This window comes from Pirellulales bacterium (assembly GCA_019636345.1).
GTDB lineage: Bacteria > Planctomycetota > Planctomycetia > Pirellulales > Lacipirellulaceae.
Genome location: JAHBXQ010000004.1, coordinates 115,344 through 230,686 on the forward strand (window position 1 = coordinate 115,344; position 115,343 = coordinate 230,686).

The window sequence follows — 115,343 nt, forward strand, 5'->3', positions numbered from 1 at the left end:
CAGGCCCGCCGATGTGATCGGCGGGCCTGTGTTGCTTTGAGACGGGTTCGAAAACTCCGTCAGTGGAGGCGGCGGGATGGACTCGCAACTGGTCTCACTTGGGTCTCTGTGAGAAAAGCCCTGGTTTTCCAGGGTCTCTCGCCCTTTGGACGCGCGGCCGCGATCTCAGAGGGCTGCCAGACGGGCGGGGTGCGAGGTCGATCTCCTGTCCAAGTTGATGTCGAGATGGCGGGAATTAGGATGGCAGGATTTCCCCCGCACACAGCAGGGGTGCAAAAAGATTGTCGCCCCCGATTCTTCCCGTTTGTCCAGGCTTTGTAACCGATGACCGGCTGGTTTGCACCGTTCATTTTCTACTTGGCACGCTGCACTGAGAACGAGCTGCGCCGGCAGGTGGAGCTGCTCAAGGCCGAGAATGAGATTCTCAGAAAGCGGGTCCCCAAGAAGCGGATCTTCCTGGCCAAGGAAGAGCGGGACTTGCTCGTGAAACTCGGCACGGCCATCGGCCCCGGCGCTTCGAAGCTCGTGACGGTCGTTCACCAGCGGACCTACCAGCGATGGATTCGCGAGAAGAACCTCGGCAGGCCCGCTCGGAAGATGGGCCGCCCCAAGACGGTAGAATCTGTGAAGGAGATCATCATCCGGATCGCCAAGGAGACTTCCTGGGGCTACGCTCGGATTGTCGGCGAGTTGCGAAAACTCACCATCCGCTCCGTCTCGGTCGGGACCGTGAAGAACATCCTCAAGGAAGCGGGAGTGAAGCCGGGGCCGAACCGCGGGCCGGGCAGCGGGACCTGGAATGAGTTTCTCAAGGCCCACGTCGACTCGCTCTGGCAGGTCGACTTCTTCAACAAGATGATCTGGACGCCGACGGGCCTGCGGCAGGCGTTTGTGCTGTCGTTCCTGCACGTCGGGACGCGGCGGGTGTTCTGTTCGCCCTGCAGCTTCGCGCCCGGCGGGAAGTGGATGGTCGGTCAGGCCCACGCCGCCGTCGAGCAGGCCCGGGAAGCGGGGTTGGAGATGCGCTACCTCATCCGCGACCGCGACGGGATGTACGTCAAGGAGTTTGACCAGGTCTTTAAGGACGCCCAGTGCCGCGTCATCCGGACGGCGCCGCAGGCGCCGAATCAGAACGCCTTCATCGAGCGGTGGGTGAGGTCGATTGGCGATGAGTGTCTCAATCACTTTATCGTATTCGGCAAGAAGCACTTCGACTTCTTGGTCTCTTCCTATTTGAGCCATTACAACGGATTCCGTCCGCACCAAGGATCCAGCATCGGCAACCGGCCTCTCACCGGCAGTTGGCCCGAGATCGACGACCCGCTCGCCCCTGGCGAAGAGATCGTCTGCTTCGAAGAACTCGGCGGAGTGCTCAAACGGTACGAGCGACGCGCGGCTTGAGGGCGCGCTCGATTCGCTATCTTGTTGACGCTTGCCAAGCCGCGAGCGAACGGCCCAGCTGCGCGCATCGCTCGCTTCTCTCTTCAGGGCTGGCTTCGGCGGTGTCATTAGTAGTTGGGCAGCGACATTGGAAGGGCTGTTTCGGGGTGGTTGAGGGTGATTTCAGCCTGGGATTCTCGGTGGGTCTTGGCAGCGCGAATATTTGTACCTCACGGCGGAAGGCTAATGGATCGTCGAACATCTGCGGTTGATCAGGCACTGCAGCAGCAGGGTTGTTAACACGAGACCCGCCAAGGCTATCGTACCAGGCTCGGGGACAGCCGCCGTACCAGGTGTCGCCGAGTCGACGCCAAAGTTCGCCCGCCACAACGCGAGGTCCTCGGGGCTGTTCGGTGTCGGCGAACTCCCGCGTTGCCAAGCCAAAAAATCAGCACCATCGACATCGCCGTCGAAATTGAAGTCGCCAGGGTGCGGCAGCGTTCCGACGGTAAGCAGCGTGAAACCGGCCAGGTCGCCGATGTCTTGATATTGTAAGTGGTAGTCAATGCCGAGAGTGCCGGCGGTCAGCGGCACCCATTCGACGAGGTCCGCGTCCCAGTAGCGAATCAAATCCGTGCCGGCGACCAAATCGAGGAACTGCAAGGGCGAGTCGTCGGCGTCCCCCCAGAGAGCGAGCATTCCTCCCGTTGATAAATTGACGGAGCTGTCTCCGTCGCCGTTAAAATCGATCGTGAGCGTCCCCCGCACGCTGACCAATGCACCCAATTCGACGCGCAGCTCGCCGCTGCCGAACCGTCCAACGTAGAGATCTCCATCGTTGGCCCAGCTAGACCCGACGCCGGTGATCTTCGCCGTGCCTATCGAATTCGACGCGTTGCCCAAAAAGCCAGCGACATTTGTGACTAGCCCTCCCGCTTCCACGTTTAGCTCGCCACTGCCGGCATCGCCAATATAGAGCCAAATATCGTTGTTCCACGAAGAGCCGGCTCCCGTGATAGTCGCAGTACCGTTCGAGCCGGACTGGAAGCCTACTTTGCCAGAGTAGCTATTAACTTGCCCCCCCGACTCGACGTGGAGCGTACCACTGCCAGAACGTCCCACAGTGAGATATGAACTGCTGTTCCACTTCGCCCCCGCGCCTGTGACGGTCGCAATGCCCGTCGAACCAGCGTTGTAACCTAGGTAGCCTCCGGTGTCGCTAACTTGCCCTCCGGCTTCTACCTGCAGTGCTCCTTGCCCAGAAAGACCGACACGGAGCTCTGAACTGCTGGTCCACTCGGAACCAGCTCCAGAGATCGTCGCCGTGCCCGTCGAACCAGTGTAGAAACCCAAGTAGCCGCTCGAACCGACGACCGACACTCCGTTGAGAATTGACAAACTTCCGATGCCTTTGTAACCCGCACCCAAGCCGCCACCTGCTCCCGTCACCGTCAGCGTGCCTCCTGAGCCAAACTCAACGACTGCCTGCGCGGCGTCAAACTGCAAGTAGGCGTCGAGGATCGCACCAGTGGTGGCTGCAATCGTACCATTGCCGTGAAGATCGCTCAGCGATGCGTAGAGAGTGCCGGCAGTGACGTGCCCTCCGTTCTCGACCGTTAGCATGCCACTTCCAAGGTAGCCAACGAAAAGGGCGGAACTACTCGTCCACTCGGACCCGGTGCCGGTGATCGTCGCCGTACCTAACGAGCCTGAATCGTATCCCAGGAAGCCATATGTGTCACTGACGAGCCCCCCCGCTTCTACTTGGAGTGCTCCTTGCCCAGAAAGACCGACACGGAGCTCTGAATTGTTGGTCCACGTGGCACCAGTACCAGTAATTGTCGCTGTACCCGTCGAACCGACGCTAGAACCGAGTGTGCCTGACTTGGATACGAGCTGACTACCTCCGTCAACGGTTAGCGTTCCGTCGCCGGAAGCCCCGATTCTGGCGGTTGTAGTCGCGTCCCAAGGTAACGACGGCACGATGTCGCCGGAGATAACGGCGGCGGCCGGGACCCGCGGGGCGAGCATCACGGCGACGATGATAGGCAACGCAGTATACCGCCAGTCGCTTCCATTCTGTAAAAGTCGAAGGCGATGCATGTTTTGGTCCGAGTCAATAGATTCTTTGCCGGCGACTTCACATCGAGCATTGATCGCGGCGTTGACGGCGAAGCTGGAGTAGAACATTCACTGTACTATTCTCACTCGCAGCGGCAGATTCTGCAACGTTCAAGGAATCGTACTGCGTCGAGTACCCTCGCTGTGCTACTCGGTCCACAGGGAGAACCGGTCGCGTGAAGACGCAAGAGAGCCGAAAAAACCAAGTGGCCCAGCCGGAATCGAGCAAGGTTTGGCAGAGTAAAATCGCTGCGGTCGCACTACCGCCTGCAATTCGACGCATCTCCTCGCTGCAGCGGTTGGACCACCTGCGTTGAGTTGCGTCCGATGCCAACTCACAGAGGTGTCCCTTTCAATGACACACCTCGTGCAGTTTCGCACTTTCCTCCGCAGCGTCGGCGTGCCCAGCCGCCGTCTATTTGCCGAGGCTCGAAGCTGCGTCGGTGAACATCACCGCGGGCAAAGTGGCGGCGGACTGAGTCGCTGAGAAGGTTCGGGCCGCTCGAAACAACTGCGCGCCCGCAACGCTTCAGCTGTTGCGGGCCGGGCGCGCGCCGCATCGAATCCCCCAGTGAAGTCCCTTTGACGCGTGGGAGACGTATTGCACCTGCTCAAAGACAAGTGATCCCCGGTAAAACTCCCGTTTCGCGACGATCGCGTAACGTCTTGCAATCGCTGCGGTTGCGGCGGCGGGATACACAGGGGGCGTATCACGTCGATTTGAGACTTTCGGGGCGTTTTGAGACTCTTGGGGACTCCCGGGCGGAGAGGTGTATCACGCGATCTCCGCGACGCACTCGGCGCCACACAGCGAAAACCCCGCCACACCGGGGCGAAACGCAATGGGCCCGCTGGCATGTGCCGGCGGGCCCAAAAGGCGTTGAGGCGGTTTGACTCGCCTGGTTAGTGGAGGCGGCGGGAATCGAACCCGCGTGCCGAGATATCTCCGCGTAAACTTCTACGTGCGTGTTCGGCGAGATTTGGTTTCGCTCGCGACGCGCCTCGCCGACAGGGCTCGTCGCGAACTAGCCGGGAACTTTGATTCGCCGTCGGCGTACCTGGCGGTGACCGACGACTAGTTGGAATTGGTGACGGGCGTCCGGGCCGATCCAACATCAGCCCCTGGCCCGGGATGCCTATTTAACTAGGCAGCCAAAGCGTAGGAACCTTCGGCAATTGAAGGTTGTGATCAGCTTTTAACGTGGCCCACTGATCAACCACGGCACGCCGCTTACGCTTCGCCTATCCGGTCGAAACCTGTTCGCCCCCGGGAGCGACGATCGCTCGGGCCGGCGCCGGTGAGGACGCGTACCCGGGCGATGCGCAGCATGGCATTATATCCGGCGCCTCGCGGGCGGGAAATGAGCCGATTTCGGCCGAATTAGCGAGTTTGCGTCGCGCCGGCGGGGTCGATTGGATCGGGGCCGGCGATTCGGGTATCATCGGCCTTCGCGGCGGCGAGCGATGCCCACGATCGTGCTTCCCCCAGCGATAGCAGGAGATTCACCAGCCATGGCCAAGAAGAAAGCCGCCGCTGACGCGGCGCCCCCCTCGCCGAAAGCGATCGCCAAGCCCGTCGCGACCAAGAAACCCGTCGCGACCAAGAAGCCCGTTGCGACCACTTCCGCTTCGTCCGCCGCGACCGCTGAGAAGGCGCCGGCCTTGTCGATCGAGGAGATCGGGCACGCCGCGGGGGCCGTTTGGCAAGCGCTCGATGCAAACGGGGGGCTGAGCGTGGCCGCGCTCAAGAAGGCGAGCGGGTGTTCGGCGGATTTGACGATGGCGGCGGTGGGCTGGCTGGCCCGCGAGGGGAAGTTGGTCGTGACCGCCAACGGGCGAAGCTCGCAGATTGAATTATGCTGAGCGACGCTCGTCCGCGATCACCGGTGAAGCGGGGACGGGCGTGACTAGGGAACGCCGCTTGCGGCGGGCGACTGCGGTTCGTCCGCGCGCCAGTCCCTGTGACAACATCCCGCTACAAGTCGAAGCTGCGCATCGTTTGGCGGGCGAGGAGCCGTTCCTCCTGTTTTTGCTGGTCGACGAACGACTGCAGAATTTGCCGGACTCGTTCCGGTTCGCAGCAATCCGCGCAGTCCTGCAGTACGGTTGCGAGTTGCTCGTCAAGTTCGATCCCCAGTTGCAGCAGATCTTCGACGGCCGAATCGGGGGCGAGCTGCGGCTCGGGCAGCGTCAACGAATCGCCGGAGCCGGAGCGCAACTGCACCCACGTCCCCAGCACTTGGTTCGGAGCCGCGGCGAGGTATTCGCCGAGGGCTTCGGCGAGCCTCCGCTCGTGCTGGCTCATCGCATCGAGCACAAGCTTGGCCCGCGGTTGCGTCATTCGCTCAGCGAGTCTGTGGAAGAGTTCCGATTCGCGCTGGTGAAATAGCCGGACGTTCGCCAGCACCGTTCCGACTTGTTCGTAGGGCATGACAAGCTCCTCGACGAGGGCCGCCGGACAACTCGTCACGGAGCGCCCGACGAGTGTCCAGGGTGCAAACGCCGGACCAATCCGCGCTTGCGAAGCGCTGGGAACATCGTTGGCGTCGTCGTCGGCTTGGCTTGCCGAGCGACGAGTCGCCAAATCCCAATCTGGGGGCTTTTCTGCGCCATGACCCCGGCCACGCGGTCCGCAGGCGCCGGCCGAAGAAGCCACGAGCGGCGAACCGCTCGCGGCGGATGTGTCGTGATCGCACAGCGGAGTTGATCGCTGCAGACCGCCGCGGGAACTCCCGCCGAACTACGCCCGCAGGGCCCCGCCGACCTGCCGGCCCAGCGCCGCGACGATCCAGTCGCGCACCCCGTCGGCTTCCTCGTTGGTGAGCGTGCCGCTGGAGGAGCGAAGCTGCACGCGGAACAGCAGGCTTTTCTTGCCGGGTCCGAGACGTTTTTCGTCGCGGTAGGTTTCCTGGTAGGCGATCGTCTCGACGAACTCGCCGCCGACTGCGCGGGTGATCGCTTCCACTGCCGACCAGCGAACCGCTTCATCGACGACGATATTCAGGTCCCGCCCCACGGGGGGATACGGGGAGAGCGGCGTCGTCGTCGCGCGAAGCTGAGCCGCCGCGATTAACGCTTCCAGATTCAGCTCGAACACGGTCGCGGGATTGCGGAGCTCGAACTGCTGACGTCCCGCGGCGCTGACCTCGCCGATGACGCCCAGCGGCTCGCTGTCGCTGACGACGAGGCATTGCCGGACCGGATCGAGCAGCGGCAGCGCGGCCGGTTCAATGGCGAACTCCATATTCGGGGCGACCGCGTGAACGACGGCCTCGACGATCCCCTTGGCGGCGAGAAAGTCTCCCCCGGTCGTCACGCTGAGCATTCGGAGTTCGCGGGGCAGGGCGCCGGGCTGGGGCAGGTACGCCTTGGCGATCTCGAACAGTTCGATGACCGGGTTCGACAGTTTCTCGTTGTGTCGACGAGCGGCCAGCAGGCTTGGCACAAGCGTTTGCCGGAGCCGATCCGCCCGCCGCAGCACGGGCGTCGACGCCGCCAGCGGTTCGGCCGTCGACCAGGGGCGAAACGCGCCGGACCAAGCGGCGTCGACCGCGCTCAGCGTATACGCCTCGTTGAATCCCGCTGCGACCATCACCCCGCGCACTTTGTCGAGCACGCGGTCGACGCGAGTGCGGGTCGACGCGGCCATTTTCACCCCGGCGTCCTCCGGGATCTTGTCGTAGCCGTGAATCCGCGCGACTTCTTCGATGAGATCGATCTCGCGCGTCAGGTCGGCGCGCCAACTCGGCGGGACGACCTTGACGCAATGGCCGCACGCATGGGTTTCCTCGCACCCGAGCGCAACGAGAATCCTCTGCACTTCCTCGGCAGGCACGTCGATGCCAAGGACGCGAGGAATTTGCTCGAATCGCAGTTTGACGACGGGCCGCTCGGGCCGCTTGGCGCCGACGTCGATCACGCCTTCGCACAGTTCGCCGCCGGCAAGTTCCAGGATGAGTTCGCATGCCCGGCGACTGGCCCAGTCGACGCCAGCCGGGTCGACGCCGCGCTCGAACCGATAGGACGACGGACTGTGGAGATTGAGCGCCCGAGCCGTGCCGCGGACGCTCATGCACTCGAAGTCGCCCGACTCGATCAACACGTCGACCGTCGATTCGGAAACCTCGGTCTCGGCTCCCCCCATCACGCCGGCAAGGGCGATCGCCCGTGCGCCGTCGGCGATGACGCACGTTCCGGCGGGGAGTTCGTATTCCTGATGGTTGATCGCCAGGAACTTTTCGCCCGGCCGCGAGGCGCGGACGATGATCTTGCCGCCGGCAAGCTTAGCGAAGTCGAACGCGTGGAGCGGCTGGCCGCATTCCATCATCACGTAATTCGTGACGTCGACGACATTGTTGATGACCGCTATGCCGAGGGTGCGCAAGCGGTCGGCGAGCCATGCAGGACTGGGGCCGATCTTCACCCCGCGAAGCACGCGGGCCGTGTACTGGCCGCACAACTCCGGCGCATCAATCGTGACCGACGCGATCTGCGAAACGGGCTTGCCGTTCGCTTGCGGAACAGCCGCGGGTATGCTTAGACCTTTGCCAAACAACACCGCGGTCTCGCGGGCGATCCCAATATGCCCTAGACAATCGGGGCGGTTGCTGGTGACTTCGAGGTCGACCGCCGTGTCGTCGCCGATCGGCGACACCGACTCGAGATTGAGCCCCGCGAACATCAGCCGTTCGGTCAAATCGTCGACCGACATCGGGAGCGCGACGTACTCTTTGAGCCACTCGAGCGAAACGATCATGGGTAGACTCGCGCAAAGGCGCTAAGTCGCAAAGCGAGTTCGCCAAGTCCCATTCGCAAGACGACTGCGAGCACTTGGCGTCTTTGCGACTTGGCGCCAGATTTCAAAACTGCTCCAAGAACCGCACGTCGTTTTCGTAGAGGGCGCGGATGTCGGTGATGCCGTGTTGGCGCATGCAGATCCGTTCGACCCCCAGGCCGAAAGCGAAGCCGGTGACCTCCTCGGGGTCGTAGCCGACGGCCCGCAACACGTTGGGGTCGACCATGCCGGCGCCCCCCATTTCGAGCCAACCCTGCTCGCCGGCGGCGTTGGTCCAGCTCATGTCGACCTCGACGCTCGGCTCGGTGAACGGGAAGAACGACGGCCGGAACCGCACATGCACGTCCTGTCCCCCCGACGCGCCGCTGCCGAAGTAGCTTTGGCAAAAAAGCCGCAGCACGCTTTTCAAATCGGCCATCGTGACGCCGCGATCGACCAACAACCCCTCGATCTGGTGAAACATGGGGTAATGCGTCGCGTCGGCCGTATCGGGTCGATAGACGCGCCCCAGCGAGATAATCCGCACGGGCGGAGGCGTGCTCTCCATCACGCGGATTTGCACGGTCGAGGTCTGGGAACGCAACAGCAGCGGTATTGCGCCCCCCCGCTTTGCCCCCGGCGATTCGCCGGAGACTAAGTAGAAATTGTCGAGCGGGTCGCGCGCCGGGTGCGAGCGCGGGATGTTGAGCGCCTCGAAGTTGTGCCAGTCGTCTTCGATCTCGGGCCCCTCGACCGCCGTGAAGCCGAGCCGGCCCATGATGTCCTTCATCTCGGCGATCGTCTGCGTGACGGGGTGCAAACGCCCCAATCGCACCGCCCGGCCGGGAAGGGTGACGTCGAAGGCCTCGCGGGCGGCCGAAGCGCCGCCCGACTGTTGTCGCTCTTGAGCCGCGGCGAACGCCGCCTCGATTGCCTGCTTGACTTCGTTGAAGCGTTTGCCAGCCGCGGGCTTGTCGGCCTTGTCGACCTTGCCCAGTCCAGCCTGGACGTCCTTGAGTCGGCCCGACTTGGCCCCCAGGAACTCCACGCGCGCCGCTTCGAGCGCAGCGGCGTCACCGGCGCTAGCGAAGGCGCCCGCTGCGGCGGCGCCGAGCGAATCGAGATCGGCAAGAAATTCGGCCAGGGCCACGGTGCTGCACCCCCGCTGGCGCGTTAGGCCGAGAGGGCTTCGCGAGCCTTTTCCACCACCGCGTCAAAGGCGGCGGTATCGTTGACGGCCATCTCGGCGAGCGTCTTGCGGTCGAGTTCGAGCGCGGCCTTTTTCAGCCCGGCGATCAGCTCGCTGTAGCGCAAGCCGCGCTCGCGGGCCGCAGCGTTGATGCGGATGATCCACAACTTGCGGAACTCGCGTTTCCGCACCCGACGGTCCCGGAACGCAAACGCCTCGGCCCGGACGAGCGTTTCCTTGGCGGTCCGCAGCAGCGAGCCCCGCCCGCCGGTGTAGCCTTTGACCTTTTTGAAGAGGCGATTCTTCGCCCGATTGCGGGCGCTGCCCTTGGTGGTACGCATGCGAGGCGAACCCCTTGCTCAAACGATTCTCGCGCCCAGGCCCCTGCTTGCGTCGGCAGGCGTTGTTTGCCCGGCGTGGTTGACTGTGTGGGTCAGGCTTTTCTCCTGACAGGTCGATCCAGCTTGACTGGTCGACCGGCCTCGGCGACAGGCCGAACGCCTGACGAACTGGCCTTAATAGCTGTGGCCGTTGAGGGCCTGCGCGATCGTCTTCGACGTCACGACCGAAGCGGCGCTCGTGCCGCGGAGTTGACGCTTGCGCTTTTGGCTCATCCGGGCGGCCAAGTGGCTGGTGCCTGCCGAGCGATGCATCGCCTTGCCGGTGGCCGACAGGCGGAACCGCTTCTTGGTCCCTTTGTGGGTCTTTTGCTTGGGCATGACAGTGGTTCCGTCGCTAGCAGTCGTTATGGCTTGGTACCGCCGCACGGGCCAATTCGCCCGCGCCGGCCATGTTGTGGGGCGTGTCTGGCGAGCTTGCGACCCGCAGGCCGGCTCCCGAGGAGAACGGCAAGTCCCGCAGAATAGCACGGTTTCCGGCCAGCGGAAAGGGGACCGTGGCGGCAATTTCGAGCGATTGAGGCGGGAGTGATCTTCCCCGGCGGACTGACCGGAGGTACGATTCGCAGCCCTCCGACGCAAGGAAGCGTCGTCATCGCCGGCTGTGCGAAACCCTGGGAAAGGACTCCCGTATGGCGATCACCTTGGTCGAAATGGCCCGACTAGTGGGGGGGCGACTCCAAGGTTCCGGCGAGACGCTGCTCGTAGGCGCCGCGACGATTGAAGTCGCCCAGCCGGGTGAATTGACGCTGGCCGACCACCCCGACCGGGCCGCCGCCCTGGCCAAGAGCCCCGCCGCCGCCGCGATCGTCTCCCCGATGGTCGCCGTCGCCGACAAGCCGACGATCGTGGTCGACGACGTTCATGCCGCATTTGCCGTGGCAATCGAGCATTTCCGCCCCAGTCGCATCCGTCGCCGACTGGGGATCAGCCCCGCGGCGTTCGTGTGCCCGACCGCCCGGGTCGCCGCGGACGTTGACATTCACCCCGGCGCCTTTGTCGGGGACGACGTGTCGATCGGCCCCGGCTCGACCATTCACTCCGGAGCGAGGCTGCTCGCTGGCTGCGTGATCGGCGCAGGAGTCACAATCTTCCCGAACGCCGTACTGTACGAGGAGACCCGCGTCGGCGATCGCGTGATCATTCACGCCGGCGCCGTACTGGGAGCCTACGGCTTCGGCTACCGCCAACGCGACGGTCGGCACGTTTTGTCCGCTCAGCTCGGTTACGTCGACGTCGGCGCCGAAGTCGAGATTGGCGCCGGGACGACGATCGATCGGGGCACCTACGGGCCCACACTGGTCGGCGAGGGGACCAAAATCGACAACCAAGTGATGATCGGCCATAACTGCCGCTTGGGAAAGCACAATCTCATTTGCTCTCAGGTCGGCATCGCGGGCAGCACCTCGACCGGCGATTACGTCGTCATGGCCGGCCAAGTGGGAGTGCGCGACCATGTCCACATCGGCTCGCGGGCCGTGGTGGGTTCCAAAGCCGGGGTCAGCAACGACGTCCCCGAAGGCGCCGAGTACCTCGGGTGCCCGGCCACCCCGATCCGCCGGCAAAAGCTGCAGTTCGCCGCCGTGTCGAAGTTGCCCGAGATGCGACGTGATTTCCGCGCCCTGCAGAGCGAATTGGAAGAGCTGCAGCGCCGCCTCGGGCTTTCCGGGTCTGAGCAGTCGCCTCCCGCCGACCAAGCCGCCTAATCTCCGCACTTGCCAGCCCCCGACGCCGCGATGAAGACTTCGCTCGCCATGACCGCCCCGCCGATCGGCCTGTTGGCCGGTTGGGGCGACTATCCCCTGGTCGTCGCCGCGGCGCTCCGGCGACAGGGGCATCGCGTCGCTGCACTGGGGATCCGCAAGCACGCCGATCCCGCCCTCATGGAACTGTGCGACGAGTTCGCTTGGATCGGGCTGGGGAGCCTGGGGCGAGCCATCCGCCAATTCCGGCGCTGGGGAGTTCGCCGCGCGACGATGGCCGGGAAGGTTCATAAGGCCCAGTTGTTTCAACCTGGTTGGTGGCTTACGCATCGGCCCGACTGGACTTGCTTGCGAACCTTCTCGCGTCAATTGCTCTACGGCGCGAGCGACCGCAAAGACGATACGCTGCTGAATCTGGTGGTCGAGGCGTTCGCCAAGGGAGGAATCGTGTTCGAGCCGGCCACCGACTTCGCCCCCGAACTGCTTGTGGGCGCAGGGCAAATTGCCGGGCGACCTCTCTCGGCACGACAGCGGCGGGACGTGGAGTTCGGCTGGGAACTGGCCAAGCGGATGGGGGACCTCGACATTGGCCAGACGGTTTGCGTCATGGATCAGGCCCCCCTGGCGGTCGAGGCCATCGAGGGGACCGACGCCTGCATCCGCCGGGCGGGCGAACTCTGCGGCGGCCGGGGGTTCACGGTCGTCAAAGTCGCCAAGCCCCGCCAGGACATGCGGTTCGACGTTCCCACCGTCGGGGTGAAGACCTTGCAGTCCATAGCCGCGGCGGGGGGGCATGTCCTGGCCGTCGAGGCGGACCGGACAATTCTGCTCGATGCGGCCGACTTCCATCGGATCGCCGACGAGCTTCGGATCAGCGTGCTGGCCGTCCCCGGCAGCCAGACCGTCACCCTGCTCAATCGGCCAAAAGCGGCTTAAGGCAACGCAACACGTTGTCGCAAAACAACTTGCGATTATTCATGCAGGCAGGTCCACTGCGTCCAACGGGGCCGGCAGAACCGATTCATCCGGTCCTGATTCCCTGGATTTCTTCGCCGGCGCTTGCGCAATTGTTTGAGCAGTCCTGAAGATCTGATTAGAATCAGGGCAGCAGAGGCTAGCTCGACAGGGGCATTAGGGTTGGCCAACCGGACTTTCTTGCGCCGGTCGCGGGACGGCAACTTGCCGTCTTACCCCCCTTTTTTTGGCACTATGGCTGGGCCGCTAGTGAAATGATGCGCCGTGATAACTTCTGTCAGCGTTGACGGACGTGGCACGGCAAGAACTCGGCAAGTCACTTATCTTGGACTTGCCCCGGAGCAGTGAACAGATGGCAGTAATTGCTACCCCTTCGCTGGATCGCTTTACCAATCTCCCGCCTGATGATCCAGCTCGCGTCGTCATCGGAACCGACGCCGCAGTCACCCGAATTGCCCATCACGCCGAGCGTGCCGCTCAGGTGGAGTGCACCGTTTTGCTTACCGGAGAAACCGGCACGGGCAAAGAGGTCTGGGCGCGCATGCTTCACCGGATCGGCCCTCGCCAAGGAAGGTCGTTTCTGCCGGTCAATTGCGCCGCATTGACCCCCACTCTGGCCGAGAGCCAGTTGTTCGGCCACGAACGGGGGGCGTTCACCGGCGCCGCGGGGGCCAGTCTGGGCGTGTTTCGCGCCGCCGAGGGGGGGATCGTTTTCCTCGATGAAGTTGGCGACATGCCCCTCGAATTGCAGCCCAAATTGCTACGCGTGCTGCAGGAGGGGGAGGTGACGCCCGTGGGCGCCGCTCATCCGCTGCGGGTCGACGTGCAGATCATCGCCGCCACAAACAAGAACCTGGAGGACGAGGTCGCCGCGGGCCGGTTCCGCGAGGACCTGTACTACCGGCTGAACTTGGTCGAGTTGCGAATGCCCGCACTCCGCGAACGTCCCGCCGACATCCCGATGTTCATCGATCATTTCTCGCGTCGGTTTGCCGCGAGATACCAGCGTCCTGTTTGGCGCCCTTCGCCCGATCGACTCGCCGAATTCTGCAGTTACGCTTGGCCCGGCAATATTCGCCAGCTTGGGTTTGTGATCGAGCAAAGCTACGTGCTGGAATGCGAGCCGACGCTCCCGGGATCCCGGCCTGGTCAGGACGGCAATTCCTCGCTGCCGTACACGGACCTTTCCAAGCTGCGGCGAGCCGCAGTCGAACAGGCGCTGAAGACCACCGGCGGCCATAAGTCGCAGGCGGCTCGGTTGTTGGGGATTCACCCAAACACGATGACTCGCTTGTTGGCCCAACTCGGTTCGGAGGATCAAACCGCGGAGTAGCTCTGCTGCCCGCACGCCCCCCTCGTCTTGCTCGCCATCGTCCTGACGACGACCGGCGAGCCTCGACTCTCGTCCCGCCTGCTCGTTCCGTCGCGCAACGACACGTCGCCGACGGCCCGCCTCCCCAGCGGCTGACGCACCGCTTCTTCTCGCTTCGCCATCGCAAATCCGGCTACGGATGCGCTGATGCTGCGCAGCCGCTTCGGCAATGCCAGCTTTGCTGCAACGACCTGCAACCTACTCGAACATCGCCGGCGGAACGCCTGCCTCACCATATTAGTGAGCATTCACTGCTTTAGTGATTTCATGCTAATTCCCTGCAATTGCCGAGCGAGGCTCCGTCGATCACGCGGCCCTCTCACAATCTTGGTGAGTTCGCCTCAGGCTTTCTCGGGCGACCGACATGACGCAGGCTGCATCAAACGCCGGGGAAAGCCGCAAATCTCCTCGCAGCACAGGACATTGGCACGAGACTCGCATAGACGTATCTCGACGCTCGGAGTACGCACGCAGGTCGCAGACCGGTCGTGCGGGATGATGCGAGCGTCGCATTTGTAGGTGCGTTCGCCCCCATGACGGGCAATGTCGGCAAGCGAGAGAGCCGCGACACGGGGTCGCCGTCCTCCGCTGCCGAGCGACGCTAAGGAGAAAAGCAAATGAGTCACACCCATCTCTACGAATCGGATGACATGAACTACCAGGGCGGCGTCAGCGACGGCTTCCGTCGCGACGGCAAGGCGGCGAACGGCCGCGAACGCCGGCCGGTGCATGGCCGCAAGCGGGGCAAGGCCCCTCAGTCGGTCAACGGCATTCATCGTCGCCGTCGTCGGAAGATCGCTTGGTAGTGCGCTCGCGTCGGTTGTTCAGGCCGGTCCGACAGACGGAGGTCCCGTCGGCCCGGACCGCGCCCGAGACGTTTGTGCACGCCCATGATACGCCGGCGTGAGGACGCGAGAGCGTTTGCGCGCGTGCGATTCATCCTGGGCGGGCCTTGCAGGCCGGAGCCTTCGTTTGAATCGGTCGTCGCGGGCGAGGCGGTTGCTTCCGGAAACGGTCAAGAAACGTGCGAACCTGCCATGCGATCCTTTCGCGGCGATGCCCAAGGCCGTTCCCGTTGAGAGGCGAGGCCTGCTGGGCGCGAGACGATGCAGGCGCCTTGACGGAAATCCTGCGCGAGTCGAGTTAGCTCTCGTCGATGGTCAACTTGAGTATGACGACAAACCTTTCAACCGCGCCGCAGGAACGTTGTTCCGTTCCAGAGGCTCTGCAAGCGCCGCCGCAGCTTTACCGCTGCTTGGCCGTGTCGCTGCTGGAGCAGCGGCGTCGTTTGATCGAACTGGCGGCCCTCGATGCCGACTGGCTGCCTGTCGTCGTCGCCGACGGATCGGCGCTCGTCCGCCAAGCGTTTCTGTTTCGCGCCGACCTCTTGTGGATCGACCTCCCCGAGAATCCCTGCTCGGCCGACGAAAGCCGACTGAACCTGGAACAAGCCGTGGAGAGCGTTCTGGCGATTTGCCCCGGCTTGCTCGTGGTGAGCGGCAGCGACGCCAGCGGCAGTGAAGAGACGTGGGCTCGCTCGTTGGGAGCTTGGGCCTATTTGCCCGAGGCGAGGACGCCCCTGCAACTGACCTCGGTGTTCAGCGACGTTCGCAACGCGATTCGCCGCTTGAACGCTCGTCGAGACGAATTGGAGTCGGCGACTTGGCGCGGCAGTTAGCCGTGCAGCGCCGGGCAGACTTGCTCGCCATGAGCGGGCCGCCCGCAAGAGTTCGTCCCACGGGGCATCGCGGCCAACGGAACAGGAGAAGCAGGCGACACTTCGACACGCAAGGCAGATTCTCGTCGTCGGTTTGTCAACGCACGACGAGAATCGCGAGTTCACCAGAGGGCGCCATGAGCAGTAAACGAGTCGCGGAGATTGGGGTCGATTCCTTCGACGAACCGACGGGGCGCTCGGCGCCCCAACGACAAGCCGTGCGAAGGCTGCCGGCCAAGCGAACCAAACGTCGGACTAATGCCGCCGCCGGAGGAATTCACCAGCGACGCAACCGGCGGACCTGACCGACCGCCGAACGACGCGCGACGGAACGACCGACAGAAGGAACGACGAAGGATTGCCGAGGGCCTAGCCGACCGACGCGAGACGGACGGCTGGCATGGCAGGAAGCTAAAAGAGTTGAAAGCCGCCAGCATGACGCTGACAGCCGGGCGACGAAGAAGTCGCCGCAACTACTCGAATTGACCAAGCGGCGCGGTCCTCCGGGACTCGCCGCCGCGCTGCCGGCCTTCGAGAGCCGTACGTGGCAGCGCACGTAGACATCATCCGTTGTCTTTCCCAACACTGAAACCTTTGAGACGACAGTACAATGAAATCACTGGCTAGCAACCTGCGACGAACGCTGTTCGCCGCGATCTGTCTGCTGACGCTTCCGGGCGTCGCTTCGGCGGCATTCCTGGGCGCGTCGGCGACGATCGACCAATTGACGCCCGGCATGTCGATCGGCGTCAACGGCTACACGTTCACCGACTTCAAGCTGACGCCGACCGCGTCAGTCAATCACACTCCGATTCCGCCCGAGAACTTCTCGGTGACGGCGATCGCGCTGCCCAACAACAAAGTGGAACTGAAGTTCCAGTTCCCCGGCGTGTGGAAGGAAGGCGAGTTCAGCGAATTCGTCCTTGACTTCACTGCGATGGCGCCGCAGGGATACGCCTTCATGGAGCATGGACTCTCGTTCGGTCCGGTCCTGTTCGGCGACTTGTCGGGCAACCCGTATGCGACGATCGTTGAGAAAGTGGTTCCGATGGATCCCAACAGCACGCAAGCGCCTTACACGCTGGGCGTGTTCTCGGATCCCGGCTTCACTCAACTCGTCGACAGCAAGCCGATCGTCACCCCCGCCAACAAGCTGCAGATCTCGAAAGACATCCAGATCTACGGCGGCAATGGCGACGGTCCGACGCGCGTCGTGCTGACCGACTTCAGCCAGACCTTCATGGGCGTCGTCCCCGAGCCGACCACGATCGGGCTCGCCATGATCGGGTTGATCGCAGTCACGGCCGTCCGCCGCAACCGCGGTTGAGGTCGTCGACAGGCTAAGCCGATTTGCGCAGATTCTGCGCAGGGAATAGCTCCAACGGAAAGGAGACGCACGGCGCTCGCGCGCCGTGCGTCTTCGTTTTTTCGTTTCTCTAAGCCAGCGGGGGAGTTCCGTGACGTCGCAAGTTTACGCTGCATCGGCAGCGGGCTGACGCTCAGCTCGCCGGCTGACGCCGCTTTCCAACGCGACTCGTTCCCAGCATTTCTCCGTTTTCTTGACGGCGAGGTCTCTTCTCGCTTATTTTCCCGCCATGTGCCGAGCGGCGCCCGGAACCGCCCTCGGCGTGGGGTTTTCTCTCTGTGCTGGCGTGGCGCCGGAACCGCTGCGCATCAACCGAGGAGGCATGTCATGCGAGTCGCTCTTGAGGGGTCATGCTGCGCGCTGACCGCAATGGCCGCACTGTTGATTGTCGGTCCGGCCGTCGCCCAATTCGGCGGTCGCGGTGGGGAGTACGGCGGGCGTCTGGGTGCGGATCCGGCTAGGATGGACGAAGGCATGGGCGGGTACGGCGGCGGCGAGTTCGGCATGGCAGGGCCGGCCCAAGCCGAGGCGCTCGACCGACCGGCCTCCCAGCGAATGCGCGCCGTCGCTGCGGAGCGGATCAACGCGATTCTCGATCAACCGCTGCGACAACCGCTGCAATTCTCGGAGACGCCTCTCAATCAGGTGACGGCCGTCCTGGCTGAGGAGTACGAGCTGCCGATCGTGTTCGATCGCCCGGCGCTCGACGCTTTGGCCGTCTCGCCCGAGGTCGAAGTCTCGGTCGCCGTCTCCGGCGTGTCGCTTCGCTCGGCTCTTGAACTGCTGTTGGCCGAGGTCGAGGATCTTGCCTACGTCGTCGACAAGGAAGTGTTGCTCGTCACGACGGTTGATGAAGCCGATCAACGGTTGTTCACCCGCGTTTATCCTGTTGCCGATCTCGTCGCAGGCGCGTCGTCCGGCAGATCGCACGGCCCTGCGAAGCCGAATTTTACGGAATTTGTCCACGTCGTTACGGCGACCGTCATGATCGACAGTTGGGCGAGAAACGGCACGGGCGAGGGGCAAATCGAGCCGCTCGCGCCGGGGATGCTCGTCATTACGCAGACGGCCCGCGTCCACGACCTCGTCGAGGATCTGTTGGCCCAGATCCGGCTGGCTCGCGGACGTTTGCTCGACGTGGGGCAGGTTGAGGACGAAAATCCCTTTTCGATGTCGACTCGCGGCTTCAAGCTCAGTTCGCCGGACCTCGTTGCGGTCGAGGGCGCCCGGTCGACGATTGCGGACGCTTTGCGGCGTTCCGTCCCGTGGGACAACGTCTCCGCCGGCTCCGACGAGTCGTTTCTTCACGTCGTCGGCGATCGCGTCTTCGTGCGCCACACGGCCGCGGTGATCGGGCAAGTCGAGCAGGCGCTTGATCAGCTTGGTTTGGTCGACGGCCCCGCGGCGGAACGCTCGGCGGGTCGCGGGCGACGCGGCGGAGGATTCTAGCGATGCAATCGGCGGCCGTCTGCCAGGCGAACGCCGTCCGCACAAGGTCGGCCCTGGTCATGCCCCCCGGAGCCGGAACCTGCTCGGGCGAGCGGAAGACGACAACTTGTCTCCGCCCGGGACAACGATGATGATAACCCTGTTGCTTGCGTCGCCGCTTCTTGCCCGTCGATTGATCCCCTCGCTTCGCCGCCACGCGCCATGCACCTCGGTCCTACGCTTGTCGTCGACACCTTTGCCGAGGCGTTCCGCATGCGCTTCGCTCGGCTGGTCGTCACAGCGGCCGATTCGGATTGGCTCGACGCAGCGCTGCGGGCGTTTTGCGGCTACGGGTGCTCGGTGATCGGGTGCGACGCCGAGGTCGGGATCGAGCGGTTGCTCGCCCCGGCGGAAACGCCCGACGGTCGGCCGGGGGCGGCGGTGCTCGCTTTCGGGTTCTCGACCGAGGGGCTCGCCAAGGCCGTCCCCAACCGCGCGGGGCAGTGCCTGATGACCTGCCCGACGACCGCGGCGTATAACGGTTTGGCCGACGCCGAGGAGCAAGTCCCCCTGGGAAATCGGCTGCGGTTCTTCGGCGACGGGTTCCAAAAGAGCAAGGTCGTCGGCGACCGGCGTTTCTGGCGGATCCCCGTCATGGACGGCGAGTTTCTCGTCGAGGAGACCGTCGGCGTCGCCAAGGGGATCGCCGGAGGCAACCTGATTGTGCAGGGAACGACCTCGACGACGGCGCTCGCGGCGGCGCGGCGCGGCGTCGAGGCGATCGCCGCCATGCCCGGGGTGATCGCGCCCTTTCCGGGCGGCGTCGTTCGCAGCGGCAGCAAGGTCGGCTCGCGGTACACGGGGCTCGTCGCCTCGACGAACGAGTCGTTTTGCCCCGCGCTCCGCGGACGCGTCGTGTCGGAGCTCGTCGCCGACGCCGCGGCTGCCTACGAGATCGTGATCAACGGCGTCGACGAGCCGGCCGTCGCCGCCGCGATGCGGGCCGCGATCAAAGCCGCCGCGGGCGAAGGAGTCCCCGCCGTCTCCGCCGGCAACTACGGCGGCAAACTTGGCAAGTTTCACTTCCGATTGCGCGAGGTTCTGGCATGACCCCGCGTAACGTCGCATCAGCGCGAAGCGTTGCGCCGCTCGGCCGGCGCCGGCAAGTCTTGGTCTTGCTGTGCGGCTTAGCGTCTCTGTGCGAGTTTCGACCTGCCGGCGCCGCCGAGCCGCTTGACGGGGCGGAGGGGCGGCCGTTGGCGATTGAACAGTTTCGCCCCCGGTCGCAGCTTGTGCTCGCCGAGCACAGGCCGGCTCGGGCGAAGTTTCCGGTGGTCGACGTCCACGTCCACTGCCGGCACAAGTTGATGCAGTCTCCCGCGGCGCTTGACGAGTTCGTCCGGTTGATGGACGACCAACGGATCGCGGTTTGCGTCAGCTTGGACGGGGAACTGGGCGATCGACTTGTCGAACATCTGGCGTTTCTCGCCCCGCATCGCGATCGGTTCGTCGTGTTTGCGAACATCGACTGGCAGGGCTCCGGGCGGGAGGACGATCCGGCGACCTGGGATTGCCAGCGGCCCGATTTCGGCCGTCGCACGGCTGTTGCGCTGGCCGAGGCCAAGGCCGCCGGGGCTGCAGGGCTCAAGGTCTTCAAACAACTGGGGCTCGGATATCGCAACGCCGACGGCACGCTGGCGACGATCGACGACCCGCGATGGGACCCAATCTGGACCGCCTGCGGCCAGCTCCAGTTGCCGGTGCTGATTCACGTGGCCGACCCGCGGGCGTTTTTCGATCCGGTCGATCGCTTCAACGAGCGGTGGGAGGAGTTGTCGCGGCATCCCGAGTGGAGTTTCGCCGGGCCCGAGTTTCCGACGCACGCGGAGCTTCTGGCGGCGTTTCATCGCGTCGTCGCCCGGCATCCGCGCACCGCCTTCATCGGGGCCCACCTGGGGGGCGATCCCGAGGACCTCGCGGCGCTGGGGCATGCCCTCGACACGTATCCGAACCTCCATGTCGAACTGGCGGCCCGCATCGCCGAACTGGGCCGGCAACCTTATACCGCCCGGGAGTTCTTTCTGAAGTATTCCGATCGCATCCTGTTCGGCACCGACGGTCCGCGCAATCTCGCCCGACTGCGACCCCACTGGCGGCTGCTCGAAACCCGCGACGAGTATTTTCCTTACGCCGAAGACCAGTACCCGCCGCAGGGGCTGTGGAACATTTACGGCCTGGGGCTCCCTGACGAGGTGCTGCGTCGCGTCTATGCGGAGAACGCGGCCCGGCTCATCCCGGCAGTCGCCGAGCGACTGGCGAAGGCGAATCGGGGGAGATAGCGAAACGGGGGCGGGGCTCAGGGACAGCGGCCCGATCGGAGGACAAGACTGGAGCGGCAGTGCGTCCCATCGTCCGATGATCCGAAAATCCCATGGCCCCATCGTCTCGCGGTCCCCTGAATCCGAATCCTTCCGCCAGCGGTCTCCGCTAGTTGCACCCTGCTCCGCCCCGCTGGTACACTTGGCGCTTGGCCGGACGACGGGAGCCGGCCGTAACTTCTACGTTTGCTGAGGTTTCCAGGCGGCCTTATGACGTCGCCATGCGGCGCGTCTTGCTCGCGCGCTCGCCGTCGCCCTGCGACCGGCCGTCAATCGCGTCGATGGCTTGTGCGGAAACCGACTCGTCAGGACCCATACCGCGATGACTGTTGAATCCGACGACGCGCCTCGCCCCGAGGAGTCGACCCCTGCTTCCCCGGATGCTGCGCGGGAGTCAGTCTCGGCGCCGCCGGCTTCTGCCGTCGGCGACGAACCGGCCGCCGCGGCGCCGGTCCCCGTTCCCGCTCCTGGCGAAGCGGAGCGGCCCAGCGATCGGATTCAGATCGGCTCGCAACGCGAAGGGACCGTCGAATCGCCGAAGCCCGCGGCGCTCCCCATCGCCGCGTCGTCGCCTGCTCCAGCGGCTGCGCCCCCCGCGGCGTCCAAGAAGTATCCCCCGCCGAATATTCGCGGTCAGTTGCCGCCCGAGTTGCAGGCCGAGTTTGACGCGGCGGTCGGGGAAGGTTCCGTTGAGTCGCTCCTCGAGCAATCCGTCGAAGCCGCCAAGCAATCGACGATCGCTCCCTCGACGAAGATGACCGCCCGCGTGGCGAGTCTCCACGACGAAGACGTGTTTCTCGATCTGGGCGTGCAGTATCAAGGCGTCATCCCCGCGAAGCAATTTGAAACGCCTCCTGAGATCGGGGCCGAATTGAACATCCTCGTCACGCGCTTCAACGAAGATCAGGGGATGTACGAAGCGACCCTCCCCGCGGCCGCGGTCGACGTCGGCAACTGGGACGAGGTCCACGAGGGTCAGGTCGTCGAGGTGACCGTCTCGGGCGCCAACAAGGGGGGGCTCGAATGCACCGTGGCGAACATTCGCGGCTTCATCCCGATGGGGCAGATCTCGATGTTCCGCGTCGAGAACGCCGAGGAGTACGTCGGCCAGCGGTTGGCATGCGTCATCACCGAGGCGAACCGCAAACGCAAGAACCTGGTCCTCAGCCACCGCGCCCTCATGGAGCGCGAGCGGAAGGAAAAGCGCGAGGAGTTGCTCGCCGAGATCGCCCCGGGGCAAATTCGCGAGGGGATCGTCCGCAGCCTGCAGGACTTCGGCGCGTTCATCGACCTGGGGGGCGCCGACGGGTTGATTCACGTGAGCCAGCTTAGCTGGGAACGCGTCGGCCATCCCAACGAAGTCCTCACCGTCGGCCAGCAGGTGAAGGTCAAGGTCGAGAAGATCAACAAAGAGACCGGCAAGATCGCTCTCTCCTACCGCGAGGTCGGCGAGAACCCCTGGGCCAAGGTCCCCGAGCGCTACCCTGTCGGGACAACGGCCAAGGGGACGGTCACCAAGCTGATGCAATTTGGCGCCTTCGTGCGGCTGGAGGCCGGGGTCGAGGGGCTGATTCATATTTCCGAACTCGGCCATGGCCGGGTGCAGCGCGTCTCCGACGTGCTGAGCGAAGGACAAGACGTCGAGGCCAAGGTGCAAAGCGTCGATGTCGACGCCCAGCGGATCGGCCTGTCGCTGAAGGCCCTGTTGCCCAAGCCCGAGAAGCCCCCCCGCGAAGAAGCTCGCCACGCCCCCGAACAGCCCGATCCCGAGGCCGAGAAGCGCCGCGAGCGCCGTCGCCGCGAGGCCGAGCACCTCAAGGGAGGCCGCGCCGGCGCCGGAGGCGGCGAGATGTTCGGGCTGAAGTGGTAGGCGAGTCCTGAAGCGTGAGGAAGGCTGCTGGGGGTGACTTCGCGTCGCCTGCGCCGGACGCTCACGCGCTGTCGCCGTCGATAAGTCTCGGTCCCCCGCCCTTCCGCATCCACTTTTCCCCCGCACCCTCCTCTCATGTCCGACTTCACTGGCGGCGTGTTCTCGGAGCGGATCGACGGGGGTCGAGCCGGCGCGACGATCACGCTCGCTCCCGAGGGGATCGTCGCGTTCGCCTCCGACGGCCAGCGATTCACCGTCCGCTGGGGCGACTGCCAGCTGGAAATGGGGGGCGCCAGCGGGCGAATGGTTTTCTGCCGCAATGCGGATCGCTCGCTCACGATTTTCTGCGAGGACAAGCGGTTCCCGCAGGCGCTCGCGCAGGCCCGCGGCTCGGGGCTCAACGAGCAGGTCGAGCAGATGCTCGTGCTGCGTCAAGCCCGGGGACGCCAAGGGCGCGGGCTCCTTACGTTGGGGTTGGTCGCGCTGGGGCTGCTGTTGGTCGGCGGTTACTACGGCGTGATGGCCGGGGCGCGGGCAGCGCTCAAGGCCCTGCCTCCCAGCGTCGATCGCACGCTCGGCGATCACGCCTTCACGGCCATGGAGAAGGAAGGGCCCGAGCTTCGCGACCCCGTGGTCGTCGACGCGATCGAGACGATCGTCGAGCGGCTCGGCAAGCACGCCAACGCGGGGCGGCAAGGGGACGCGGCGTTCGATTTTCGCGTCCACGTGATCCAGGCCGACGTGCTCAACGCCTTCGCTCTGCCGGGGGGGCAAATCGTCGTCTTTACCGGCCTGATCGCGGCATGCGACGACCCGAACGAACTGGCCGGCGTGATCGCGCACGAGATGGCCCACGTGACGCTGCGGCACGGCATCGAACGAATCGGCCAATCGATGGGGCTTGCGCTGGCGGTCAATCTGGTATTGGGCAACGTCGAAGGGATCGCCACCGCCGGGGTCGAGTTGCTGCGATTCGCCACGCAGAACAAGTACAGCCGTGAACAGGAAGCCTCGGCCGACGCCGAGGGGGTGCGGATGATGCACGCCGCAGGGCTCGATCCGCGCGGGCTGTCGCGGTTCTTCGCGAGATTGAAGGCGGAGGGCCAAGGCCGAGTTCCCAAGGCCCTGGAATGGATCAGCACCCACCCCGACCATGACGCCCGGATCGCCGCCGTCGACCAGCAGGTCGACGGCCTCGCCGCCAAGCCGCTGGAGCCGCTGGAACTCGAGTGGGCGGAGGTTCGCCGCCGGTCGCGGGGAGAACGATAGTGCGATCGCTCACGATTTTTGGACAGCGGCGGGGGCCAGAATAACGGTCCCTGAAGCCTGAAGGGCGCGCGGGAAGGACTGCGCCCACGCGGCGCAACGTAACATTCCCCGCCCGGCAAGAAAGCCGCTGAGGCTCCCCTTACGCCCCCATTCGGCTGACGACCTTGTCGATGATCCGGTACTCGAGCGCTTCCTCGGCCGACATGAATTTGTCGCGGTCAGTGTCTTTCTCGAGTTGCTCCATCGTCTGGCCGGTGTGCTCCATCAGGATCCGGTTGAGCTTTTGCTTGGTCTTCAGATACTCGGCCGCGTGGATCATGATGTCCTCGGCGGTTCCCTCGGCCCCGGCGGAGGGTTGATGGATCATAATCCGCGAGTTGGGCAGGGCGTGGCGCTTGCCCGCGGCGCCGGCGGCCAGCAGGACGGCGCCCATCGACGCGGCCTGTCCCAGGCAGTAGGTGGCGACGTCGCAGGTGACGAACTGCATCGTGTCGTAGATCGCCATCCCGGCCGTCACGCTGCCGCCCGGCGAGTTGATGTAGAGGTGGATGTCGGCCTTGGGATCGTCGGACTGCAGGAACAGCATCTGCGCGACGATCGCGTTGGCCACCTCGTCGTTCACCCCCGAGCCGAGGAACACGATTCGGTCGACCAGCAGTCGGCTGTAGATGTCCATGGCCCGCTCGTCGCGGCCGGACTTTTCAATGACGTAGGGAATGAGCGGCATGACGGGCCTCGATTGACTCTGCTGGTTGTGATCGGTTTCTTTCGCCACGGAGGGCAGGGCAAACGCCAAGACGCAAGGGGACCTGCCTGAATGCAATCAAGCTAGGCTCGTCCCTGGCAGTCCTCCGCGACCCCTGTGCGCTCGGTGGAGGATTCCATGTCGCTGCGCCCGGCGGGCAGCCGACTATTCGTCCTCGGCCGCAACAGTTTGCTTGTCGAGGATGTCGTCGACGACGCCGAAGTCCTTCGCCTCTTGGGCCGACATGTAGTAGTCGCGATCGCACGCCTTGTGGATGTCCTCGACCGTCTTGCCGGTGTGGCCGGCGAGGATCTGGTTGAGGACCTCGCGGGTCTTGATGATTTCGCGGGCCTGGATTTCGATGTCCGAGACCTGCCCCCCGACCCCGCCGTGCGGCTGGTGGATCATCACCTTCGAGTGGGGCAGCGCAAACCGCTTCCCCTTGGCGCCGCCGGCCAAGAGCACCGCCCCGCCGCTGGCGGCGAGCCCGACGCAATAGGTCGCCACAGTGGGCGAGATCATCTGCATCGTGTCGTAGATCGCCAGGGTCGCGGTGACGCTTCCTCCCGGCGAATTGATGTAGAAATGGATGTCCTTGCGGCGATTGTCGCTCTGCAGATACAGGAGCTTCATCACCAGCTCGTTGGCGTTGCCGTCGTAGATCTCCCCCTGGAGAAAGATGACGCGGTTTTCCAAGAGCAGGTCGCCCAAGGTCATCTGCCGCTGCCGCTGATAGTCGCGCATCGCGGCGGCGAGCAGCGGGTCGCGATGCGGCGCATCGAATGGCGAGCCGTGGTTCACGGGGCAATCTCCTTAATACTCGTGCGCCAAGCGACCTTGCCGGAGGCAGTGCCGCCGGCTTCGCTCGATTAGTTTCTGTTTGCGGCCGAAGCCTCGGCCCTGCTTCTCTCGCGTTGGTTGGCGGCGTCGATCTCGGCGAGCAGCGCCTTCCTTGCTTCGTCTCGAGTCACGCCATGCGACTGACTGTACGCGGTCACGCGTTCGGTCGGAACGGCGATTCCGTCGCCGACGAGGGTGAAGGTCGGCGCGCTGCGAGCACAACCGAGCGCGACCAGGACCGTCGCCAACCGCATCCGATGCATGTCGGGTCTCCTCGTTCCGCCGCGGGCGAATCTACGCCTCTTCGGCCGTCTCGGCTTCGTCCTTGGCTTCGGGGATCGCGTTGGCCCCGGCGCCGCCGGCGGCCATGTTGATCGCTTCCTCGGTCAGTTTGGCCGGCTCGTACGGTTGGTCTTTGAACTTCGCTTCGGCCTGGACCCGTTCGAGAACTTTGCGCTCGACGATCTGGTTCTGCAACACGTCCATCAGGCCCCGCTTCTCGATTTGGGCCCGGACTCGGCGAGGCGACTCGCCGCTTTGCATGGCGATCAGGAAAATTTCCTTGTCGAAATCTCCCTCCTCGGCCTCGATCTTCTCTTCCTCGGCGATCCGCTCGAGCACGAAATGCTCCTTAAGCGCTTTGGCGGTCGAGGCGCCGCTGTTCTGCCGGAGATTGTTTTCGTGGGCGCGGATCTGGGCTTCGCTGAACCCCGCCCGACGCAACTCCATGACGGCCCGTTCCAGTTCGCGGGCCGTTTGCCGCTTGAGCAGGCCCGGCGGCAGGTCCCAGTCGGCCTTCTTGGTCAGTTCCGCGGCAATCTGCTTGCGGGCGATCTTCTGCTGCTCGTACTCGAGCTGCCGGACGAGATTCGCCTTGATCGCCTCGCGCAGCTTCTCTTCCGACTCGAAATTGCCGATTTCGGCCAGGAAATCTTCGGACAGTTCTGGGAGCTTGAGCGTCTTGATCTCGAGCACGTCAAACTCGATCTCGATCTCCTTTTCGCGAAGCTCCTCGTTCGGGGCGTCGGAGGTCAGCTTCACCGTGCCGGCGCGCTTGTCGCCCGCCTTGGCGCCGACCATCAGCTTGTCGAAGCCTTCGAGGCTGCCGTCGAGGAAGCTCAACTTTTCGCGGATTCGCAGGACCGCTTCCTCTTCCCGAGCGACCTCGGCCCCGTCGTGCCGGGCGACGATATTCGCCACGACGTAGTCGCCCGCTTCGGCCGCCCCGTCGAACGGCACGAGCTGGCCGTAACGCGACAGCATCTGCTCAAGCTGCACGGCGACGTCGGCGTCGGTGAATTCGCGGACCGGGCGTTCGATCGTGAGGCCCTTCCACTTGGGCATCTCGAACTCGGGACGAACTTCGATGTCGAACTCGAAGGTCATCGGCCCTTCGTCGGGGACGTCGACCCCCTCGAGGTTCAACTCTGGTTCGCTAATGGCCGTGAAAATGCTGTCCTCGCTGATCTGGCTCAGGCTGTCCATGAGCAGCGAGCCCTTGATCTGCTGGACGACCTCGTCCTTGAACTTCCCTTCGACGAGCTTGCGCGGCGCCCGGCCGACGCGAAATCCGGGCACGGCGGCCGTGGCCATCATGCCCGAGTAGGCCTCGTCGAGGTACCGCTCGATATCGTCGCGCGACACCTGCACGGTGACGTGCCGCTCGCAGGCGCTGGGGGCGTCGACCTTCACGTCGAGGGTGAGCCGTTGCGGCTTCTCCTCAACGGCGGTTGCGGAATCTTCGACTTCGGGGGCGTCATCAGCAGACATCGGCGCGGGGTCCCACGATAGGGAGTGAGCGGAGTCGGACCCTCAGCATCGCCCCGCCGAACGACTCGCCGAACAACTGCTTGTCGAACGACGCGTCGGGCCGGGCGAGCGGCGAAGGCCGCAACGGGTCCGGAAAAACAATCCTTGCGAAACAAACCAGCCCGCAACCCTCTGAACCAGAAAGTGCGGGCTGAATCAATTCCAACCTAAAGAGCGGGTGATGGGATTCGAACCCACGACAACAACGTTGGCAACGTTGTGCTCTACCAACTGAGCTACACCCGCGCTGTCGGGACCGGCCTGACGCCGCAACGAACCGCGATCCCATTCTCCCCCTCGGGAAACCCGACGGGAAGGACATGCGGCCGGCGACCACAGGGACCGGCGAGACGCCGGCGAGCCGTCCAGTCCCGCAATTATAGGAGCGCCGGGGGGGTACGCAAGGGGGACGACCGGCCCCCGGCGGGCTCGTCGGACCGGGGCCAAGCCGCAGGCGCCCGCGTCCGCCTGACTCCGCCTGCCAAGCGGGGGCTATCCTTCTGCTCGCTTGACGCGGCGCGATCCGATAGGCTGGTCTCCGACCGCGGCCTCGGCCGCTCGGCCGACAGCGAGGGGACCATGCTGCTGTTCAAGAAGAAGTTCCTCCCGGCGATTCGCGCCGGCGCCAAAACCCAGACCATCCGGCTGTGGAAGCACCGCATGATGCGCCCTGGGCAGCGCAGCTACGTCCCGGGGGTCGGGCCAATCCGCATCGACGGAGTCGAGGAGGTCGCCGTCGAGGGGCTCACCGACGCCGACGCCGTTCCCGACGGCTTCCCGACCGCCGAAGCCTTGCGGACCGAGCTCCAGACGATCTACGGAGAGAAACTCGCAGCAGGCTACAAGGCGTTTCGGGTGACGTTTCAGGTGGCTGCCGGCGAATCGTGACTGGCGATCGGCGGAGTACGACTCGGCGCCAGTCACTACAGATTAAACATCTCCTGCATCGCCTGCGCGACCTGCTGTGGGTGGTACAGCATGTGGACGATGCTGACTCCGATGAGCGCCGCGGCGACTGACAGCAGTCCCATGGCGCGCGGATTGCGCCCGACCTGGAGTTGGCCAAGCCGGTCGCGGAGCGCCGCGCTGAGTTGCCGCCAACCGTCGATGCTCTGGCGGTTGCCGCTCGAAACAAGCGAGGCGTGCCGCATGACGTCCCAGGTCTCCAGGTGAAGCTGCACGCCGAGGGTCGGCAAGGCGAGGCTGTCGCCCGCCCAGCGCGATTGGGGATCGATTTCGCGGGCCGCCTCGGCCACGAGCGGCCTCAATTCCTCGCCGCTGATGTTGTAGATCACCAGCCGGGGGCGCCCCAACAGCACGGCCAACCACACCCACAGCCAGTAGAAGACCAACAGGAACAGCCAGACGTAGTTGCCGAACTCGATGGAGGCCGCCTCGGGGCGAAACAACTCGATCGGCCCCACGAGCACCAAGCCCGATGCCGCGGCCCCGAGCGCAGCCAGATCGCTCCCCCCCGAGGTGACGAAGGGCCGCCGTCGCACATTGAGCAGCCCGATGAGGACGAAATACGCCCCCACGGGGATCAGCGCGAGGGCCAAACGGAGCGGGTCGGGAAGCATCACCGGGGCGACGAAGGGTTCAGGGAGCCGAGTTGTCGGGAGAGAGATCCTGGGGCGAGCGAGCCCCATGCTACTTTCCCCGGCGCCTTGACGGAAGCGACGCCGCCGGCGCCCGGTGCGGCTTGCTTCGCTAGTTCTCCGACCCGCGGGAATCGGCGAGCGTGTTTTGCCGCCGCTTCAGGGAATCGGCCAATTCCTGACGCAAGGCGGCCAGGGCTTCGCGGCGATGTTGATTGCGCAGGTCGCGGTAATCGACCACGCCCAGGACGGCCAATGCGACGACCGCCGCGAGCAACCCGAACAGATAGGCCGTGACGGCCCCCGGGTGAACGGGTACGACGCCGTTCAGCATGATCGCCGCGCCGATCAACGCCATCAGGCTGCTTGCGCACGTGCGGCGTCGCAACATTCGGAGCTGAGACGGGATTCCCGAGGTCCCCCCCTTCGCGGTTGCCCGGCGGAGCTCCTGCCAACTGCGATAGTGAGTCGCCAGCAGCGCCGCAGCGATGGCGACGACCGCGCCTCCCGCCCAATCAGCCGCGCTCACCGGGGATCCTCCGGCGTCGCCTCGGCGAGCCAACCGCGAGCCCAAGCGAGCACGACCCGTCCGACCTTGCCGAGCGACTCGGCCGAGCAGTTCTCCGGCACGTCGGCGGTCGTGTGCCAGTAGCTGTTGAGCGGATCAGGATAGTTGAAATCGATAATGTCGCACGCGGGGATGCGGGCGATGTTGTGGAGCGGGATATGATCGTCCTGGATCAGGTTAGGCCACTCAGTGCGCTGAAACTCCCACACGCCCAACTGGCGAGCCGTTTCCCACAATTCGTCGACCAGCCACTTTGAGTCTTCCCAGCGGTTGCTGGAACCGTCGTAGCGGATCCCGAGCTGCTTGTCGGCGATCATGTCCAACAGCACCGCCGCCACGTAGCGATGATTCGGCGGCTTGTCGCGATATTTCCGGGCGAAATGGGTGCTCCCTAGGAAGTACTCGCCCCGTTCGGCGATGACGTACTCCTCGCCGTCGAACAGCACGAGATCGACGCCGCGCGTCCCGCCGAGGCCGCGCAAGTGCCGGGCCAATTCCATCAGCGCGGCCGTGCCGCTGGCGCCGTCGTTGGCGCCGACGAACGTGCCGCGGCGCCGCTGCCGCTCCTCGGGATCGCGATCGGGCAAGGGGCGGGTGTCGTAGTGGGCGCAAAGGATGATCCGCTGGGTCGCCGCGGGGTTGAGCGGCACGATCAGGTTGGCCATCGGGAGCGCTCCCCCCTGGAACCGATCTCGCGTGGAACGAAACTCCTGTCGCTCGACCTTCAGCCCCAGCGACGCGAAATGTCGTTCGAGCAGCTGCTGCTGTTCGGCCATCCCCGGCGAGCCGCTGTAACGGGGCCCCAGGTTGCACAGTTCTACGAGTTGGCCGAACGCCCGCTGACCGTCGAAGTCGGCCGGCGCTTCGTCCGCACGGCCCGGCGTAGGCGATAGCACTGCCAGCAGCGCCGCCAAGCTCGTGGCGACCACGATCCGTCGACGCCGGAAAACGCCCTGCTTCAGTTGCGGCATGATTTTTCCGTGCGGGTGCGCGGGGCGTCGGCGGGAAAGAGGGCTCGTCGGCTAGCATTCTAGTCGCCCGTCGACTCCGGGACGAGCGACGTTCCCGCTGCTTGTCTCCCGCTGCCGCGGAGAACCCGCCTTGGCGACGTTCGCAGCGTTCCCTAGACTCCCGCCCCCGCGTGAGCCCCGGCTTCCAGTCGCCGGACGCGCCCCCCGCCCCGATCCCAGGATGACAGGCATGTCCTTTCACCCCCGCAAATTCGTCGACTCGGTTCTGAAGCTCCACCGCGATGCGGTCGTCCGCTGGCACGCCGAGGAGCCGGACAATCCCTGTCAGGACCTGCTGGCGATTGTCTGTCAGCAGCATCAATACAACTTCTTGCTGTGGCACGAGGAAGACGTCGCCCGCAGTCCCGACGTCAGCGATGCGCGGATCGCGATGGTGAAGCGCGCCATCGACGGCTACAACCAGCAGCGCAACGACTGGATCGAGCGGATCGACGAGGGGCTCATCGACCAGTTGTTCCAGCAGAGCATCATGCCCCGCCGCGACGCGACGCTGAACACCGAAACGCCAGGGAGCGCCATCGACCGGCTGTCGATCATGTCCCTGCGGATCTATCACCTGAAGGAACAGCGGGCCCGGACCGACGTCGACGCCGCCCATCTGCAAAAAGTGAAGGAACGCCTCGACCGCTGCCGGCTCCAGCGAACCGACTTGGCCTGCTCGCTGACCGAACTCCTGGAAGACGTCTTCGCCGGCCGAAAGATGCTCAAGGTCTATCGGCAGATGAAAATGTACAACGACCCGTCGCTGAATCCGTACCTGTACGGACGCGGGCAGCAGCAAGTGGCGTAGCGAGCCTGGTGAACGGCGATTGAAGCAGCGCTCGCAGAGTGCGCTCGGCGCCCGGCAGCAACCATGATCGCCGTCAATTTGCTTTCGCCTCCTCCCATCGCCAATCGCCACGCCCTCTCATGCCCTCCCTCGCCGCCGATTGCCGCGTTTCGCCGAGCGCCGCACTCGTCGGCGCCCGCCGGACGTTTCGCGTGCTGCAGGTTATCACCCCCTCGCACATGTCGGGGGCTGAAACCCAGCTTGTGCGGATGGTGCAGCGGATGGAGCAGCGGGGGCACTTCCTGCCGGTGCTCGTCAAGCACGGCGGCGACGTCCCCGCCGAGATGCGACGCCGCGGAATCGACCCCGCCACCGGGCGAATCGGCGGCAAGGCGAACCTGTTCGCCCCGCTGGTGATCGGCCGCGCGGCCCGACGCCTCGAAGCCGAGATCGTCCAATCCGCTCTCTCGACCGCCAGTTGGTGGTGCGGGTGGCTTGAGTCCCTTGGCGGTCCCCCCTCGCTTGGGCACGTCCACGGGTTCACCTCGGCCGCGTGGCACCGTCGGCAGCGACACCTGCTGGCCGTGTCGCAATCCGTCAAGGACGACCTCGTCGCTCAAGGAATCGAGCCGCAGCGGATTACGGTGCTGCCGAACGCGATCGATCCGGCCGAGTTTCGCCCGCAGCGCGACCCGCTCGCCGTACGCACCGAACTGGGGGCCGACGCGACGACCCCCGTCGTCGGGACGTTCGCCCACCTCGGCGAGAAAAAGGGGCATCGCGAACTGTTCGCAGCAATTCCCCGCGTGGTCGCCCGTGTGCCGAACGCGCAGTTTTGGATCGTCGGCCAAGGCGTCCTGACCGCGGAACTGCAACAAGTCGCCGAGCGCGGCGGGTTCGCCCGCCATGTCAGGTTCACGGGATTCCGTCGCGACGCGGCAGACCTGATGAACGCAATCGACGTGCTCGCCCTCCCCTCGCACCGCGAGCCGTTCGGGCTGGTCTACATCGAAGCCGCGACCCTCGGCAAACCGTCGGTGGCGTGTCGCGCGGGGGGCGCGGTCGAAGCGGTCGCCGACGGCGAGACGGGCCTCCTCGTCCCGCCGCACGACAGCGAAACCCTCGCCGAGGCGATCACGACGCTCTTGGAAGACCCGTCGCTGGCCAGCCGCATGGGCGCCGCCGGCCGGGAGCGCACAGCCGACCTCTTCGGTTGGGACCGCTACGCCCGCACGCTGGAAGGCGTATACGATCGGTTGGCGTAACCGCACTGGCGGGGGCGACGATCGCTAATTGCTGATCGAGCGGAAGTTGTTGAAGTTGAAATTCCCGAACGAGAACTGCGGGAACATCGCGTAGAGACCGTTCGTAAAGAACTGGTTGATAAACTCGTTGACGACCAGGATCGGCGCCTTGGGGACGACGACGATGTCGCCGTCGTTGAGCCAGATTTCGTCGGCCGGCGCCGGGCGGCGGGCGTAGAGGGCGCCCTGGATGTCGAGCATCGTCGCCATCAGCCGCCAGTCGTCGCCGCGACGGAACACGACCACCTGCCGGAGGTTCGCCCCGGGGATCCATCCGCCGGCCATGCTGATCGCCCCCATGAGACTCGTCGGCCCGTCGAGCGAGTACCGTCCCGCGGTCCGCACCTCGCCCAGGACGAAGACGTTTCGCGGCGCCCGCTGGGTCAGCACGGGCGTGATCTCGACGCCGGGGATCATCGCCCGATACCGAGCGTTCAGTTCCATTTGCAGCTCGTCCAGGGTGAGCCCTTGGGCGCACACCGCCCCCAGCGCGGGGAGATAGATCCGTCCGTCGGGGTTGATCGTCGTCTCGAGCCGCAACCCGCCGCTGGCGCCCTGCCGAGCGTCGACCGAGTCGATCAGATCTTGCAGCCGCGTGTTGAACAGGATCGGCGTCACCGTGATCGCGGGGACCTTGTAGAACTTCTTGTAGCGCTCTTCGAGCTGCAGTCGCAGCGCATCGACCGTCAGATGAGCCGCCCGCACTTGTCCCAGCAGCGGCAGGCTGATCGTGCCGTCGGGCTGGATGATCAGTTCCCGGCGGATGTTGTCCTGCCCCCCGTCGGCGCTGCCGCCGCCGGCCGCGTCGCCGGTGAGCGACTCGACGCGGATCGTATCGCCCACCTGCAGCGCATACGGCCCGTCGTGCGACTCGCGCGTCAGACGGAAAACGAACGACACCTTGTCATCGACGCGAATGCGGTACTCGGGGACGTGAGCAGTACGGGCGTGCCCCACGTACTCGCCTTGGGCATAGGCCTGCCAGTTGACATGGCCGCGAGACTCCCAGCCCGGTTCGCCCCGACCGGCGCCGGCCGTTCCGTCGACGCCCCAGATCGGGTGAGGCGCCGCGGGCCCAAGCGCCTGGCACAGTCGCACTTGGTCCCAGGGGACGCACCGAGAGGTCGTCGCCGCTGGGCCGGGCCACTCGGTCCGCGGCATCGGCGCCCGCAGCGCCGCCGCGGTCGCGGCAAGACTGGCTCCGATCAGGCAGGCGGTCGCAAGCGGGGTGCGCATAACGTCAATCGGCGAGCAGAGGTTCAATCGTTCGGGGAACGGCTTGGTCATCGCATGAACCGCGCCGCGTCAGGAATCGCCATCGACTGCGGCCCGACAGGATTGCGAGCGGTTTGCGCGGGCCATCCGCCGGGCGCCGATTGCGAACCGGGAACAGCGAGCGCGCCGTACGCGGCGCCGTCGGGGGGCGCGACCTGCGCGAATTGCTGCGGCGGAAGCCACGCCACACGCGGGTCGGGGATGCGCGCCGCGAGTTGGGCCGCATACCGATTGGCTTGCTCGGCGCCTTCGAGATTCCCCAGCGACCGCTCGACGCGTGCCAGGTTCTTCAGCACCGTGGGGTCGGGTTGCTCGGCAGCAACTTGACGCAACAGGCTTCCCGCCTCGGCGTAGTGCCCGGTTTCGGCCAGCAGCACGCCCAACTCATGCGCAGCGAGGTAGTTGTCGTCCCGCGCGAGCAGCGCCGCCTGCTGAAAGGCGACCGCCCTGCGCACTGCCTGCGGGTAGTCGGTCGCACCGGGGGAGTGCATCTGGCCGTGAAGCTTGCCCAAGGCGTGCAGGGCCATCGACCCGGACGCCTCGCCCGCCACCGCGGCAGCGAGCTTGGACTGGGCGTACTGGCAGTAACGGTCGGCAAGCGCCACGGGCGAAGCCCCGCCGCGCGGGTCGCTTCTGCCGATCGGCGTCTTATGCGAGCGGACCAGCACGTCGATCTCGACCTTCGCGTCCGCCTGAGCGGGCAGGGCGAGGAAATCGTTCGCCTCGTCGAGCGCCCGCAACCCCGCGGCCAACGCCATGCTGCGGCGCACCGTGCCCGTGCGCGCGTCCTTCGCCTCGGCGATCAGCTTGAGCGTGCCGACGAATCTCTTTTCCGCGGCATAGTAGGCGCCGCGGCGGGCCAGCTCATATCCTTCGCGGATTTGGCGGCGTGCTCGGTCTTCGATTTTCTGGCCTGTCATCGACCCCGAGAGCGTGAGGCGATTGTTCGGTTGGCCGGCCTCCGCGACCTCGCTCTCGGTCGGAAGGACTTGCCCCTGTAATTCCGCCAGTTCGGTCGCAATGCTTGGCGACGGGGCCGATGGAGACTGCCGAGCGACGTCTGCCTCAGGAACGTCAGCCTCAGGAATTGACGGGAACGCGAGCGATTGCTCCTGAGGCGGGTCCGCGGGGCGGGGGAGTTCCGTCGGCGGCATCAGCATGGGGCCTGGCGCGGGGGTCGGAACGACGCCGTACGCTTCGCCCAAGGACGCCGAGTCGGGCGCCGCGAAGTCCGCAATCGGGGCCTTCCAGGTCGGAACAAGCGGCGTGGAATCAGCCGGAGTCGGAAGCGTCGGCTGCGGGGCGGATTGTCCTTCGCGCTCCACAGGGGGGGGCGGCGAAGCGAACGACCAAGCCGGTCCGCCGGTAACGACCGTCGGCGGCGACTCGAACTGAGACGCCGGTGGCTCGGCGTAGCGATACGCCCAGGCGACCAGCGGGGTCGCCGCGCACGCGACCCACACCCATCCGGGCGTCGACGACGATTGGCGATACCGCTTCCGCATAGCGCCTTCCCTGGCTCGACGGAGCACGGCGCGAACGCGCGACGCTCCAGGCGCAGAATCCTCCTGCGCTCGGTTCTGATTTCGACCGTCGCGACGCTGCGGTGTCAGCAAATCCGCTACCACCGACTTAACCGCGTAAGCTGGCGAAGCCCCCAGGCGTCACAGCCCGCAAAGCTTCGCGGCAAAGCGATGAGAATGGCCCGCCGCCAGTGCCAGCAGCTAGCAGAGCATGTCGTCAGTTCACCGGATGCGACTCATCTGCCGCTGGAATTCCGACTCCAACTGCTGGAGATCGCCGAAGTGCTTGCGAAACTCCTCGAGTCGCGCCGCAGGTTTGACCTCGACGAGTTGGGGCTTCGCGGCGATCGCCTGCAGGTACGCGACGTACTCTTGCTGGCGCCACTTCACGAGGAAGTACGTCAGGGCCCACGCTTGGGCGTAGGCGTCGACCGCCGTCTGCGGGTTGCGGAACACGTCGTCGCCTCCCACGATCCGCTCAAACGGCAGCAACCGGCCCGCGGCCTCGTTCGCCTGATACAGTTCCCACCGCGAAGAGTTCACTTCGCCGATCCCCGCCCAGCCGCGCGTGCTGCGCAGATCGGGGGTTTCGAAGAACTCGGCGAGCCCCTCGCTCATCCACACGGGGTTGTCGGCGAATCGCTTCTGCAACCCGCAGTTGAACGAGATCTGGTGAGTCGCCTCGTGCACGATGGTGGCCACCAGCGGCTCGGCTGCGGGCAGGGTCAGCAGCGATACGATGTCCGCCCGTGATCCGGAGTTGCTGAACCCTCGCACGACCGCCTGAGCGCCGGTCAGGTCGTACATGATGATCCGGTTGGTCGCCATGCTGTAGTAGCCGATGACGTTCCGTGCACTGGCGCCCAATTCCGGCACGGCGTGCTGCAAGTAACTCGCCTCGTCGGAGAATACGATCACCGGCAGGGGGCGCTGCGGAACGTCGACCTCGCAGCCCCGTTTCTTCCAGTACGAGACGAACCCCTTTTGCAACCGCTCCAAGAGCGAGCTGCACCACTTGGCGTACGCGGCGGTCGTGTTGTAGCAGACGACGTAGTTCTTCGAGTGATGCACGCGGAAATCCGCGGGAAGTTCCTTGAGCAGTTCCTCGGCCAGTCCCTTCGCGTCGAGCAGTTCGAACGGGCGATCGTCGGTCGAACGATTGCGAACCTGTGCGGCGGGGATGACGTGCAACTGGTCGCTGGGAGTGCGAAGCACGACTCCGCCGGCGCGGTCTTCAAGCACGATCTCGCCGGCGTGTTCAACCAATTGGCGCTCGACCGTGTGCAGCACCCGCTCGAGCGCAGCGGTAGGCCGCGCCGTCAGCAGCAGGCCGAGCGTCGCCAGCGCTGCAAGGATCGTCCGCCGGCGTCTCATTCCCCGCCCCCTTCGCGATACAACGGCAAGTAACGGTAGTAGACTTCGAGGGTCAGGACGCTGAGGGCCGTCGTGTACACCCGGCCCCCGTCGCGGGAATAGCTCTCTTCAAAGTACCAGCTTCCTTGTTCGTGGTCGCTAGTGCTTTGCGATTTGACCAAGTAGTCGCGCATCTTGGGATTCCAACGGATCCAGTCCGACCCCCCCGCGTGGTGCAGCACGAGCGTCGCATAGTAGTTGTAGTACATGTGGTTGTCCTCGGGCCGCTGGCTGCCGAGATTCGCCACCCCTTTTTGCAGCGGGCGATGGCTCCGCGGCCAACCCTCGAACATCCGGCACAACAACCCAATTGCCGACGTGGCCCGCGTGCCTCTCTGCCCCTGGACGTAGCCGTATTCGGCGCCGTCGTTGACGGCGTTCGTGTCGAGGAACCCGCTCAGCTTGCGCCAGGTTTCATAGGGCACGGGGATCCCGCCGATCGCGCCGCTCTTGAGGGCCATCGCCTGCCAACCGCTGACTGTCACGTCGCCGGCTGTGGGGGTCTCGAACGCGGGAGCGTAGCGCCACCCCCCGTCGGGGTACTGGGCGTTGACGATGAACTTGACCGCCTGCTCGGCCGGTTCGCGCAGCGCGCGGTCGCCGGTCATCGCGTACGCCTCGGTCAAGGCCAAAGTCGCGATCCCGTGCGAGTACATCGTGTCCACCTTGTTCCGCAGCAGGTCGACGGCGTTGGCCAGAGCCCCGGACCCGCCGGCGCGTTCCCTGCTGATTTCGCGGACCCGCGTGTCGCGCAGGTCGCCGCCATGGGTGGTGACGGCCATCGTCTCGGTGAGGTAGTACACCCCTCGCTGCACCGTCTCGGCGTATTTGCCGTCGCGATGGGTGTAGCCGCCGCCCAGGAACGACAACAGCGCGAGCCCCGTCGCGGCAGTGCTCGAAGCGTTCGTCCCCGAGTTGCGGCAGTAGCCGGCGCAGTTCGGGCAGCGTTCAAGATCGAACCGCCAAGCGCCGTCGGGATACTGGTGCGCGGCAAGCCAAGCGAGCCCCGCCTCGACGGCCGCCTCGCTGGCGTCGCTTCCCCCGCCGGCCAGGGCGCGACCGTGGCGATTCGCCAGCCGTCGTCCTTCGAGCCCCCCGCCCAGCGTCGACAGCGAGCCGGCGTCGGCGGCGAACGGTTCGAATGCGATCTCGCCGATTGTCGCGATCGGGTCGACGAGTACGGGCGTGGTCGGAGTCGACGCATTGGTCGGCGCTGCGTCGAGATTGCCCACCAGCGGCTCGCTGGTCGTCGGCAGGTCCGACTCGACGCCTCCGGCCAGCGACGTGTCGAATTGCAACTCGGCCTCGTCGTCGGGGGTCGTGTCGACGAACCCCTCCAAGAGCAAGGCGGGGCCCAAGCCGCGGGGAGAGAACACCAAGAGCGACAAGCAAAGCACGATCGCCGCATGGATTGCGGCGCTGGCGAGCCACGCCGAGGCCCGCCCCTCGCGAATCGCCTCGTCGATCGCGGCGCCAACTGACCAGCGGCGCCGGCCAGAGGATTCGGCGGTTGCGTCCGCCTCGGCAGGTTCAGGAGGAACCGACGCAAGACCCCCGACCGGCGGCGCAGCCTCGCCGGGGCCGACCGAAACAAAGCTCGGCGGCCGGACCGCGACGGGCGAATTAGGGACCGACGGCGCCGACAATGGCCTCTCCTGGCGGCTGCTCCGGTGACTCTGGCGACCGCAACTCCCCCTGCGGGCCGAGTTTAAGTATACCCCGGTCCTGCAAAAAATGCCCCCGAGAACTGCTCGGGCGGCCCTGGCAAGGTTCGCCCTTCGGCCCTAAAATGCCGGGTCAGCCGCTGCCGCGGGGAGCCAAACCCTGCCGGCGCGCCCCCCGACCACCCCCTCAATTGTTTGCGAGAGTCCCTGCCATGGCCAAGAGCGGCGGCAAGAAGAAGAAGAAGGTGGAAACCGTGTTTCTCGTCTGCGACGAGACCGGCGACTACAACTACACGCTCCGCCGAAAGACCGGCGGCGAGAAGTTGAAGCTCAAGAAGTATTGCCCGCGGTTGCGGAAACACACGCTGCACGTCGAGAAGAAGAAGTAGCCGCGCTCGCCGGCAAGCGCGCTCCGATCCTCAGAGCGCAAGCCCGAGCCCCAGAGCGTAAGCTCGGGGAGAAAGTCCCCATGCCCAAACGCTGGCGGATCGCCCCCTACGATCGCGAGCGGGTTGCCCAACTCGAACTGGCGGCCGGGGTTCCCGCGGTCGTCGCTCAGCTTCTGCTCGCTCGCGGCATTCATGACCCCGCAGAGGCGCGAAGCTTCCTCGACCCGAAGCTCACAGGGCTCCGCAATCCCGACGAGCTCCCCGGCGCCGCGGCCGCAGCCGACCTGATCTACGACGCCCTTCGCGCCGGTCGACGGATCACCGTCTACGGCGACTACGACGCCGACGGCATGACCGCGACGGCAATTCTGCTGCGGTGCTTCCGGTTGCTTGGGGCGAAGGTCGACTCCTACATCCCGCACCGCATCGACGAGGGATACGGCCTGAACGACGACGCATTGCGGCGGCTGGCGGCCGACGGGGCCGACGTCGTGGTGACCGTCGACTGCGGCATAGCCAGCGTCGCGGAAGCGGCGCTCGCTGCAGAGCTGGGACTCACGCTGGTCGTCACCGATCATCACCAGATGGCCGCGGAGCTGCCCGCCGCTGCGGCGCTGGTCCATCCTGCGCTCCCTGGTTGCGCCTACCCGTTTCCCGGCCTCTGCGGCGCAGCGGTCGCGTTCAAGCTGGCGTGGGCCTTGTGCCAACGTGCGGCCGGCGCCAAACGCGTCACCGAGCCGATGCGCCGCTTCCTGATGCAGGCGGTCGGGTTGGCCGCGATCGGCACCGTGGCCGACGTCGTACCGCTCGTCGACGAGAACCGCATCCTCGTACGCGAAGGGCTCAAGGCGCTGCGCCACTCGCCGACCGTCGGCGTGGCTGCGCTCCTTAAGCAAACCAATCTCGCCGACAAGGAAGCGCTCGATGGCGAGGATCTCGGCTTCACGATCGGCCCTCGCTTAAACGCCACGGGTCGGCTTGGCCAAGCCGAGATGGGGGTCGAACTGCTGACGACCGAGGATCCCGAGCGGGCCGCGAAGCTGGCCGCGTTCATCGATGAACTCAACGCCGAGCGGCAAACGCTGGAACGCAGCATGCTTCGCTCCGCGGACAAGCAGGCCCGCGAGCGGTTCGACCCGCAGCGCGACCCGGCCCTGGTCCTCGCCGACCACGAGTGGCACCCGGGGATCATTGGAATCGTCGCCGGACGGCTCGCCGAAAAGTACCACAAGCCGGTCGTCCTGGTCGCCGCCGACAAGCTGGGGGTGAAACCGGGGGTCGGCTCGGCACGGAGCGTGCCGGGGTTCGACCTGCACGCGGCGCTGACCGAGTGCAGCGAACATCTGGAAGGGCACGGCGGACACGCCGCTGCCGCGGGTTTGCGTGTCGCCGAGGCGCGCTTGCCCGTATTCCGCCGCGCGTTCTGCGAAGTCGCGGCCCGCGAGTTGGGAGAGGGCGCCGCCGTGCCTGACCTGCGAGTCGACGCCGAGGCGGTTCTGTCGATGCTCACCCATCAAACGGTCGCCCAAATCGAGAGCCTCGCCCCGTTCGGCCACGGCAACAGTCGGCCCGTCCTGTGCACCAGCAACGTGCGTCTGACCGAAGCCCCGCGCCGCATGGGGGGCGCCGGTCGGCACCTGTCGATGACCGTCGCCCAGCACGGCGTGCGGATGCGGGCGGTTGCGTTCGGCGGCGGCGACTGGGAGGAGGAACTTGCGGCGATCGACGGCGAGTTGTCGATCGCCTTCCGCCCGGTCATTAACCGGTATCGCGGTCGAGCGAGCGTCGAGATCCATCTTGCCGATTGGCGCGTGGATTGACCTCCGTTCGGCCGCGGCAATACGTCTCCGTTGAGCTTGCCGTGTCACGCGCTGCCGTTGAAGACGTCCCCCTGACCTCGGCGGACTACGCCCGCTTCCACAAGAACGCCCCCGCGGCGCTCGCGCGACGGGGCGCCGGGTTCGCCTGGGAAGAAACCGTCGACGCCCTGCAGCGGATTCTCTTCGGCGCCTTGCCGATCGTCGGCATGTTGCGGTGGGAGTGGTCGGGCGAGGCGATGTTCGCCTTCCTGATCGCCGGGCTGTGGGTCGGCATCGCGTGCGACGCTGCCAAGTACTGCTTCCTCAACTCGCAGGCCGAAGCCTTCGCACAGTCCCGCTACGACGACTGGCACGTCTGGATCGTCGCCGGCGCGATCCGCGACGGGACGCATCGGGCGCCGCCGGCTCACTTGCGGGCCAAGTGGGCTCCGCAATCGGGGGTGTTCGTCGATTTCTTTCTGGGAGGCGCGTCGACCGCCCTCCTCGTGATCCTGCTGGTGCGCAGCGCCGGCATGGGCTGGGCGGACGTCGCCGTGCCGAGCGTCGCGATCGGGCTCGCCGTGACGGCCGCGGTGCGCATTGCAGGCACGATCGTCGAGATCCTGCAGCACCGGCGGGCCGACCGCGCGGGGTTCGGGGTCGCTCCGCTGAAGTTCGCCGACGCCGAGCGGCCGGTCAAGTGCGCCGTCGGCTTGCGCGGCGTCGCGATGTTTCTGCTGCTTTTCCCCGCGGCGATGATCGCCGAGAGCGACTCGCTGCGGCAGAGCGCCCCGCGGCTGCTGATGCTCGGAGTCAACGGCCTGATCGTCCTGTCGGGTCTCGTGAACCTCGCCGGTCCGCTGCTGCTGCGGGGCGAAACGCGATGGCTGCGCGATTATCTTGCCCGACGCGACGCCGAGTTCAAGATCACCCCATGACGTCGGCGAAGGCCGCCTTCAGGGCTTCGAGCCCAGCGTCCCCTTGGGCGCTGTCGACGACGACGTTCACGCGCATTTCGCTCGTGTTGATCATCTCGACGTTGATCCCCGCGTCGGCCAGGGCGGCGAACATTCGCACCCCCACCCCGACGTGCGTTCGGATGCCGATGCCGAACACGCTGAGGATGGCGATCGCGGGGTCGCTCTCGACGGGGCCGCAGTCGAGATCTGCGGCCGTCTCTTCGACGACCTTGACCGCTTGCGCGACCGAGTCGCGCGGGACAGTGAAACTGAGATCGGCCAGCCCGTCGCTCCCCGCCCCTTGGACGATCATGTCGACGAGCAGATTCTCCGACGCGACCGCCTCGAAGATTTGGGCGGCGATCCCCGGTTTGTCGGGGATCGCGGTCAGCGTGACCCGCCCTTGCGACTGGTCGAGCGAGACGTTCTCGATTGTCAGGTCTTCCATCCGCTGCAGCCGGGCGACAATGTCGGCGGGGCTCGCCTGCTCGAGTTGGCTCGCCTCCTCGGCATAGGCGCTGCGCTGTGCGGGGGGCTTGTCAAGTTCGAACTCGCGATGGACCGCCCGGAGGGCCTTCTGCCCGTGAGCCTTGTCGACGAGCACCGAGATCTTGATCTGGCTGGTGGTGATCGCTTTGATGTTCACGTCGTCGTCGGCCAGAACGCGAAACATGCGATCGGCCACGCCGGTCTGGGTGGCCATCCCCAGTCCCACGACCGAGACCTTGGACAACCCCTCCTCGACCTGCACATCGACGTCGCCGAACTCCGCGGCGACTTTCTTCACCGCCTTGAGCGCGGCGGGGAAATCTCCCTCGATGACGGTGAACGCGATGTCCGCTTTGCCGTCGGCGCCGACGTCCTGAACGATCATGTCGACCGCAATCTGCGCCTGGCCCAGTTCGCTGAAGATGCGATTCATCGTCCCCGGCTGATCGGGGACGCCCCGCATACTGACGCGGGCCTCGTTCTTGGTCAGGGCGCAGCCGCTGACCGGCCGGTCGGCGCTCTCCGAGTCGGGGCCGATCACGGTGCCGGGATCGTCGTTGAAGCTGCCGCTGTTGCGGACGTGAATCGGCACGTTGAACTTCTTGCCGAACTCGATCGACCGGCTGTGCATGACGCCGGCGCCGAGGCTCGCCAGTTCGAGCATCTCGTTGTGGCTGACCCGATCCATCTTGCGGGCCTCGGCGACCAGCCGGGGATCGGTCGTGAACACGCCGTCGACGTCGGTGTAGATGTGGCACTCGTCGGCGCCCAGCACGGCGGCCAGAGCGACGGCGGTCGTGTCGCTCCCCCCGCGGCCCAGCGTGGTGATGTTCCCTTCGTCGTCGGTCCCCTGGAATCCCGCGGCGATGACCACATGGCCGTCGTCCAAGAGCGACTTCATCCGCTCGGTCGAAATGTTCTGGATGCGGGCCTTGGTGTGGCTGCTGTCGGTCTTGATGCCGATCTGCCCGCCGGTGAGGCTCGTGGCTTTGCCGCCGAGTTCGTGAATCGCCATCGCGACCAGAGCGACGCTCACCTGCTCGCCCGTCGAGAGGAGCATGTCCATTTCACGGGCCGAGGGGGCGCTGCTCACCGCGTTGGCGAGGTCCACCAACACGTCGGTGTTTTTTCCCATGGCGCTCACCACCATCACCACCTGATGGCCCTGGGCCTGAGCGCGAATTGCCTTCCGCGCGGCTTCGGTGATCTTCTCAGGGGTGGCGACGCTGGTGCCGCCGAATTTTTGCACGATTAACGACATGGTGCGAGTTCTAAGTGCCTGCTTGTTCTGAACCGCCAAGGACGCAAGGGCGCCAAGGAGCGGCGAAAGGGTTGACTATGGGTGAGCGCAATACGCTCAATTCCGTGGCGCTATTGTTCGACGTTGAAGTTCAACAAGTGCCCAGGCTGGAGTTTCGTGGCGCGGAGGCAGTTGAGCGCCTGGGCTCGATTCGTTCTCCCGGCTCAGCCACTCGGCTCCCCCATGGCGCACTTGGCGTCCTTGGCGGTTCAACCTTCAGCTTTCCCCACGAACCGCCCCATCGTCCGCCAGCCTTCGTCGAACGCGAGCTTCGATTTCGCCGCGTTCGCGTCGCCGTAGCTGGTGAACTCGTCGGGGGCGATTCCCGTACCGGCCATTGCCACGGGGACATACCCGTGGGTGTGGGTCTTCGTGGCCAGGAACGTGGGATGATCGGGGCTGATCATCATCCGCCAATCGCCCTGCTTCGCCAAGGCCTCGGCCAGCGGGGCGACGACATGGCGGTCGATTTCCTCGATCGCCTTGACCTTTTCCGCGGCGTTCCCCTCGTGAGAAGCCTCGTCGGGGGCTTCGACGTGGACGCACACCAAGTCGTGCGTTTGGATCGCATCGATCGCGTAACGCCCTTTGGCGGCGTAGTCGGTGTCGAGATATCCCGTGGCGCCCGGGACCTCGATCCGCGGCCAGCCGACCAAGGCGGCCAGCCCCCGCAGCAGGTCGACCGCCGTGATCATGCATCCCTGCGGGCCGTAGGCCTCGGCGAAGGGCGCCAGCCGCGGGGCCTTGCCGATTCCCCACAGCCAGACGTTCGTGGCCGGCAGCTTGCCCGCGGCAAGCCGCCGCGTGTTGACCGGGTGATCGCGGAAAACCTCGACGCTCTTGATCATGAGGTCGTGAAGCACGTCGGCCCCTGGGCCGCGGGGGAAGTCGTTCTTGATCGACTTGTCCGTGAGGTCGTGCGGCGGGGTCGCTCGCATGTCCATCGTGAAGGGAGCCTTGTGCTTCGCCCCGCGCCAAATGAGCAAATTGCGATAGCTCACCCCGGGGACGAACTCGAGCCCGTCGCCGACGAGCGCCTCGTTCGCTGCGGCGAGCAATTCCGTCCCTTCCTCGGTGCTGATGTGATCGGCGGTGAAGTCGCGCATCACCTGGTCTTCGACCGTGACCAGATTGCAGCGAATCGCCCAATCGTCGGGCCCCAACTCGATCCCCTGAGCCGCCGCCTCGATAGGCGCCCGGCCGGTGAAGTTCGTGAGCGGGTCGTAGCCGAGCAGGCTCATGTTCCCCACTTCGGACCCCGCCGGCAGTGCGCGCGGCGTGTGACAGGCACGGGCGATCACTCCCTGGGCGACGATCGCATCCATCGCCGGGGTGCTGGCCGCCTCCAAGGGGGTGAGCCCCAGGAGCGACTCCTGCGGCTCGTCAGCGGCCCCGTCGGGGATGATGATGACGTATTTCATAGACGGTTGTTGGCGTTCAAGGAGTTTGCGACAATGCTCAGTCTCGCACCCACATCCGCACCGTGCTGCCGTGGCATGCGGGCAGCTTGTCGATGGCGGCGGTGGCACGGGCGGCGGCGCCTTCGGTCGTTTCGTGGGTCATCACCACCAACGGCACGGGCTGGCCCTTGGCGAGCGGTTCCTTCTGCAAGACCGAGGCGATCGATACGTTCTCGTTCCCCAGCGCCGCGGTCACCTGGGCGAGCACCCCGGGGTGGTCGTCGACCATCGCCCGCAGATAAAATCGGGCCTCGCTCTCGGAATGGTCGGCCGGGGTGACCAAGGCCTCGCGCTGCGACCAGAGCTCCAGCGTGCGGAACGTGATCGCGGTGCGGCCGACCGCCGTGTCGATCAGGTCGGCGGCCACAGCCGAGGCGGTGGGCATCTGCCCCGCTCCTTGACCGTGAAAGAACAGCGGCCCGACGCAGTCTCCTTCGACTCGAATCGCGTTGAACGGCCCGCTCACCTCGCCCAGCGGGCTGCCGGCGCGGACCAAGGCGGGCGAGACCTCGAGGTCAAGCTTCTCGCCCACCAGATCGGCGACAGCCAGCAGCTTGATGCGGTAGCCCATCTCCATCGCGTAGCGGATGTCGAGCGGGTCGACCGTGTCGATCCCCGTGCGGGGGATCTCCTTCCAATGGACCCGGGCGCCGTACGCCAGATGGGCGAGGATCGCCAGCTTCTGGGCCGCGTCGCTGCCGTCGACGTCCATCGTCGGATCGGCCTCGGCGTAGCCAAGCCGCTGAGCGTCGGCCACCGCGGCCGCGTAGTCGCCGCCGCCCGGCTCGTGCATCTTCGACAGGATATAGTTGCTGGTGCCGTTGAGGATGCCGTGAAGCGAGGTGATTTGGTTGGCGGAGAGGCACTGGCTGATGTTGGCGATGATGGGGATCCCCCCCGCCACCGCCGCTTCAAAGGCGATCGATCGGCCCAGTTCGCGGGCGCGGTCGAACAACTCGGCCCCGTGCTCGGCAAGCAGGGCCTTGTTCGCGGTGACGACGTCTTTGCCGTTTTCCAGCAGCCGCAGCATGACGGTCCGCGCCGGTTCGAGCCCCCCCATGAGTTGGGCCACGAGCGTGATCTCGGGGTTGCAGACGACGTCGTCGAGCTTGTCGGTGAGCACTCCCGCGGGAAGGTCGCAGTCACGCGCCTTCTTCAGATCGCGGACGACCGCCTTTTCGAGCCAGAGGGTCCGCCCCGCGTGCCGGGCCGTGCGGTCGCCATGGTCGAGCAGAATGCGGGCGACCCCGCTGCCGACGGTTCCCAGGCCGATGATGCCGACTTTGGTTTTTTGCATGGCGGACTCGACCCGTACGGAACAAGCGATGTGAAAGGCGACGTTTTGCGGCACGCGAACCCCAAGCAAGCGGGGGTTGTCAGCCCCCCAGCGGCAGAGGACCACGTTGCGATGCATTGCGCCAGGGCCGCACCGGAGTTTGACTCCTCCCGGCCGCATCGCCCCTGCTATCCGCTCGGCGACGGGCCGTGCGTAAGCCTGCTATCGTACTCGCCGAATTCGAGCAACGTCAAACGGCGCCGTGGTTTGCGCCGCGACGGGGGGGCAGTAGAATCGGCGGACTTTCCGGGCGGGCGAAGGCGCCGGGGGCGGGGACGCCCCGGCTCGCTCGAATTGTCGCTGCTCGCCTGACCTCCGATCTCTCCCCCTTGGCCTCTCAACTCTGACCTCTCCGCGATGCCTCGCTATAACCCTGCGACGATCGAGCCCAAGTGGCAAGCCTTTTGGGAGCAGCACGCCACTTTCGCGGCGCCGCGGCTGCCGTTGGGGCCCAAGCTCTACGTGCTCGACATGTTCCCCTACCCCAGCGGCGACGGCCTGCACGTGGGGCACCCCGAGGGGTACACCGCCACCGATATCGTCTGCCGGGCGGCCCGCATGCAGGGCAGGAGCGTCGTCCACCCGATGGGATTCGATGCCTTCGGGTTGCCGGCCGAGGAACATGCGATCAAGACGGGCGAGCACCCCCGCGTGCAGACCGAGCGGAACATCGCCACGTTCCGTCGGCAACTGAAGATGCTCGGCTTCAGCTACGACTGGGGACGCGAGCTGGCCACGACCGACTTCGACTACGTCCGCTGGACGCAGTGGATCTTCCTGCAGATCTACGACACCTGGTTCGACGTTGAGACGCAGCGCGGCCGGCCGATCAGCGAATTGCCGATTCCCCCTGAGGTGAAGAAGCAGGGCGAGGGCGCAGTGCGCGCGTACCAGGATGAACGCCGCTTGGCGTACCAGAGCCACGCCCCCGTGAATTGGTGCCCGGCGCTGGGCACCGTGCTGGCGAACGAGGAGGTGATCGACGGCAAGAGCGAGCGCGGCGACCACCCAGTGGTTCGCATGCCGTTGCGGCAGTGGATGCTGCGGATTACGGCGTATGCCGATCGGTTGGAACGCGACCTGGAAGGGCTCGACTGGCACGACGGAATCAAGGCGCTGCAAAGGAACTGGATCGGACGCAGCACGGGCGCGGAGGTGGATTTCCAAATAGCCCCCGGTGATTCACCGGGGGCTCAATCGGCGAAGCGCGCATTTCCCGAGAAACCTGCCGACGACGTGCTCCGCATCTACACGACGCGCCCCGACACGCTGTTCGGCGCCACGTACATGGTGATCGCGCCGGAGCATCCGCTCGTCGACCGCCTCACGACCCCCGAGCATCGCGACGCGGTGAAGGCCTTTTGCCACGCTGCGTCGACCAAGAGCGATCTCGACCGCACCGAGCTCGCCAAGGAGAAAACCGGCGTCTTCACCGGCAGCTATGCGATCAATCCCGTCAACGGCGAGCCGATCCCCGTATGGGTCGCCGACTACGTGCTCATCAGCTACGGCACGGGCGCCATCATGGCCGTCCCGGCGCACGACGAGCGCGACTTCGAGTTCGCTAAGCAGTACGACATTCCCGTGCGCGCCGTCGTCCAGCCGCGGGACCCTGTCCCGCCGGCAGAAGCGGCCAAGATCCTCGCCGGCGAGCAAGTCTACGCCGAGCCCGGCGTCGCCATCAATTCGGGCAAGTTCAACGGCTTGACGACCGACGAGTTCAAAAAGCAGATCACCGCTTGGCTCGCCGAGCGGGGGCTCGGGCGCGAGGCGGTCAACTACAAGCTTCGCGACTGGCTGTTCAGTCGGCAGCGGTTTTGGGGCGAGCCGTTCCCGATCCTCCACGAGCTTGACGCCGACGGCCAGCCGACCGGCCGCGTGCGTACGGTTCCCGAGGATCAACTGCCGGTCGACCTGCCGCACCTCGACGACTACAAGCCTCACGGCCGGCCCGAACCCCCGCTCGACAAGGCGCCGGCGGAGTGGCTCTACCCGGTCGTCGACGGTGTGCGCTACAAGCGCGAGACGAATACGATGCCCCAGTGGGCCGGTTCGTGCTGGTATTACTTGCGGTTCCTCGATCCGCGTAACGCCGACGCGGCGATCGACCCCGAGGTCGAGAAGGCGTGGATGCCGATCGACCTCTATGTCGGCGGGGCTGAGCATGCGGTGCTCCACCTGCTGTACTCGCGGTTCTGGCACAAGGTGCTCTACGACCGGGGGGTGGTCAGCACGCCCGAGCCGTTCCAGAAGCTCGTCAACCAGGGGATGATTCTCGGCGAGAACAACGAGAAGATGTCCAAGAGCCGGGGGAACGTCATCAACCCCGACGAAGTGGTGCGCGAGTACGGCGCCGACGCCCTGCGGCTGTACGAGATGTTCATGGGTCCGCTCGAGGCGACCAAGCCCTGGAGCATGGAGGGGGTCAACGGCGTCTACAACTTCCTGGGTCGAGTGTGGCGATTGATCGTCGACGACCGGGCCGACGAGATCGCCTTGCATCCTGCGATGACGACTGCGGACCCCGACGAGGAGGAGTTGCGGGTGGTTCACCGCACGGTGAAGGCGGTGACCGACGACCTGACGAAGCTGCAGTTCAACACGGCGATCGCCCGGATGATGGAGTTCACCAACCATTTCACCAAAGCCGAGCGGCGTCCCAAGGCGTGTATGGAAACGCTCGTGCTGCTGCTTTCGCCGTTTGCGCCCCACCTGGGCGAGGAATTGTGGTCGATCCTGGGGCACGTCGACTCGCTCGCCTACGAGCCCTGGCCCCAGTACGACGAGGCCCTGCTCGCCGAGGCGACGATCGAGGTCCCGGTGCAGATCAACGGCAAGGTGCGCAGCAAGGTCCATGTCCCGGCCGACGCCTCACAGGCCGCAGTCCTGGACGCCGCCAAGGCCGACGCCAAGATCGCCGAGCAGCTTGCAGGCAAACAGATCGTCAAAGAGGTGTACGTCCCGGGACGTCTGGTCAACTTCGTGGTCAAGTGACTTTCCGAGACGTTTCCGCGAGCGCCCGTGGCTTCGCGACTCCTTCCTGGCAACTCTGTGACCTCTGCAATCTCTGTGGTAAAACGGTGACCGACGCCCGCGGTCGGGCGCTTTTCTTTCTGGAACAGGCAGCTTAAGGGTTCGGTGCTATGCGTAACGCTGTCGCGGTCGTGCTCGGTGGCGGACAGGGATCCCGGTTGAGGCCGCTTACCAACTATCGGTCGAAGCCCGCCGTGCCCCTGGCCGGCAAATACCGGCTGATTGACATCCCCATTTCGAACTGCCTCAACAGCGGGCTCAACCGCATCTACGTGCTGACGCAGTTCTTGTCGGTGAGCCTCCACCGGCACATCCGCGGCACGTACCGGTTCGACAACTTCAGCGGCGGATTCGTCGAGATTCTTGCCGCCCAGCAGACCATGGCCGAGGGGACCGACTGGTATCAGGGGACCGCCGACGCCGTGCGGAAGAACCTGCGTTACATGACCCAGGCGGGGATCGATTACGTGGTGATCCTCTCCGGGGATCAACTCTACCGCATGGACTTTGCGGCGATGCTGAGAACGCACATCGACTCGGGGGCCGACGCCACGATCGCCGCCAAGCCGTTCCACAGCAGCGAGGCCGACGCCCTGGGCGTGATGCGGATCGACGACTCGGGCCGGGTGATCGGCTTCGTCGAGAAACCGAAGACCGAGGAACAGCTCGCCAGCGTTCGCATGGATCCCGCCTGGTTCGACGCCCGCGGCGTGGTCAGCGGCGGGCGCGACTGTCTGGCGAGCATGGGAATCTACATCTTCTCCAGCCGCGTGCTCAGCGAACTGCTGGAAGGAGACAACCACCAGGATTTCGGCAAGGAAGTGTTCCCCCACGCCATCGATCGCCGCAAGGTGCAGGTCCACCTGTTCGACGGCTACTGGGAGGACATCGGAACGATCCGGTCGTTTTTCGACGCAAACCTGCAGCTCGCCCAGCCGAATGCGCCGTTCGACCTCACCGACGCGGTGGCGCCAATCTACACCCGGCCGCGGTTTTTGCCCCCGTCGCGGTTCGACGGGGCGAAGATCTCGGGAAGCCTCATCGCCGACGGGTGCGTCATCGAGCCGGGGGCGGTCATCGAGAACAGCGTCGTCGGCGTCCGCTGCCGGATCGGCCGAGGGGTGACGATCCGCAACAGCGTCCTGATGGGCGCCGACTTCTACGAGTCGCCGCGCGGACTGGCCGCGTCGGAAGGGGCGGGACTTCCGCCGATCGGGATCGGCGCGGGGGCGACGATCGAGGGGGCGATCGTCGACAAGAACTGTCGCATCGGCCCCGGGGCCCAAGTCGTCAACAACGACGGGATCGGCGAGGGAAAGGCGGGCGATTTCTGCATGGTGAGCGAGGGGATTTTGGTCGTCGAGAAAGACGCCGCTCTCCCCGCCAACTGGCGAGGCTAGCCGATTTGGGGCTCGGGCGCGGCTCGGTCAGTCGACGTGTCCAACCCAGCCAGTCCGCGCAACCCCACCCGCGACTCCCGCGCCGGCCCGCCCGGAGCCGACCGGTCGATGGTCGCCGAGCGGACTCCCGGGCATAATGAGGGGGTCCCCCCGCGGCGATCGCGCGACCTTGCCGCCGCCGGGGACGAACTGATCTCACCACGAATTCGCGGCTCGGTCCGATCGCTTGCCAGCGTCGATCGACGCACAGTTTCCTGCAGGAGCTACCTAGCCATGCGGCAGTTCTCGTTTACGAGTTTCATGACTTGCGGCGTTGCCGCCCTCGTTCTCGGAGCGACGGCTTCAGCCTACGCCGCCGAAACGGCGTACCTCGACGAACCGACTCCTCCGCCCCCGCCCAAGGCGATGGGCAAGCTGAAGATCCCTGAGAAGTACGAGGACGGAAAGGTCCGCGTCGAGCGCGAAGTGATCCGCATGTCGGACGACACGGTCGTCAATGACGGACTGTTCACCGAGTACTACCACGACGGCCAGAAGTTTGCTGAGGGGACCTTTAAGCAGGGGATCCACAACGGCACGTGGACCTTCTGGCATCCCAACGGCCAGATTTGCAAGGTCGTGACGTTCGTCGACGGGCTGCCCGACGGCGAATGGGACGTGTTCGACGAGAAGGGCAATCTCGCCGCCCACAAAGGGTACGCCAAGGGGCTCCGCGCCGGCACATGGACCACGTACTACGACGACGGCAAGACCCCGAAGATCGTTCAGTCCTGGAAGGACAACAAACTCACCGGCGAGCGGAGGACCTTCCACCCCAACGGGAAGGTGAATCAAGAGTCGCACTTCGTCGATGGCCTGCTCGACGGAATGGTCGTCGAGCACGACCCCTCCGGCCGCAAGACCGCCGAGGCGAACTTCAAGGCCGGCAAACGCGAAGGGAAGTTCACCCAGTGGGCGCCCGACGGCACGGCGACCGTTGTGAACTACCGCGACGACAAGCCCGTCATGGAGTGATCCGCCACTGGCGCCAATAGGAACCGCCTGCCGAAATCGCTGGTGACCAGAGCCGGCGAATTGTTGGGCTGCGATCATCGACGTTGTTCCGAGGTTGGCGAGAGCTCTGTCGGCAATTTTGGCGGCTGCCTGTTGCACAGCCCGGAACTCGGCTGCGACATTGCCGGTCCCCTGCCGACCCCGGGCCGACGGGGGGCATTTCTGATACAATCCCCCCGAACCGGGACGATCCGGCCGCGCCCGCGCGGGCCTACGCCGGGCCGAGCGCCGGTGAAGGCGACCCGGCGGCGTCCCGTCTCGCGGGTTGCCGCGGATCGGGCTTCCGCCGACTTCGCGCATTTCTCCTGTGAGCGTCACGACCATGGACGATTCGTCTCCGCCCCCCAAGAAACCCTCTGGCGCTCAACGAATCAATCTCGGCCCCCTCGTGCTGCTGTTGGTTCTGGGGTTCGCCGTGGCGATGGCGATAAGCGGCTCGTGGAGCGAGGTCAAGAGCCTTGCTTACACCGAGTTGCTCGACGCGATCGAGGCGGGGAACGTCGCCTCGGTGACGTTCGTCGGCGGGGACCACGTCAAAGGGGAGTTCAAACCTCCCGTCGAAGCGGCTGCGGGGGCGGCCCCGACGGCTGGCGAGGAGACGCCCTCGACGTCCGACGCACCCGCGTCAGCAGCCAAACCGGCCGCGGCGGAGAACAAACCGGCGCCGGGGCAGGTGTTCGTCTGCACGTTGCCGCCTCAAACCGGCGAGGCGTTTCTGCAAGCCCTGCGCGACGCCGGGGTGCAAGTCGCCGCTGAGGAGCCGGCCAATTACGGCGACATCCTGGCGCTGGCGACCTTCGCCCTGCTGGTGGCGATGATCATCGCCGCGTGGTCGATGATGCGTCGTACTCGCGAGCAGATGATGGGAGGCGGCATGCTGTCCGGCGTCACCAAGAGCCCGGCCCGCCGGTATGACGAACAGGCCCAGCGCGTCACGTTCGACGACGTCGCGGGACTGGGAGGAGTGAAAAGCGATCTCAAGGAATTGGTCGACTTTCTCAAGTCGCCCGAGAAGTTCCAGCGCCTTGGCGCCCAGCCCCCGAAAGGGGTGCTGCTGATGGGCCCCCCCGGCACCGGCAAGACGTTGCTGGCCCGCGCCGTCGCCGGCGAGGCAGGCGTGCCGTTCTTTTCGATCAGCGGGTCGGAGTTCATCCAACTTTTCGTGGGGGTCGGCGCCGGCCGGGTCCGCGACATGTTCAAGACCGCCAAGGAGAACGCCCCCTCGATCCTGTTCATCGACGAGATTGACGCGGTCGGCCGGCAGCGCGGAGCCGGGCTCGGCGGCGGTCACGACGAGCGCGAGCAGACGCTCAACCAGATCCTCAGCGAGATGGACGGCTTCACCCCCGCAAGCACCGTGATTGTCGTTGCCGCCACCAACCGGCCCGATGTCCTTGATCCCGCCCTGCTGCGTCCCGGGCGGTTCGATCGACACATCACCGTCGACCGTCCCACGGTCGCGGGGCGCAAGGCCTTGTTCGAGCTTCACGCCCGCAAGGTGCCGATTGACGAATCGGTCGACTTCGATCGCTTGGCTCGCGCCACCGTCGGACTCACCGGGGCCGACATCCGCAACATCGTCAACGAAGCGGCCCTTTGGGCCACGCGGCGGAACAAGGAGCACGTCGGCTCCGAGGATTTCGAGTACGCCCGCGACAAGGTCATCATGGGGGGCCGACGCGAAGAGGTTCTCAACGAGAAGGAAAAACTGGTCACCGCCTACCACGAGGCGGGGCACGCGGTGCTCGCCTGGCTGCTGCCGGGCAGCGACTTGGTGCACAAGGTGACGATCGTTCCGCGCGGGCGGGCCCTGGGAGTCACGCAACTGGTTCCCGAAGAGGACCGCCACAACATCTCGCAGCAGTCGCTCGAAGCCCGGATCGTGATGGGCCTGGGAGGCCGCACCGCCGAGAAGTTGCAGTTCGACGAATACAGCGCCGGCGCCGAGAGCGATCTGAAGATGGTCACGCAAATCGCCCGCCGTATGGTGACTCGCTGGGGGATGAGCGAACGCGTCGGGCCGATCGCCTACGCCAACAGCGAGGAGCATCCGTTCCTCGGTCGCGAAATCGTGCAGGAAGAACGGCAGTTCAGCGAACACACGGCCCGCATGATCGACGAGGAGGTCGCCCGGATCATCAACGACTGCGCCGAACGGGCCGTCGCCATGCTCGGCGAGCATCGCGACAAACTCGATAAACTGTCGCTAGCGCTGTTGGAAGACGAGGAGCTCGACGTCGACGAAATCGCCGCACTGATCGGCCCTTCGGTGAACGCCCCCCGAGCCGTCGTCGCCGATGCCGCGACTTAATCCCACCTTAATCACGCGATTCTCAACCCCTTGCCCCAGCTATGCCCGACGGACACCACGGACTCTCGCACGGCGTCTACTTCACGCTCAAAGATCGCAGCCCCGCGGCGTGCGCGGCGCTGGTGTCCGCGTGCAACAAGCACCTCCCCGAGCACGAGGGGCTCGTTCACATGAGCGTCGGAATCCGGGGCGAGCAGTATCAGCGGCCGGTCAACGACCAGGATTTCGACGTGGCGCTCACGCTCGTCTTTGCGACCGAGGCGGACCACGAGCGGTATCAAGTCTCGGCCCGGCACAAACAGTTCATCGCCGAGAACGCCCCGACGTGGGCCAAAGTCCGCGTCTTCGACGCCCTCATCGGCTAGCCCGCGAATAACGCCCGCGACGACGAGCGGGGGAGGCGCCCCCCTGACCGGGCCATCCCTCCCGCCCCCGAGCCACAGCGCCGGTTCGGCCCGCTTTTTCACGGGGCCGAAGCCCCGTGCGCCGGGGGCCGGAACGCCTCGGTCCGAGCGTGCCGCGACGCCCGGGTACGCTATACTTGGAGGAACCCGCGCCGCCGGCGCGATCCGGTCCCTTACCGCCTCCGCTTGCGTCTCAGCGATGCCCCCTGCGCCCGTGTTCAGCTCCGACCACTTCATCAACCGCGAGCTCAGTTGGCTCGACTTCAACGCCCGCGTGCTGGAAGAGGCCCAGGACGCCACCAACCCGTTGTTCGAGCGGCTCAAGTTCCTGTCGATCTTCAGTTCGAACCTCGACGAGTTCTTCATGGTTCGAGTGGCGGGCTTGCGCGAGCAGGCCTTCGGCGGCGCCGCTCCTCAAGACACGGCTGCCGACGGGCTCGACTCGCTGACCCAGTTGCAGCGCATCTCCGAACGCGTCCGCGCCCTGGTGCAGCAACAGTACGCGTGCTGGAACGACGCCGTCCGCCCCGCGCTCGCCGAGCAGGGGATCCGCATCCTCCGCGAGGACGAACTCGACAAGCCGCAGCGCAAGGAGGTCGCCGCGTTCTTCCGCCAGCGGGCGTTCCCCGTGCTGACCCCCATGGCGATCGATCCCAGCCACCCCAGCCCGCGGTTCCACAATCGGGGGCTCTACCTCGGCGCGCTGTTGCACCGTATCAGCGGTCTCGGCCCGCGGACCCTGTTCGCGGTCGTGCAGATCCCGCAGGTCCTCCCGCGGCTTGTCCCGGTCGGCGAGGGGAGCGACTACGCCTTCGTGATGCTCGAGGACGTCATCGCGTCGAAGCTCCCCGAGTTGTTCGGCGGGTACGAGATCGCCCGCAGCGCGTCGTTCCGCATGACGCGCGACATGGACTACGAACTGTTGGATCAAGAGGGAGACGACTTGCTGCGGGCCATCGAAGGCCGCTTGCGCGCTCGCCAACGGGCCGAGGCCGTGCGGCTGGAAGTCTCGCGCGAGATGGGACGCGACTTCCTCGCGATGCTCATCGACGAAGAGGGGATCCGCGAGAACCTCGACGTCGCGGGGGGGCTCTACACCGAAGTCTACCGCATCGACGGCATGATCGACATGACGGGCCTCGGCGAGCTGACCCGGCTGGCCGGCAAGGACGCGCTCTGCGACCCGCCGTTCGTCCCCCGGCGCCCTCCGGGGCTGCGCAGCGGGGTCGACATCTTCTCGCAGATCGCCGATCACGACGTGCTGCTCCACCACCCGTTCGACTCCTTCGACCCGGTCGTCGAATTCGTCCGCACCGCGGCCGAGGATCCGCACGTCCTGGCGATCAAGCAAACCCTGTATCGCACCAGCGGCGACAGCCCCATCGTCAAAGCCCTCAGCTTGGCCGCCGAGAACGGCAAGCACGTCACGGCCCTGGTCGAGCTCAAGGCCCGCTTCGACGAGGCGAACAACATCAGCTGGTCTCGGCAGATGGAACGCTCGGGGGTCCACGTCGTCTACGGCTTCATGGATCTTAAGACCCACTGCAAGCTTGCCCTGGTCGTCCGGCAGGAAGGGGGCAAGGTCCGCCGCTACGTCCACCTGGGGACCGGCAACTACAACCCGACCACCGCCCGACTGTACACCGACCTGGGACTGTTCACCGCCGACCGGCAGATCGCCGACGACTCGACGGCGTTGTTCAACTTCCTCACCGGGTACTCGCAAGGGCACGAGTGGAAGAAACTGGTCGTGGCGCCCACGGACCTTCACCGCCGTACGATCGAGCTCATTGACGAACAAGCCGAGCGCTCCGCCGCGGGGAAGCCGGCTCGGATCTTCGCCAAGCTCAACTCGCTGGTCGACTCGCCGACGATCGAGGCCCTGTACCGCGCCAGCCAAGCGGGGGTTCCGATCGATCTGGTGATCCGCGGCATTTGCTGCCTGCGGCCCGGCATGCCGGGATTGTCCGAGACGATCCAGGTCCGCAGCATCGTCGACCGGTTCCTCGAACACAGCCGCATCATGGTGTTCGGCGAGGGCGCCAAGGCGCAGGTCTATCTGGGAAGCGCCGACTGGATGCCGCGGAACTTCACGCGCCGGGTCGAGGTGATGTTCCCGGTCGAGGCGCCCGCCCTGCGCGAGCGGGTCATTGAGGAAATCATCCCCGCGTACCTGCAGGACAACGCTCGGGCCCGGGTCCTGATGCCCGACGCCAGCTACGTCCGCGCCGCCGCGTGGCACGGCGAACCGGACCGCCGCGCCCAATGCGACTTGCTCGCGTTGGCCGCCTCGAGCGCGCTGCCCAAGGTGGGCGAACCGGCGATCGTCAAATCGAGCGAAAAATCCCCCGACCCGTCCTCGGGCAAGGGGAAGGCCGCGGGATAAGGCGTCTGAGTTAAGGGGCGATCGCTGGCGTACGCAGATGAGCTAGTCGCTGGGAGATCGGGCGCTATCGTAGTCGCTTCAATCGCTTCTTCGCCCGCTCTTTGATCCGCGTCGTCAGCCGCTTCGTCTTGCGAGCGACGTCTTCGCCCGCTTCGTCGGCCAGGACCAGGTCGTGCAGGCAGGCGACGTAGTTTACCTGGAGATGATCGGTGAAGTGGTCGATGCGCCGCTCCTTGAGCCCGTGCCAGAACCCGCGCAGCCGGTCCTTGGTCCGCTGCCAACCCGACAGCCGCCGCAGCTTGCCGTGGGCGTTGAAGTACATCTCCTTGCCGGCGTGACGATAACCAAACCACGGCGGCGGGACGCGGGTGACGACGTCGTTGTTGTTGACCCAGCGGAAGTGGGGAAGCCGCACGTGATTCACGTACGCCCGATCCCCCACGCGGGGACTGCCGAAGGTATGGACCCCGGCGGGTTCCGACTCGATGAACGAGATCTTGCACCGTCCCGCGCAGATCGCCGCCATGGCGCCCCCCAGCGAGTGGCCGGTGAACCACAGCGTCTTGGCGTTTGTCTCGAGCGATTCCTCGAGCTGGGGCCACAGGTGGTCCACCTCTTCCTTGAACCCCCGGTGGACGCGCCCTACGGTCTCGGCCACCGCCCACAGGGCGTTGCAGTCGGCCTTGATGTCGTTCCAGTCGTGGGGCTCGGTCCCGCGGCAGACAACGATCGCGTCGTGCTCGTTCGAGAGCATATACGCCTGCGCCCCGTCTTCGTCGAAGAACTGCAACTCGGTCAGTCCGATTTGTTCGGCCAACCGACGGGCAATCGGCTCGATGTAGTAGGCGACGTCGGCCAACTCGGCCAGCAGCAGCGCTTGCCGCCAGAAGCTCAACTCGCTGACGGGACCGGCGAGGGGCGTGCTGCGCCACTCGTGGGGGAGGCGGTCAGCGACGGCCTCGGTCGGCCGCTCCGGGGGGCGGATTTGGCGGGCCAGAACTCCCATCGACGCATGGCTCCTGCGCGCGAGTCAGGTGAAGGCGACGCGGCGGCTTACGGATTCTACAGAAAGTCGTTCACCGCCGCGAAGTGCAGGGGAAGTTTTCTTGACGACGGCGACGCTTGCCGCAGGCAACGCTGGCAAGTTGGAGGGATTGCAGCAGCGATTCGCAACCGCCCGTCAGGCCGCTTGCGGCTTGGGAGAGGAGTTCCGCTTCGCACGCCGCCACAGTTCTGCGAGGGCTTCAGGGAGCGAACGGGCCTCGCACCGGCGATACGGGCTGTCGGCCGGAAGATCGCGCATCAGCCGACGATGAGCCTCGGGCAGGGCATGGTACGGCATCGACGGAAACACGTGGTGCAAGGCGTGGAATCGCAGCCCGATCGGCGCCCACAAGCCCCCCGTGATCGGGTGATAGGGGTAGTTCACCGAATCGAGCAATTGGTCGACGAAGTTCATTTGCGAGCCGTCGTTCGTCCAGCGATGGGCGCCCAGGGTCCGCAGGGCGTTGATCCCCACGATGAAGACGCCGGTCAGATACGCCTGCACGACGAACCAGGGGGAGAGCCGCTCGTCGAACAGAATCCCCCCTGCGTAAACCATCCGCACGACGATGAACCAGATCACCGCCATGCACCCCAGTTCCTGCAGACGGATAATCCGCAAGGTGCGCTTCGTGGGAAGCGGCCGCAGGTACTTGGGGTCCATGACCATCGACGAGGCGTGCTGATGCACCCAGTCGCGAATTCGCGGACTGATCCAAGTGAGCGGCGTCAGCAACCCCCACCGTACGATCGCCAAAATGGGAATCACCAGCACCTGCGACAGGTAATACAGCAATTGCCCGACGGGCAGATTGGCCAGCGGGATGTATTCGCCGTCGTGCTCCGTGCCGTACATCTTCCGACGATGGTGATCGATGTGCGTGTAGTACACAAACGTCGGGATCAAAAACGGAATCCCCACCAGCAGGTTCCACACGAAGCGGAACGCCGTGAACTGGTTCGCCGGGATGTGGACCAACTCGTGAATGAACAAACTGCAGCGGTAGATGAGCAGCGCCGACACGACGAACAGCGCGATCGTCGCCGGCCAGTGCCAGCCGGTCGAGGCGGCGAGGGCCTCAGCCTTCCAGAACCGATTGTCGACCAACCGCTCGGGATGCAACACCAGCGCGAAGGCGGTCATGCCGACGGCGTAGCTTGCCAACAGGTCGGTCCAGTAGATCCACGGATTGGGGCGAAAGAAGTCGCCGACGATCCGCCTTGCCTCGGCCAGCGAGAACCGGGGGGACGATTCGTCGAGATGGTCGGAATCGAAGTCGAGGGCGGGAGCTGCAGACACGGCCGTTCGCTCAGCGAGAATTCAAACCCAGGCGACGGGCGGCAACCGCCGCCGCCTGGGGGGAGAAGCGGGAAGTTCGGCGGCTTGTGACGATCCCCTAGAGTTTATCTTCGGCGGAGACGGCCGACCAGCCAGTTGAGTTCCTGGGGCTTCGCTGCGGCAGGGCGACTGGGGTGCGTCCTGCTCCGCGCTTGTTGCCCATTTCCAGGCCGATTAGACTGACGGACGACTTGGAGCCGCTCCTGCCCGCGGCGTCCGCCGACCCTGCCCGTCCCCGCACCTCGCCCGCACGCCTCCAAGATTGCCGTTCGTCATGCGCGAGGTCGTCATCACCGGCATGGGCATTGTTTCGTCGTTGGGAATCGGGCTGGAAGCCGTCCTCAAGGCGCTGGAAACCGGCCGCAGCGGCGTGCGAACCGTTCCCGAGTTGGCCGCCGCCAACCACCCGATTCCCATCGCGGGGGACGTCGTCGATTTCGACGCCAAGGCCTACGTCAAGCCGCGCAAGGCCCTCAAGGTCATGTCGCGGGAGACTCAGCTCGCCTTCGCGGCTGCGGAATTGGCTTGGGACGCGGCTCGGCTCGAGGGCTGCGGCGTCGATCCCGAGCGGCTCGGCGTGACCGTCGGCTCGAACATGTTCTGCCCCGAAGTCGTCGAACTGGACGCCGCGTTCCATGCCTGCAAGAGCGGCGACGGCGCGTTCAATCTCGACCGCTGGGGCGATCGCGGGCTGGCTGAGATGTTTCCGCTGTGGCTGCTGAAATACCTGCCCAATATGGCCCCCTGCCATGTGGGGATCGCCCACGACGCCCGCGGTCCCAGCAACTCCGTCGTCGCCGGCGACACCTCGGGGTTGCTGGCGGTGATCGAAGCGGCCGACGTCGTTGCTCGCGACCACGCCGACGTCATGCTCACCGGAGGCGCCAGTTCGATGCTGGGCATGATGGACGTCATGTGGCATGCCGGCGCCCGACTGTCTCGCAGCGTCGCCGAACCGGAGCGAGCCAGCCGGCCGTTCGACGCCAAGCGGGACGGAATCGTCGGCGGCGAAGGAGCGGCCATCCTCGTCCTGGAAGCCCGCGAGCATGCCGTCGCCCGCGGCGCGTCAATCCTGGGGGCCGTCCGCGGCTACGGCCGCCGGCACGAAGATGCCGCGGCGTCGCATCGGCCGACGGGACGATCAATCCGCGGCGCGATCGCCGCTGCGCTGGCTACGGCCGACGCTACCGCCGCCGACGTGGGATGCGTCTCGGCGTTTGGCGCCAGCACCGAGAACGACGATCGGATCGAGGCCCAAGCGATCGCCGCCACGCTGGGGGACGTCCCCGTGACGGCTCTGAAGAGTCGCCTGGGCCACGCCGGGGCGGGATGCGGCGCGATTGAATTGGTCGCCGCGTTGGCCTCGATCCGCTGCGGCACGGTTCCGGCGACGCTTAACTACGAAACCCCTGACCCCGCGTGCCCGGCGAACGTCGCGGCGCAGGCTCGCCCGCCCCGCAGCCCGCTGATCATGGCTCTCGGCCATCGCATCACCGGCCAAGCCGTCGCGCTGACGGTCGAAGCACAGTGATGTTGGATGCGTGATTGTTGCTCTTGAACGGGTCGTCCTTACGTCGACAATCGAACGTCACGCATCAAACATGCTCACCGTCTCATCGCCCGATCGATGTCGCGCTGCATGTCCTTCTGCTTGAGCGACTCGCGCTTGTCGTAGGTCTTCTTTCCCTTGCACAATCCGAGAAGCAGCTTCGCGCGGCCGTTTTTAAAGTACATCTTCAGCGGCACGAGCGTGATGTTCTTCTCGTACGCTTTGCCTGCGAACTTGTTGATCTCGCGGCGATGCAGCAAGAGTTTGCGACGGCGGCGCGGCTCGTGGTTAAGCCAGTTGCTGTTCTTGTACTCGGCGATGTCGCAGCCCACCAGCCACACCTCGCCCTTGTCCATCCGCCCGTAGGCTTCGTCGAGCGAGACCTGCCCGGCGCGCAGACTCTTCACCTCGCTGCCGACCAATTGGATGCCGCACTCCAGGGTGTCGAGCACCTCGAAAGAGTGACGGGCCTTGCGGTTCTGCGCGATCAGGCGTTCGTTCTTGTCGTCGTCTTTCGACGCTGACTTCTTGTCGGACTTTTTGGCCAATGCAAGAGAGCGGATCAAAAGGAGCCGGCCGGAGTTCAGCGCAACACAGCGAGCCGGAGCGTCCTCGCCCCGGCGCACTGAATCCGCTCCCCGAGCATACCCTCGCCGGCGCGCACAAAAAAGCCGCGATCGGGTGTGCGCGAATGGGAGGCGTGGGGTGGTCGCGCAACCCCCGATCGCAGCCGGCGGCGTCAGGGAGCCCTGGTCAAATTGTCGGCCGCGGCAGGGCGGCCAGGGTCGTCACTCCGCGGGGGCGGGCAAGGGGCCCGAAAATCCGCCGGACAGCAGGCTGCCAAGCACCGTGACGCTCTTCTTCGGCTCGCCCGCGCCCGGATCGGGCGAGGCGAAATGCTCATGCAAATCGACGTGTAATTGCACGCAATCAAGGTACCGGTCGCGGACCTCCTCGTGCTCCAGCAGCAGCGATTCCAGCTGAGCAATCTGGGCGTCTTCGACTTTTTCTTCGTCGATCACCGACCAAATGAGCTGTTCCGCGGCGTCGAGCAACTCCTCGCGCGGTTGGGGCTTGTCGCCCGGGGGGGTAGGGCGGGACATTGAATCACTCCAATTCGTAATGCGGACAAGGAGACGCACGCCCGGCGGCTTTGGAGGCCGCTGCGCTGATCGCTCAACTTGTCGCCAAGGCAGGATGGGGTGGCGCCACGGACGCGGCGCCGGCGGGAACGACACGTGTCACGGGCGCCGAATCAGCCGCCGCCATCACTGTCATCGGCCAAAAGCTTGAGCAAATCGGATGCCCATCTAGTGTTTTGACGAAGCCGGGACAAGGTCGGTTCGCCCGACGCCCGCCAAAACCGGCCTCATTGCGCGATTGCGCACCCCCGCCAACCGGCCGAGATCGGCCCCGTGCGTGCCAATATCCCAGGCGCCCCTGCCGACTCGGCAGGCGAATCTCCGGCCCGACGCTAGCTACAGGGGCACGATTTCTGCCTGCAATGCGGGCAGATCGATAATCGCCAGACTGGGGGGATTCGCCCGATAGAGGGCCCCGGGGTTCACCGCGAGCGTTGAGCCGTGCCAATCCACTGCCGCGACGTGCGTGTGGCCATAGAGGACCAGATCGAACCCGCCTCCCGCCAGGGCCGCCCGGAACCGCCGCGCGTCGTCGCCGTGGAGGATCGCTATCCGTCGGCCGACAAGTTCCAGTTCGCCGAATTCCCCGTAGCAGGTTTGGCCGGCCCCGACGATTGCCGCGGCCAGGGCTCGACGATCGTAGTCGCAGTTGCCGTAGACGAACCCCGTGGGCCAAGAGGAAAACAGTTCAACGACGTCCGCGGTCCCCACGTCGCCGCAATGGAGGACCCGCTCGACTTGAAACGATTCCAGCGCGCGCACGGCCCGCTCCGTCTTGTCGACGTGTCCGTGCGAGTCGCTGACGATTCCCAAACGCATTCCGAATTCCCTAGACATCGACCTACGGTACGGACCAAGCCCCGTCATTGTACCCGAAGGGGCGACTGAGAATCTCCGCAGTAAACTCGTCGAGCCGGGAGGCGCACTCTTCGATGGTCCTGCCCGCGGCGAACGCCGTCAGCAGCGGATCGCCGCGACGGATCAACTCCCCGGCGCGAGGGATGTCGGCCAGCAGACGCCGCGGATCGTGCAGCGCCGCGTCGAGCGCGAACTCGGCAAACGACGGCAACACGCGCACCTCGGCCGGGGCGTATAGGATCGCCTTGCCGTGAACGGGTTCGGGCATGGCGTCGTCCGACGCATCGGCATGACCAGAGCCGCCCTCGGGGTCCTCGACTTCGGCGCCGCAGGCGGCAAGATGCGCAGCGATTGCCGACCGCCCCCGGGCTCGCTCCAGCACCTCGACCGACGCGGTGTAGCGGGGATTCACCTCCAGCAGGTGAAAATCGTCCTCCGCGACGATTAAGTCGGCGCCGACAATTCCGCGGAGGCCGAAATCCTCCCGGAGCATCTGCCCGAGCTGATTCAACCCGCACAGGATCTTCTTACTCCCCGGCAGCGGCCCGATTGATCCGGCGTAGCGCCAGGGGCGCTCCGGATCGCCGCCGAGGAGTTGTCGCGTGACGCCCCAAAGCTCGGCGGACTCGTTGCCAAGCGTAAAGATCGCCGCAGCGGGAGTGCCTGCCACGAAGCGTTGCGCGACGGCCCGCTCGCGCTCGGCCCGCTGGACAGCGGCCTCGCCGTCGAGTCGCCATACGCCCGAGCCGCTTGAGCCCTGGTAGGACTTGGCCAGCCACGCGCCATCGCGGGGAACGCTTGCAGTCTCGACCCTGGTTTCTGGGAAAGGGATCTCCCGGCGTCCGCAGACCGCTTGCAACCGCAACGGGTCGCGACACGCTCGCAGGGACTGCCCGGCATTCCCCCATAGCGGTTTGAGCGCGGCCATTTGGTCCACCAGCGCCGGTTGATTCTCCAAAGCGCCCGTGTAGAGCCAACCGTCGCACTCGATCTCGGCCAACCAATCGACGAGCCCCGCGGGATAGTCGGCGATGCGGCTCGCCGGGCAAACGGCGGCGAGATCGGCATCGGCGAACAGATCCGCGGAGACCGCCGAAAACCCGGCCCGCAGCGCCGATTGAGCTGCCGCCCGCACGCTCGCGCCGACAAGGGCGACTTTCGGCGCGGGCATGGTTTCCCTTTGGCGACGCGGCAAGGTGGATCGAAATCAGCGGCGACCTAGCCCGCAAGTCTGACGCCGGTCACTCCGACTGGTTTTCGCGGCTCGTCCGTCCGCGAAACTCGTCGGCGGGGTACTTTTGGGCGTTTTTAGCCATCTTTGCCCGGATCGTTTCCGACACGTCAATTCCCAGTTCATTCGCCAGCGCCAGTCCGTACCCCAGAACGTCAGCCAACTCTTCAGCCGCGGCGGTCAGCTTCTCGGCGTCGTCGGGGAGCTGCCGAGACGTCTCGACGTCGATCCATTGGAAGTGCTCCATCAACTCGGCCGCCTCGATTGCCAGGGCCATCGAGAGATTCTTGGGAGCGTGGAACTGTCGCCAGTCGCGTTCGTCGACGAACTGGCGAACGACGTCCCGCAACTCGGCAACTGTGGTCGTGGCGTCGCTCATGGCGATTCTGTCTGTAGAGAGTGCTGCGGCGACGGTTCCTGCCGGGACTACCCCGTCTCGCCGGCCGCCGCCTTGTCGCAAAGCCGGACGCATGATATCCCCTGCGGCGGCGTCTCGGCCAGTCGCCCGGAGCGATCCCGGCTCGCGGAGCTCGCTGCGTGCCGTTTTTCTCCTCCAAGAGTATACTGAGGGCGATCCGGGGACCGCGGAGTTCTGCCTCGGCTTCTCGTCCCGATACGTCCTTGCACACAGGGCATGCTCATGAACCGCGTCGCAATCTGGGCCTGCGGGCTGGTCCTCCTCGGGGCGACTTCGGCCCCCGCGGCGGTCTTGTTCGAGCGGTCGCTCGCTGTTGACCGCAGCAACAACGTGTTCGCTTCAACGCGGTTCACGCTCTCGCTCGACGTCACGCCGTCGTTCTTGGCGCCCACGAGCGCGGGGGCGATGTTGTTCGACGTGTCGATCACCCCCGCCGACGTCGGCTCGGCGTTCGCCTTGACCGGCGGCGCGGGGGGTGAGTTCGACGCCGCGATCGGGCGGCTCACCGACGGAATCGACGAGATTTTGCGAGTCGTCTTCGCAGAGGAGTCGACCGGCCGGGCCGAAAAGCGCGGCTTCGCCGAAAGCGGATTCTTCGCCGGGATGAACGGCTGGCCCGATTTCGGCGGCATGACGATCGAGGAATTGCGATTGCGGATCGATCGGTTCTCGCTCGTCCCCGGGACGATCCCGCTGGCGCCCGGAGCCCCGCCGCAGGTAGACTTGGGGTTCACTTTGCAGGTCGTCGGACAAGTCGTTCCCGAACCGACCAGTGCGATGCTGGCCGCAGCCGCCGCCTTGGCGCTGGCACGTTGCCGACAGCGGCTGCTGCGTTAATTCGACTGCTCACGGGGTCGTACTCTAACTCGTTCTTGGCCACCCACACTGCAACGGGCGATCGCGCATATGGCATGGTTGTTTGAACGCATGATTGAGTTGGGGGCGTGGGTCGCCTTCATCCTGGGAATCGTTTTTCTCGCTGACGCCGGGTACCTGCTCGCCCAATGGGCCATGAGCCTGGGGAGCGACGCCCCCAGTACGGAACTGCTTGGCCAAGCCGGCTATGCCGCGGCGTGCTTCGTCGCGTCGACGTTGGCGCTGGGGGGACTGGCCTGCATCGATCACTACGTGTTCGATTTGCCCGAAGAGACTGCGGCCAAGTAACCGCGAAACCGCCTCGCATTTGCCGCCGTGCGGCTCAATATCGTTCCCGAGACGGTCCTTCGACAAGGGCGCGAATCTCGCGTCGTCGCCGCAGCCGGCGCCGCTGATGGGTCAGCGTCAAATAGGCGCCCCGGGCGTGCCGCTCGCGGGTCCAGGCGCGGCGCATCCGGCGGTTCGCCTGCGAGAAATCAACCGCCACGGGAACGTCTTCGGCCAGACGCCGCGCAACCTCCAGTGATCGAGTTGCCGCCGCTTCGAGCAGGTTCAGGCAGAGCCGGGCAAGGTTCATCGTCGGCGGATCTCGCGTTCCAAGTCGCTGGGGACGACGCGACCCGCTGTCGGCCGTCGTCGAGAATCATACGCCTATACCGCCGGGAGGCCATCTCTTGCCGTTCGCCGACAATCGCTTTGACGGCCTCGCCGCCGGTCCCCGCCGTGGCGGCCAGTTGGTAGACTGGTGACAAGTCGACGTTGCGATGCACTTCGCGACCGCGCGACGAAGTCGTCCCGACCCCTGCTGCATGAATTTTCCGTTTCAGGATCGTACCCCTCGATGACGCCAGTTTCTCCCGCCACGACGCGTCTGGGGTGGATCGGCGCCGGCGTCATGGGCGCCAGCATGTGCGGGCGTTTGCTCGAGGCCGGGTTCGCCGTAACGGTGTTTACGCGCACCCGGGCCAAGGCTGAGCCGCTTTTGGCCGCGGGCGGCCGTTGGGCCGATTCCCCGGCCGCCGTTGCCGCGGCGAGCGACGTCGTGTTTTCGATCGTCGGCTACCCTCGTGACGTGCGAGAAATCCATCTGGGAACGGGCGGCGTCCTGACGACGCTTCGGCCCGGGGGAGTGCTGGTCGATATGACCACCAGCCAGCCGGCCCTGGCCGAAGAGATCGCCGCGGAGGCCGCGGCCCGGGGGACGACGGCGATCGACGCCCCCGTCTCGGGCGGCGACGTGGGGGCCCGCAACGGCGCCCTGTCGATCATGATCGGCGGCGACGCCGCGGTCGTCGAAGCCCTGGCCCCCTGCTGGAACGCGATGGGCAAGACCTGGATCCGCCAGGGGGGCCCCGGCGCCGGGCAGCATGCCAAGCTGGTCAATCAGACGCTCGTCGGCGGCAACATGGTCGGCGTTTGCGAGGCGCTGCTTTACGCCTACCGCGCCGGACTCGATCTAGAGACGGTTCTCCGTTCCGTCGCCCCCGGGGCTGCGGGGAGTTGGTCGCTGTCGAATCTCGGGCCCCGGATGATCGCCGGCGACTTCGCCCCGGGGTTCTACGTCGAGCACTTCCTCAAGGACATGGGGCTGGCGCTTGAGGAAGCCCGGCGGATGAACCTCGCCCTGCCGGGGCTCGCGCTGTGCGAGCAATTGTACCGAGCCGTCGCAGCCCAAGGCCACGCTCGCAGCGGCACGCACGCCCTCATGCTGGCTTTGGCGAACTTGTCGGGGATCGACTGGCAGAGCCGCGACCGGGCCCGCTCAATAGGGCCCCGCTGAATCGGGGCGGGTCTCGCTTGACCTGAGGGAATCCTCAGCCGGCTTGATGCAGACGGCGCCTCGCCTGCAAGCGAGCGGTTAAGTGCAGTGCAAAAAAATCGGGGCCGGGCTCCCGTAGGAACCCGGCCCCGTCGTCAGGTTTCATTCAACGAGTCGTCATGGACGCTCAGTTGCAGCCGCAAGCGGCGGGGGCCGCTTCGCCGCAACCGCAGCTGCTCGCCGGAGCGGCGCAACCGCAGTCGCTGCTCGCCGCACAGCCGCAGCCGCCGGTCGAGACAGTTTCCTGGACTTCCTGGGCGACCATCTTGCAGACCTTCACCTCGACCTGCTTTTCGACCTGGACCGGCACGCACACGGTGTAGGTCTCGGTCTTTTCTTCCGGCACGCACTCATAGGTGGTGACGTCGTAGGTGCGAGTCTTCTCCTCGGGCACCATCACGCAGACCTGGACTTCCTTCGTGGCCTGCTCAGTGACGTAGCTCGTGACCTGGTACTCTTGAGTCCGGGTCTCGGTACGGCACTTCTGCACGCACACGGTGCGGGTCTTCTGCTCGGGAACCATCTTGCACACCTTGACGGTGGTCGAGACGGTCTCGGGCACGCACTTGGTCACGCAGACGGTGCGAGTCTTCTGGACCGGGACCATCGTGCAGACCTTGACCTCGCGCTGGCGGGTCTCGGTCCGGCACTTGTTGACCGTCACGGTGCAGGTCTTCTGGACCGGGACCATCGTGCAGACCTTGACCTCGCGCTGGCGAGTCTCGGTCCGGCACTTGTTGACCGTGACCATGCAGGTCTTGGTCTCTTGACGGCACTTGGTCACGCAGTAGGTGTACGGCACCTCTTCGGTGACGCACTGATAGGTCGTGCAGGGGACTTCCTTGGTTTCGCAGCCGGGGACCCACACCCGCTTGCAGCAGGTCGTGGGGCAGCCGCACGAGTCGGTCCCGGCGACCTGTTGGGTTTCCCAATGACCGGTGTTGACCGTCACGGTCTTCATCGTCGTCACGGGGACCTTCTTCGTTACGGTCCGCGAGGCGGTCACCTGCTCGGTGTAGGGGACGTTGACCGTGTAGGACTTCTCGACCTGCTCGGTGTACGGCACGCTGACGGTGTAGTCGACCGTCTTGGTGCTGTAGCTCGGCTCCATGACCGTGTAGGACTTCTCGACCTGCTCGGTGTACGGCACGCTGACGGTGTAATCGACCGTCTTGGTGCTGTAGCTCGGTTCCATGACCGTGTAGGCCTGCTCGACCTGCTCGACGACCTGCTTCATCACCGTGCTGGTGACGACCTTGTCCTCATAGCTGGGGACCATGACCGTGTAGGCCTGCTCGACCTGCTCGGTGTAGGGGACTTGCACCGTGTACTCGCGAGTCTTCGTCTCGACGACCGGCTTGCACACGTTGTAGGTCACCGTCTTGGTCTGCTGCGAGGGGACCATGACCGTGTAGGTCTCGGTCTTGGTCTCGGTCTTCGGAACCCGGTTGTAGACGGTGTAGGTCCGAGTCTTCTCTTGCTTCTGGTACTCCGTGGACGTCACGGTCCGCATCTCGGTGACGTAGGTCGGCACCATGACGGTCTTGGTGACCACGGTCGTGCCGCAACCGCAATCGGCCGCCGCCGCCGAACCGCAGGCCGCCGCCGCTGCGCCGCAGGCGCCGCAACCGCTGGCCGCCGCACACGCGCACGACTCGCACGCGCTGGCCGCTTCACAACCGCTGTCGCAGCTCGATTCGCAGCCGCAACTCGACTCGCAAGCCGGAGCACAACACGACTCCGTCTTGCACTTCTTACGGAACAAGCCGGCGTCGGCCTGCTCCGTAACGCCCGCCGTCAGCACGCCGAGTGCTGCCGTCAGGCACAGGAAACGTTGATACATCACGCGCCCTCCATCAAAAGCTGGGGAAACAAAAAAAGAGAATCAAAACGAACTCTAGCGATTCCGACGCATCGATAAGATGCGCTGGATGGGCATTTCACGAATTCTAGTTTAGTTCTGCCGGGTCACAAGCAGATTCAGACCCGCGCGGAGGGGGATTCCGCAGCCAATACCCGCTTTCTTGCGGGTTGTTCCGGCCTTTCGCCGTGGCGAGCCGAAACGACAGAACGGCCGCCGCGGCGACCCGCCCCTTCTGCCATGAGGATACCCGCAAATACGCCGAATAAAAGAGGCTGGCGAGGGGGAATTTGCGGATTGAGGGCAATATTCCAGCGCCTGTCCAAATTCGGTACGTGGCGCGCCTCGACCGATTCGCGGCTGCGTGGTCAGAGCGGAGAAGCCGTACTCGCCGGGCGCCCCTCTGCGCTCGTGGATCAACTCTCGCGAGACCACAGCCCGAATGCGTCGCCGGGCGCGAGATTTCGAAGACTTACTCCTGCAGCCTTCGCATTGCCGCCTGATCGACGATCTCCACCAGTTCAATCTCGAAAATCAGCGTCGCGTGGGGCGGAATGCCGTCGCGACCCTCCTCGCCGTAGGCCAGACTCGCCGGCACGAACAACCGCCAATGGTCGCCGACTTTCATCTTTTGCAGCGCCTCGGTCCAGCCCGGAATGACCCGCTGGACGGGAAACACCGCTGGTTCGCGACCCTGGGTCGAATCGAATACCGTTCCGTCGATCAGTTGCCCCGTATAGTGGGCTCGCACCGCATCGCCGGGGCCGGGCGTGGGGCCGTCGCCCGCTTTGAGCACGGCGTACTGCAGTCCGCTACGGGTAATTTGAACTCCAGGCTGCGATTGATTCTTTTGCAGGAACTCAAGATTACGACGCCTTAAGATTTCCAGCCGACGGGCGTTGAGCTCCTGCATCGCCGCCCCCAGGGTCTCCGGCGCGTACTTCGGTTGGGCGCCGGCCAGCGCATCGCGGATGCCGGCGATCACGGCCTCGACATCAAGTTCAATCCCGTCGCCGCGGAAGCTGGCCCCCAGATCGTAGCCGATTGCGTAACTGTGATGAGTCGGCGTCGGGGCCGCAGCCCCTGCGCCGGGCCGCGCGGCCGCCCCTGCGGGGAGGCTTTCCTGGGCGGCGACCGAAGCGGTCGAGACGGCGACGACGACCAGCGAGAGTAAGACGCTTTCGCGCACGGCGATTCTCCTGTCAGGGTATCTCGGACGCTCCTCGCGATACCGGCTTGCGGAATAATCGCTTGAGCGTTGGACATGCGTCGCGACATGGCGCGACGGGTCCTTTCATGACTGATCTTGATTGAGGACAACATACCCGATGCCGCAGGCGGCCGTCAGGATACAGCCCCATTGAATGAGCCGCGAGCCGCGTGCTTGCAGGGTCTCGCGGGCCGAGCCGAGTTCGGCATGCAAGCGTTCGTACCGCTGCCGAGCGGCCTCGACCTGGCGACGAACCGCTTCGAAGTCGGGGCGCGACGCGTCGACGGTCGCCTGTTGGGCTTGGTGCATCGCGACGGTTGCCTCGGCGTAGTCCCGCGCCTGCTCGTCGGACCAGACCCACGAGTTGGGCGCCAGCATGTTCCAGGCGAGTCCCCCCGCCGCAACGAGGACGCCCGCCGCCGCCCCGACGGCGCACAAGCGGGCAACGACGAGTCGACCAGAACGAGGCGCGGAGGGCATGCGTGGGAGAGCTCAGGGCTTGCTGCGGGCGGCTACGGCGCCGTGAGCCCGTCGCTCGCCGCGCCGTCGTCGATGGCGATCAGATAGGCCATCGTCGACTCGTCGACGCCGTCGGTCAATGCGAAAACGCCCCCGTCGAGCCGCACGAACAGCGCCAAACCTGGGTGATTCGACCGCGGCGCCGCCGAGATGTAGTACATCGCCTCGGGGACGCAAGGAAGTCGATCAAGCTGCTCGCCCACGAGATCGGGACACTCGTACAGTACGTCGGCCGTCTTCGCGTTAGGCGTTTGCGTAAAGCCGAAGCTGATCGGATCGATGATGAACGGGTTGATCGCGTCGCGCTTGTCTTTCATCGCGGTACTGTACCACAACGGGTGGACGTCCATGGCCAAGAGCGAAGTCGCCGCCCAGGGGAGGGCCCATGCGCCGCGTTGATCGAGCGGGTGCTCGCGGGTCCGGACTTCCGAGGCCAGGATCGTCCGCGAAGCCCCGTCGGTCACGCGCCGCAAGTCCTGCCCGTAGTGGGCGAGCGCCCCATGAGCGATGACGTCGTCGACGTGGAACGGGCTGGTGTAGCCGGCGTAATTCGACTTGGCGAACTGCGTGCGCCGCCCGGCGCCTGTCGGCGAAAAGTCGTACATACGCCCTCGAGACTCGTCCGCGGGACAGAGCAAAACCGCCGGCTGGGCCTGCTGCGGCGCCGAGTCGCTCTCCGAGACGTGCATCGTCAGGTCGAACTGGTCGAACAACGGTTGCTGCTCTAGATACGGCAGCAATCGCACAAGCCAACTGTGATTCGTCCCCGAGCGCAGGTTGACGCGAAAATGGTTCGAGCTAAACGCGATGGCGCTCGCGGCAGGTTCGAAATCGCCTGCGGCGGGGAGCTGGCGTCGCTGCTGTTCGTAGTTGACGACTGCCAAGCCGATTTGCTTGAGATTGCTCATGCACTGGGCTCGGCGAGCCGCCTCGCGGGCCGAACCGAGCGCGGGAAGCAACAGCGAAGCCAAGGCCCCGATGATTGCGATTGCGACCAAGAGCTCGACGAGGCTGAACGCCCGACGCAGACGCCGCTGGTCGAGCTTTGTGCGGCGCGATCTCATCCGGCTGCCCAACGCGTGAATCATAGTTCTTGAGCGAATGTCGCAGCAGCCGTCGGTCAGCACGTCTTGCACGGGCGCCTGCGGAGTCGTTGCCGCGCGGTCCAAGCACCGGCCGTCGCGGCGATTGCCGCCAGCGACGCCGCGGCCGGCTCGGGCACGACCCTCGCCAGAGCCGCGACTTGCAGCGGCGGGGGACTGACGACCGTGCCGTAGTTGTCTCGCAAGAATTGAAGATCGTCGTGATCGACGTCGCCGTCGCCATCGGCGTCGCCGTCGGAAGCCAGTGCTCCCTGCAGCTTGCCGAATCCGCGCTGCCAGAGCATAAAGTCCAACGCGTCGACGACGCCGTTGCCGTCGAAGTCGGCCGAGGGGACGTCGAACAGCGTCGACATCCGCCATGCAATGCCGAAGTCCCATCCCGCGGCGCCGGCCACCTCGATGGTGTAGGTCCCCGAGCCGATGTTGTTCGCGGCGTTGCCGTCGATGTTGCTGAAGAACAGATGCTCGACGTTGTCGACCGCGCTGACGCTCTCGGCGACCAGGGTGTCGAGGAATCCGTTGGTCGAGTCGTACAGCCGCAAATCCAGGTTCTGCAGCGAGTGGGTCGGAGAGAAGATCGACGGAGACGGATTCGAGTCGGTAACCTTGACGTGCCAGTTGAGCACGATCGACAGTTCCTGGGCCGTCGTCCCCTGCGGCACCTCGAGCGTGTAATACACCGACCCGGCCGAGGGCTGGCTCTTGAGATCCTGATAGTCCCAGCCGTTGTTGCTAGCGGGCGCTGCGGGTTCGCTCTGGCTGCCGACGTTGCGCCCCGCGGCGGCGATGAGGTAGTTGTTCCAGACGTCAAGCTCGCCGGCGCCGTAGACGTCGTGCAGCGGTCTGGTCACTTGCACCGCCCCGCTAGGCAGGACGGTCGATGCGTCGTACTGCCAATTGAACGACGCCTTCTTCTCCGCTCCGGCGAGCATGATCGCCTTGACGACCTCGGCGTTGCGACCGAGCGTCGATGCGAGCGTTTCGTGCAAGATTGTCGCCGCCGAGCTGACCATTGCGGTGGATGCGCTGGCGGCGGGCAATGGTTGTGCCCCGAGCGTGGGCGCAACGAGATCCGGCTTGCTTCGGCCCGGACCGTAAGCGTTTGAACCTGGCGACAACGTCAATCCGGCGCTATGAATTCCGTCGTTGCGTCCCACGACGATCGCGTTGTAACTGTGCGCCCAGAGATAGGGGATGGGGTTGACGTTGTTTGCCAGACCGACGACCGCAGTCATCCCCTCGTCGCTGTTGGCGGCGTCGATCAGATAGTCGAACCGCCGCAACGCTGAAACGTTGTTGGGGTCTTCGAGCGTGAAACTCCCGCCAGGAGCAAGCCCGGCGACCCAACTCAGATTCTGCACACGGTAGTTCTGAGCTACGGGATTCTGATTCCCAGAGTAGCGGATGACGTCTGACAGGTAGTTATTCGCCTCGTACACGTCGACCGTGTTGACTCCGGCGGCGAGCCCCGAGACGTTTCCGACGAGATTGGCGGCGACGGTCGTCGTTGAATGTCCGGAATAGACAGGAACCATTTGCCCTTCGACGATGACGAACGCGCCGGAACTGTCGCGGAGGTACGCCGGGCCCAATCCGTTCACATCGTTAAAGACCGTCGTCTGACCGAACGGATCGCCGGTCGTAAATTCCGCATTGTTCGGATTCGGCATGAACGGATGCCACTGATAATTGAGCGACTCGCCCGAATTGACCGAGAAGGCTGTTATCGCCGCCGCTTCGACGATCGACACGGAGACGCCCGCCCCTGTCGGAACGTCGCTCCCCAGCTTCGTTGCCAACAGGTCATACCGCACTTCGGTCTGCCAAGCCAGAAAGCCGGCCGCCTGGGAACTGGTGCACGCCCAGCACCCTGCCATACATGCCGCGAGCGCGAGCAATCGGCACAAGCGAGGAAAGGCAGGCGTGGCCGCGTTCAGTGGCATGGGATGGAATACCGGGGTCACGGCGCGGCCGGAGCGCACAGGGGGCGAGACGAGGCATTTCGGGAAGCGCGTACAACGCGACATCGCAGCAGCAACGAGAGTCGCGGCGTGCATTGCCCCCGCTCGGCACCCGCTAGCCCTATTGTTCTCTGGAAATGATGAATGATCAAGGATTTGGGCCGAGCGGCGGCCCCTTGAGGGATCCTGATCGGCTGTGCGGCGGGCGGTTCTCCGCATTCCCGGTCCAGGCGGCGCAATCCTCGCGGTGCGACCGGCCTCGTCGGTACAACCGTCCGGTGGCTCCTCCTCGACGGGGGGAGTTCGCAAACGGTTTCCCCCCGTTGGAGCAGGCCGGAGCATGCCCCCTCGATCCTCAAGCCTGTCTCACCAATGCCGCCGAGTGTGGCCGCCGAAGGCTACGCCCCGGCGCCTTGCGTCTGTCGCCTCGCCCGGCGCCCTGCTAAACTGGCCCGTTTGATTGCCGCAGATCATCCTGCTTACCTGAATCGCCCGGCGTCGCCGGGCGCCGACCTTGACCTGTCCGCCCCCCAGCCGCACCCGCATCCGCGGAACTTCCCGACCGAGACTGGCCATGAGCTCCTACCGTCTGACTCACCTCAAACAGCTTGAGGCCGAGAGCATCCACATTATCCGCGAAGTGGCCGCCGAGTTTGACAATCCGGTCATGCTGTACTCGATCGGCAAGGACAGTTCGGTCATGGTGCGGCTCGCCGAAAAGGCGTTCTACCCCGGCAAGCCGCCGTTTCCTCTGATGCACGTCGACACGACGTGGAAGTTCCGCGAGATGATCTCGTTCCGCGAGAACCTGATCCGCAAAGAGCTCGGTTGGGATCTGTTGGTCCACATCAACGAGGACGGGGTGAAGCAAGGGGTCGGCCCCTACACGCACGGCAGCGCGGTGCACACCGACATCATGAAGACCCAGTCGCTCAAGCAAGCCCTGACCAAATACAAGTTCGACGCCGCGTTCGGCGGCGCCCGCCGCGACGAGGAGAAGTCGCGAGCCAAGGAGCGGGTCTACAGCTTTCGCGACAAGCACCACCGCTGGGATCCCAAGAACCAGCGGCCCGAATTGTGGAACCTGTACAACGGCAAGGTTCACAAGGGGGAAAGCATTCGCGTGTTCCCGCTGTCGAACTGGACTGAATTGGACGTCTGGCAGTACATCCATTTGGAAAAGATTCCGATCGTGCCTCTCTACTTCGCAGCCGAGCGGCCGGTGGTCGACGTTGACGGGGCGTTGATCATGGTCGACGACGACCGGATGCCGAAGGAGCAGGCGGACCAAGCGGTGATGAAACGCGTCCGCTTCCGCACCCTCGGCTGCTACCCGCTGACGGGGGCGGTCGAGTCCAACGCGACGACTCTCCCCGAAATCATCCAAGAAATGCTGCTCACCAAGACGAGCGAACGGCAAGGCCGGGTGATCGACTACGACCAAAGCGGGTCGATGGAGGAGAAGAAAAAGGAAGGGTATTTCTAGCAATCTTGAATAGACTGAACTGAATCCCGAAGGTCACATAGCCTCAACACCCTTGTCGCCTAATGAACGTTCACTGCCGTCAAGTCGGGCTATTCTGCGCTAGCGCCGTCTTTGCGATCCTTGCGCTCCTTCATGGCCGAATAGTTGCTTCAGGACCGCTGTCATTGCCTACCGCTTCGGGCATCGCGCCCGGCGACGTCCTCATTGTTGATTTCTTCAACGACTGGCTTAAGTTCGAGCCGTCAACGGGCCAGCTCTTTTCACTGCCTTGGACGGATCGTCCTTTTTCAATTCTCGGCGGGAAGTTCACATTCGACCTGGACGGAACGGTTATACGCCCCTCCAACGGATCGCTCATCCGTATCCATCCCGTCACGGGCAACGCGTCGCCAATTGGTCTGCCGACAATCCCCGGCGCGGCCGATATCGCGGTTACTCCCGAGGGCGACTACGTCATCGCGCGACCGGCTACGACTGCAAGCATCGAAAACGGCGAGTGGCTCAATGGCATTGACGGGGGACTGTACTATTACCGGCGCGCAACTGGCGAACTCACGGCGTTTCCCAAGCCGGACCAATTCTCGCCGAACAACGTCGCGGTCGGCGTGAATGGCGAAATCTACGTTAGCGAGTTCTTTCGCGGTCTCGTCCGGATCGATTTCGCATCCGGAATTATTCATGAGATACTCGCAGCTCGACGAGAATTCACCGATCTCGACGTCTTGCCTGACGGCCAAATTGCAACTGCTTTGTTTGCGTCCTCAAGCAGCGTGCAAAGAGTCGATCCCGTTACCGGCAATGTGACTCCGTTAGCGGCGCCGTTTCCCGCGTTTAGATATGTTGCCCCGGACGAAGACGGCGGGCTCTGGCTAACGGAGAGCAGCGGACTCTATTACCTGGACAAGTTCGGAAACGGACCGACGCTAGCAAAGTCAGCGACGTTTTTCTCCCCCTGGGAGATTGCGTTCGTCCCAAGTGGTTGGACGCCGCCTATCCCGGAGCCTCAATCACTTAGTCTGGCTATGGCGGCTTGCTTGTGCAGCGTACGTCGGCGAACCTGCCTAAAACATCTCGACGAAACCCAAAGCCAACCCACGAGAGAGAACTAGCAACCGCTCTGGCGACTGTCGACGTCGCAATTGGGTGAGTTGACTTAGTCGGAGTGCGTGTTCTACTCAGGCCGCATCTTGCGTGTCGACGTCCTCCCAGCTCTCTAACAATCGATTTCAGTCAAACGACATGTCCCACCAGTCCGACTTAATCGCCACCGACATCGACGCTTACTTGAAGCAGCATGAGCACAAGGAGCTCTTGCGCTTTCTTACCTGCGGCAGCGTCGACGACGGGAAGAGTACGCTCATCGGCAAGCTGCTTTACGAGACCAAGATGATCTACGAGGATCAATTGGCCGCGATCCAGCGCGATTCGCTGACCCACGGGACTACGGGGACCGACTTCGATCCGGCCCTGCTCACCGACGGGCTCAAGGCCGAGCGGGAGCAGGGGATCACGATCGACGTCGCCTACCGCTATTTCTCCACGGCCAAGCGGAAGTTCATCATCGCCGACTGCCCGGGGCACGAGCAATACACCCGTAACATGGCCACGGGGGCCAGTACCTGCGATCTGGCGATCATCCTCATCGACGCCCGGCACGGCGTGATGACCCAGACCCGGCGGCACTCGTTCATCGTGTCGCTTCTGGGGATCAAGCACGTCTTAGTCGCGATCAACAAAATGGACCTCATGGACTTCAGCGAGGAGGTCTTCCTTAGGATTCGCGACGACTACCGCGACTTTGCCGCGCAGCTTGACATGGTCGATCAGCACTTCATCCCCATCAGCGCGCTCAAGGGGGACAACCTCATTGACCACAGCCCCAACATGCCGTGGTACGAGGGGTCGACCCTGATGCATCATTTGGAGAACGTCCACATCGCATCGGACCGCAACTTGGTCGATTTCCGGTTTCCGGTGCAGTACGTCAACCGGCCCAACCTGAACTTCCGCGGGTTCTGCGGCACGATCCCTTCGGGCCGCATTCGCAAGGGAGACGAGGTGACGGCCCTCCCCTCGCGCAAGACCAGCCGAGTGAAGTCGATCGTCACGTTCGATGGCGAACTCGACGAGGCGTTCGCGCCGCAATCGGTCACGCTCACCCTGGAGGACGAGATCGACGTCAGCCGCGGCGACATGCTCGTCCGGCCCGACAACGTGCCGCAGAGCTCCGACTTGTTTGATTCGACGATCGTCTGGATGAACGACGAGCCGCTGGTGCCTGGCAAGCAGTACTGGTTCAAGCAGGGGACCAAGCTGGTGGCCGGCGCAATCGACCGGCTGCGGTATCGGATCGACGTCAACACGCTCCACCGGCAGGACGCTCCGGCGTTGGCGCTCAACGAAATCGGCCGTTGCCGAGTGCGGCTCAACCAGCCGATCGCCTTCGACGGATACAAAGCGAACAAGGGGACCGGCTCGTTCATCGTCGTCGACCGCGTGACCAACGTCACCGTCGGCGCCGGGATGATCCTCGACCGAACGACCGCCGACAAGGACGACCATTGGGAGCAGGAGGCGGACGCAAACCTGCACGCCACGAAGAGTAACGTCAGCGCCGAGGAACGCCGGGCCCGGTTCGGCCAAACCCCCTGCACGGTCCTGTTCACGGGGCTGGCCGGGGCGGGGAAAACCTCGCTCGCCTACGCGCTTGAGCGGCGGCTGTTCGACTTGGGACGAGCCGCCGCGGTTCTCGACGGCCAGAACATGCGCCGCGGTATCAGCCGCGACTTGGGTTTCACGGTCGCCGACCGCAGCGAAAACCTCCGCCGATCGAGCGAAGCGGCCAAGCTGCTTAACGAAGCGGGGCTCATCGTGCTGGCCGCGTTCCTGGCTCCTGAAGAAGCGGTCCGTCAAAAGGCGGCCGAGGTCGTCGGCGCCGAGCGGTTCCTGGTGATCCACCTCGACGCACCGGTCGAAGTTTGCCGGGCCCGCGATCAGGAAGGCCACTACGCCAAGGCCGAGGCCGGCGAGATCGCGAACTTCCCCGGCGTGAGCGCCCCGTACGAACCGCCGACGAACCCCGATCTGGTGCTCGACACCGCGACGACGCCGCTGGACAGGTGCCTTGAGGCGGTGATGAAGCTGCTGGGGGAACGCGGCGTACTGAAGGCGTAGCCAAGCTTGCAGCCTGATGGGTTCTTGCCCCCAAGTCGGGGCGAACCTGGAGCCGGACCAACGTGAGCTACGAGCGGAGGAACGGCAGTTCGCGCCGCAGTAAAATAGGTTGGGTCGCCGGTTCGACTGGCGACCCAACGATCACGATCCACTGAGGGTTGACGCGATTTCATATGACATGCCGATTCGCTCACTCCGTTCGCGGCTTGAGCCGCGAACGGGCAACGGATTGTTTACAAAAAGGGTCGGCCGTCTGCGTTAGTCCGCCTGAGTTTGCAGGATTGCAGAGATCGGTCCATAATGAGAGCGTGACTCCCCGCTTTTTCTAAGCGTTTTACGCGTATGAGCACCGCGCCCACGCCCTATTCCGCGCCGCCGCTCGTGTTTCCGGCTGGTTGGACCCTCGCCCAGGTGCAGGATCGGCTGGGGAACGTGCCGGCCGAACGAATTCGCGTCAATCCGCCGCTCGGCACGGCGACGATCGACGACGCGATCCGACTGTGCGAATCCAAGGAGTCGCTCTGCGAATGGGTCGACGGCATCCTGGTGGACAAAGCGATGGGGGTTTGGGAATCGGGGATCGCGGCGGTGTTGATTCAGTTGATTCGCAATTTTCTCGATGAGCAGCCGCTGGGGTTCGTCGCCGGCGAGGCCGGCATGCTGCGGATCCTCCCAGATCGCATGCGTATTCCAGATGTTTCTTTCATTCGTTGGGAGCGCTTTCCCGACCGCAAGTTGCCGCGGGAGGCGGCGTTTCGCATCGCCCCTGATCTGGCCGTGGAAATCCTCTCGCCGGGCAACACGAAGCGCGAGATGGAACTCAAGCTCGCCGAGTATCTTAACGCCGGCGTGCAACTCGTGTGGTACATCGAACCGACGACGCGGACGGCCATCGTTCATCGCCCTGGCGAGCCGGCGCGTTCGATCGACGCCGACGGCATGCTCGACGGCGCGGGCGTTCTGCCGGGCTTTACTGTGCGTTTGGGCGAAATCTTCGCCCGCGCCGAGCGCGGCGCCGGCGGATTAAAAGCGTAGCGGCCAAAAGGTTGAGTGTACGGACGTCGCTAACCCACGTTCGACGCTGCTCCCCCGCCAAAGCTGTCCGGATTTCGGGGGCCACCTCACCGAGCTGGGAAGCGTCAGCTCCTGGAGGAAGGAGAACTCACTCCGGGAGCTGACGCATCCCGGCTCGGGGCGCCCTTCACGAGCGGAGGAACGGCATGTCGCGCCGCAGTTGGCGCACGCGCTCGACGTCGATTTCCGCTTCGAGCACCGATTCCTCCTCGCCGGCCTCCGCGACGATCTCGCCGAGCGGGTCGACGACGACGCTTTGCCCCGGGTAGGCGACGTACGGGTCGCGCCCGCAGCGGTTGCAGCCGATCATGTAGGCTTGGTTTTCGATGGCCCGGGCGACCAAGAGCGCTTTCCAGTGGTTGATGCGCGCCTCGGGCCAATTGGCGACGTTCACCAGGACTTCGGCCCCGGCGAGCGCCGCCTCGCGCTGCACATGAGGGTGGCGAAGGTCGAAGCAGATCGACGGCCCCAACATTGTCCCCGCGAGATCTGCGACCACGACTTCCGTCCCCGGTGCGTAGGACAGCCCCTCTTTCACCAACACGAACGGATGCCGCTTGGCGTAGCGGGCGATCTCGCCGTCGGGACCGGCCGTCAGGCACGTATTGCGGCAGACTGAGCCGTCGCGAACGACGATTCCCGCGGCGACGTAGCACCCCCGCTGGCGGGCCAACTCGACGACGGCCGCCGCCGAGTCGCCGGCTCCGGCGGCCTGGGACCGCATGGTGAAACCGACGTCGGCCATCTCGGGGAGTACAATCAGCGACCCGGGGGATACATGCGCCGTCAGCGCGCGCCACTTCGCATAGTTGGCCTCCTTGTCGAGCCAGACTGTGTCGAGTTGCACGAGGGCGAGATGCATGAGAGCGGCCCAGGGTCGCGGATTGTGGGGCGGAAGTCGTCGGGAGGGGAGCGGGGCGGATCAGCCTGGTGAGTTGGCACAGGCTATAATCTGGGTTGGCGACGGCGCAACATCTGTCTCGGTCAGCAGGTTGCGTCGTCCACAACCCAAGCGACTCGTGCTGACAAAGCACGAGACTACCGCTTCTTCGCCGAGGGCGACACCGGGGGCTGGGCGAACGAGGCGCGTCACCCCCGTTGAATTCCTGGGGCGTCTCCGCGGCGGCGCCCCTCCCGCGGGGGTGGATTCGCAGCAAGCCCCGTTACGCCCCCGGCTCCGATCGCCTAGAATCTGCGCGGGGGTCGCGGCTTCGCCCGGCCCGATCAGCAGGACACGGGCGCCGCACCACGGAGGTTGCTTTCATGAAGGATGTTCTGGCCGTCGTTCTGGCTGGGGGGAAGGGGGCGCGGCTCGAGCCGCTCACCCGTGATCGGGCCAAGCCCGCGGTTCCCTTCGGCGGCATCTATCGCATCATCGACTTCACGCTCTCCAACTGCCTCAACAGCGGCGTCCGGAAGATTCTGGTCCTGACGCAGTACAAGGCGATGAGCCTGGCGCGTCACGTGACCAACGGCTGGCGCCACCTGCTGTGCCGTGAACTGGGCGAGTTTATCGACGTCGTCCCCCCGCAGCAACGGATCGACGAGCAGTGGTATCAGGGAACCGCCGACGCGGTCTACCAGAACATCTACACGCTCGAGCAGGAACGGCCCGAGCACGTCGTCATTTTGGCCGGCGACCATATCTACAAGATGAACTACGGCAAGATGGTCGCTTTCCATACCGAATCGGGAGCCGATCTGACGATCGCCGCGCTGCGGGTCCCGAAGGCCGAGGCGACTGCGTTCGGCGTCATGCAGGTCGACGCCGAAAACCGCATTGTCGGCTTCCAGGAAAAACCGAAGAACCCTCAAACGATCCCCGGCGACGACGAGCACTGTCTGGCGTCGATGGGCATCTACGTGTTCAACGCGCCGTTTCTGTTCGATCAGCTCTGCCAGGACGCAACGTTGCCGGACAGTTCGCATGACTTCGGCAAGAACATCATCCCGTCGATCATCAATACGCACCGGGTGATGGCCTTCCCGTTCAAGGACGAGAACAGCAAGGAGGACGCTTACTGGCGCGACGTCGGGACGCTCGACGCGTACTACGAGGCGAATCTCGAACTGTGCGCCGTTGATCCGCTCTTGAACTTGTACGACTACCACTGGCCGGTGCGGACCGATCAACCGAACCTGCCGCCGCCGAAGTTCGTGTTCGACGAAGACACGGGCCGGCGCGGCGAGGCCCACGACAGCATCGTCGCCGCGGGGACGATCATCAGCGGCGGACGCGTCACGCGCAGCGTGCTGGGCCCCAAGACCCGCGTCGAGGAGCGGGCCGAGGTGACCGAGTCGATCCTGTTTGCCGGGGTGCACGTCGGCAAGGGGGCGATCATCCGCCGGGCGATAATCGACAAGAACGTTTGCATCCCCGACGGAGCCCAGGTCGGCGTCGACCACGCCGCCGACCGCCGCCGCGGCTTTGAAGTCACCGAAAAGGGGGTCGTCGTCATTCCGATGATCGAGGGGGGTGACGCGCTGTTCAAGAAGTGACGCCGCTTTGGCGCCGGGTCGCCAAGGGATTGCATTGGCTATTTCCGCCACGACTTCCGTCCGTGGCGCTCGTGGCGACTATGCGGTTCAAGACCCGAGCAGCGGCGACAAGGTCAAAACATCCGCGTCTGAAACGCCTGCGTGACGTGCCGGGCGTTGAATCCCGCGGCTTGCAGTCGGCCGGCGAAGTCGGCCGGGCCGTGGGTGCACAGAATCTCCCGCGGTTGGACCCGTTCGGCCGTTTGCAGAAGTTCCAAGTAGTCTGCGTGGTCCGACAGCGGCAGCGCGTGCGTCACCTTCCACCGATGTTGCGTGCCGGGGTCGACGGCCCAGCCTGTCAGCGCAATGCTGACGATGTCTTTGATCCCCGGCAGACGATAGGAGCCTGAGTTCTTCGGCAACGTGACGACCGCAGCTCCGGCGAGATGCTCTTTGGCGTACGGTCGCACGTCCCCCAGATCGACGCCGCACGCGCGGTAGATTTCGCTGATCGCGAAGATCTGCGGATGCTGCAGCACGGGAATCCGCTCGGCAGTAAGCAACCGCGTCGCCTCCTGCGACTTTCCCAGCGGATAGGCATGGATGACCGGCGTCGAACCGTCGGCCAACGCGTTACGGACGATCTCAAGCAAGCGTTCGACGACCTCCTCACGGGGCGGCATGACGTATCGCGGTTGGCCGAACGTGCATTCCATGACCAGCAAGTCGGCCCGTGGCAGTTCGGCCTGCTCGGCGGTCGCCGAGGGGCCGAGTTTGTAGTCCCCCGTGTAGAGCGCCGATCCCGCCTCGGATTCGATCAGCAGCATCGCCGATCCCAGGCAGTGCCCGGCGGGGTGAGTGGTGAGCCGGACCTCGCCGAACTCCCTGGGGGTGCGATAGGGCAATTCCACGACCCGTCGCCGCGGCCCCAATCGATGCTGGTAGATCCGCCCCGTCGCAGGGGTTGCGTAGGCAAGTTCGTGCGGGGCGATATGGTCGGCATGGGCGTGCGACACGAACCCCGCCCCCTGCCGTCGCCGTACGTCCAGCGCCAATCGCGGCCGGGTCAGAAACAATCCGTCGTCCCAGTGAATCATGGTCGCTCGCGAGTCGAAAACTGGTGCGGAACATTGCGCGAAGACGCTAACAGATCCGCCAAACAGACGCTTGCTCGATCTGAACGGAACGTCAACCTCTTCCCTTGCGCCTGGCGGCTTGGCGCGAGATGTCTTTGCCGCGGCTCCTGACGGGACCGGCAAGGCGAACATTATGCAGCGTTTCGGGCGCCTTGCCGGGGTCCCTGCCGAGCCGGTATCCTAACACGCCTGGGCAGCGGCCCGAGTGCGGCATTTTTGATGCCGCCGCGTCGCCCGGCCGCCGCGTCCGATCGCGGAGGATCTCTTGACCTTCGTCGACGCTCGGCCGCAGAGCGCTGCGAGATTCTCTCATGCGTCTTTGGAGATTGCGCGAATGTCGATGTTCATTGGAGAAGCTCTTGCCGGCGACGGCAATGAAATCGCTCATATTGACCTGCTGCTGGGGAGCAAGGACGGGCCTGTCGGCATCGCCTTCGCCAACGCCCTGGCCCGGCAAAGCGAAGGGCACACGAACCTGCTTGCCGTACTGACCCCCAATCTGGCGGTCAAGCCGGCGACCGTCATGATCACCAAAGTGACCATCAAGGGAATGCGGCAAGCCGTGCAGATGTTCGGCCCTGCTCAGGCCGCCGTCGCCAAGGCGATCGCCGACAGCGTCGCCGACGGGGTCATCAAGAAGTCCGATGCCGAGGACTTGGTTTGCGTCTGCGGCGTGTTCATTCACCCCGAGGCGGCCGACGACAAGAAGATCTACGACTACAACTACGAGGCCACGAAGATGGCGGTCAAGAACGCAATGACCGGCAAGCCGACAGCCGACGAAATGATCGCCGGCAAAGACGCCGTCCACCCGTTCCGCGGGTTCTAAGGCTGTCCGGTCGGCGACCGTCGAGGCGGTTGCCGACAAGGTCGTCCACGCACCACGCGTCGCAATCTGCGGCGCGTGGTTTTTTGTTTGCATCGTTTGCGGTCGCCGTGTCAGACTGAGGAAAGTTCCCCTTGCGCAAATCTGCCGCTCGTCCTCTCAGCACGCGCCCCTGACCTCCGAACCCCAGCCCCTTGTCTTCCCCAGCCATGTCCCGCCCCAAGATCCTCCTCTGCCTCGACACCGATCCGCACCCCTCGGTGTTCGACGGAGTCGTGGCCGTCGATGCCGGCGTCGATCACCTGTTGCGTTACGGCGGCGTGCGGCCCGCAGACGTGCGTGATCTCGTCTACGGCGCTATGTTCACTCGGGGGGGGGACGACCTGCGACACACGGCTGTGTTCGTCGGCGGGTCCGACGTCGCTGCCGGCGAGGGCGTGCTCAAAGCGGTGTGCGACAGCTTCTTCGGCCCCGTGCGCGTTTCGGCAATGCTCGACTCGAACGGCGCCAATACGACCGCCGCGGCTGCGGTGATCGCCGCTCGTCGACACGTGGGGCTCCGCGGGGCGACCGTCACGGTGTTGGCCGCCACGGGTTCGGTCGGATCGCGCGTCGTCCGACTTATGGCCAGTTCGGGGGCCCAGGTGCGCGTCGTTTCGCGCAAGCTGACCCACGCCGAAGGGACCTGCGATCGGGTCGCCGCCAGCGTGCCGGGCGCCGACCTGCTGCCGCTCCACGCCGAGGACGAGCCAGGCTTCGCCGCGACGCTCGAAGGGGCGCACGTTGTAGTAAGCTGCGGCCCGCCGGGAGTTTCACTGTTGAGCGAGAGGGCGCTCGCCGCGAATCCCACGCTGGAAGTGGCGATCGACCTGAACGCGGTCCCCCCCGTCGGCTTGGGCGGGATCAATCCGCAGGCCAAGGCCGAGCGACGCCACGACCGCCTCTGCTATGGCGCCCTAGGAGTCGGCGGCACGAAGATGAAGATCCACCGCGCGGCGATCGCGCAGCTCTTCACGGCGAACGATCAGGTGTTCGACCTGGAGCAAATCTACGAGATCGGTCTCCGCATCGAGGAATAAGCTCGCTCGCTTGTCGCCAATCGCCGCATTGCCGTCGCGTTCGCCCGCTCATGGCCTTCAACTGCACCCACAAGCCGGTCGTCGAACTGTTCGGCGTCCCCCCGGCCCCCCGGACCGGCCGGACACGACTAATCTACGCTGCGATCGAACTTGTGTACAGCTACGGCTTCCAGGCGATCGGCGTCGATCAGATCGTCGCCGCCGCGGGGGTCACGAAAACCACCTTTTACAAACACTTCGACGGCAAGGACGACCTGCTCGCCGCGGCGATCCAGCAGCGCGACGAGTGGGAAATGCAGGCCTGGACTGCCGCGGTGGAACGGATTGCCGCCGACGACCCCAAGGCGCAACTGCTGGCGATGTTCGACGTGCTCGACGTCTGGTTTAATGCGCCCGAGTTTCGCGGCTGTCAGTTCATTAACGCCGCAGCAGAATTTCCCGACCCGCGCGATCCCGTGCATCAGATCGCCGCGCGTCATAAGCGGAAGACCCGCGACTACTTTCGCGATCTGGCCGCCAAGGCCGGGGCCGCGGAACCGGAAGCTTTCGCCGATCACTACACCGCTCTGGTCGAGGGGACGCTCGTCCTGCGCCAAGTTCATGGTCGCGACGACGCAGCCCAGGCGATCAAGCCGGCGATCGAGCGGCTCGTCGCCGAGTCGCTTCCCTGAGGGTTCGCAATGCCAAGGCTCGCGCACCGCGCAAACGCCCGTCACTCCGTCGGAGCGGTCCCGGACAGACTCGCGTCGATGACGAGATCCGCCACCCGCCGCGCCACGTCGACGACGCACCGCTTGCCGGAAACATGCCTCGTCACGTAGCACCCCTCCATGATCAGGCACAACTCGCGGGCCAACAGCCGCGGGTCGCGAGCCCCCGCCTGACGAGCCAAATCCGCTACGAAGTTCTCGATAGCCTGCTTGCTTTCCGCCGCGGCGACATGTGCCGGGTCGTGGGGCAGGGGGAACTCGATCGCGGCGTTGACGAAGACGCAGCCGTGGAAGTCGTCGGACTCGACCAGTTGCTCGACCACGTCCACCAGCGCCCGCAGTTGGGCCGCAGGGTCGTTGCCGCCTCGTTCGACGACGATGGCGGCGAACATCTCCGCAAGTTGCCGATGCTGGAACTCCAGCCCGGCGAGCATCAGTTCCTCTTTGCTCTCATAGTGCTTATAGAAAGCGGTTTTGCTGATTCCCACCTCGCCCAGCACTTGGTCGATGCCGACGTTGCGAAACCCCTCGCGGTAGAACCGCCGCAGGGCGGCTTCGGCCAGACGTTGGCGAGTCGGCGTTTTCATCGGGTTTTCTCGACTGGCGCCGGGGGGTTGACCGCAAGTCAACCTCCGAGTGTACCACAAGTCAACTCCGCGCCCGACGGTCTGCTCCGATAATTGCCCTGCAAGCGATGTTAGACCCTGCCGGTCGTCGCCGGCCGCCCCGTTCACCGGAGTTCCGATCGATGAAACGTTGGTTGTTCCTGATCTACGGCGTCTGTTGCCACCTGTTGTTCTTGGGGGTCTTTGCCTGCATGGCCGCGTTCGTGGGGAATCTGCTCCTCCCCAAGACGATCGACTCCCCCAGCGCGCTCACTGCGGGCGCAGCCGTCGCCGTCAATCTGGCACTGGCGGCGCTGTTCGGGTTGCAGCACTCGATCATGGCGCGCCCGGGATTCAAGCAGGCGTGGACCCGGTTCGTCCCGCCGCCGATCGAGCGCAGCACCTACGTGCTCGTCTCCTGTCTCGTCACAATTCTGGTCATGCGACATTGGCAAGGGATCGATGCGGTCGTGTGGAAGATCGAGCAACCGACGCTGCGGACCGCGGCGTGGGCGCTCTTCGCCGCGGGTTGGCTGATGGTCCCCGTCGCCAGTCTGCTCATCAACCATTTCGATCTGTTCGGGACACGTCAGGTTTGGCTCTACTTCCGCGGGCGCGAGTACGCGGCCCTGCCGTTCCGGGCGCCGCTGGCGTATCGACACGTGCGGCACCCCCTGTACCACGGCTGGACGCTCGCCTTCTGGGCGACCCCGACCATGACAGCCGGCCACCTGCTGTTCGCCGTGACGATGACCGGCTACATGTGGGGCGCGGCGCTGCTCGAGGAACGTGACTTGGTGCGCCATTTCGGCGCCAAGTACGAGCGCTATCGCAAGCTCGTGCCGATGATCATTCCACGGTGGAAGCCAGCCGCACTGGAGGCGGTTGTTCCGCTGGCGGAGGAACATTTCTCTACGACGGCGTCATCGACTTCAACGGGATCGCTCGCGGCGTTGACCGTCTCGGCGTCCGGTTCGCCGTCATCGTCCTGATCGGCGTCCTCGGCCCGACGATAAGCGATGTTAAGCCGCAGCCGGCGCCAGCGTTTGCGGCACAATGCGGGCGCGGCGGTTACCGCCACAGCACGATCGCCAGGATTGCCATCAGCACGGCGACGACCAGGGCCAGCGTGATCGTGATTTGCTGATTGCGGCGCTTGCGCCGGGCGATCTTTGCGCGGTGAGTCGTTGCAGCCGGGCTTTCCGGGGCGTGCGTCGTCGCGGCGGGCGAAACGGACGCGGCAGCGATCGCGACGACGGGGTCGGCCGGGACCGCCGGGCGTGCGGGGCGAATCGGCGCCACGGTCGTCGCGGCGGGGGGGGCGGATGTCAACGACTTTTGCTTGAACCCGGCGAGGGCGTCGCGGGCCGGTTTCCACTCGGGCCAACCGTCGCGCCATACCCAACTGTCGCCGGGAACCCGTCCCTCGGCGATCCAGGCTTCGAACACCGCAGTCGTTGCCGGGCCGAACTGCCCCCCGCTCGCTGGTCGCACGTACCAAGCGTCGGCTGGCGCGGTTGCGGCAGGCGCCGAGGCGAATTCGGCCGAGACGCTGACGCTGCCGCCGGCGCCTGCGGTGATCGCCGCGACGGCCTCCACGGCCTCGACGCGTCCCCCGCTCTCGGCCGGGACGATGAACCGGGCCTGGCAAGCGGGGCAAATCCCTCGTTTGCCGATCAGGTCGGTCTTGATGTTGAGCTTGTGCCCGTTGGGGCACTCGAATCGGACGCCCATGTCGCAATGCTCAGGGAGGAGGGCCGACGAACCGCGACATCCGGGGCGCGCGCTGCCGAATTCGTCGACCATCGCCGGATCAGCAGCGTGCCTGTCGCGTTCCCCCCCGTCGTAGTCAGTGTAACTTGCCGCTGCAATCGCGAGAACCCGCCGCACGCTCAGCGGCGGCATGGTAGAGTTGGGGATTCCCCGCCGCCCGACCGGACCTGCCGACCCCGGGCGTGCGGCTCCCGCCCGGTCCCCTCGCCGCTGCCCGCCATGTCGCTGTTGGAAATCGTCATTCTCGCGGTGCTGCAAGGGATCACCGAATTTCTGCCCGTGAGCAGCTCGGGCCATCTGGTCGTCGCTAACGCGCTGATGGAGCGGCTCGGTTCCCAGCCTGTGCCGGACTTGCTTGAAGTGAGCATCACGCTTCACCTGGGGACGCTCGCCTCAGTCCTGGCGTATTACCGCAAGGAGATCCTGAGGCTCTTGTCGACCGATCGGCGGGTGATTCCGCTGTTGGTCGTGGGGACGATCCCCGCGGCGGCGCTGGGCGTGTGGCTCAAAAAGCTCGCCCCGCCGGCGGTTAAGGAGGCCGTGCTCGAAAGCCCGCTCACCGCGGGCCTCTGCTTTCCGATCACCGCGGCCCTGTTGTGGTGGGCCATGAAGCCCCGCGACGGAGATCAGGAGTACCAGCAACTGAGCGTGACGCAGTCGCTGGGGATCGGTGTGCTGCAAGCGTTTGCGCTGCTGCCGGGGATCTCGCGAAGCGGGTCGACGATCGCCGGCGGGATCTTCGCCGGAATGCGGCGCGACGCGGCGGCGACGTTCGCCTTTCTGTTGGCGATTCCCGCGATCCTCGGCGCCGGGGCGCTCGAAGGTTTGGAGATGTACAAGAAGGGGGGGTCGGGGACTGAGCCCCTCAATTTGGCAGTCGGGTTTATCGTATCGATGCTTATAGGGCTTGGGGCGTTGGCGCTCTTGATCCGCTGGGTTGAACGGGGGCGGATCGCGCTGTTTGCCTACTACCTCGTGCCGCTGGGAATCGCCGTCGTTGCTTGGCAGCTTGCGAAGTGAGCCCTCGCGACCCTTCTGGCGCTCTCCGATCGCCGATTGCGGTTACATTGGTCGCATGCACCGGACCGTGATCAAGCACCGTCATTCCGCCGTCGGGTTGCCGACGCTTGCGATCCTGCGCCGTGGGGCGGGTCTGATTGTTACGGTTGTCGTCGCGCTCGCTGTCGTCGAATCCATTGCGGCCGAGGAGGGGCCCGACGATTTGGCGCCCGATCGCCTCGCCGCGGCCGTGACGATCGTTCGCGACGAGTTCGGAACGCCCCATGTTCACGGCAAGACAGACGAGGCGACGCTGCTGGGGTTCGGTTACGCGCAGGCCGAGGATTACTTCTGGCAGGTCGAGGATTCTTACATCCTCGCCCTGGGTCGTTATGCCGAGGCCCACGGCCCGCAGGGACTCAACTCGGACGTGCTCAATCATGCGTTCGAGATTGCGGCCCGCAGCGAGCGCGACTTTGCCACGCTCGACCGTACCTCGCGCCGATTGTGCACCGCGTTCATCGCGGGGGTGAATCGGTATCTTGACAAACATCCACGGGTGAGGCCGCGGCTGATTGCGCGGTTCGAGCCGTGGCACGTGCTTGCGCTCCACCGGCATGCGGCGCTCGAGTTGGCGTTTCGGCTCACCGGGCTCTCGGAGGAGCGGCTCCCGCGGCGCAATCCGCAGATCTGGCCGGCCACGGGCTCGAACGGCTGGCTGCTGGCCGGCAGTCGCACGTCCTCGGGGGCGCCGATGCTGTTGGCCGCGCCCCACATGCCGTGGTTCGGCTTCGGGCAGCTCGCCGAAGCCCACCTGACGAGCGACGGGGGCGCCGGCCGACCGGCGTGGAACTTCACGGGAGCCCACTTCTATGGCAGCCCCGCGCTGGCCTTGGGACGCAACGCCCGGCTGGGATGGACGCTGGTGACGAACGAGCCGGATATCGCCGACGTGTGGCGCGAGCGGTTCACGCACCCCGACGATCCGCTGGCCTACGAGTACGACGGCTCCTGGCGCGTCGCTCGCGAGTGGGCCGACGTGGTGCGGGTCCGCAAGACCCAGGGCTTCGAGGAGCGGCGAATGACGTTTCGCGCCACGCACCACGGTCCGATCGTCGCCCGCGAGGACGACGGCGTGCTGTTGGCGGCGAACATCGCCGGGCTGTTTGAGACCGTGCCGCTGCGGCAATCGTTGCAGATGGCTCGGGCACGGAACCTTGCCGAATTCCGCGTCGCTCTCGCGGGGATGCAGACGTTGTTCATGAACACGTTGTACGCCGACGCGGACGGCAACATCCTGTTTCTGTACACGTGCCGCGCACCTCGCCGCAATCCGCAGTTCGATTGGTCGAAGCCGGTCGAAGGACGCGACCCCGCGACCGAGTGGCTCGGGGTGCATGAACTGGACGAACTGCCGCAGGTGCTCAACCCCGCGGCGGGATTCCTGCAAAACTGCAACTCGTCTCCGTACGCCGTGACTGACGGCGACAACCCGACCGCTGGCGACTTCCCGCCCTACCTGGTCCGCGACGCCGACGTACAGACCCGCCGGGCGAAGCGTTCGCTGGAGGTGCTGCGCGGAATGCACAATGTATCGTTTGAAGATTGGCAAGCCGCTGCGTTCGACGCCCGCCTCTACTGGGCGACGACCGAACTCCCGCGTTACGCCGCCGCGCTCGAGGAGTTGGCCGGCCGGCGGCCGAAGCTCGCCGAGCGCGTGCGGCCGTACCTCGTGCATCTGCTGGCGTGGAACGGCGTCATCGAGGCCGACTCAACCGCCGCGACGCTGTGCACGGCATGGTTCGAGCAGCTTTACGGCCCCGGCTACCCGGGCGAGGAGTTGCGTCCGCAGTACCGCGACGACCCGGCCGCTCAGCTCGAAGCCCTTGTTGTCGCCGCCGAGCGGCTCGAAGCGATCCACGGCAAATGGCAGATTGCTTACGGGGACTTGTTTCGCATCCAGCGGCGCACGAACGTCGTCGATCTGATCGACCTGAGATTCGACGACGCCGCGGAAAGCTTCCCCAGCTTGGGGGGGCACGGCCCCTTGGGGATCGCGTTCACCCAGTACTACACCCCCAGCGTCGAGATCCCGCTGGTGATCTCCCAGAAGCGACGCTACGCAATCGTCGGCACATCTTACCTGGCTGCGTGGGAATTCGCCCCGGGGGGCGCCCGCGGGGCGAGCCTCGTCCCCTTCGGCGCCAGCGCCGACCCCAAGTCGCCTCACTACCTGGATCAGGCGAAGCTGCTGGGCGAAAGGCGAATGAAAACCGAGCGATTCACCCCGCAACAAGTGTCGCGCCACGCATTGCGAACGTATCATCCGTAAGACGATCCGCCCTTAAGCCCCCGGCGAGTCGCCGGGGGCTTAAGGGCCGGCATGGTTCGATTGGCTCCCGGGCGATATACTTATCCATGCCCTCACCCTCGCTCTGGTTCGGTCTTCCTTATGCCTCGCTACGTCGTTCGTCACGGCATCATGCGCATCCTCGGCGTCTTTGGCGTCAAGGGGAGCGATACGTTCGTGCGCGGCAACCAAGTCATTTGCCGCACCCATCGCGGCACCGAGACGGGCGAGGTGCTGTGCGAAGCGACTGACGCGGCGCTTGCCGGCTTGCAGGACCCGAAGAACGGACAGATTCTCCGCCAGCAGTCGGACGACGACGTGCGGGAGCTGCGCCGGTTGTTCGAGCAACAACAGCACGAGTTCGAGACCTGCCGCCAACGGATCGGCGAGTTGAAACTCGACATGAAGCTGATCGACGTCGAGCGGCTCTATGGCGGCGAGCGGGTGGTCGTCTACTACCTGTCGGAGGATCGCGTCGACTTCCGCGAATTGGTCAAGCATCTGGCGCAGGATTTTCAGACGCGCGTCGAGATGCGCCAAATCGGCGTTCGCGACGAGGCCAAACTGCTGGCCGACTATGGCGATTGCGGCAAACCGGTCTGCTGCAACACGCACCTGTCGGAAATGCCTCCCGTTTCGATGCGGATGGCCAAATTGCAGAAAGCGACGCTCGATCCCAGCAAGATTTCCGGCCGCTGCGGCCGGCTGAAGTGCTGTCTGCGGTATGAGTACGACACGTACCAGACCCTGCAAAAAGACTTGCCCCCCGTGGGATCGGAGATTATCACCAACAATGGACGAGCGCGGGTTCTGGCCCAGGAGATCCTCGCGGGTCAGGTCCTCGTGCAAACCGAAGACATGCGGCGGATCGTGATCGACGCCGACGAGGTGCTCACGGTGCTCAAACGCGGCAGCGGCCGGAACAAGCCGCCGCGGCGCGAGGGGCAGGAAGGCGTCACGCGTCCGGGGCGCGAGACGCCCTCGTACGATCGCCCCCCCGAGCAGACTGGAACCGCCGTCGAGGATGTCGCGGCCGATCCGCTGAATGCAACCGACTCCGACGCCTCTGACGACAAAGCCCCGGACGACAACGCTACTTAGCCGCGCTGATCAAACCGAAGTCTTTGCAACCAAGCGCGATTCCCTTCTATGTCCGACGCCGAACATCCTATCGTCGAACTCCTGCGACGTGACAAGCGGTATCGCCGCGGGGCGTACCAGTTCGTGTTCGATGCGCTCAGCTTCGCTCAGGACAAGCTGGGAATGGGGGTCCCGGTCCCAGGCATGGAAGACGAGGACGACGACGAGGCTCAACGCCACGTCACCGGCCAGCAGCTCTGCGAGGCGATGCGGATCTACGCTCACCAGGAGTACGGCTACCTCGCCAAGCAGGTCCTCAACCACTGGGGCATTCGCACAACAGGCGATTTCGGCGAAATCGTGTTCAACCTGATCGAAGTCGGGCTGATGCGAAAGACGGCCGAGGACCGCCGCGAGGACTTCGACGACGTGTTCGACTTCGACGAGGGCTTCCAGCGGAGCTTTCAGATCACTGCGGCCGACAGCGGCGAGGACTGATGGCCGGTCCCGCCCGACGAACGACGCAACTCGGCCTCGCCGGCTCTCCTGTTGACCGCCGGCGATTCTATCTCGCCTTGGCTGCGCAGGTCGGCTGGGTATTTTTTCTCCTTGCCATGGCCCTTGCCAATTGATTTCGGCCCCCTCGTTCGTTTGAAATAGGAAGAGGCCGTATTGAACGGCCTTTTCGACTTCCGTCCGGCCGACAGCCCCGCGCCGAGAACCGGCAGTTTTGTCCCAGGTCCGCACATGAAGATCGTCCCGCTGGGCGACAAGCTCGTCATCCGACGCTTGAACGCCGCCGAGAAGACCTCCGGAGGGATCGTGCTGCCCGACGCCGCTCGCGACAAACCGCGTGAAGGTCGCGTGCTGAGCGTCGGCGACGGGCGGCTGCTGCCCGACGGCAAACGATCGCCCCACGAGATTCACGAGGGGGACCGCATCGTGTTCAGCCGCTATTCAGGGACCGAGGTGACAATCGACGACGAGAAGCTGCTCATCCTGGCCGCCGACGACGTCCTGGCCGTCGTGCGATGATCGTCACGCTGCGGGCAAGACGCGATGTCCACCTCTGAATCCGCGTGGCCCGATTATGAACTGGTCGATTTCGGCGCAGGACGGCGCTTGGAGCGGTTCGGCGAATGGTTGCTCGATCGTCCGTGTCCTGCAGCCGCAGCGATTGCTCAGTTCAACCCCGCCGCGTGGAGCGAAGCGACGGCCCGATTCGACGGCCAGCGAGCGGCAGCCGGCGCCTGGCGCCCCCCCGCGGCGAAATGGGGCCGGCAGGAACTCCCGTTTGCTGCGCCGCTGGTCGAAGGGGTCGAATTGCGGTTCGCGCTGGAGCCGCTTCCGTCGGGGCAGATTGGCGTCTTCCCCGAGCAGTTCGTCAATTGGCAGTGGATTGCGCGGCAAACGCGAACTGCGATCGCCGCCGACCGCCCGAGCGTACGGGTCTTGAATCTGTTCGCTTACACCGGCGGCAGCACGTTGGCCGCCGCGGCCATGGGGGCCGAAGTCGTGCACGTCGATGCGGCCCGCAGCGTCGTCGCCCGGGCTCGCGACAATGCTGCGGCGTCCGGGCTGGCCGACGCGCCGATCCGTTGGATCGTCGAAGATGCACTCAAATTCTGCCAGCGCGAGGTCAAACGGGGCAATCGGTACGACGCCGTCGTCCTCGATCCCCCCAGCTACGGCCACGGCCCCCAAGGGCAACAGTGGCGAGTGGACCGCGATCTGCTGCCGCTGCTCGAGTTGTGCGGGGAGTTGGTCGAACGCCGGCCGCGATATCTGCTCGTCACGTGCCACACCCCCGGCGTGGGGCAGGCCGAGTTGTCGGCCATGCTCGCCGACGGCGTCTTCGGTCACTGCGGTCAGCCGCCGCATACGGGTGAACTGACTCTGCGAACCCCTGCGGGGCGCTCCCTCCCCAGCGGCGTCTTCGCCCGCTGGCCGCGCTGACGACAGGGGATGAGCTCTCGCCGATAGGAAAAAAGGAAGTTGTTCGGCTCGGCGAGCACAGAGGGGCCGACGATTCTCAGATGCGAATGAAAAACTCGATGGCATTTCCGAGTCAGCGGCTCGAGTTTCAACGCCGGCGCGTATTCAAGTCACTCGTCCGACTCCTCCGCGACCTCTGCGCTCTCCGCGACAAAGCTTCTCTTGCGAGTATCCATTTGACCTGTCCTGAGATCGGGCCCGTCTGTCCCCAGATGCGCGTCGAGGTATGATGGATGCGTCCGCATCTCAGGAGCCTGCACGGCATGATCGACGCCGACCAACGCGATCTTCGCCTCGCTGAAATTCTGCAGCAGGTCGCCGATGCGCCAGCAGGCGAGCGCCCCTCGCTGGAGTCGCTCGTCCTTGCACATCCTGATCTGGCTGCGGAGCTGCGCGAACTCTGGGGGGCGGTGATGGTCGTCGACGCTGTCGCCGGCCGGCCGCACGATCTGGAGGAAACTCCCTTCCTGTACGACAGCCGGCGCGCCGGGGCCGACGCGCGGCCGCCGCGGCAGCTGGGCGACTATGAGTTGCTGGAGGAACTCGGCCGCGGCGGGATGGGCATTGTCTACCGCGCTCGCCAGACGAGCCTCAGTCGCGAAGTGGCCGTCAAAGTGCTCCTCCGGGGCGCTGACGCGAACGCCGGCGATCAGGCGCGCTTTCAGCAGGAAATCGAAGCTGTCGCCCGTCTCGACCACCCGAACATCGTCCCGATCTACGAAACCGGTTCGGTCGACGGCTGGCGATACTTCGGCATGAAGCTGGTCGAAGGGCGGACTCTGGCCCAAGTCTTGGCCGAAGGACCGATGGATCAGATTGACGCCGCGCGGCTCGTCATGCGCATCGCGGGTGCGGTCGACTACGCCCACGTGCAAGGGGTCGTCCACCGCGACCTTAAGCCGGCGAACATCTTGCTCGACGACGCGGGCAGGCCGTTCGTCAGCGACTTCGGCTTGGCGAAGCGAACCGCGGCCGATTTGACGCTGACCACAACGGGGGCGATCCTTGGTACGCCCGCTTACATGGCGCCTGAGCAAGCCTCGGGCGAACGGGGCGACGTGGGGCCAGCCGCTGATGTGTTCAGTTTGGGGGCCATCCTGTATGCCCTGGTCACAGGTCGTCCTCCGTTTCAGGGCTCCACGCCGGTGAACACGGTGCTGATGCTGCTCGAACAAGACCCGGTCCCCCCGCGGCTGCTCGATCGCAGTCTCGATCGGGATCTTGAGATGATCGCGCTGCGTTGCCTGCAGAAGCCGCCGGAACTGCGTTACGCCTCGGCAGGGGCCCTGTCGAAAGACCTGAACGCGTATCTCACCGGCGGCGACGTTGCGGCCCGAAGCGGCAAGTTATCGCACGTCGTGGCCCGGGTGTTTCGAGAAACCCACCATGCGACGGTGCTCGAGAACTGGGGCGCCCTCTGGATGTGGCACGCCGCGGTCCTGTTGATCCTGTGTCTGGTGACCAACTGGCTCGACGTTCATCGAGGCGACTGGCCGGCGACGAATCTCCACTGGCCCTATGTGGCGCTCTGGGGAGGAGGGCTGGCCGTATGGGCCCCGATCTTTTGGGCCTTGCGCCGCCGCGCCGGACCGGTCACCGCCGTCGAACGCCAAATTGCTCACGCCTGGGGAGGCAGCATCGTCGCGGTCGTGCTGCTGTTCGTCGTCGAGGCCCTGCTGAAGCTCCCCGTGCTGACGTTGTCGCCCGTGCTGGGACTGATCGCGGGGCTGGTCTTCACCGTCAAAGGGGGCATTTTGGCCGGGGCGTTCTACGTCAGCGCCTTCGCCTTGTTCGCCTGCGGACTGACGATGGCCGCGATGCAGCGGATGGGCTGCCCCTACGGCGTCTCGCTGTTCGGACTCATAGCGGCCGGGGCGTTTTTCATCCCGGGGCTCAAGTACCACCGCCAGGGGAAGCGGCGACACGCTCCTTAGCAAGCGAGAGTACGCTCCTGCCGGAAATCGCACCTCGGATTGCGCCATGCGGCGCTTCCGAATCGTCTGCGATACGCCGTGATCGAACGGATCGCCTAGCGACGACTATTCGCCGGCTGCGGATAGTAGCCCAACGTGTTCTGGAACACGGCGGCATGGCCGGTCGGGGCCAATGTGCTAGACCCCGACGTCTCGAACGGAGGCCGTGCGGCCATCGAGTTCAACTGATGCTGGAACCGGGCGTTCTGCGCCTGCTGTTGTTGAATTGCCCGCTGCTGATCAATTTGCGGGCGCACTTGGGTGTAGTAGTTCGTCGCGGTCGATGAGAACGGCGAGGAAAGGCTCAAATACGGAGTTACCGACGGCGAGTTGTTTGCACCCGAAAACGGCTTCACGGTCGGACGCGCCGGCCCGGCATTCTGAGCAACCCCTGCAAAGTAATTCTTCGTATACTGATTGCTCATTGCGATGTTCTGTTGGGAAAAACTGCCCACGCTGAGCGCGCGACCAACGGCGCCACGAACCTGCGCTTGGACCGAATACCGGCTCGCAGTCGAACGTTGCCGTACGGTGTTCAGTGCAAACTCTGTGTAGTTCGCCGATTGCGCAGCGGCATAGCTGGGGACGATTTGCGCCACGCATAGCGTAACGATAGCCGTCAGACATACGCGATGTTGCATCGACATGGTTGGGCTCCTTAACAACAAGTCTCGTCGATCGCGGAACATATTGCCGCGGACACTCGCCGGGACCTCTTGCTACCAACATTCTAGTCAGCCCCCCCTCCTGGGGACAAACAATACCCGCGGGAATCGGGCTGAATGACGGATCAAACGCCTCTGTCCTCCGCATATTCGCGCCGCTAGAGGCCGCAAGACCGTCACGACCCGAGCCATGACGGTATCGATGATGGTAGACGGGCTGAAGATGTTCGAATTGCGACGACGGCGGCCCCGGCTGCGTGAACCGGCCTTGGTCGTGCATAGAAAGCAGATGGCGGACTTGCGAACGGCAGGAAGGAACAGGGCGTTCACGAAACGGTCCGACAGAGGATTCGGTTAGCGACGTCGAACTTCGCCGGACTCCTGGCAGCATTACCCTTGCGTCAATAGGGGGCCTCGTTCAGCCCCACGGCAACTACTTCCATTATGCTCCGCCGTCTGCCGCGCGAGCGACTTCTCGGCCGCCGCGACCCACTTGGGATTCTCCAGATACCAAGTTACGGTCGCCGCCAGTCCCGCCTCGAGCGGCGTCCGCGGGGCCCAGCCGAGCCGCTGTTGCGTCGCCGTCGCGTCGAGCGCATACCGCCGATCGTGTCCCGGTCGATCCGTCGTCGCGGCGATCAGTTCGCGACGATGGCGGCCGTCGTTGCGATATCGATCGACCTCGTCGCAGATATGTTCGACGATCCGTCGATTCGACCAACACGCATTGCCGCCCACGAGAACCCGCTCGCCGACGACTCCGCGAGCCAGCGCCAAGCGCAACGCCCGGCAGCCGTCGTCGACGTGCAACCAATCGCGCTCGTGAAGCCCGTCGCCGTACAACGGCAGCGGCTCCCCGCGATCGGCGCACAGGATCATCTTGGGGACGAGTTTCTCAGGAAGCTGTTGCGGGCCGTAGTGGTTGCACGGGTTGACGATCACTACGGGCAGGTCGTACGTTTGCCCGAATGCGCGGGCCAGTAGCTCGCCTCCCGCCTTTGAAGCCGAGTACGGCGAACTGGGTTGCAGCGGACTAGCGGACGTAAACCGTTCGCTCGGCGCGGCCGAGCCGAAGACCTCGTCGGTCGAGACGTGCAAAAACCGGAACCCCTCCTGCTCGTCATTCGGTCGTGAGCGGAGCCAGCGGGTCGTTTCCTCGAGCAGAACGGCGGTTCCCAGTACATTGGCCTGCACGAACCCGGCGGGCTCGACGATCGAACGGTCGACGTGCGACTCGGCCGCCAGATGTACGATCGCCCGGGGGCGGCGCTCCTGCAGCAAGCGGCGGACTAAGTCCGCGTCCCCTACGTCGCCGACGACGAGCTCGTGTCGCGGATCGTTCAGCGCTTCGCCGAGCGACTCTCGCAGGCCGGCGTAGGTCAACGCGTCGAGGTTGACCACATCGTCGGCCTCCTCGGCCAACCATTGGCGCACGAAGTTGCTGCCGATGAACCCGGCCCCGCCCGTGACCAGCACTGTCGATCGCGTTCTGCCCATCTCCTGAGTTTAGCCCGCCCCCGCCGGGGGCAGAAGCAATTTTGGTATAGTGGGCTCGTCCCCCTCGTCTCGACGCGGAGAACGCCATGGATCCAACCCCGCCTCCGCAACCGTTCAACGCCTCGCTCGCGGGGGAGTCCCCCGAGTTCTCCAGCAGCGAGGACGTGACGGCGATCGTCCATTTCTATCGGGCTGAAATGCACCGCTCGACTTTGTGGCGGATGCGGCTTGACACGACGACCAATTGGGCGATTCTAGCGACGACCGCCGTGGTGACGTACAGCTTCAGTCAGGCCGAGCACTCGCATGCGTCGCTGCTGGTGGGGATGCTCATGGTGCTCACGTTTCTGAGCATTGAGGCGCGGCGTTTTCGGATCCTTGCCGTGTGGCGCGAGCGGACTCGGACGCTTGAGCAAAACTTCTTCGCGCCGATCTTCATGAGCGACCCCGTCGCGGCCGAACCGGGGTGGGCTCGCAAGCTGGCTTCCGAACTCAAGAAGCCCGAATTCACGATGACGCGAATGCAAGCGATTCGCGTACGGCTGGCAAGCAACTACATGCCGCTGTTCGGGCTGCTGTTGCTATGCTGGCTGGTGAAGGTCCACTCTGCAGCCGAAGACCAGACGCTGACTCTGGCCCGGTGGATCGACGGCATGGGCGTAGGGTTGATCCCCGGAGAGATCGTTGGCTCCGTCGTCGCTGCCGTCTATGTTGCGCTGATCGCGATCCGTGCGACTAGTCGCGAGATCACCAGCGAGGAGGATCTGTTCCATGATGCCTGCTCACCCGAGTGCTGAGCGGCGTTGCGGCGAAGCTGCGAGCGAGTCAACTCAGTCGGTAAACACGTCGTCCGGAACCCGCCCGCCGTCGCCGATTGCAGCCAGCATGGTCAATGTCTCGATCGCCGTGTCGTGCGACACTCCGTGCACGCTGCCGTCGAGGAACGCAAAATGGCTGACCCCCGGATGGTCGCTCCCGAATTTGCCGGGGTAGTCGTCGTCGTTGCCGTTCGGGAAGCCGGCCGAGCTGCGTCGCACGACGGTGTGGCGAGCGTCGCCGGCGAATATGGCCGTGTCGCCCTGCCGAAGGTGGTAGAGCCCTTCGTCGCCCGTCGTCGGCGGCGGGGGAAGGTGCTTCTCGCCTAGGGCGTAGGTCATCGACAACCCGTCGGTCACCTGACGAGCGCTAATCCGCGACCGGGTGTACATCGGGCCGAACTGCGTCTCGTCGAATTGATCCTGGCCTTCCATCCCGTGCCGCGTGCTCGTGCCTGAGTTGGCCGCGTAATCTCCGCCCGCGGCGACGCCGCGCACCTTCGAGGGAGCATCGTCGTCGTCAAAGTCGCGATCAGCCGCCGGGCTGCGACGCGACGGGCAGAACATCACGTTCAGCGGGCTGCGCATCGCCAACGCGTTCACGTCGGCGTCGACCCGCTGGTCGCGAACAAATGCGTCGTGCATTGCCTGCTGTTCCAGGTACGGAAGAATCAGAAACGCCCAGGATACGGCGTACTGGTCGTTGCCGCTTGGGTAGCGGGGCGTCCCCGCTCGGGCCGAGGGGAAGTGCCCCCGGGCGTCGTGAAACGTCTGTACCGCGAGTCCCAATTGCCGCAGGTGATTCTGGCATTGGGTCCGCCGGGCCGCCTCACGCGCCGACTGAATTGCCGGCAAGAGCAACGCGAGTAGGATGCCGATGATCGCAATCACCACCAACAGCTCCACGAGCGTAAACCCCGCAACACGTCGAACCGACGAGCGACTAGAAACAGAAGACATGACACTCACCGCGACGATTGCCAATGGATGCAAGAACCCAAGACGCGGCCACGACCGTCGCACCGCAAAGGCGACGGATGCTAAACCATCCGCACGCCGCGACCGCTCCGCGGACCGCTGCGACGGCTTCCGCCGCAAGCTCAGCAAACCGCAACTCGCTCCGGCCGGCAACAGCCGCTCTGCTCCGGACGTGGGCGAACTTACATAGCCGCACCGTTCGGTCTGCTAGCTCACGCCCCGAGGCCGCGCGGTTGTTCGTGGCCCTGGGGTCAAAGCGGAGTTGAGCCCAGAAGGCGGGTTACAGATCTATCCCCGCTCTTGCCGCTTCCGGCGGAAGAACTCCCGCAAGATCTCGCCGCAAGGCTCGGCGAGCACCCCGGGGACGACCTCGCAGCGGTGATTGAGCCGGGGGTCTTCCAGGATTTGGAACAAACTTCGGGCCGCCCCCGCCTTGGGGTCGTCGGCCCCGTACACGACCCGCGGCACGCGGGCCTGGACGATCGCCCCCGCGCACATCGGGCATGGTTCCAGCGTCACGAACAACGTGCAGCCCGACAGCCGCCAACTCGCCAACGATTCAGCCGCCTGCGTAATTGCGATCATCTCAGCGTGAGCTGTCGGGTCGTGCAACTGTTCGCGCTGGTTGTGGGCCGCGGCGATCACCCGCCCTTCATGAACCACGACCGCCCCCACCGGCGTCTCGTCCTCGTATGCCGCGGCCTGGGCCTCGGCCAACGCCAACTGCATATAGAGCTCGTCAGTTGACATGCTGGCGATTACTGGGGAGGTCGAGGCTCTAGCGAAGCGAGACGGCCTGCTTCGCAGAGGGCCGGAGTTCGCTGAGCGGGGTTAACGACGAACGACCAAGCACCAACGACCAAGGCGTCTTGCGGTCCGAGAATCGACGCTTGGTCAATGCTCATGCTATCTGCGGTGAAACTGCCGTCAGTAATTCGGCGTCGGCGCCCGGTAGTCCGCCATGTTGATCGTCTTGAACCACGCAATCGTCTTGGTCAACCCTTCGCGGAGCGGGGTCTTGGGCTCCCAGCCTCCCAGATGCTTTCTGGCGAGCGAGATGTCGGGCCGCCGCCGCGTCGGATCGTCGGCCGGCAACGGGCGCTCGACGAGCTTCGACTTCGACTCGGTCAATTCGATCACCAGCTCGGCCAGCTCGCGGATCGTAAACTCGCCCTGATTGCCGATGTTCACCGGGCCAATGAAATCGTCAGGCCCGTTCATCATCCGCACGATCCCTTCCGCCAGATCGTCGCGGTAACAGAAGCTGCGGGTCTGCGAACCGTCGCCGAACACGGTAATGTCCTCCCCGGCGAGCGCCTGCCGGATAAAGTTCGACACGACTCGCCCGTCGTACGGGTGCATCCGCGGCCCATAGGTGTTGAAGATTCGTACGATCCGGACGTTGACCCTGTTCATGCGGTGGTAATCGACGAACAGCGTCTCGGCCGCCCGCTTGCCTTCGTCGTAGCACGCCCGCGGGCCGATCGGGTTCACCGAGCCGCGGTAGCTCTCGTGCTGCGGATGGACCTCGGGGTCGCCGTATACTTCGCTTGTCGACGCTTGCAACACCTTGGCCCGGCATCGTTTGGCGAGCCCAAGCATATGGATTGCGCCCAGCACGGAGGTCTTCATCGTCTTGATCGGGTTGTACTGGTAGTGGCCCGGCGCTGCGGGACAAGCCATGTTGTAGATCTCGTCGACCTCCAAAAAAATCGGGTGCGTAATATCGTGCCGCACCAACTCAAAATTCGGCTGCCCCAGCAGATGAGCGACGTTTGACTTCTGACTCGTGAAGAAATTGTCGACGCAGATCACGTCGTGCCCTTCGCCGACGAGCCGCTCGCACAGATGCGACCCCAAGAACCCGGCGCCGCCGGTAACGAGAATGCGTTTGATCGCGGACATAAGCCAGTGCATCCCAATGATTGACAGTCGCGTAGTCAGGGTCTCTTGCGTTGCGTTGTTGCGTCGTGCGCCGCACGTCAGGTGCGTGAAACCGGCGCCAAGTTGCGAAGCGACGAACGCGGCAGCGAAGGCTCTATCCTAATCGAGAACCCAAACCCTGCGAGCGGGTCGGGCGCCGAACTTGTTCACCGCGGCCGCCGCCCGCGACCGTTTCCGTGCCCGTTGCCGGCGCCATTGCCTGCAGGCTGAGGCCGGACGCTTTGCAGGTGGAAGTTCCCGGGTCCCAACAGGCCGTCGACCCGCTCGCGGAGCTCCGGATTGAGCTCGATCTTAAGCGTCTCGCTGTCGATGAACACGTGCCCTCCCGTCGCCAGGTCGAGTCGCAACTGCAGCTTCTTCGGGCCTGGGTAGCCGCGAACGATCTCGCGCAGTTGCTCCAGCCGCCGCTCGGCGTCGCCGTTTTGGGCGACGCGAATGACGATCCCGCTGCTGAACCGCGCCTCGAGGTCGGCGATCGGGATCACCTCGTCGACGATGACGTTGACCTCCTCGGCGCCGGGGCGTCGGTCGACCTTGCCGCGAATCGCTACGATCGCATCCGGCTGAACGAGCTGCCCGCACTGGGCGAATTGTTCGGGCCAGAGGATGCAGCGAGCGATCCCCTCCAGGTCCTCGAGGTCCCACATGGCGTACTTCGTCGGCGCCCCGGGGCTGCGCGGGTTCTTGGTGTGCGAGAACTTAATCGCCGCGATCATCCCCCCCATCAACAGTTCGCTGCGATGTTCCATCTGCAGAATCGACTTGCTCGAGTTGGGGCAGAACGTTCGCAGCGTCGGCTCATACTCGGCCAACGGATGGCTGCTCAGGTAGAAGCCCAGCACCTCTTTTTCCTGGGCGAGCGACTCCTTCTCGCCCCAGGCGGGGACTTCGGGCAGATCGATCGCGGCGTCGGTCGTTTCTTCCTCGACTTCGTCGAACAACCCCTTCTGCCCCGAACGTCGATCCGCCGCGGCCGCGGCGCCCGACTGCAGCGCCCGATCGAGCACCGCCATGTACTGGGCCCGATGTCCGCCCAGCTTGTCGAATGCGCCGGCCTTGACGAGCGATTCGATGGTCGCTCGGTTGCACGCCCCCGGGTCGACTCGTTCACAGAAGTCGAACACGCTGGCGAACGGCCCCTTGGCGACCCGTTCCTGGGCGATTGCTTCGGCCGCCCCGCTGCCGCACGCTTTGATTGCGCTGAGGCCGAAGTGGATTCTTCCGTTCGCGACCTTGAAGTCCGGATCGCTCGCGTTGACGTCGGGAGGAAGCACATCGATGTTCATCCGCCGGCAATCTTCCAGGTGCTCGACCAGCGAGTCCTTGCTCTTGAAGTTCCGTCCCGGAATGTCGCACGACAACAAGGCTGCCATGAATTCGACCGGGTAGTGCGCCTTGAGGTACGCGGTCATGTACGCGATCAGCGCATACGCGGTCGAATGGGACTTGTTGAAGCCGTAACCGGCGAACTTTTCGATCATTTCGAAAAGTTCGAGCGACTTCTTCGCGTCGAGGCCCTTCTCCTTCGACCCCGCGATGAATTCCTCCTTGTACTTGGCGATCATCGGCAGCTTCTTCTTGCTGATCGCCTTGATGCAGGTGTACGCGTGAGAGAGCTGAATCCCCCCCAGTCGGTTGAGAATCCGCATCACCTGTTCTTGGTACACCATCACGCCATGCGTTTCGGCGAGCACCTCCTCCATGACTGGGTGGGGGTACTCGGCCGGCTTGCGGCCGTGCTTCACTTCGATGTACTGGTCGACCATCCCCCCCTCGAGCGGCCCAGGTCGGTAGAGGGCGTTGGTGGCGATGACGTCGCGGAAATGGTCCGGTTTCATCCGCTGCAGGAGATCGCGAATGCCGCCGCTTTCGAGCTGGAAGATCCCCTTCGTCTCCCCCCGGCACAGCAGCGCGTAGGTCTCCTTGTCGTCGAGCGGGAACGCATACGGGTCGACCCGCTCTCCTCGCGACTGCTCGATGAGGTCGACGCTTCGGGCGAGGATCGTCAGGTTTCTCAGTCCCAGGAAGTCCATCTTCAGCAGGCCCGCCGCCTCGACGTCCCCCATCGCCCATTGGGTGATGACTTCCGTCTTGCCTTTGACGGTCTGCAGAGGCACGTATTCGTCGACCGGTCGTTCGGCGATCACCACGGCTGCGGCGTGCGTCCCCACGTTGCGAGCCAGCCCCTCGATCTTCCGGGCCAAGTCCAACAGCTCCCGAACCTCGGGGTCCTTGTCGTACGCTTGCTTGAGATCTTCGCTCGTTTCGAGCGCCTTGTTGAGCGAGATGCCGAGTTGGTCCGGCACCATCGCGACGATCTCGTCGACGCGAAAGATCGGCATGCTCATCGTCCGCCCCACGTCGCGGATGGCCGCTCGCGCCGCGAGCGTGCCGAACGTGCCGATCTGGGCGACGTTCGCTTCGCCGTATTTGTCTTTGACGTACTGGATGACCTCGCCGCGTCGCTCCTTGCAGAAGTCGATGTCGATATCGGGCGCTTCGAGCCGGCTCTCGTCGAGAAACCGCTCGAACAGCAGGTCGTATCGCAGCGGGCAAACATGGCTCAGCCGCAACGCGTAGCACACGAGCGACCCCACGCCCGAACCGCGGGCCGTACACGGAATCTGCTGCTCGACCGCGAACCGGACGAAGTCCCACACGATGAGAAAGTAGTCGCAGAACCCCAGCTTGCCGATCACGCCAAGCTCGCGATTGAGTCGGTCGTAGACCTCGCGCGACAGGTCGTCGCCCTCCCACCGATCGGCCTGCCCCGCGTACCTGTCCTTGAGCCCTGCGACGCACAGCTCGCGCAAGTAGTCAAGCGAAGACTTTTGCTCCGGCGGGGCGAATGTCGGGAAGTGCCGTTTGCCCAACTCCAGGTCGATGTCGACCGAGTCGGCGATTTGCTGCGCGCGCCTCAACGCGTCGGCCTGATCGCTCAGAGCCGCATACATCTCCTCGGGGCTCCGCAGGTAGAACTGATCTCCCTCCATACGCATTCGGTTGGCGTCGGTGCGGTACTTGCCCGTGTTGATGCACAACAACACGTCCTGGGCCTCGGCGTCCTCGCGCCGCACGTAGTGGGCGTCGCTGGTGGCTACCAGCGGCAGCCCCATTCGCCCCGCGACTTCGACCGCCGCCTCCTTGGCCAGCCGCTGGATCTCCAGCCCGTTGTCCTGGATCTCGATGAAGTATCGGTCTCCGAACACGCGCGAAAACCACGCGGCGATTTCCATCGCCCGGGCCACCTGTTCCTCGGCCTGGGCGCCGAGCGCCTCGCCCCGTTTGCCGCTCGAAGCGGCGAGCAGGGCCCGGCTGAATTCGCCGCTGACGCACCCGCTCAGGCAGATAATCCCTTCGCTGTATTCTTCGAGCAGTGCGCGATCGATCCGCGGCTTGTGGTAGAACCCTTCCAAAAACGCTCGGCTGGCAAGCTTCACCAGATTGCGAAACCCGGTCCGGTTCTGCGCAAGCAGCGTCAAGTGAAAGGTCGCCTCCTTCGACGACAACGCCCCCGATTTGTCGAACCGGCTTCCCGGCGCAACGTACGCCTCGTAACCCAGCACGGGGTTGATTTCGGCTTCCTTGCAGGCCTTGTAGAACTCCAGGGCCCCGTACAGATTGCCGTGATCCGTCAGCGCCAGGCCGTTCATTCCCAGCTCTTTCGCCCGCTTCACCAGCCCCTTGATCGGGCTGGCCCCGTCGAGCAGGCTGAAGTGGCTGTGGCAATGCAGATGAACAAACGACGGAACGACGACGGACTCGCTCACGGCGGCTCCCTCCCAATGGCGAACGATGGCCAAACCGCCATTGTAACGCCCCTGCTAGCAGCCGACAGGAGCGCACTTAACCGTCAGATTACGGGGCGTTTTTAGCAGCCAAGGGAAACCGATGCGACAAGCGGAGCAGGAACCGTGACGGCGCGACGAGGGCATGTCGATCGCCCCCCGTCGTGCTCGTCTCTGGGCGTGCTGAATCCGCCTCATCTCGCCCTGGCCCGCGTGATCGATTGCTAGCACGGCGCGGCTGAGTTTGCCCTTGCCCCGCCAGGGCATATCTCCGACCATCCGGCCCGCTCGTTCGGGTCGGGGCGTCGCTGGTACGCATCTCTTCGTCTGGATCGAGCGCCTGCCGCCAAATCATCGCGTCGCCCCGCGGGCGGAGAAGGATCTCCCTCGACGACGCGACTTGATCCGACCGCCAGACAACTCGCATCGGTCGACCCGCTCGACCGCGCGACCGCGCATCCACGGAAGGAAGCCATGGTCCGCAACCGCCTCGTCGGCTCGTTCGTCGCCGCGTTCGTACTTCTTGTCGCGCCGACCTTTGCCGGCGCTGCCCAGACGCTGCTCCTCGACTTCTCCATCCCCGGCTGCGCCCCCTGCCGGGCCATGCGGCCGATGGTCGCCGAACTCGCTCGGGCCGGTTACGCGGTGCGCGAAATCGACGCCACCCGCGAGCCGGAACTCGCTCGCCAGTTTCAAGTCGATCAATTTCCCACGTTCATCGTTCTGGTCGATGGGCGCGAAATGTCCCGACTCTCCGGGGCTACGACGGCACGCAATCTGGTCGAAATGATCGACAAATCGCAGCAGCTCGCCGCTCGCTCCGCCGCACCCTCGGTCCGCGGACAGTCGCCCGACGCGATCGCTCCGATCCAATTCCAGGGGGGACGCTCGACGTTCGCCCCCGAATCCCCCGGCGCGAACCCGGCGTTTCAGTCGCCGCAAGCGGGCCGGATCGTCGAACTCGAATCCCAGGCCGGCTACGAGCGTTCGCCAGCGCCTGTCCCGCCGCGTCGGGAGGACGCTTGGCCTCAAACGCGACCGACGCCTCCCTCCGCATCAATCGCCAAGCTGACTGCGGCCACAGTCCGGCTGTCGGTCGAGGACGCTCAAGGCAAGTCCACCGGCACGGGCACAATCGTCGACGCCCGCAGCGGCGAAGCCCTTATCCTGACCTGCGGACACATCTTCCGCGAGTCGCAAGGTCGGGGCGCGATTCAAGTGACGCTGTTCGATCACGGACCGCAAGGCGCCGTGAAACGCGACGTCGTCGCGGGACGGATGGTCGCCTACGATCTGGAACGCGACCTGGGCTTGGTCAGCATCTGGATCAACGCCCCCGTGCAAGTGGCGCCAATCGCCCCCGCAAACGCAGCCCCCGCGCGGGGAGAACCAGTCACCAGCATGGGCTGTAACGGCGGCGCCGACCCCACGCCGATCGTCAGCCGAGTCAACAGCGTCGATCGTTACACGGGGCATCCGAACCTGCAGGCCGCGGGAGCGCCGGTCGAAGGTCGCAGCGGCGGCGGATTGTTCGATGCTGCGGGCCAAGTGGTCGGCGTCTGCTTTGCCGCCGATCCTCAGGCCGACGAGGGGCTCTACGCCGCGCTGGGTTCGATTCACGCCAAGCTCGACGAGTTGCAGCTCTCGACCGTCTACCAACAGCCTGCGGGGACCGCGCTCGCCGCGCCGAGTCCGGCTGAGCCGCCCCAAGTCCGCGGCCAGGACCCGGCCGCGACGGCTCCCCTGCCGTTTGCCGACGAGCCCTCTCCCGGCGCCTTCGGTTCGACGCCGCCGGCCAATCCGTTCGCGTCCGCTGCGGCGCCCTCACCGGCCGCCCCGGTTCCCTCGCCTGATTGGCCGGCCTCTGCGGCGGAGCATCTCGATACGCCCAGACCGATGACCGCCGCCGAACTGGCGACACTCGACGAACTGGCTCGCCGCGCCGGCGCCAGCGAAGTCGTCTGCATCATTCGCCCCCAGGAACCGGGCGGGAAGAGCGAAGTGATCACGGTCAACGGAGCGTCGCCGGCGTTCGTCGAGGCTCTCGCCCGCTCCGCGGCCGCCGCTCGCGAGTCGGCCTCCGTGCGTCGCTAATATCTCCGGTGCACGTCGCACGGCCGGCACAATCGGCATCACCGCGCGGGCACGATTCTCCGCTCCGCAGTGCCTGTGCCGCCGCGCCTGTGGCCTAGACTTGTGAGCAAGACGCTGTGCGATTCCGGCGTCACGGGTCCTCCAAGCGCAACCCGGCCATGATCGTCTTTCTCGCCATCACGTCGATCGCCAATCTCGCTCTGGGGTTTGCGCTGGCGGTGTACCTGCTCCATTCGGGCGAGATGCCCCGCCGATTGACGCCGCGAACGCTGCTCGCTCCGATGCGGCCCGCGACAGTGACGCCGAGCAACGCGGTCGCGGAAGACTCCCCGGTCGTCTCCTCGACGACCTCCGACAAGGCGTTGGCTTCCCCGACAGAGCCCGACGAACACGTCGTCGAGGCCATGTCCTTAGGAGCGACCGAGACCTTGGCCGTTCCCGAAGCCGCCGAGAGCGACGAGAGCAGCGCCGAGAGCAGCATCGAAGCGAATCCCGCCGACGAGGTCGAGGAGGACGTTCTCGCGGGGATTGAGGCCTTCCGGGCCCAACTTGCCCAGCTCAAGGATGAGCCCGCGGTTGCGGAATAGCGTGGAGCCGATCGGTTTCGATCTGCGGACGGCGACTGCATCCGTGCGGATTCGCTCAAAAATGCTGCGGTCGCACACGCTTCGGGCCCCGCACCTCGAAAAAACGCCGCAAAATGTCGAGCCGATGAATCGGCACGGGGTTTGCTTTTCCTAAGGTCGCGTCAGGCGACCTGTCGCGACCAGCGGCGGTAATGGGTGACTGGGGCCCAGCGGCAACTTCGTCCTCGTGCCGGCAAGAGCGAGGACGACGCCCCAGCCACCCTCTTTTTTTATCCGCGCCCCCCTGCGTGCCGTTCATTCGTGCACGCAGGGGCGGCGGATAAGAAAGGAGCGCCATGCGATGCCGATCCGCAACTTGAAAAAAATCTTCGCCCCGCGCAGCATTGCGATCGTCGGGGCGAGCGCCGCCCCCGGCACGGTCGGACGTTCGGTGTTGGAGAACATCGTCCGCGGCGCCTTTCCCGGACCTGTCTGGCCGGTGAACCCGCGACACGGTTCCATCGGTCCGCACAAGTGCTTCGCGCATATTGCCGACCTGCCGGCGGCGCCGGACTTGGCCGTCATCTGCACCCCCGCGGCGACGACCCCGGCGGTGCTGCGCGAGATCGGCGCGGTCGGCACGCGCGGCGTGATCGTCATCTCCGCCGGCTTCCGCGAAGTTGGACCGCAAGGCCTCGCGTTGGAGCAGGAACTCGCCGCCGCCGTCGCGGAGTTCGACGGTCTGCGGCTCCTGGGGCCCAACTGCCTGGGGGCCATCAACCCGCATGCGCGGCTCAACGCCACGTTCGCCGCGGGAATGCCGGCCAAAGGGCGCGTCGCGTTTCTGTCGCAGTCGGGGGCGCTTTGCACCTCGGTCCTCGATTGGGCCAAGCAGGAGCACGTCGGGTTCTCCCACTTCATCTCGGTGGGGAACATGCTGGACGTCGGGATGGGGGATCTCATCGACTATCTCGCCGCCGACCCTGCGACCGAGGCGATCATCCTCTACATCGAGTCGATCACCGACGCGCGATCGTTCTTGTCGGCTGCGCGGGCGTTCTCGCGGAACAAACCGATCATTGCGTACAAGGCGGGCCGCTTCACCGAGTCGGCCCAGGCGGCCGCCTCGCACACCGGGGCCATGGCGGGAGTGGACGCCGTGTACGACGCCGCGTTTCGCCGCGCCGGGATCGTGCGGATCGACGAGATGACCGACATGTTCGACTGCGCCGAACTGATCGCGCGTCAAGCAACCCCCAAGGGACCGCGGCTGGCAATCGTCACCAACGCCGGAGGCCCGGGAGTCATGGCGACGGACTCGCTGTTGGCCCGGCGCGGCGAAATCGCTCGGCTGGCCGACGACACGATCGCAAAACTCGATGTCGTCCTGCCGCCTGCGTGGTCGCGGCGCAACCCGGTCGACGTGATCGGCGATGCAACCCCGGAGCGATACGCCCGCGCACTGGAACATGTGCTCGCCGACCCGGGGGTCGACGCGGCGCTGGCGATTTACTCGCCGCAGGCGATGAGCGATCCGACCGCCGCCGCCGCCGCGGTGATCGAAGTCGCGCGCAAGTCGAGCAAGCCGGTGCTCGCCTCCTGGATGGGGGGGCAAGCGATGGCCGAGGCGGTCGATCGCTTCAATCAAGCGGGCATTCCTACCTACTTCGCCCCCGAGCAAGCGGTGCGGGCCTTCATGAATCTCGTCTCCTACGCCCGCACTCGCGACTTGCTCTACGAAACGCCCCGCGACGTGCCGGTGGCGTTCTCGCTGAATCGCACGAAGTTTCGCGAGGTGTTCGATTCGCTGCTGACCGAGGAGAACGACGTCCTGGGGGAGAGCACCTCAAAGGCGCTGCTCGATGCGTACGAGATCCCCGTGACCAAGACCTATCTCGCCCGAACGGCGGACGATGCGGTGCAACTCGCGACGCGGGTCGGGTATCCCGTGGCGCTCAAGATCGCCTCGCCGCAGATCACCCACAAGACCGATGTGGGGGGCGTGGCCTTGGGGCTCTTGGACGAGTCTGCGGTGCGTGCGGCCTTCGACGAAGTGATCGCCTCGGCTCGCCGCCGGCGCCCCGACGCGACCGTCGAAGGGGTCGCCGTCCAGCGGATGATCGACCGTGCCGCCGGCCACGAGTTGATCGTCGGAGCCAAACGCGATCCTGTATTTGGTTCGGTGCTGATGGTCGGCGCCGGCGGGGTCGCCGCCGAGTTATACGCCGACCGCGCGCTGGAACTCCCCCCGCTCTCCGAACGGCTCGCCCGGCACATGCTTGAGAGCTTGCGTTGCTGGCCGCTGCTCAAGGGCTTTCGCGGTCGGCCGGCGGTCAACATCGACCGGTTGATCGAGGTGCTCATGCGGGTTTCGTACCTAGCGGCCGATTACCCCGAGATCGCCGAACTCGACGTCAACCCGCTGCTGGCCACGCCGGACGACGTCGTCGCGCTCGATGCGCGAGTGATCCTCGATCGCGCGGCCGTGCTGCGCACCCCGCGGCGGTTCTCGCATCTGGCGATCCGGCCCTATCCGGAGGAGTTCGTCCGCACGGCGAAGCTCGAAGACGGCGCCCCCTGCGTGCTGCGGCCGATCAAACCCGAAGACGAGCCGCTGTGGCACGAGCTGCTCGCGTCATGCTCAGTCGAAACGCGCTGGATGCGATTCGGCTGCTTGTTCAATCACACGACGCACGAGATGGCGACGCGGTACTGCTTCATCGATTACGACCGCGAGCTGGCGCTGGTGGCCGAGGTCGACGAGGGGGGAGAGCGGAAACTGGCCGGAGTCGGTCGGCTGGTCGCCAACACCGATCATTCGGACGCCGAATTCGCCATCCTCGTGGCCGACGCGTGGCAGAATCGAGGCTTGGGCTCGCTGATCACCGACGCCTGCTTAGACGTTTGCGCGGAGTGGGGCGTTCGCCGCGTCTTCGCCGTGACGGCCCCGGGCAACACGCGAATGACGCGGATTTTCCGCAACCGCGGATTCCGATCCGACGGGACGGCCACGTCCGAAGCGATCGTGTTGCGCAAGGAATTGTTCCCGGCGCCGGGCGCGGGAGGAAACGGATTCGCGACCTCCACCGGACCGCGTCTCCCCTGGACGCCGCCGACGGCCAGCGCGAGTTAAACCGCCGCAGCAATCGCGAGCGGATTAGCGTCGCCGGCGCGCGGGACGGCCTTCGCTGCGCGATTTCAGTTCTTCCAATTCATTAGAGAGCCTCAACCGCAGCGGGCTTTCGGGCGACATCTCCTCGAGCAGAGCCGCCGCGTCGACCATGGTCTGCGGCGTGACGCTTGATCCGTGGAACAAGGTTCGCCATTTCCGCGTCGCATCGCGTTCGTCGATCATTGTCGAGAGTCCTCCGAGGTGAGTGCGGGTTCCAGCATCGACGCGGAAAGGTTCTTCGCCGCGGGGTCGTCAGCGTTCGTCCGATCGTTTCATCCGGAGCAGCTTTCGCCGCGCCTCGGTCTTGATTTGTACGGACGCCGCCGGCATCTCCAAGAGCCGGGACAAGTCGTCGACGGCGCTCTCCCGATCGTCGATCGTACTGTACGCCAGCGCCCGGTTGAACAGCGCCATGGCCCGTACGTCAGGAGCCGTTTCAGGCATTTCGACGGCGATCGTGTAGTCGATGATCGCCGAATCGTTGCGGCCGGCGCGGGCTTCCAGCACTCCCCGCCGATAGTGCCACGCCGCTCGGATGCGCGGAGAGAACCGTTTTGTCAGCCAATCGAACAGCGGCATCGGGGTCCTGATCGGGTCAAGGAGCCGACTTGCGAGAAGTCGCGTCCACGGGGCCCGTCGCATAGGCGACGGCCGCTTTGCCGTTCGAAACGCAGAACCAGGGATGATCGACGGCCTCGAGGACTTCAGCGGCATCCCGGCCCGTATGCGCGACGAGCTCGTCCAACGAGCATTGGTCAGCGGCTTGGAACAGGTAATCCCAAACGAGGTTTCGAAGTTCGTCCATTGCGTCGCACCTCCGCGTTACGTACCGACTCGGCGGTCGAATTGCCCGCCGCCGACGCGACGCGTGATCAGTTTTAATCGCTCGCCGAAGATCAGCAATCGTCGGCCCGCATCGCCTCAAAGCCGGCGGCAGTGAGGCTGTATCCCCCGGCAAACGACTCTTTGATCAACAGTTGGCGATCGATGAGCCGTTGCAACGACGCCGCGTGTTGCAGTCCCAGCGGGCCGTGGAAACAAAGCATCTCCCCGGGCCCGACCAAGTAAGTTCGAAACACGGCCATCACGGCCGATTCAGCGCGGGTGAGCGTCACCGCAGATCCCCTCCTGTCAGACGGACTGGCTGTCAGTCGATGAAGGAGCGTCTCTTCGCGGAGCGCTCCACGGGCCGATCACAGCGTCATCGGGGGACGCATCGGATGCGGTCGACTTGCGATCCTGTCGCCGTGCACGTTTGTCTTCGGCGCGACGCTTCTTCTCCATCTCGCGGCGCTGCTTCTCGATCGTGTTCTGATTCTTCGCCATCGGCTCGCTCTGAGAGGTCGCCGCAGCGCCCGCGGGCGCTGCGGCATCGGCTGGGTGAATTCGTTGCCGCGCCAAGCTGCGCGTGAACGCGCGGGGGCGCATGAACGCCGTGCGCCGCTCCGCGGCGCGGACCGTTGAGTGAGCGATTACCAGCGGCGACCGCCGCCGCCGCCGCCGCCACGGTAGCCGCCGCCGCCGCCTCCGCCGCCACGGTAGCCGCCGCCACCGCCACCGCCGCCGCCGCGACGTTCTTCACGCGGCTTGGCTTCGTTGACCTTGAGCGGACGGCCCTCATGTTCGCGATCGTTCAACGCGGAGATCGCGCTCTGGGCGTCGGCGTCGCGCTCCATCTCGACAAATCCGAACCCTTTGCTGCGACCCGTGTCGCGATCCATGATCACCTCGGCGCTGCGAACAGCGCCGTACTCGGCGAACAGCGCTTCCAGATCGGCGCTCGTGACGCCGTAACCCAAATTGCCGCAATAGATTTTCTTACCCACGAACAACGTCCTCGCGCTGCGAATACCGGAACGGAATCAAAGCGACGCGCGCAGCAGCGGTCGTGATTCGTCAACGAGAAGGGACGGACGAAAGAGCGTGTGGCCGACCCATGAATGAAGCGGCATCGCATGCGCGATCGGCTGAACCAACGCATTGATTCTAACCGAGCCTCGGCAGTTTGATATGGGCGAATGCCCCGAATCGGACGATTTCGCCTGCCGCGGGGCGTTTCCGCGCCGGCTGTCCGCCGCCCCGGCGGGCGCAACTGGCCTTGACTTGCTACTTCGCCCGCCGCCCGTCGGTGCATTTGTCCTCGGAATTGGCGCCGAGGACGCTGCGCGCCTGGAGCTTGATTCGCTCGAGAAATCGCCGGGCCCAGGCGAACTCGACCGCCAACACCCCCAGACCCAACGGGATCACGACCATCGCCGGCCCCGGCGTGACGAGCATCACCACGCCGATCGCCACGATCGTCATGCCGATGACGAACACCACCGCGCGTCGGGCATGTCGCACGGCGATCCCGGCCTGCGTGCCGATCAACCGTTGCCAGCGTCGGTTCGGAGACCGGTTGCCAGGGGGCGTCGCGGGGGATGGAACTTCGGGCATGGCAGGTCGAACCTGAATGACGCCGGAACGAGGACGCGATGTCGTCTTCTCGAAGCGCCCCCGGCAACCAGGATCCTTGAGTAACCAGAACTCCCGTCCCCGTTCATTCGCTGTTGATCAGTCCAGCGCCCCGAACCAGCCGCGGCGTTCCATCCACTTGGCACCCTCTAGCACCGGGAATACGGTGAACGCCGCGACCGTGACGATCGCCCAATCGACGGCCGACAGACTGAACGTCTCGAACGGGGTCTGCAATAGGGGGATGTACACGATCAAAGCCAACAGCAGCAGTTCCCATGCGATCGCCATATTGAGCCAGCGATTGGCAAACGGACGGTGAAAGGCGGAAGTCCGATCAGAGCGGAAGTTGTACGCCTTGACGAACTGGATCAACACGAGCGACACGAACGTCATCGTCATCGAATGTTCGAGCGATCGGCCCGACTGCAGTTCCCAGGCGAAGAGCCCCAGGTTGACCAGCGCCGACCAGACCCCGCCGACCAGCATCAGCATGACGACCGACCGAGTGAAGATGCCACGTCGCGGCGAACGGGGAGGGCGCTCCATGAGTCCCGGTTCGGGGGGATCGACCGCCAGCGCCAGCGCCGGCAGGCCGTCTGTCGCCAAGTTGATGTACAGCAATTGTACGGCAGTGAGCGGCAACGGGTATCCGGCGACCGAGGCGCCGACCATCAGCCCGATCTCGCCGATGTTCGACGACAGCAAGTACATGAGGTACTTCTTGATGTTGCCGAAGATGACCCGCCCCTCTTCGACCGCGGCGACAATCGAGGCGAAGTTGTCGTCCAGCAGCGTCATCGCGGCGGCCTCGCGACTGACGTCGGTGCCGGTGATTCCCATCGCGATGCCGACGTCAGCCTTCTTGAGGGCCGGGGCGTCGTTGACGCCGTCGCCGGTCATG

General features: G+C 65.3%; 99 protein-coding genes, 1 tRNA gene and 1 other RNA gene (1 of these 101 only partly in view). 49 read left to right on the plus strand and 52 right to left on the minus strand.

Translation table 11 applies throughout. The features are described 5' to 3' along the window. Window positions 1-324 precede the first annotated feature (324 nt). On the plus strand, window positions 325-1,401 hold the full coding sequence (locus KF688_11185) for a DDE-type integrase/transposase/recombinase (GenBank protein ID MBX3426234.1): 1,077 nt from the start codon (window positions 325-327) through the stop codon (window positions 1,399-1,401). Window positions 1,402-1,623: 222 nt separating this feature from the next. Here KF688_11185 and KF688_11190 read toward each other — a convergent pair whose 3' ends face one another. Together KF688_11190 and ssrA are read right to left on the minus strand one after the other, a co-directional pair. Further along, window positions 1,624-3,570, minus strand: a complete 1,947-nt coding sequence (locus tag KF688_11190; GenBank protein MBX3426235.1) for a PEP-CTERM sorting domain-containing protein — start codon at window positions 3,568-3,570, stop codon at window positions 1,624-1,626. 835 nt (window positions 3,571-4,405) lie between these two features. Continuing rightward, window positions 4,406-4,770, minus strand: a transfer-messenger RNA (tmRNA) gene (gene ssrA / locus KF688_11195). Window positions 4,771-5,013: 243 nt separating this feature from the next. On the opposite strand from ssrA, the gene KF688_11200 reads away from it, so the two are divergent. After that, complete coding sequence (locus tag KF688_11200) at window positions 5,014-5,364, plus strand: winged helix-turn-helix domain-containing protein (GenBank protein MBX3426236.1); 351 nt, start codon at window positions 5,014-5,016, stop codon at window positions 5,362-5,364. A 112-nt stretch (window positions 5,365-5,476) separates the two neighbouring features. Here KF688_11200 and KF688_11205 read toward each other — a convergent pair whose 3' ends face one another. From KF688_11205 to rpmI, 5 genes are all read right to left on the minus strand, one after another. Continuing rightward, complete coding sequence (locus KF688_11205; GenBank protein MBX3426237.1) at window positions 5,477-5,932, minus strand: hypothetical protein; 456 nt, start codon at window positions 5,930-5,932, stop codon at window positions 5,477-5,479. 309 nt (window positions 5,933-6,241) lie between these two features. After that, complete coding sequence (pheT, locus tag KF688_11210; GenBank protein ID MBX3426238.1) at window positions 6,242-8,257, minus strand: phenylalanine--tRNA ligase subunit beta; 2,016 nt, start codon at window positions 8,255-8,257, stop codon at window positions 6,242-6,244. 103 nt (window positions 8,258-8,360) lie between these two features. Then, entirely contained in the window at window positions 8,361-9,425 is a 1,065-nt protein-coding gene (gene pheS, locus KF688_11215) for a phenylalanine--tRNA ligase subunit alpha (protein MBX3426239.1), read from the minus strand. A 23-nt stretch (window positions 9,426-9,448) separates the two neighbouring features. After that, a complete protein-coding gene (gene rplT / locus KF688_11220) occupies window positions 9,449-9,805 on the minus strand; it encodes a 50S ribosomal protein L20 (protein ID MBX3426240.1) in 357 nt (118 codons plus the stop codon). Between the two features lie 174 nt (window positions 9,806-9,979). After that, window positions 9,980-10,183 (minus strand): 50S ribosomal protein L35, encoded by a 204-nt coding sequence (gene rpmI, locus KF688_11225; protein ID MBX3426241.1) that lies wholly within the window; start codon window positions 10,181-10,183, stop codon window positions 9,980-9,982. 311 nt (window positions 10,184-10,494) lie between these two features. Here rpmI and lpxD point away from each other — a divergent pair, with 311 nt between their 5' ends. From lpxD to KF688_11280, 11 genes are all read left to right on the plus strand, one after another. Then, window positions 10,495-11,568 carry a UDP-3-O-(3-hydroxymyristoyl)glucosamine N-acyltransferase gene (gene lpxD / locus KF688_11230; GenBank protein MBX3426242.1) on the plus strand — a complete coding sequence of 358 codons (1,074 nt, stop codon included), beginning with the start codon at window positions 10,495-10,497 and terminating at the stop codon, window positions 11,566-11,568. 30 nt (window positions 11,569-11,598) lie between these two features. Beyond that, entirely contained in the window at window positions 11,599-12,501 is a 903-nt protein-coding gene (gene lpxI, locus KF688_11235) for a UDP-2,3-diacylglucosamine diphosphatase LpxI (GenBank protein ID MBX3426243.1), read from the plus strand. A gap of 391 nt (window positions 12,502-12,892) precedes the next feature. Beyond that, window positions 12,893-13,873, plus strand: coding sequence for a sigma-54-dependent Fis family transcriptional regulator (locus KF688_11240; protein MBX3426244.1), 981 nt, complete (start codon window positions 12,893-12,895; stop codon window positions 13,871-13,873). A 656-nt stretch (window positions 13,874-14,529) separates the two neighbouring features. Further along, window positions 14,530-14,718 carry a hypothetical protein gene (locus tag KF688_11245; GenBank protein ID MBX3426245.1) on the plus strand — a complete coding sequence of 63 codons (189 nt, stop codon included), beginning with the start codon at window positions 14,530-14,532 and terminating at the stop codon, window positions 14,716-14,718. 365 nt (window positions 14,719-15,083) lie between these two features. Then, window positions 15,084-15,590, plus strand: coding sequence for a hypothetical protein (locus KF688_11250; GenBank protein MBX3426246.1), 507 nt, complete (start codon window positions 15,084-15,086; stop codon window positions 15,588-15,590). A gap of 649 nt (window positions 15,591-16,239) precedes the next feature. Further along, window positions 16,240-16,956, plus strand: a complete 717-nt coding sequence (locus KF688_11255) for a PEP-CTERM sorting domain-containing protein (GenBank protein ID MBX3426247.1) — start codon at window positions 16,240-16,242, stop codon at window positions 16,954-16,956. A gap of 366 nt (window positions 16,957-17,322) precedes the next feature. Continuing rightward, window positions 17,323-18,444, plus strand: coding sequence for a hypothetical protein (locus KF688_11260; protein MBX3426248.1), 1,122 nt, complete (start codon window positions 17,323-17,325; stop codon window positions 18,442-18,444). 201 nt (window positions 18,445-18,645) lie between these two features. Next, window positions 18,646-19,533 (plus strand): formylmethanofuran--tetrahydromethanopterin N-formyltransferase, encoded by an 888-nt coding sequence (gene fhcD, locus KF688_11265; GenBank protein ID MBX3426249.1) that lies wholly within the window; start codon window positions 18,646-18,648, stop codon window positions 19,531-19,533. Then, entirely contained in the window at window positions 19,530-20,762 is a 1,233-nt protein-coding gene (locus KF688_11270; protein MBX3426250.1) for an amidohydrolase family protein, read from the plus strand. The genes fhcD and KF688_11270 overlap by 4 nt, the downstream gene beginning before the upstream one ends. Before the next feature lie 361 nt (window positions 20,763-21,123). Then, the gene (locus KF688_11275; protein ID MBX3426251.1) at window positions 21,124-22,671 is read left to right on the plus strand and encodes a S1 RNA-binding domain-containing protein; all 1,548 of its coding nucleotides are present in this window, start codon (window positions 21,124-21,126) and stop codon (window positions 22,669-22,671) included. A gap of 135 nt (window positions 22,672-22,806) precedes the next feature. Beyond that, window positions 22,807-23,940 carry a M48 family metallopeptidase gene (locus tag KF688_11280; protein ID MBX3426252.1) on the plus strand — a complete coding sequence of 378 codons (1,134 nt, stop codon included), beginning with the start codon at window positions 22,807-22,809 and terminating at the stop codon, window positions 23,938-23,940. A gap of 139 nt (window positions 23,941-24,079) precedes the next feature. On the opposite strand, the gene KF688_11285 is transcribed toward KF688_11280, so the two are convergent. From KF688_11285 to KF688_11305, 5 genes are all read right to left on the minus strand, one after another. Then, complete coding sequence (locus KF688_11285) at window positions 24,080-24,667, minus strand: ATP-dependent Clp protease proteolytic subunit (protein ID MBX3426253.1); 588 nt, start codon at window positions 24,665-24,667, stop codon at window positions 24,080-24,082. A gap of 183 nt (window positions 24,668-24,850) precedes the next feature. Next, complete coding sequence (locus KF688_11290) at window positions 24,851-25,429, minus strand: ATP-dependent Clp protease proteolytic subunit (protein MBX3426254.1); 579 nt, start codon at window positions 25,427-25,429, stop codon at window positions 24,851-24,853. 125 nt (window positions 25,430-25,554) lie between these two features. Continuing rightward, entirely contained in the window at window positions 25,555-25,779 is a 225-nt protein-coding gene (locus tag KF688_11295; protein ID MBX3426255.1) for a hypothetical protein, read from the minus strand. 40 nt (window positions 25,780-25,819) lie between these two features. Then, a complete protein-coding gene (tig, locus tag KF688_11300) occupies window positions 25,820-27,295 on the minus strand; it encodes a trigger factor (GenBank protein ID MBX3426256.1) in 1,476 nt (491 codons plus the stop codon). A gap of 212 nt (window positions 27,296-27,507) precedes the next feature. Beyond that, window positions 27,508-27,580: transfer RNA gene (locus KF688_11305), tRNA-Gly, on the minus strand. A gap of 333 nt (window positions 27,581-27,913) precedes the next feature. Between KF688_11305 and KF688_11310 the strand changes: the two genes are divergently transcribed. After that, the gene (locus tag KF688_11310; GenBank protein ID MBX3426257.1) at window positions 27,914-28,222 is read left to right on the plus strand and encodes an ASCH domain-containing protein; all 309 of its coding nucleotides are present in this window, start codon (window positions 27,914-27,916) and stop codon (window positions 28,220-28,222) included. A 35-nt stretch (window positions 28,223-28,257) separates the two neighbouring features. On the opposite strand, the gene KF688_11315 is transcribed toward KF688_11310, so the two are convergent. The 3 genes from KF688_11315 to KF688_11325 form a co-directional block, all read right to left on the minus strand. Next, on the minus strand, window positions 28,258-28,917 hold the full coding sequence (locus KF688_11315) for a hypothetical protein (GenBank protein ID MBX3426258.1): 660 nt from the start codon (window positions 28,915-28,917) through the stop codon (window positions 28,258-28,260). Between the two features lie 127 nt (window positions 28,918-29,044). Next, complete coding sequence (locus KF688_11320) at window positions 29,045-29,461, minus strand: hypothetical protein (protein MBX3426259.1); 417 nt, start codon at window positions 29,459-29,461, stop codon at window positions 29,045-29,047. Next, a complete protein-coding gene (locus tag KF688_11325; protein MBX3426260.1) occupies window positions 29,458-30,471 on the minus strand; it encodes a M28 family peptidase in 1,014 nt (337 codons plus the stop codon). The genes KF688_11320 and KF688_11325 overlap by 4 nt, the downstream gene beginning before the upstream one ends. A 220-nt stretch (window positions 30,472-30,691) precedes the next feature. On the opposite strand from KF688_11325, the gene KF688_11330 reads away from it, so the two are divergent. Next, complete coding sequence (locus KF688_11330; GenBank protein MBX3426261.1) at window positions 30,692-31,321, plus strand: DUF4254 domain-containing protein; 630 nt, start codon at window positions 30,692-30,694, stop codon at window positions 31,319-31,321. 119 nt (window positions 31,322-31,440) lie between these two features. Next, the gene (locus KF688_11335) at window positions 31,441-32,565 is read left to right on the plus strand and encodes a glycosyltransferase family 4 protein (GenBank protein ID MBX3426262.1); all 1,125 of its coding nucleotides are present in this window, start codon (window positions 31,441-31,443) and stop codon (window positions 32,563-32,565) included. 24 nt (window positions 32,566-32,589) lie between these two features. Here KF688_11335 and KF688_11340 read toward each other — a convergent pair whose 3' ends face one another. From KF688_11340 to KF688_11355, 4 genes are all read right to left on the minus strand, one after another. Next, complete coding sequence (locus KF688_11340; GenBank protein ID MBX3426263.1) at window positions 32,590-33,840, minus strand: polysaccharide biosynthesis/export family protein; 1,251 nt, start codon at window positions 33,838-33,840, stop codon at window positions 32,590-32,592. A 47-nt stretch (window positions 33,841-33,887) separates the two neighbouring features. Beyond that, complete coding sequence (locus KF688_11345) at window positions 33,888-35,384, minus strand: hypothetical protein (protein MBX3426264.1); 1,497 nt, start codon at window positions 35,382-35,384, stop codon at window positions 33,888-33,890. 240 nt (window positions 35,385-35,624) lie between these two features. After that, window positions 35,625-36,776: a DUF1570 domain-containing protein gene (locus tag KF688_11350; protein ID MBX3426265.1), complete on the minus strand. Its 1,152-nt coding sequence runs from the start codon at window positions 36,774-36,776 to the stop codon at window positions 35,625-35,627. Continuing rightward, the gene (locus KF688_11355) at window positions 36,773-38,461 is read right to left on the minus strand and encodes a terpene cyclase/mutase family protein (protein ID MBX3426266.1); all 1,689 of its coding nucleotides are present in this window, start codon (window positions 38,459-38,461) and stop codon (window positions 36,773-36,775) included. The genes KF688_11350 and KF688_11355 overlap by 4 nt, the downstream gene beginning before the upstream one ends. Window positions 38,462-38,691: 230 nt before the next feature. Here KF688_11355 and rpmG point away from each other — a divergent pair, with 230 nt between their 5' ends. From rpmG to KF688_11370, 3 genes are all read left to right on the plus strand, one after another. Beyond that, a complete protein-coding gene (rpmG, locus tag KF688_11360; protein ID MBX3426267.1) occupies window positions 38,692-38,868 on the plus strand; it encodes a 50S ribosomal protein L33 in 177 nt (58 codons plus the stop codon). Window positions 38,869-38,948: 80 nt separating this feature from the next. Beyond that, complete coding sequence (gene recJ, locus KF688_11365; protein MBX3426268.1) at window positions 38,949-40,688, plus strand: single-stranded-DNA-specific exonuclease RecJ; 1,740 nt, start codon at window positions 38,949-38,951, stop codon at window positions 40,686-40,688. A 41-nt stretch (window positions 40,689-40,729) separates the two neighbouring features. Then, window positions 40,730-41,605 carry a hypothetical protein gene (locus KF688_11370; GenBank protein ID MBX3426269.1) on the plus strand — a complete coding sequence of 292 codons (876 nt, stop codon included), beginning with the start codon at window positions 40,730-40,732 and terminating at the stop codon, window positions 41,603-41,605. Here KF688_11370 and KF688_11375 read toward each other — a convergent pair. The 3 genes from KF688_11375 to KF688_11385 form a co-directional block, all read right to left on the minus strand. Beyond that, the gene (locus KF688_11375; GenBank protein MBX3426270.1) at window positions 41,595-43,376 is read right to left on the minus strand and encodes an aspartate kinase; all 1,782 of its coding nucleotides are present in this window, start codon (window positions 43,374-43,376) and stop codon (window positions 41,595-41,597) included. The two genes, KF688_11370 and KF688_11375, sit on opposite strands and share 11 nt — an antisense overlap. Before the next feature lie 248 nt (window positions 43,377-43,624). Next, window positions 43,625-44,836: a cofactor-independent phosphoglycerate mutase gene (locus KF688_11380; GenBank protein MBX3426271.1), complete on the minus strand. Its 1,212-nt coding sequence runs from the start codon at window positions 44,834-44,836 to the stop codon at window positions 43,625-43,627. Window positions 44,837-44,873: 37 nt separating this feature from the next. Further along, window positions 44,874-46,172: a homoserine dehydrogenase gene (locus KF688_11385; protein ID MBX3426272.1), complete on the minus strand. Its 1,299-nt coding sequence runs from the start codon at window positions 46,170-46,172 to the stop codon at window positions 44,874-44,876. Between the two features lie 396 nt (window positions 46,173-46,568). Here KF688_11385 and leuS point away from each other — a divergent pair, with 396 nt between their 5' ends. The 6 genes from leuS (at window position 46,569) to ppk1 (ending at window position 56,798) form a co-directional block, all read left to right on the plus strand. Continuing rightward, the gene (leuS, locus tag KF688_11390; protein MBX3426273.1) at window positions 46,569-49,205 is read left to right on the plus strand and encodes a leucine--tRNA ligase; all 2,637 of its coding nucleotides are present in this window, start codon (window positions 46,569-46,571) and stop codon (window positions 49,203-49,205) included. A 149-nt stretch (window positions 49,206-49,354) separates the two neighbouring features. Further along, the gene (locus tag KF688_11395) at window positions 49,355-50,644 is read left to right on the plus strand and encodes a glucose-1-phosphate adenylyltransferase (GenBank protein MBX3426274.1); all 1,290 of its coding nucleotides are present in this window, start codon (window positions 49,355-49,357) and stop codon (window positions 50,642-50,644) included. Between the two features lie 273 nt (window positions 50,645-50,917). Continuing rightward, window positions 50,918-51,658: a toxin-antitoxin system YwqK family antitoxin gene (locus KF688_11400; protein MBX3426275.1), complete on the plus strand. Its 741-nt coding sequence runs from the start codon at window positions 50,918-50,920 to the stop codon at window positions 51,656-51,658. A gap of 361 nt (window positions 51,659-52,019) precedes the next feature. Continuing rightward, window positions 52,020-54,008: an ATP-dependent zinc metalloprotease FtsH gene (gene ftsH / locus KF688_11405; protein ID MBX3426276.1), complete on the plus strand. Its 1,989-nt coding sequence runs from the start codon at window positions 52,020-52,022 to the stop codon at window positions 54,006-54,008. A gap of 41 nt (window positions 54,009-54,049) precedes the next feature. Next, window positions 54,050-54,373 (plus strand): Dabb family protein, encoded by a 324-nt coding sequence (locus tag KF688_11410; GenBank protein MBX3426277.1) that lies wholly within the window; start codon window positions 54,050-54,052, stop codon window positions 54,371-54,373. 238 nt (window positions 54,374-54,611) lie between these two features. Next, the gene (gene ppk1, locus KF688_11415) at window positions 54,612-56,798 is read left to right on the plus strand and encodes a polyphosphate kinase 1 (protein ID MBX3426278.1); all 2,187 of its coding nucleotides are present in this window, start codon (window positions 54,612-54,614) and stop codon (window positions 56,796-56,798) included. 64 nt (window positions 56,799-56,862) lie between these two features. Here ppk1 and KF688_11420 read toward each other — a convergent pair whose 3' ends face one another. Together KF688_11420 and KF688_11425 are read right to left on the minus strand one after the other, a co-directional pair. After that, a complete protein-coding gene (locus tag KF688_11420) occupies window positions 56,863-57,804 on the minus strand; it encodes a lipase family protein (GenBank protein ID MBX3426279.1) in 942 nt (313 codons plus the stop codon). A gap of 174 nt (window positions 57,805-57,978) precedes the next feature. Continuing rightward, on the minus strand, window positions 57,979-59,142 hold the full coding sequence (locus KF688_11425; GenBank protein ID MBX3426280.1) for a fatty acid desaturase: 1,164 nt from the start codon (window positions 59,140-59,142) through the stop codon (window positions 57,979-57,981). Window positions 59,143-59,455: 313 nt separating this feature from the next. Between KF688_11425 and KF688_11430 the strand changes: the two genes are divergently transcribed. After that, on the plus strand, window positions 59,456-60,712 hold the full coding sequence (locus KF688_11430) for a hypothetical protein (GenBank protein MBX3426281.1): 1,257 nt from the start codon (window positions 59,456-59,458) through the stop codon (window positions 60,710-60,712). Between the two features lie 74 nt (window positions 60,713-60,786). Here the strand turns inward: KF688_11430 and smpB are convergent, their stop codons facing one another. The 5 genes from smpB to KF688_11455 all read right to left on the minus strand — a co-directional run bounded on the left by smpB (window position 60,787) and on the right by KF688_11455 (window position 64,340). After that, window positions 60,787-61,278 (minus strand): SsrA-binding protein SmpB, encoded by a 492-nt coding sequence (smpB, locus tag KF688_11435; protein ID MBX3426282.1) that lies wholly within the window; start codon window positions 61,276-61,278, stop codon window positions 60,787-60,789. Between the two features lie 240 nt (window positions 61,279-61,518). Next, on the minus strand, window positions 61,519-61,833 hold the full coding sequence (locus tag KF688_11440; GenBank protein MBX3426283.1) for a hypothetical protein: 315 nt from the start codon (window positions 61,831-61,833) through the stop codon (window positions 61,519-61,521). Between the two features lie 375 nt (window positions 61,834-62,208). Further along, window positions 62,209-62,691: a metallophosphoesterase gene (locus KF688_11445; GenBank protein ID MBX3426284.1), complete on the minus strand. Its 483-nt coding sequence runs from the start codon at window positions 62,689-62,691 to the stop codon at window positions 62,209-62,211. Window positions 62,692-62,713: 22 nt separating this feature from the next. Then, window positions 62,714-63,901 carry an ATP-grasp domain-containing protein gene (locus KF688_11450; GenBank protein ID MBX3426285.1) on the minus strand — a complete coding sequence of 396 codons (1,188 nt, stop codon included), beginning with the start codon at window positions 63,899-63,901 and terminating at the stop codon, window positions 62,714-62,716. Window positions 63,902-63,971: 70 nt separating this feature from the next. Next, window positions 63,972-64,340, minus strand: coding sequence for a nucleotide pyrophosphohydrolase (locus tag KF688_11455; protein ID MBX3426286.1), 369 nt, complete (start codon window positions 64,338-64,340; stop codon window positions 63,972-63,974). 261 nt (window positions 64,341-64,601) lie between these two features. Here KF688_11455 and KF688_11460 point away from each other — a divergent pair, with 261 nt between their 5' ends. After that, complete coding sequence (locus KF688_11460; protein MBX3426287.1) at window positions 64,602-65,216, plus strand: hypothetical protein; 615 nt, start codon at window positions 64,602-64,604, stop codon at window positions 65,214-65,216. Window positions 65,217-65,285: 69 nt separating this feature from the next. Then, window positions 65,286-65,543, plus strand: a complete 258-nt coding sequence (locus tag KF688_11465; protein MBX3426288.1) for a hypothetical protein — start codon at window positions 65,286-65,288, stop codon at window positions 65,541-65,543. Window positions 65,544-65,577: 34 nt separating this feature from the next. Here KF688_11465 and KF688_11470 read toward each other — a convergent pair whose 3' ends face one another. Next, a complete protein-coding gene (locus KF688_11470; protein ID MBX3426289.1) occupies window positions 65,578-65,832 on the minus strand; it encodes a hypothetical protein in 255 nt (84 codons plus the stop codon). Between the two features lie 264 nt (window positions 65,833-66,096). On the opposite strand from KF688_11470, the gene KF688_11475 reads away from it, so the two are divergent. Continuing rightward, entirely contained in the window at window positions 66,097-67,035 is a 939-nt protein-coding gene (locus KF688_11475; GenBank protein ID MBX3426290.1) for an NAD(P)-dependent oxidoreductase, read from the plus strand. Between the two features lie 166 nt (window positions 67,036-67,201). Here the strand turns inward: KF688_11475 and KF688_11480 are convergent, their stop codons facing one another. The 5 genes from KF688_11480 to KF688_11500 all read right to left on the minus strand — a co-directional run bounded on the left by KF688_11480 (window position 67,202) and on the right by KF688_11500 (window position 73,710). Then, window positions 67,202-68,917 (minus strand): hypothetical protein, encoded by a 1,716-nt coding sequence (locus KF688_11480; protein MBX3426291.1) that lies wholly within the window; start codon window positions 68,915-68,917, stop codon window positions 67,202-67,204. Window positions 68,918-69,407: 490 nt separating this feature from the next. Then, on the minus strand, window positions 69,408-70,124 hold the full coding sequence (locus tag KF688_11485) for an FKBP-type peptidyl-prolyl cis-trans isomerase (protein MBX3426292.1): 717 nt from the start codon (window positions 70,122-70,124) through the stop codon (window positions 69,408-69,410). 105 nt (window positions 70,125-70,229) lie between these two features. After that, window positions 70,230-70,625 (minus strand): hypothetical protein, encoded by a 396-nt coding sequence (locus KF688_11490; GenBank protein ID MBX3426293.1) that lies wholly within the window; start codon window positions 70,623-70,625, stop codon window positions 70,230-70,232. A 32-nt stretch (window positions 70,626-70,657) separates the two neighbouring features. Next, window positions 70,658-71,752 (minus strand): DUF1559 domain-containing protein, encoded by a 1,095-nt coding sequence (locus KF688_11495; protein ID MBX3426294.1) that lies wholly within the window; start codon window positions 71,750-71,752, stop codon window positions 70,658-70,660. A 32-nt stretch (window positions 71,753-71,784) separates the two neighbouring features. Further along, complete coding sequence (locus KF688_11500) at window positions 71,785-73,710, minus strand: hypothetical protein (GenBank protein ID MBX3426295.1); 1,926 nt, start codon at window positions 73,708-73,710, stop codon at window positions 71,785-71,787. A gap of 592 nt (window positions 73,711-74,302) precedes the next feature. On the opposite strand from KF688_11500, the gene cysD reads away from it, so the two are divergent. The 4 genes from cysD to KF688_11520 all read left to right on the plus strand — a co-directional run bounded on the left by cysD (window position 74,303) and on the right by KF688_11520 (window position 79,423). Continuing rightward, a complete protein-coding gene (cysD, locus tag KF688_11505; protein MBX3426296.1) occupies window positions 74,303-75,214 on the plus strand; it encodes a sulfate adenylyltransferase subunit CysD in 912 nt (303 codons plus the stop codon). A gap of 62 nt (window positions 75,215-75,276) precedes the next feature. Beyond that, the gene (locus KF688_11510; GenBank protein ID MBX3426297.1) at window positions 75,277-76,323 is read left to right on the plus strand and encodes a hypothetical protein; all 1,047 of its coding nucleotides are present in this window, start codon (window positions 75,277-75,279) and stop codon (window positions 76,321-76,323) included. A gap of 130 nt (window positions 76,324-76,453) precedes the next feature. Further along, window positions 76,454-78,388 carry a sulfate adenylyltransferase subunit CysN gene (gene cysN / locus KF688_11515; protein MBX3426298.1) on the plus strand — a complete coding sequence of 645 codons (1,935 nt, stop codon included), beginning with the start codon at window positions 76,454-76,456 and terminating at the stop codon, window positions 78,386-78,388. Window positions 78,389-78,730: 342 nt separating this feature from the next. Then, window positions 78,731-79,423 carry a Uma2 family endonuclease gene (locus tag KF688_11520; GenBank protein MBX3426299.1) on the plus strand — a complete coding sequence of 231 codons (693 nt, stop codon included), beginning with the start codon at window positions 78,731-78,733 and terminating at the stop codon, window positions 79,421-79,423. A 166-nt stretch (window positions 79,424-79,589) separates the two neighbouring features. Here KF688_11520 and KF688_11525 read toward each other — a convergent pair whose 3' ends face one another. Beyond that, entirely contained in the window at window positions 79,590-80,324 is a 735-nt protein-coding gene (locus KF688_11525; protein MBX3426300.1) for a hypothetical protein, read from the minus strand. Window positions 80,325-80,725: 401 nt separating this feature from the next. On the opposite strand from KF688_11525, the gene glgC reads away from it, so the two are divergent. Further along, window positions 80,726-81,961 (plus strand): glucose-1-phosphate adenylyltransferase, encoded by a 1,236-nt coding sequence (gene glgC, locus KF688_11530; protein MBX3426301.1) that lies wholly within the window; start codon window positions 80,726-80,728, stop codon window positions 81,959-81,961. A 113-nt stretch (window positions 81,962-82,074) separates the two neighbouring features. Here glgC and KF688_11535 read toward each other — a convergent pair whose 3' ends face one another. Next, window positions 82,075-83,037, minus strand: a complete 963-nt coding sequence (locus KF688_11535) for a hypothetical protein (GenBank protein MBX3426302.1) — start codon at window positions 83,035-83,037, stop codon at window positions 82,075-82,077. 364 nt (window positions 83,038-83,401) lie between these two features. Between KF688_11535 and fae the strand changes: the two genes are divergently transcribed. From fae to KF688_11550, 3 genes are all read left to right on the plus strand, one after another. Next, window positions 83,402-83,905, plus strand: a complete 504-nt coding sequence (fae, locus tag KF688_11540) for a formaldehyde-activating enzyme (GenBank protein MBX3426303.1) — start codon at window positions 83,402-83,404, stop codon at window positions 83,903-83,905. 206 nt (window positions 83,906-84,111) lie between these two features. Continuing rightward, window positions 84,112-84,981, plus strand: coding sequence for a bifunctional NADP-dependent methylenetetrahydromethanopterin dehydrogenase/methylenetetrahydrofolate dehydrogenase (locus tag KF688_11545; GenBank protein MBX3426304.1), 870 nt, complete (start codon window positions 84,112-84,114; stop codon window positions 84,979-84,981). A 50-nt stretch (window positions 84,982-85,031) separates the two neighbouring features. Further along, window positions 85,032-85,652 carry a TetR/AcrR family transcriptional regulator gene (locus KF688_11550; GenBank protein MBX3426305.1) on the plus strand — a complete coding sequence of 207 codons (621 nt, stop codon included), beginning with the start codon at window positions 85,032-85,034 and terminating at the stop codon, window positions 85,650-85,652. A 41-nt stretch (window positions 85,653-85,693) separates the two neighbouring features. On the opposite strand, the gene KF688_11555 is transcribed toward KF688_11550, so the two are convergent. Continuing rightward, the gene (locus KF688_11555) at window positions 85,694-86,278 is read right to left on the minus strand and encodes a TetR family transcriptional regulator (protein MBX3426306.1); all 585 of its coding nucleotides are present in this window, start codon (window positions 86,276-86,278) and stop codon (window positions 85,694-85,696) included. A gap of 161 nt (window positions 86,279-86,439) precedes the next feature. On the opposite strand from KF688_11555, the gene KF688_11560 reads away from it, so the two are divergent. Further along, window positions 86,440-87,288 carry an isoprenylcysteine carboxylmethyltransferase family protein gene (locus KF688_11560; protein ID MBX3426307.1) on the plus strand — a complete coding sequence of 283 codons (849 nt, stop codon included), beginning with the start codon at window positions 86,440-86,442 and terminating at the stop codon, window positions 87,286-87,288. 79 nt (window positions 87,289-87,367) lie between these two features. Here KF688_11560 and KF688_11565 read toward each other — a convergent pair whose 3' ends face one another. Then, window positions 87,368-88,030, minus strand: a complete 663-nt coding sequence (locus KF688_11565; protein MBX3426308.1) for a DUF4339 domain-containing protein — start codon at window positions 88,028-88,030, stop codon at window positions 87,368-87,370. A gap of 258 nt (window positions 88,031-88,288) precedes the next feature. On the opposite strand from KF688_11565, the gene KF688_11570 reads away from it, so the two are divergent. The 7 genes from KF688_11570 (at window position 88,289) to KF688_11600 (ending at window position 96,427) form a co-directional block, all read left to right on the plus strand. Further along, a complete protein-coding gene (locus KF688_11570; protein MBX3426309.1) occupies window positions 88,289-89,089 on the plus strand; it encodes an undecaprenyl-diphosphate phosphatase in 801 nt (266 codons plus the stop codon). Between the two features lie 55 nt (window positions 89,090-89,144). After that, a complete protein-coding gene (locus KF688_11575; GenBank protein MBX3426310.1) occupies window positions 89,145-91,400 on the plus strand; it encodes a penicillin acylase family protein in 2,256 nt (751 codons plus the stop codon). Between the two features lie 150 nt (window positions 91,401-91,550). After that, a complete protein-coding gene (locus tag KF688_11580; protein MBX3426311.1) occupies window positions 91,551-92,519 on the plus strand; it encodes a signal peptidase in 969 nt (322 codons plus the stop codon). A gap of 48 nt (window positions 92,520-92,567) precedes the next feature. Beyond that, window positions 92,568-92,996, plus strand: coding sequence for a hypothetical protein (locus tag KF688_11585; GenBank protein MBX3426312.1), 429 nt, complete (start codon window positions 92,568-92,570; stop codon window positions 92,994-92,996). A 249-nt stretch (window positions 92,997-93,245) separates the two neighbouring features. Further along, window positions 93,246-93,533, plus strand: coding sequence for a co-chaperone GroES (locus tag KF688_11590; GenBank protein MBX3426313.1), 288 nt, complete (start codon window positions 93,246-93,248; stop codon window positions 93,531-93,533). Window positions 93,534-93,557: 24 nt separating this feature from the next. Continuing rightward, a complete protein-coding gene (locus KF688_11595) occupies window positions 93,558-94,454 on the plus strand; it encodes a class I SAM-dependent methyltransferase (protein ID MBX3426314.1) in 897 nt (298 codons plus the stop codon). 302 nt (window positions 94,455-94,756) lie between these two features. Further along, a complete protein-coding gene (locus KF688_11600; protein ID MBX3426315.1) occupies window positions 94,757-96,427 on the plus strand; it encodes a protein kinase in 1,671 nt (556 codons plus the stop codon). A 95-nt stretch (window positions 96,428-96,522) separates the two neighbouring features. Here the strand turns inward: KF688_11600 and KF688_11605 are convergent, their stop codons facing one another. Together KF688_11605 and rfbB are read right to left on the minus strand one after the other, a co-directional pair. After that, window positions 96,523-97,113, minus strand: a complete 591-nt coding sequence (locus tag KF688_11605; GenBank protein ID MBX3426316.1) for a hypothetical protein — start codon at window positions 97,111-97,113, stop codon at window positions 96,523-96,525. Window positions 97,114-97,521: 408 nt separating this feature from the next. After that, entirely contained in the window at window positions 97,522-98,628 is a 1,107-nt protein-coding gene (gene rfbB, locus KF688_11610; protein ID MBX3426317.1) for a dTDP-glucose 4,6-dehydratase, read from the minus strand. 86 nt (window positions 98,629-98,714) lie between these two features. Here rfbB and KF688_11615 point away from each other — a divergent pair, with 86 nt between their 5' ends. Further along, window positions 98,715-99,425 (plus strand): DUF2270 domain-containing protein, encoded by a 711-nt coding sequence (locus tag KF688_11615; GenBank protein MBX3426318.1) that lies wholly within the window; start codon window positions 98,715-98,717, stop codon window positions 99,423-99,425. A 33-nt stretch (window positions 99,426-99,458) separates the two neighbouring features. Here the strand turns inward: KF688_11615 and KF688_11620 are convergent, their stop codons facing one another. The 4 genes from KF688_11620 to dnaE form a co-directional block, all read right to left on the minus strand. Further along, entirely contained in the window at window positions 99,459-100,403 is a 945-nt protein-coding gene (locus KF688_11620) for a DUF1559 domain-containing protein (protein ID MBX3426319.1), read from the minus strand. A 306-nt stretch (window positions 100,404-100,709) separates the two neighbouring features. After that, window positions 100,710-101,171: a tRNA adenosine(34) deaminase TadA gene (gene tadA, locus KF688_11625; GenBank protein MBX3426320.1), complete on the minus strand. Its 462-nt coding sequence runs from the start codon at window positions 101,169-101,171 to the stop codon at window positions 100,710-100,712. 177 nt (window positions 101,172-101,348) lie between these two features. Next, window positions 101,349-102,338 (minus strand): SDR family oxidoreductase, encoded by a 990-nt coding sequence (locus tag KF688_11630; GenBank protein ID MBX3426321.1) that lies wholly within the window; start codon window positions 102,336-102,338, stop codon window positions 101,349-101,351. 173 nt (window positions 102,339-102,511) lie between these two features. Beyond that, entirely contained in the window at window positions 102,512-106,162 is a 3,651-nt protein-coding gene (gene dnaE / locus KF688_11635) for a DNA polymerase III subunit alpha (GenBank protein ID MBX3426322.1), read from the minus strand. Between the two features lie 465 nt (window positions 106,163-106,627). On the opposite strand from dnaE, the gene KF688_11640 reads away from it, so the two are divergent. The 3 genes from KF688_11640 to KF688_11650 all read left to right on the plus strand — a co-directional run bounded on the left by KF688_11640 (window position 106,628) and on the right by KF688_11650 (window position 111,946). After that, the gene (locus KF688_11640; GenBank protein ID MBX3426323.1) at window positions 106,628-108,247 is read left to right on the plus strand and encodes a trypsin-like peptidase domain-containing protein; all 1,620 of its coding nucleotides are present in this window, start codon (window positions 106,628-106,630) and stop codon (window positions 108,245-108,247) included. Between the two features lie 158 nt (window positions 108,248-108,405). Then, complete coding sequence (locus tag KF688_11645; protein ID MBX3426324.1) at window positions 108,406-108,834, plus strand: hypothetical protein; 429 nt, start codon at window positions 108,406-108,408, stop codon at window positions 108,832-108,834. A 340-nt stretch (window positions 108,835-109,174) separates the two neighbouring features. Next, window positions 109,175-111,946 carry a bifunctional acetate--CoA ligase family protein/GNAT family N-acetyltransferase gene (locus KF688_11650; GenBank protein ID MBX3426325.1) on the plus strand — a complete coding sequence of 924 codons (2,772 nt, stop codon included), beginning with the start codon at window positions 109,175-109,177 and terminating at the stop codon, window positions 111,944-111,946. Between the two features lie 24 nt (window positions 111,947-111,970). On the opposite strand, the gene KF688_11655 is transcribed toward KF688_11650, so the two are convergent. The 7 genes from KF688_11655 to KF688_11685 all read right to left on the minus strand — a co-directional run. Next, complete coding sequence (locus KF688_11655) at window positions 111,971-112,168, minus strand: hypothetical protein (GenBank protein MBX3426326.1); 198 nt, start codon at window positions 112,166-112,168, stop codon at window positions 111,971-111,973. Between the two features lie 69 nt (window positions 112,169-112,237). After that, window positions 112,238-112,564, minus strand: coding sequence for a hypothetical protein (locus tag KF688_11660; protein ID MBX3426327.1), 327 nt, complete (start codon window positions 112,562-112,564; stop codon window positions 112,238-112,240). Window positions 112,565-112,580: 16 nt separating this feature from the next. Beyond that, window positions 112,581-112,790 (minus strand): hypothetical protein, encoded by a 210-nt coding sequence (locus KF688_11665; protein MBX3426328.1) that lies wholly within the window; start codon window positions 112,788-112,790, stop codon window positions 112,581-112,583. A 91-nt stretch (window positions 112,791-112,881) separates the two neighbouring features. After that, window positions 112,882-113,100, minus strand: coding sequence for a hypothetical protein (locus tag KF688_11670; protein MBX3426329.1), 219 nt, complete (start codon window positions 113,098-113,100; stop codon window positions 112,882-112,884). Between the two features lie 357 nt (window positions 113,101-113,457). Continuing rightward, complete coding sequence (locus KF688_11675; GenBank protein ID MBX3426330.1) at window positions 113,458-113,811, minus strand: RNA-binding protein; 354 nt, start codon at window positions 113,809-113,811, stop codon at window positions 113,458-113,460. Between the two features lie 280 nt (window positions 113,812-114,091). Further along, window positions 114,092-114,421 (minus strand): PGPGW domain-containing protein, encoded by a 330-nt coding sequence (locus tag KF688_11680; protein MBX3426331.1) that lies wholly within the window; start codon window positions 114,419-114,421, stop codon window positions 114,092-114,094. 117 nt (window positions 114,422-114,538) lie between these two features. After that, window positions 114,539-115,343, minus strand: the 3' end of a protein-coding gene (locus tag KF688_11685; protein ID MBX3426332.1) for a cation-translocating P-type ATPase. It continues 1,892 nt past the right edge of the window; only the last 805 of its 2,697 coding nucleotides appear in the window; its start codon lies off the right edge, out of view; the stop codon is at window positions 114,539-114,541.

Excerpts from the sequence above, each read along its gene's own strand:
- KF688_11185 (MBX3426234.1), top strand. The coding sequence starts at position 325 with ATGACCGGCTGGTTTGCACCGTTCATTTTCTACTTGGCACGCTGCACT.
- KF688_11190 (MBX3426235.1), bottom strand. The coding sequence starts at position 3,570 with ATGTTCTACTCCAGCTTCGCCGTCAACGCCGCGATCAATGCTCGATGT.
- KF688_11200 (MBX3426236.1), top strand. The coding sequence starts at position 5,014 with ATGGCCAAGAAGAAAGCCGCCGCTGACGCGGCGCCCCCCTCGCCGAAA.
- KF688_11205 (MBX3426237.1), bottom strand. The coding sequence starts at position 5,932 with ATGCCCTACGAACAAGTCGGAACGGTGCTGGCGAACGTCCGGCTATTT.
- pheT (MBX3426238.1), bottom strand. The coding sequence starts at position 8,257 with ATGATCGTTTCGCTCGAGTGGCTCAAAGAGTACGTCGCGCTCCCGATG.
- rplT (MBX3426240.1), bottom strand. The coding sequence starts at position 9,805 with ATGCGTACCACCAAGGGCAGCGCCCGCAATCGGGCGAAGAATCGCCTC.
- rpmI (MBX3426241.1), bottom strand. The coding sequence starts at position 10,183 with ATGCCCAAGCAAAAGACCCACAAAGGGACCAAGAAGCGGTTCCGCCTG.
- lpxD (MBX3426242.1), top strand. The coding sequence starts at position 10,495 with ATGGCGATCACCTTGGTCGAAATGGCCCGACTAGTGGGGGGGCGACTC.
- lpxI (MBX3426243.1), top strand. The coding sequence starts at position 11,599 with ATGAAGACTTCGCTCGCCATGACCGCCCCGCCGATCGGCCTGTTGGCC.
- KF688_11240 (MBX3426244.1), top strand. The coding sequence starts at position 12,893 with ATGGCAGTAATTGCTACCCCTTCGCTGGATCGCTTTACCAATCTCCCG.
- KF688_11245 (MBX3426245.1), top strand. The coding sequence starts at position 14,530 with ATGAGTCACACCCATCTCTACGAATCGGATGACATGAACTACCAGGGC.
- KF688_11250 (MBX3426246.1), top strand. The coding sequence starts at position 15,084 with ATGACGACAAACCTTTCAACCGCGCCGCAGGAACGTTGTTCCGTTCCA.
- KF688_11255 (MBX3426247.1), top strand. The coding sequence starts at position 16,240 with ATGAAATCACTGGCTAGCAACCTGCGACGAACGCTGTTCGCCGCGATC.
- KF688_11260 (MBX3426248.1), top strand. The coding sequence starts at position 17,323 with ATGCGAGTCGCTCTTGAGGGGTCATGCTGCGCGCTGACCGCAATGGCC.
- fhcD (MBX3426249.1), top strand. The coding sequence starts at position 18,646 with ATGCACCTCGGTCCTACGCTTGTCGTCGACACCTTTGCCGAGGCGTTC.
- KF688_11270 (MBX3426250.1), top strand. The coding sequence starts at position 19,530 with ATGACCCCGCGTAACGTCGCATCAGCGCGAAGCGTTGCGCCGCTCGGC.
- KF688_11275 (MBX3426251.1), top strand. The coding sequence starts at position 21,124 with ATGACTGTTGAATCCGACGACGCGCCTCGCCCCGAGGAGTCGACCCCT.
- KF688_11280 (MBX3426252.1), top strand. The coding sequence starts at position 22,807 with ATGTCCGACTTCACTGGCGGCGTGTTCTCGGAGCGGATCGACGGGGGT.
- KF688_11285 (MBX3426253.1), bottom strand. The coding sequence starts at position 24,667 with ATGCCGCTCATTCCCTACGTCATTGAAAAGTCCGGCCGCGACGAGCGG.
- KF688_11290 (MBX3426254.1), bottom strand. The coding sequence starts at position 25,429 with ATGCGCGACTATCAGCGGCAGCGGCAGATGACCTTGGGCGACCTGCTC.
- KF688_11295 (MBX3426255.1), bottom strand. The coding sequence starts at position 25,779 with ATGCGGTTGGCGACGGTCCTGGTCGCGCTCGGTTGTGCTCGCAGCGCG.
- tig (MBX3426256.1), bottom strand. The coding sequence starts at position 27,295 with ATGTCTGCTGATGACGCCCCCGAAGTCGAAGATTCCGCAACCGCCGTT.
- KF688_11310 (MBX3426257.1), top strand. The coding sequence starts at position 27,914 with ATGCTGCTGTTCAAGAAGAAGTTCCTCCCGGCGATTCGCGCCGGCGCC.
- KF688_11325 (MBX3426260.1), bottom strand. The coding sequence starts at position 30,471 with ATGCCGCAACTGAAGCAGGGCGTTTTCCGGCGTCGACGGATCGTGGTC.
- KF688_11330 (MBX3426261.1), top strand. The coding sequence starts at position 30,692 with ATGACAGGCATGTCCTTTCACCCCCGCAAATTCGTCGACTCGGTTCTG.
- KF688_11335 (MBX3426262.1), top strand. The coding sequence starts at position 31,441 with ATGCCCTCCCTCGCCGCCGATTGCCGCGTTTCGCCGAGCGCCGCACTC.
- KF688_11340 (MBX3426263.1), bottom strand. The coding sequence starts at position 33,840 with ATGCGCACCCCGCTTGCGACCGCCTGCCTGATCGGAGCCAGTCTTGCC.
- KF688_11345 (MBX3426264.1), bottom strand. The coding sequence starts at position 35,384 with ATGCGGAAGCGGTATCGCCAATCGTCGTCGACGCCCGGATGGGTGTGG.
- KF688_11350 (MBX3426265.1), bottom strand. The coding sequence starts at position 36,776 with ATGAGACGCCGGCGGACGATCCTTGCAGCGCTGGCGACGCTCGGCCTG.
- rpmG (MBX3426267.1), top strand. The coding sequence starts at position 38,692 with ATGGCCAAGAGCGGCGGCAAGAAGAAGAAGAAGGTGGAAACCGTGTTT.
- recJ (MBX3426268.1), top strand. The coding sequence starts at position 38,949 with ATGCCCAAACGCTGGCGGATCGCCCCCTACGATCGCGAGCGGGTTGCC.
- KF688_11375 (MBX3426270.1), bottom strand. The coding sequence starts at position 43,376 with ATGTCGTTAATCGTGCAAAAATTCGGCGGCACCAGCGTCGCCACCCCT.
- KF688_11380 (MBX3426271.1), bottom strand. The coding sequence starts at position 44,836 with ATGAAATACGTCATCATCATCCCCGACGGGGCCGCTGACGAGCCGCAG.
- KF688_11385 (MBX3426272.1), bottom strand. The coding sequence starts at position 46,172 with ATGCAAAAAACCAAAGTCGGCATCATCGGCCTGGGAACCGTCGGCAGC.
- leuS (MBX3426273.1), top strand. The coding sequence starts at position 46,569 with ATGCCTCGCTATAACCCTGCGACGATCGAGCCCAAGTGGCAAGCCTTT.
- KF688_11395 (MBX3426274.1), top strand. The coding sequence starts at position 49,355 with ATGCGTAACGCTGTCGCGGTCGTGCTCGGTGGCGGACAGGGATCCCGG.
- KF688_11400 (MBX3426275.1), top strand. The coding sequence starts at position 50,918 with ATGCGGCAGTTCTCGTTTACGAGTTTCATGACTTGCGGCGTTGCCGCC.
- ftsH (MBX3426276.1), top strand. The coding sequence starts at position 52,020 with ATGGACGATTCGTCTCCGCCCCCCAAGAAACCCTCTGGCGCTCAACGA.
- KF688_11410 (MBX3426277.1), top strand. The coding sequence starts at position 54,050 with ATGCCCGACGGACACCACGGACTCTCGCACGGCGTCTACTTCACGCTC.
- ppk1 (MBX3426278.1), top strand. The coding sequence starts at position 54,612 with ATGCCCCCTGCGCCCGTGTTCAGCTCCGACCACTTCATCAACCGCGAG.
- KF688_11420 (MBX3426279.1), bottom strand. The coding sequence starts at position 57,804 with ATGGGAGTTCTGGCCCGCCAAATCCGCCCCCCGGAGCGGCCGACCGAG.
- KF688_11430 (MBX3426281.1), top strand. The coding sequence starts at position 59,456 with ATGCGCGAGGTCGTCATCACCGGCATGGGCATTGTTTCGTCGTTGGGA.
- KF688_11440 (MBX3426283.1), bottom strand. The coding sequence starts at position 61,833 with ATGTCCCGCCCTACCCCCCCGGGCGACAAGCCCCAACCGCGCGAGGAG.
- KF688_11445 (MBX3426284.1), bottom strand. The coding sequence starts at position 62,691 with ATGCGTTTGGGAATCGTCAGCGACTCGCACGGACACGTCGACAAGACG.
- KF688_11450 (MBX3426285.1), bottom strand. The coding sequence starts at position 63,901 with ATGCCCGCGCCGAAAGTCGCCCTTGTCGGCGCGAGCGTGCGGGCGGCA.
- KF688_11455 (MBX3426286.1), bottom strand. The coding sequence starts at position 64,340 with ATGAGCGACGCCACGACCACAGTTGCCGAGTTGCGGGACGTCGTTCGC.
- KF688_11460 (MBX3426287.1), top strand. The coding sequence starts at position 64,602 with ATGAACCGCGTCGCAATCTGGGCCTGCGGGCTGGTCCTCCTCGGGGCG.
- KF688_11465 (MBX3426288.1), top strand. The coding sequence starts at position 65,286 with ATGGCATGGTTGTTTGAACGCATGATTGAGTTGGGGGCGTGGGTCGCC.
- KF688_11470 (MBX3426289.1), bottom strand. The coding sequence starts at position 65,832 with ATGAACCTTGCCCGGCTCTGCCTGAACCTGCTCGAAGCGGCGGCAACT.
- KF688_11475 (MBX3426290.1), top strand. The coding sequence starts at position 66,097 with ATGACGCCAGTTTCTCCCGCCACGACGCGTCTGGGGTGGATCGGCGCC.
- KF688_11480 (MBX3426291.1), bottom strand. The coding sequence starts at position 68,917 with ATGTATCAACGTTTCCTGTGCCTGACGGCAGCACTCGGCGTGCTGACG.
- KF688_11490 (MBX3426293.1), bottom strand. The coding sequence starts at position 70,625 with ATGCCCTCCGCGCCTCGTTCTGGTCGACTCGTCGTTGCCCGCTTGTGC.
- KF688_11495 (MBX3426294.1), bottom strand. The coding sequence starts at position 71,752 with ATGATTCACGCGTTGGGCAGCCGGATGAGATCGCGCCGCACAAAGCTC.
- KF688_11500 (MBX3426295.1), bottom strand. The coding sequence starts at position 73,710 with ATGCCACTGAACGCGGCCACGCCTGCCTTTCCTCGCTTGTGCCGATTG.
- cysD (MBX3426296.1), top strand. The coding sequence starts at position 74,303 with ATGAGCTCCTACCGTCTGACTCACCTCAAACAGCTTGAGGCCGAGAGC.
- KF688_11510 (MBX3426297.1), top strand. The coding sequence starts at position 75,277 with ATGAACGTTCACTGCCGTCAAGTCGGGCTATTCTGCGCTAGCGCCGTC.
- cysN (MBX3426298.1), top strand. The coding sequence starts at position 76,454 with ATGTCCCACCAGTCCGACTTAATCGCCACCGACATCGACGCTTACTTG.
- KF688_11520 (MBX3426299.1), top strand. The coding sequence starts at position 78,731 with ATGAGCACCGCGCCCACGCCCTATTCCGCGCCGCCGCTCGTGTTTCCG.
- KF688_11525 (MBX3426300.1), bottom strand. The coding sequence starts at position 80,324 with ATGCATCTCGCCCTCGTGCAACTCGACACAGTCTGGCTCGACAAGGAG.
- glgC (MBX3426301.1), top strand. The coding sequence starts at position 80,726 with ATGAAGGATGTTCTGGCCGTCGTTCTGGCTGGGGGGAAGGGGGCGCGG.
- KF688_11535 (MBX3426302.1), bottom strand. The coding sequence starts at position 83,037 with ATGATTCACTGGGACGACGGATTGTTTCTGACCCGGCCGCGATTGGCG.
- KF688_11545 (MBX3426304.1), top strand. The coding sequence starts at position 84,112 with ATGTCCCGCCCCAAGATCCTCCTCTGCCTCGACACCGATCCGCACCCC.
- KF688_11550 (MBX3426305.1), top strand. The coding sequence starts at position 85,032 with ATGGCCTTCAACTGCACCCACAAGCCGGTCGTCGAACTGTTCGGCGTC.
- KF688_11555 (MBX3426306.1), bottom strand. The coding sequence starts at position 86,278 with ATGAAAACGCCGACTCGCCAACGTCTGGCCGAAGCCGCCCTGCGGCGG.
- KF688_11560 (MBX3426307.1), top strand. The coding sequence starts at position 86,440 with ATGAAACGTTGGTTGTTCCTGATCTACGGCGTCTGTTGCCACCTGTTG.
- KF688_11565 (MBX3426308.1), bottom strand. The coding sequence starts at position 88,030 with ATGGGCGTCCGATTCGAGTGCCCCAACGGGCACAAGCTCAACATCAAG.
- KF688_11570 (MBX3426309.1), top strand. The coding sequence starts at position 88,289 with ATGTCGCTGTTGGAAATCGTCATTCTCGCGGTGCTGCAAGGGATCACC.
- KF688_11575 (MBX3426310.1), top strand. The coding sequence starts at position 89,145 with ATGCACCGGACCGTGATCAAGCACCGTCATTCCGCCGTCGGGTTGCCG.
- KF688_11580 (MBX3426311.1), top strand. The coding sequence starts at position 91,551 with ATGCGCATCCTCGGCGTCTTTGGCGTCAAGGGGAGCGATACGTTCGTG.
- KF688_11585 (MBX3426312.1), top strand. The coding sequence starts at position 92,568 with ATGTCCGACGCCGAACATCCTATCGTCGAACTCCTGCGACGTGACAAG.
- KF688_11590 (MBX3426313.1), top strand. The coding sequence starts at position 93,246 with ATGAAGATCGTCCCGCTGGGCGACAAGCTCGTCATCCGACGCTTGAAC.
- KF688_11595 (MBX3426314.1), top strand. The coding sequence starts at position 93,558 with ATGTCCACCTCTGAATCCGCGTGGCCCGATTATGAACTGGTCGATTTC.
- KF688_11600 (MBX3426315.1), top strand. The coding sequence starts at position 94,757 with ATGATCGACGCCGACCAACGCGATCTTCGCCTCGCTGAAATTCTGCAG.
- KF688_11605 (MBX3426316.1), bottom strand. The coding sequence starts at position 97,113 with ATGTCGATGCAACATCGCGTATGTCTGACGGCTATCGTTACGCTATGC.
- rfbB (MBX3426317.1), bottom strand. The coding sequence starts at position 98,628 with ATGGGCAGAACGCGATCGACAGTGCTGGTCACGGGCGGGGCCGGGTTC.
- KF688_11615 (MBX3426318.1), top strand. The coding sequence starts at position 98,715 with ATGGATCCAACCCCGCCTCCGCAACCGTTCAACGCCTCGCTCGCGGGG.
- KF688_11620 (MBX3426319.1), bottom strand. The coding sequence starts at position 100,403 with ATGTCTTCTGTTTCTAGTCGCTCGTCGGTTCGACGTGTTGCGGGGTTT.
- tadA (MBX3426320.1), bottom strand. The coding sequence starts at position 101,171 with ATGTCAACTGACGAGCTCTATATGCAGTTGGCGTTGGCCGAGGCCCAG.
- KF688_11630 (MBX3426321.1), bottom strand. The coding sequence starts at position 102,338 with ATGCACTGGCTTATGTCCGCGATCAAACGCATTCTCGTTACCGGCGGC.
- KF688_11640 (MBX3426323.1), top strand. The coding sequence starts at position 106,628 with ATGGTCCGCAACCGCCTCGTCGGCTCGTTCGTCGCCGCGTTCGTACTT.
- KF688_11645 (MBX3426324.1), top strand. The coding sequence starts at position 108,406 with ATGATCGTCTTTCTCGCCATCACGTCGATCGCCAATCTCGCTCTGGGG.
- KF688_11650 (MBX3426325.1), top strand. The coding sequence starts at position 109,175 with ATGCCGATCCGCAACTTGAAAAAAATCTTCGCCCCGCGCAGCATTGCG.
- KF688_11655 (MBX3426326.1), bottom strand. The coding sequence starts at position 112,168 with ATGATCGACGAACGCGATGCGACGCGGAAATGGCGAACCTTGTTCCAC.
- KF688_11660 (MBX3426327.1), bottom strand. The coding sequence starts at position 112,564 with ATGCCGCTGTTCGATTGGCTGACAAAACGGTTCTCTCCGCGCATCCGA.
- KF688_11665 (MBX3426328.1), bottom strand. The coding sequence starts at position 112,790 with ATGGACGAACTTCGAAACCTCGTTTGGGATTACCTGTTCCAAGCCGCT.
- KF688_11680 (MBX3426331.1), bottom strand. The coding sequence starts at position 114,421 with ATGCCCGAAGTTCCATCCCCCGCGACGCCCCCTGGCAACCGGTCTCCG.